Here is a 112,141-nt window from a genome sequence, read left to right as displayed (position 1 = left end):
TGAATTCCATAAGACCTTCGCTGGTTAGCTGTTTGGTCGCGGTTTCTATGCTGCTGACAGCCACCGGGTAGGCTGACGATCCGGTCGACGGGTCGGCGGCGGCCATCTCGCCCAGCATGCGCATCACCAGCACGATGAGCAGGCCGCACAGCGCGTAGGTGAGGAACGCCGCCGGCCCGGTGTCCTTGATGACCACGCCGGACCCCACGAACAGCCCGGCGCCGATCACCCCGCCCAGGGCGATCATGCTGAGCTGCCGCTGCGACAGCCCTTGGCGCAGTTGCGTTGTGCCGGGCATGGTTAACCACAGCACATCGGCCGCGCCGCCGCCAACGCGGCGCACAAGGTGAGGCGAGCGCGCCGAGACTGCGCACAGCGCGTGACATCCGCTTAGGGTTCGGGCTTTAGAAATGCAGGTCGCGGTCGCGGATCAGCGCGGTGGCGACCACGCTGATCACCGCCGTGGCGACCAGGTAGCCGCACGCCAGCCAGGGCTTGCCCCCGCTGGCCGCGATCAGCGCGGTGAGGATCATCGGCGTGACGCCGGAGGCGTAAATGCCCGAGAACTGGTAGACGAACGACAAGCCGGTGTAGCGGGTCCGCGTCGGATACAGCGCCGAATACAGCGTGCCCTGCGCGCCGTAGAGCACCGCGTGCACCACACCGAACAAGACGATCATCGCCAGCCCGAACCACAGGAGGTTCCTCGTGCCGAACAGGGCGAAGGCGGGGAACGCCGCCAGCCCGTAGCACGCCACACCGGCCAAATACACGCGCCGCGCGCCGAACCGGTCGGCCAACACCCCCGACAGCGGCAGCAGCAGCGCCATCAGCAGGGCGGCGACGGTCACCACCACCAGCACCGCGACCCGGTGCAAGCCCAGCGCGCCGGTGGCGTAGCTGATCGTGAACACCCCCCAGGTGTTGAACGCCGACCCCTCGGCCCAGCGAGACAGCAGCCCCAGCACCGTGTTTCGCCGGGAGCGCGGCTCGCCGACGATCTCGCGGATCGGAACGGTCGACGCGGCCTGCGCCTCGGCCAACTCGCGGAAGGCCGGGGTTTCCTCGACGCGCAGCCGCACCACGACCCCGATGACCACGAGCACCAGGCTGAGCAGAAAGCCGATGCGCCAGCCGTAGGCGAGAAACCGGGTTTGCCCCAGCGCGATCTGCAGGTAGGCGAATATGCCGGTGCCCAACGCCAATCCGAGCGCCAGGCCGACCTGCGGGACGGCCCCGAAGCGCCCGCGCCGGTTCTGCGGGCTGTGTTCGACGGCCAGCAGCACGGCGCCGGCCCATTCGCCGCCCAGCGCGAAGCCCTGCAGGATGCGCAGCGCCAGCAGCAAGATGGGCGCCCACGCGCCGATCTGCGCGGCGGTGGGCAACGCCCCGATCAACGCCGTCGCGCCACCCATGATCAGCATCGTCAGCGCCAGGCTGCGCTTGCGCCCGATCCGGTCGCCGATGTGGCCGAACACCAGCCCGCCGACCGGGCGCATGACGAAGCCGACGGCGAAGGTGGCGAACGCCAGCAGCGTTCCCACCAGCGAGTTGGCGTCGGGGAAGAACACCTTGTTGAACACCAGGCCGGCGGCGGTGGCGTAGAGGAAGAAGTCGTACCACTCCACGGTGGTGCCCAGCAGGCTGGCCGCGATGACGATGCGCAGGCGGCGACGGCGTTCGACGTCCGACTCGTCGCGGGCTAGCGGAGCGGCCAGCGCCGCGTCGGGCAGCGTGGTGGCCACGGCCTAGTGGGCCGACGCGACCGCAAACGGCGTCGCCGGCGCCGGTTGTGAGGTACGAGTGGGGTGCTGCCACAAGCCTTTTCGCTCGAGCAGCGGCAGCACCCCCTCGCCGAACCAATAGGCCTCCTCCAGGTGCGGGTAGCCCGACAGGATGAAGTGGGTGATGCCCAGCCGCGCGTACTCGGCCAGCCGCTCGGCCACCTCGGCGTGCGACCCGACCAGCGCGGTGCCCGCCCCGCCGCGCACCAGGCCCACCCCCGCCCACAGGTTGGGGCCGACCAGCAGCCGGCTCCTGTCGCCGCCGTGCAGCTCCAGCATGCGGCGCTGGCCCTCGGACTCGCTGCGCGCCAGGCTGGCCTGCACCCGTTCGACGTCGGCCGGGTCGACCGCCGACAGCAGCCGGTCGGCCTCGGCCCACGCCTGTTCGGAGGTGTCGCGGCTGATCACGTGAATCCGCAACCCGTATTGCAGAATTCGCCCCGTGTCGGCGGCCAGCCCGCGGATCCAGTCCAACTTCTGCGCGACCGCCTTCCGCGGTTCGCCCCAGGTGAGGTAGACGTCGGAATACTTGGCCGCCACCGGGCCGGCCGCCGCCGACGATCCCCCGAAAAACACCACGGGGACCGGGTCGGGCGGGTTGTTGAGCTGGGCGCCGTCGATGCGGATGTGGTCCCCGGCGAACGTCACCGGCTCCCGCGAGCTCCACAGCTGCCGGACCACGTGCAGAAACTCCGCGGTGCGCGCGTAGCGCGACTCCTTGTCCAGGAAATCGCCGTAGGCCCGCTGCTCGTGCGGTTCACCGCCGGTGACGACGTTGAGCAGCAGCCGCCCACCGGAGTGCCGCTGGAACGTCCCCGCCATCTGCGCGGTCAAGGTGGGGCTGAGCAGGCCGGGACGGAAGGCGACCAAAAACTTCAGCGTCTCGGTGCCCTCGATCAGCATCGCCGTCGTCAACCAGGCGTCCTCGCACCACAATCCGGTCGGCGTCAGCACCGCCTCGAAGCCGTTGTCTTCGGCGGCCGCGCAAATCTGGTGCAGATAGCGCAGGGTCGCGGGCCGGTCGCCGTGCATCGCGGTGCCGTGGCCCCCGGCCACCAGGTTTCGCGAATCGCCGTACGTCGGCAAGAACCAGTGAAATGCCAGGCTCATCTACTCTCCCTTTTCGCCCTTTTGACCAACCTCGAATGGTGCGGGACGGCGCCCGGGCGCGGGAGGGTTGAAAACTTCCAGATTTTGGATCGGGGGGCGAGGCTATTGCGGGTTGCCGGTGCGCGGGTCGAGGGTCAGCGGCGAGCGGGTCAGGCCGGTGAAATCGAACATCGCCGCAAGCGTGCCGGCGCGCTCGTCGAGCGAGTGGTCGCCGATGCGGCCGGTGCCCCAGTTGTCCTCGACGAACCGCAGGATCGACGTTTGGTCGGTCAGGGTGTGATCCACGAAATTGGCTCTGGCGTAAGGGGATAACACCAGCAGCGGGAGCCGGGGGCCGTATCCGCAGCGCCCCTGGTAGGCGATCGGCGCGGCGGCCGGATCACCGCATCGCCCGGGACCGTTCAGGGCGTCCTCGGGCGTCGCCGAGGCCGACACGACCGGCGAGGGTTTGTGATCGTACCAGCCGTCGGAGTCGTCGTAGGCGACGACGATCGCCATGTCCTGCCACTGCGGCAGCCTCTGCAAACGGTTGATCGTCTCGACCAGAAACCGCTGCTCGTCGAGCGGGTCGCTGTAGCCGGCGTGGCCGTTCTGGTAGGCGGGCGGCTTCAGGAAGCTCACCGAAGGGAGGTGACCCGCGTCGGCGGCGGCCCAGAAGTCCGAGAGGTCGTATTGGTGGTTGGCCTGGTCGGTGCGGCCGATGTTGTCGACGGCGCTCGGCGGCAGGTGGTGCGGGTTGGCGGTCGACGGGTAGTACTGGAACGGCTCGTGGTGCGGCACGTAGTCCGGTTTGGTGCCGAACGGCAACGGGCCGGCCTTGCCGGTCCCGCCGACCATCTCGCCGATGTTGTGGGTCGCGCCGCACTGCGCCGCGCCGCCGGGCCCGCGACCGGTGGGCTTGAACCCGCCCTGAAACCAGCCCCACGTGATGCCCTTGGCGTTGAGCAGGTCGCCGACGTTCTTGTTGGCCGAGCTGAACTGCACCTGGTCGCGCGAGGAGCAGTCGTCGCCGTACGGCTGCGCATCGTCGATCAGGGTGCCCTGCCCATTGCCGCCAGCGCCGGTGTCGCCGATGACCGTGTGCGGCGGGAAGAGTTGCCCGCCGGGCATGAAAGTCCTTGTCACACCGTGGGTTTGGCCGGATACCAGGTTGATGTGGCCGGGCGTCGACGGCCCGAAGGTGCTGTTGTAGAAGTTGTCGCTCATCGCGAAGTGCTGCGCGTAGTTCCACAGCGCGGTCACGGTGTTGCCGTCGTAGTAGCCCATCACCAGGCCGACGGCGTTGAAGGCCGGGGGCGCGCACGGCTCGCCCTCGGTGTGTTCGACGAAGCGGTCCATCGCGCCGCCGTTGAACGCCAACTGTTCGGCCGAATAGGCGTGGTCCTGGTCGCAGGTGACCTGCTGGCCCGGCCCGCCCAGGCGCATCGGCTGCACCGCATTGGGGTTGCGCGTCAACAAGTCCTGGGACAGGCCGTCCACCGTCGGGGTGTCCGCCTTGGCGGTGAACGGCTGGCCGTCGATGTTGGCCGCGCGGGGATAGGTGCCGAAGTAGTGATCGAACGAGACGTTCTCGTCGAAGAGCACCACCAGGTGGCGGATCGGCGTGGTGGTCGCCGGCCCCGCGCCGGGCCCGGCGGGTTTGTGGGTGCAACCGGCGACCAGGGCGAGCACCGAGACGACGACGGCGAGACGCTTGCGGGCCATGCCGCCGAGGCCTACCGGGCCGACACCTTCGGCCGGTGCCCGACGCGTGAACCATGCACCAACAAAAGGCGTGCGTCGCATCGAAGATCACCTCTTCGCGACCGAGTGATCACGCGAGATTACACAATGCTTGCAAAACGGCGTGGCTTGGGCGAAAAGGCCGTGTCGGCCGGGCATTATGACGCCTGTGCCTGACCTGAACCGCCGTGCGGTACTGCGTATGGGCGCCGGTGCCAGCGCGGCGGCCGCGGGCGCGTGCGTTTTGGGCGCGCTGCTAAATCCGCTCGAGTCGCGCGCGGCGGCCGCGCCGCAGTCCCCCGCACCGTTCGAGCCGTCGGCGGCCGGGAACAACCTGCCGAACCGGTTGACGGGCTCGTTCGTCTCGGCGGCGCGCGGCGGCGTGAAGACCAACTGGGTGATCGCCCTGCCGCCCGGCCACAAGGCCGACGCCGCCCCGCTGCGCCCGGTGATCGCGCTGCACGGCAAGGACGGCGACGCCAACCAGATGCTGGAGATCGGCGTCGAGGACGGCCTGGCCCAGCTGGTGAAGACGGGCAAGCCGCCGTTCGCGGTGGTGGGCGTCGACGGCGGCGCCAATTCCTACTGGCACCGCAGGGCCAACGGCACGGACTCGGGCGCGATGGTGCTCGAAGAGCTGTTGCCGATGCTGGCCGCGATGGGGATGGACACCTCGCGGGTCGGGTTCATGGGGTGGTCGATGGGCGGCTACGGGGCGTTGCACCTGGGCGCCAAGCTTGGCCCGGCGCGCACCGCCGGGATCTGCGCGGTCAGCCCGGCGCTGTTCACCTCCTTCACCGGCAGCCCCCTGGGGGCGTTCGACAGCTACGACGACTGGGTGCAAAACAGCGTGACGGGCGTGCCCGCGCTCAACCAGATCCCGCTGCGGGTGGACTGCGGCACCGGCGACCGGTTCTGCTTCGCCACCCGCCAGTTCGTCAGCCAGCTCAAGAAACCGCCGGCCGGCAGCTTCTCCCCGGGCGGCCACGACGTCGAGTATTGGCGGGAGCAGTTGCCCGGCGAGCTAGCCTGGATGGCGTCTTAGGCCGAGGCAGATGAGAGTCCGGCAGGAAGACACCTTCAGCCCGCGCCGACAAGTGGAGCGGCCCTTCAAGCGGACCGATTTCCGCCCGGACATCGAGGGCCTGCGCGCGGTCGCGGTCATTGCGGTCGTGCTCTACCACGCCGGGATACCGGGCGTCGGCGGCGGCTACGTCGGTGTGGACGTCTTCTTCGTCATCTCCGGCTTTTTGATCACCGGGCTGCTGTGGCGCGAGGTCACGGCCACCGGCACCGTCGCGCTCGGCCGGTTCTACGGCGCCCGGGCCCGGCGCCTGCTGCCGGCCGCGGCCACCGTCGGCGTCGCCACCGCCGCCGCCGCGGCGGTCGTGCTGCCGCCGCTGCAGGCGCGCAGCGTCTTCGCCGACGGCATCGCCAGCGCCCTGTACGTGGGCAACTACCGGTTCGCCAAGCGGGGCACCGACTACCTGGCCTCGGACCTGCCGCCGTCGCCGTTTCAGCACTACTGGTCCCTGGGCGTCGAGGAGCAGTTCTACCTGGTGTGGCCGGTCCTGATCGTCGGGGCGGCCTTCGCGGCGCGGCGGATGCGGGCGGGCGCGTCGGCACGGGCGCTGCCGTACGCGTTGGTGCTGGGGGTGGTCGCCGCGGCGTCGCTGACCGCCGCCGTGCTGTGCACCCGCTCGTCGCCGGCCTGGGCGTTCTTCTCGCTGCCCACCCGCGCCTGGGAGCTCGCGGCCGGCGGGCTGGTGGCCCTGTCGGCCGGGCAATGGCGCAGGCTGGGGCTGCTGCCGGCGTCGACAGTGGGATGGGGCGGCCTGGCCCTGATCGCGCTGACCTGCACCCAGCTGGGCCGCGGCACTCCCTACCCGGGCACCGCGGCGCTGCTGCCCGTGCTGGGCACGGCGCTGGTGATCGGCGCGGGCTGCGCCACGGGCGGGCTGGGCGCCGGCCGCCTGCTGTGCCGGCCGGCGATGCGGGCGATCGGGCGGGTGTCGTACTCGTGGTACCTGTGGCACTGGCCGGTGCTGCTGCTCATGCCGCCGCTGCTGGGCGAGCCCGCGGGCCTGCCCGCCCGGCTGGCGGCGACCGCGGTGTCGGGCGGGCTCGCGGTGATCACCTTGCACCTGGTGGAGAACCCCGGCCGGTTCGCGGCCCGACTGCGCCGCTCGGTGGGGGCCAGCCTGGTGCTGGCCGGGGCCGCCAGCGGGGTCGCCGCCTGCGCCTGTGTGCTGCTGCTGACGCTGGTGCCGGCGCCGACGGGACACGGCGTGGCCGCGCCGAAGGCCAACATCGTCGCGCTGCCGCCGCCGAACGTCCGCGCGGTCAGCCCGCAGCAGGCCGCGGTCGACCAGGCGTTCGCCCAGGTGCGCGACGCGGTGGCGGCGTCGGCCGGCCTGCGCGCGGTCCCGTCCAACCTCGACCCGCCGCTCGCCGACGCGCCGGCCGACAAGGCGGCCGTCTTCGTCAACGGCTGCGTGCGGTCGTGGCGCGAGGTGGGCCAGGGCGAGTGCGCGACGGGCGACACCGCGTCGCCGACGAGGGTGGTCCTGGTCGGCGACTCGCACGCCGCCATGTGGGAGCCGGCGCTGCGGCAGGTGGCCGAGCAGCGGCACTGGCGGCTAGAGACGCTGGCCAAGGTGACCTGCCCGCTGCAGGACCTGCGCATCACCAGCCCGTACCTGGGGCGCGAATACACCGAGTGCGAGCAGTGGCGCGCCCAAATCGTGGATCGGCTGACGGCCGAGCGTCCCGGCCTGGTCGTGCTGGACATGAGCCGGCGCTACGGGGCCGATTTCGGCTTCACCTCCTACGACCCGGCGTGGATGGACACCCTGGGCCGCACGGTCGCGCGGCTGCGGCAACTCGGCGCGACCGTCCTGGTGCTCGGGCCCGTCCCGGATCCGCGCGGCTCGGTGCCCTCCTGCCTGTCGGGCCATCTCGACGATGCCGCCGCGTGTGCGCCGACGCGCCCGGCCGCCCTCGACGCCGGCGGGATCGGCGCCGAACGGGCGGTGACCGCGGCCGCCGGCGGGCATTACGCCGACCTGACCGACCTGTTCTGCGCCGCACAGCGCTGCCCGGTGATCGTCGGCAACACCCTGGTCTTCCGCGACGACAACCACGTGACAACCGAATACGCGCGGCTGCTGACACCCGCGGTGGGTGGGCTGGCAGACCGCGCGGTGAGCGGCGGCTGACCCATGGACAACGAGGTAATGAACTTGTCGCCGCGGACGAGCGTCATATCGGTGAAAGGTGTTTGGAGGTTTTAGGACATGAGTCCCCTGCTGCTGGCCTGCATCGCTGCCGTCACGCCAGTCGTCGGCGTCGGCCTGATGCACTTGCAAGCGCGCCTAGAGCAATGGGATTACGAGCGCCACGCCGACGACTGAGGCATCAAACACCTTGCGCGGCCGGCGTTTTGCCGCCGCCCACTCACCGAGACAATTGCATGCCGATGAGCGGTGCGATCTGGCCCGCCAGATACTCGTGTCCGGCGTCGTTGGGGTGCACGCCGTCGGGGCCGATCAAATCGGGCCGGTCGACGAACCACCGGTCGCCGATCGGGTCGATGAAGGTGGCCCCCGCCCCACGGGCGGCCGCGTTGATCACGTCACGCACCTGCAGCATCGGTACGGGCACGTCGGCGGTCGGCCACGGCGGGCCGATCACCAGGAACTTGGCGTTCGGCGCGAACCTGCGGGCCAGGTCGAAGGTTTCGTGCGCCTTGGCGGCCAGCAGCCCCAGGTCGACGCCCTGGTCGTTACGGGAGCCGAAGAACACCACCAGCGCGTCGTCGGGCTTGACCGCCCTGGCGGTCAGATCCTCGAAGATGCTGTCGTGGTCGCCCGGCATGACGTAGCCGGCCCTGCCCTCGGCCGCCACGTCGGCGGCGATCCGCACGCCGCGCTGGGCGAGCGTGTGCCACGCCAGCGCGGTCCACGATCTCGGGCCCAGGCCCCCCTCGTCGGTGCCGGTGGTGTAGGAGTCGCCGACGACCGCGATGTGATTGAGGCGGGAGTCCAGCGTCAGCGTGTCGTAGGCCCGGGCCCGCGGCGGGTGGGCCGGCAGCTGGACAACGACGCCCAGCACGAGCATGAAGCCGATGGCGAGCGTGCCCAGCCGACTCACTACTACCTCCACGGGGAATTGCGTCGTCGTGTGCCGCATCCAAATCAACGGAATCGTATGGGATGCGGCGCGAACCCGGTGTCAACTCGCTGAAAGCGCGGCCGGCCGCTCCCGCCATGGTATCGACGGGTGCCGGGGGCGGCCCGGTCAGCGCATCGAGGCGAATGTCACACCGCGCGCACCGAAACCGATTCCCGCCCACCGTCGATGGGATGCAGCTTGGTGCTCACCGGCTCGACGGCCTCGGCCTTCTCGGCGACGGGCCGCACGTCGACCATCCTGCGCATCCAGCGGCGGGCGGGCTCCTCGACCGAGTGAAACAGCAGCGCCGACAGGCCCACGGCGAAGGCCAGCAGGGCGATCACGTTCCACTTCCAGGGCGAGTCCTGCGGCGTGAGCTCGAACTGTTCGACCGCCCATCCCCAGGCCGTGTGCACCAGCTCGTGGACCATGTACAGGCAGAACGAGATCTGCCCGCCGTAGACCATCGCCCGCGTCGACAGGAACCGGGGCAGGCTGCCCGCCCCGATCGCCAGCGTGATCACCAGCGGAACGAACAGCACGTCGACCACCCCGCCGCTGTCGTTCTCCACCACCCCGTGGATGGGGTGCGCGTCGAACCAGTACAGGATGCCGACCATGGCGGCCACCAGGAGCAGCGACAGGTACCCGGAGACGCGGCGCGCGCGATCGGTCGGCCGCAGCCTGCGCACGGCCGCGCAGGCCAGCGCGCCCGCGGTGAACTGCGTGACGATGCGCGGCAGCCAGCTCCACGGCGTGTAGAACTGGCCGCTGGCTAGCAGCATCACCACCGGTGGCAGCGACGCCGCGACCGCCAGCAGGATCAGGCCCCGCGCCCGGGTGGCCTGCTTCATCCGCAAGACGACCAGCACGATCACGGCGAAGAGCAGGTAGGCCAGCCATTCCGCGCTGATCGACCAGGCCGGCCCGTCCCAGCTGGTCCCGTCGAAGAACGGCTCGAACCACAGCTGCACCAGCAGGATCTGGCGCACGTAGCTGACCGCGGTGAGCTGGCCGGCGTCGGGCGACGGCACGTGTCCGACGTGCAGGGTGAAGATCACCCACAGGGCGGCGAGGTGCAAGGTCACGAGGTAGACCGGCCACACCCGGGCCAGCCGCAGCCACAAAAAGTGCAGGGTGGCGCGCGGGGAGAACGACCGGCCCATGCGGTCGAGGTAGTTCCAGGTCAGCACGAACCCGCTGAGGATGAAAAACAGGTCGACGCCCTGGGCGCCGCAGTTGAGCACCGGCGCCAGCGCGTCGCGGAAATCCGGCGAGGCGTCGGCCAGCATCGGCCGGAAGTGGAACAGCACCACCCACAGCGCGGCGACGATGCGGAGTCCCGTCAGGGCCTTGATCTCTCCCCTGATCTCTCCGGTGCGCACGATGCTCTTTCCGCCTGGATTGTGCCGTTTCGTTCGCCTCTGGATTGCCCCCCGACCAGCAATCGGCAGCCCTGGCAGCCTAACAGCGGGAACCGCGCGATCGCGGGAGGGGCGGTGGTGTGGTTCGCGGCGCCGGTCCGCCAAAACACCCACCGCGGCGTTGCTTTTAAGCCGCTTTAGGCCGCCGAAAGTCGCTTCTTAGCAAAGAGTTAGAGGCGGCTGTCGGTCCCCTTAGGTTTCCCGGGCACTGTGGTGGACAGGATCTCCTGGAAAAGGGGCGAGCATGACTATCGCAGACGTTGCGACTCACCGAGGGTACGGCACCTTCGACTGCGGTGGCGCGCACATCCGGGCGCAATGCCGCCACCTGGCGACGGTGGTGACCGTCCGCGGGGACATCGACGCCGTCAACGCCGACCGGGTCTACGACCACATTCGACGCTTCATCATGGGTAGCAATCCGCTCGTGCTCGACCTGAGCGACGTGAGTCACTTTGCTGCGGCGGGTGTTTCGCTCCTGCGCGACGTCGACGACCACTGCCGCGCGGCGGGGGTGGAGTGGACGTTGGTGCCCGGCCCGGCGGTCGTCGAGGTGCTGGGCGACGCGCGCGCCGACGACGAGGCCGCGTTCCCGTCGGTGCGCTCGGTCCGCGAGGCGCTGCAAAACCTGGCCGACGCCATCGTCAGCCGCCGTCAGCTGGTGCTGCCGCTGATCAAGAAGACGGCTTAGGGGTGTTCGGCCGGCCGCGGCGCTCGCGGAGCAGCCCGGCGATTCCCAGGACCGCCAGCACGCCGGCGGCGGTCAACCCCAGCATGGAAAGCAACAGCAGCTGCGGGTCGTAGACCAGCGACGTCGTGGCCGGCTGCCCGTCGGCGATCGGCGCCACGCCGCGGACGTGGCGGGCATTGGTCCAGCACGCGCCGGCGCCGACCAGCGCGGCGCAGGCCAGCGCCAGCTGGACCACGACGCGGTACCGGGCGGTCATCGCGCGGGCCCGTCGCCGTGGCGGTCGTCGTCGGCGACGTCGGACCCGGCGGGCTCCACCCGCTCTTGCACCAGGGGCGTCAGCACGTCCCGCAGGCGTCGGTGGTTGCGCGCCCACGCCTGGGCCATGCGCCCCCCGGTCAGCTTGAGACCGATCCCGACCCGATGGCGCGGCACCCCGACGAGCTCGCCGAGCGCGCGCGCCGACTGCCACCGCTCCAGCTCTTTGCCCGACGCCTCGTGATGCTCGGGTTCGGGATACACCCGCAAAATCTCGCGCACCAGGATGGTTTCGGTGCCCTGGCGCAGGGCGTTCTCGGTCAGCTCGACCGAGACGTGTATGCGGGCCGCCTTGACCTGCAACGCCACGAACGCCGACACCAGCACCAAAAATATCGCCGGGACGACGAACGACACCGCTGCGCCGCTCCACACCTCGATCAGGATCATCGCCGCGGCCGCCCCCGGGCCCAGCGCCACCCACCACCAGCTGGCGCCCGGCTCGTAGAACAACCGCCGCTCTTCGGCTGCCCCTGACGTCATGACAACCAGCCTGCCGCATCCACCGCCCAATAGGTGAGCACGATGTCGGCGCCGGCGCGCCGGATGCTCGTCAGCGACTCCAGTGCCGCGGCACGTCCGTCGATCCAATTGTTTTGTGCGGCGGCGCAAATCATCGCGTACTCGCCGGAGACCTGATAGGCGGCGACGGGCACCGGCGAGATCGAGGCGGCCGCCGACAGCACGTCCAGATACCCCATCGCCGGTTTGACCATGACGATGTCGGCCCCCTCGTCGAGATCGAAGTCGATCTCGCGCAGCGCCTCGCGGAAGTTGCCCGGCTCCTGCTGGTAGGTGCGCCGGTCGCCGGAGAGGCTCGAACTCACCGCGTCCCGGAACGGGCCGTAGAACGCCGACGCGAACTTGGCGGCGTAGGCCAGGATCACCACGTCGGCGTAGCCGGCCGCGTCCAGGCCGTCGCGGATCGCGGCCACCTGGCCGTCCATCATCCCGCTCGGCCCGACCACATGGGCGCCCGACTCCGCCTGTGCCACGGCCAGTTTGACGTAACGGGCCAGGGTGGCGTCGTTGTCCACCCGACCCCGGTCGTCCAGGACTCCGCAATGTCCGTGGTCGGTGAACTCGTCCAGGCAGGTGTCGGCCATCAGCACCGTGGCGTCCCCGAGGTCCTTGGCCAGGTCGCGCAGGGCGACGTTGAGGATGCCGTCGCGGTCGGTGCCGGCCGATCCCGTCGGGTCCTTGTCCTCGTCGCGGGGAACGCCGAACAGCATCAGCCCCCCGACGCCCGCGGCCACGGCGTCGGCGGCCGCGCTGCGCAGCGAATCGCGGGTGTGCTGAACCACGTTGGGCATCGACGGGATCGGCCGCGGTTCGTCGATGCCGTCGGCGACGAACATCGGCAACACCAAATGCCTTGGCTCCAGCGAGGTTTGCGCGACCAGGCGGCGCAACGCGGGGGTCGAGCGGAGCCGGCGCGGGCGCTGCCGGGGGTAACTCATGTTCGTCCCTCGCCGCGAGCGTGCGCAAAATGCCAGCCCTGGCGGCGTGTCGGCGTACAAACACGCACAGTCGCCGGTCCGGGGGAGCGGGACACTAGCGCCTGCGGCTCTTCTTGCGCGGCGGCGGCAGCGCGCCCTCGGCCCGCAGCCGCGCGGCGTGTTCGGCCAGGGCGTCGACCAGCGGGCCCACGGCGGCGGTGTCGGGCTGGACGTCCACCCGCAAGCCGAACTCGGCGGCGGTCTCGGCGGTCTTGGGACCGATGCAGGCGATGATCGTCCGGGCGTGCGGCTTGCCGGCGATGCCGACCAGGTTGCGCACCGTCGAGCTGGAGGTGAAGCACACCGCGTCGAAGCCGCCCGTCTTGATCATTTCGCGGGTGGCGGCCGGCGGCGGCGCGGCGCGCACCGTGCGGTAGGCGGTGACGTCCTCGATCTCCCAGCCGCGTTCGCGCAGCCCCTCGGCCAGCGTCTCGGTGGCGATGTCGGCCCGCGGCAGCAGGACGCGGTTCACCGGGTCGAAAACGCTGTCGTACGGCGGGAAGTCGTCGAGCAGGCCCAGCGAGGACTGCTCCCCGGCCGGCACCAGCTCGGGGCTGATCCCGAAGGCGCGCACCCGGTCGGCCGTCGACTCGCCCACGCAGGCGATCTTCACCCCGGAGAACGCGCGCGCGTCCAGACCGAACTCGCCGAACTTCTCCCACACCGCGCGCACCGCGTTGGTGGAGGTGAACACCACCCACTGGAAGCGGCCGTCCACCAGGCCCTTGACGGCCCGTTCCATCTGGGCGGGGCTGCGCGGCGGCTCGACGGCGATCGTCGGCACCTCGATCGGCAGCGCGCCGTAGGAGGTCAGCCGCTCGCTCATCTCGCCGGCCTGGTCCTTGGTGCGCGGCACCAGCACGGTCCAGCCGTACAGCGCGCGGCTTTCCCACCAGTTCAGCTTCGCCCGGCTGGCCACGGTCTTGCCGATGGTCACGACCAGCGGCCCGGTCATGGGGCCGGCCGGGTCGCCGCCGCCCAAAGTGGCCGGATCGGTCAGCCCGGCCAGCGTGGTTTCGACCGAGCGCTGCTGGCAGGTGGTGCCCTGCGCGGTCACCACGCAGGGGGTGGCGTCGGCCAGCTCGTGGTCGATCAGGGCGCGCGCCGCGTCGGGCAGGTGCGACGCGGTGGCCTGCAGGATCAGCGGGCCGGGGGCCGCGGCCAACGCGTCCCAGTCGACGTGCGGGTCGCGGACGTCGGCGACCGTGTGCGACGAGCCCAGCGGCAGCCCCGCGTAGGTGGGGACGGCGCTGGTGGCGGCCAGGCCGGGCACGATCTCGAGGTGCAGGTGGCTGCGCGCGACGGCGTTCACCTCGGTGATGACCGCGTCGACCGTCAGCGGGTCACCGGACACCAAACGCACCACGTCGACGCCCGCACGGGCCTCGGCCACAAGGGTTTTGGCGACTTCGGCGGGCTCGCCCAGCGCCGGGCGGACGTCGGGGCCGGCGGAGATCACCGCGGGCGCCGCCTGGCCCGGGTCGCCGTCGGCGGTCCCGCCGGCGGCGTTGTCCGGGCCGGCGGGCGCCGGACCGGAGACCGGCGGCAGGTCCTTGCCGATCAGCGCCAGCACCGGCTCGGGCACGTCGGGGTCGGTGAACACCAGGGCGGCGTTGGCCAGCACCGCCGCGGCCCGCGCGGTCAACAAGCCCGGATCGCCGGGGCCGGAGCCCACGAACGTGATGCGGCCCGGTCTCGGCTTGCGCCCTCGCGTCGTCATTGTCGCTCCCAAGTCATCGGTATTCCAGCGTCATTCGTTTCTCGCGGGCGGGTCTTCTCGCGCCGCCGACATCAGCTCCCGCGCCCCCAGCTCGAACAGCTCCGCGGCGACCGAGAGCCCCAGCTCCCGTGCCCGCCCGGGGCTGCCGATGCCGGACGCGCGGATCACGTCGGACCCGTCCAGCGCCGCCACACAGCCGCGCAGCGACAGCTCGTCGAAGACGTGGCCGTCCTCATCAATGGACTCGACCACCTCGGCGATCGCGCCCACCGGTGCGGAGCAACCCGCCTCCAGTTCGGCCAGCAGGGCTCGCTCCGCGGTGACCGCCGCACGCGTGTCGGCGTCGTCCAGCTCCGCCAGCACCGCCGCCAACTCGTCACCGGCGCGGCACTCGACGGCGAGCGCGCCCTGAGCTGGTGCTGGCAACATCTGCACCGGCTCTAGCGTCTCGGTGACATCGTCGAGGCGACCCAGCCGGGCCAGACCGGCCCGCGCCACCACGATCGCGTCGAGATCACCATTGCTTACCCTGTTCAACCTGGTATCTAGGTTGCCTCGTAGGGGGCGGATTTCCAAACCGAGACCCAATGCTCTAAGCTGTGCGGCCCGCCGCGGTGACGAGGTGCCCACCCGCGAACCCGGCGGCAACTCCCCCAGCACCAGTCCGTCGCGGGCCACCACCGCGTCGCGCGGGTCGCTGCGCGCCGGAATCGCCGCGATGGTGAACCTCGGGTCGTCGGCGGTCGGCAAATCCTTGTGCGAGTGCACCGCGGCGTCGACGCGGCCGTCCTCGATGGCCTCCCGCAGCGCGGTGGTGAAGGCACCCACCCCCAGCGTTTGGATCGGCGCCGACGACCGGTCGCCGGCCGTCGTGATGGTCACCAGCTCGGCCGGGTGGCCCTTGGCGATGAGGGCGTCTCTGACGACACCGGCCTGGGTGGTGGCCAACAGGCTGCCCCGCGTGCCTATCCGGATCACGTGCGCCAATCAGCTACTCGCCGGACTGTTGGTGGGATCCCGCGTCGAATCCCGTTGATACGACTGGCAATTCGCCGGCGGCGACGGCGGCTACAGAGTCTATGGCGGTCTGGTCGAGCTCGAACAATTCGCGCAACGCCTCGGCGTAGCTGTCGCCGCCGGGCGCACTGGCGAGCTGTTTGATCCGCACGGTGGGCGCGTGCAGCAGCTTGTCGACCACCCGCCGCACCGTGCGGGCGACCTCCTCGCGCTGGGCGCTCTCCAGGCCGGGCAGGCGGTTGTCCAGGCGCAGCAGCTCCGCCTCGACGACGTCGGCGGCGCGCTGGCGCAGCGCCGTCACCGTCGGGGTGACCTCGGCCATCCGCTGGCCCGCCAGGTAGCTGGCAACTTCGGCCGCCACGATGTGGCGGGCCGCGGCGACGTCGCCGGCCGCGGCATGCGCCGACGGTTCGTGCTGGACGCGCTCGACGTCGACGACCCAGACGCCGGGCAGCCCCGCCACCGCGGGGTCGACGTCGCGCGGCATGCCCAGGTCACAGATCACCAGAGGGTGGCTGGTCTCGTCGCGGTGGGCGGCCGCCAGCGCGTGGTGCACGTCGGCCAGCGAAACCACCGGGCTGACGGCACCGGTGCAGCTGACCACGACGTCGGCGCCCGCCAGCGCGTCGGGCAGCCGGTCGAGCGTCAGCGCCTCGGCCCTGACGCCGAATTCGCGGACCTTGCGGGCCAGTCGCTGGGCCCGGGCCAGGGAGCGGTTGAGCACCTGGACGTGCTCGATGCCGGCGCGGGTCAGGTGCCCCGCCGACAGCGCGCCCATCGCCCCGGCGCCGATGACCACGGCGGTCTTGCCCGCCAGCCCCCCGAGGCGGCGTTCGGCCATGTCCAGGGCGACCGACACCACCGAGGCGCCGGCGGCGTCGATGCCGGTCTCGGAATGCACGCGTTTGCCCACCGACAGCGCGCGCTGCGCAAGCTCGTGCAGCACCCGGCCGACGGTGCGGTTGGCTTCGGCGGCGGCGTAGGCGCGGCGCACCTGGCCGAGGACCTGCTGCTCGCCGATCACCGCCGAATCCAGGCCGCTGGCAACGGCGAAGAGGTGTTCGACGGCGGCCTCGCTGTAGCGGACGTAGGCGAACTTGGTGAGGTCGCCCATCGACATGCCCGAGTGTTCCGACAGCACCTGTCCGACCACCGCCAACCCGCCGTGGAACGCGTCGACGACGGCGTAAACCTCGACGCGGTTGCACGTCGAGAGCACCATCGCCTCGGTGACCAGCGGTGACTGCAACACCCGGTCGACGATCTTGGTCTGATCGGATTCGTCGATGCTGAGTTGTTCCAGGACGGAGACCGGCGCACTGCGGTGCGAGACCCCGAAGAGCAGGACGCTCACGGCAGCATCACCTGGCCAGCTCCCTTGCTTCCTCCAGTAACTGAACTGCTGTCCACGGTAAACGTTTATCAGCTGGGCTACCAAATAGTTGATCTACGTCACTGGCCCGCCCCCGGGCCCCGCCTCAGCGGGCCAGATCCGCGCGCAGCCGCGCCTCGTCGACCTCCCAGTAGCTGTGTTCGCGGCCGTCCAGCAGGACCACTGGGAGGCGGTCGCCGAACTCGGCCCGCAATTTGGGGTCGCCCGCCGCCGCGGCGGCGTCCACGTCGGTCGTGGACAGCTGGAAGCCGAGCTCGCCGGCCAGCTCGGTCAGCCGGGCGAGCGCCCGCGCGCACATGGTGCAGCCCTCGCGGGTGAGCAGCTCAACTCGCCGCGGGTTGGGGGTCATGGCCACCAGTGTCGCATCGCCGGTGGGACGCCCGGGTGAATTGTGGGGCCGCCGCAGATTCACTAGCTTGCCGGTATGGGCGCTGATGGGACACTTCGCGTCGAACCCATGGTGATGCAGGAGGTCGCAGCCTCGCTCGGGGGCGCGGCCGAGCATCTGATGGCCGAGCTCGGGCAACTCGACGATCAGGTGGGCCAGATCTTGGGCGGCTGGCGAGGGGCGTCCGGCGCCGCGTACGGCTCGGCGTGGGAGCTGTGGCACAAGGGGGCCCGCGAGGTGCAGACGGGCCTGGCGATCCTGGCGCATCTGGTCGGACAGGCCGGTGGCCTTTACGACCAGAACGAGGCGACCGCCGCCCAGGAGATGCGCGGGGTCTACCGTGGCTGAGGCGTTTCGCGTCGACCCCGAGGCGTTGGCCGACGCGGTGCGGCGGATGACCCAGTTCCAGCGCCGCGCCGAGCAGATGCTCGCCGAAATCGATTCTCGGGTAAATCGATTGCACGCCGCGTGGACCGGGGAAGCCGCGGCGGCGCACGCTGAGGCCCATCGGCATTGGGCCCGCGGCGAGGCGATGATGCGCGAGGCGTTGGCGAAGCTGCGCACCGCCGGCGAGACCGCCCACCGCAACTACACCGGCGCCATGGCACAGAACCTGTCCATGTGGTCGTGAGCCGTGGCGCCGCTGGCAGTCGACCCCGCGGCTCTGGACAGCGCGGGCGCCGAGGTGGTGGCGACCGGCGAGGGCTTGGGTTCGGTGATCGCGACGCTGACGTCGGCGCTGTCGGGGTGTGCCGGGATGGCCGGCGACGACCCCGTCGGCGCGGCGGTTGGCCGAAGCTACGACAGTTCGGCGGCTAAGCTCCTCGAGGCGATGGCGGCCACCCGAAACGGGTTGTGCAGCCTCGGCGATGGGGTGCGGATGTCGGCGCACAACTACTCGCTGGTCGACGCGATGTCCAACGTATCCGGCCAGACCAGCCCGCTTCCCACTCCCTCGGTGACCGGACCGGTGTTGGCGGGCTCGCCGCCGTCGTCGGTGGGCACCGGTAAAAGCGCCCCGGCCGGCTGGGGCTGGGTGGCCCCTTACATCGGAATGATCTGGCCCACGGCCGATTCCGGGAAGTTGCGCGCCGCGGCCGCGGCGTGGAGCGCCGCGGGCACGCGGTTCGCGGTCGCCGAGATTTTGGGCACCGGCGGGCCGATGGGAGCCGTTCGCGCGCAACAGATTCCGGAAGGCGCGCTCATCGACCGGGCGTTCACCGACGCCTTCGGAAGCACCACCCGCCTGGTTCAGCAGTGTCAAACGATCGCGGACCAGCTCAACAGCTACGCCGCCAAGGTCGACAAGGTGCACGCGGCGATCCTGGATCTGTTGGCCCGCATCTGCGACCCGCTGACCGGCATCAAAGAGGTCTGGGAGTTCCTCACCGACGACGACGAAGACGAGATCAAGAGGATCGCCGACGACATCCGCACGGTGGTCGACAACTTCGGGTCCGAGGTGGCTGCGCTGCGCGCCGAAATCGCGGCCACCCTCGCCGAGGCGATCTCCATCGCCACCGACATGGCCCGCTACGTCGGCCGGGAGTGGGACCAGTTCCTGCACGCCACCGACGTAGGCCGGGTGGTCAACCAGGTCGGCCAATACGCCAAGGGCGCGTGGTCGGAGGGCGGCGGAATGGTCAAGGGGCTGTGGGACATCAGCTCCTTCCGGCTGCTGTTCGACCCGATCGGCTACGGCAAAGAGGTGACCGACCAGGTCGAGGGCGCCCTGCCGCTGGTGGGGTTGGGCGGCGAGGGCGCGCCTGGCTTCGGGCAGTCGTGGAAAGAGCTGGGCAAGAGCGTCACGCACTGGGACGAGTGGGGCCAGAACCCGGCCGAGGCCGCCGGCCGGAGCGTCGTCGACCTCGCCACCCTGCCCCTGCCGGGCGGGCCCCTGTCGAAGCTGGGCGGCAAGTTTCGCGCGCTTGCCGATGCGCTGAGGGCCATGCGGGATAAGCCTCCCGAGATTCCCGAATTGCCGCCTGTTGAACCGCCGAAGGGGCCTCCGGTGGAGCCGGTGCCCAGCGGGCCAAAGCCGCCGGAACCGCGCGGCCCCGCACCCGCGCCACCGGCCAAGCCGGCGCCCGGTCCCGCCAATGGCCCCTTGCCGCACAGCCCGACGGAATCCAAACCGCCGGTCGTTGGGAAGCCCCCAACCGGTGAGCTGCCCAAGCCTGCCGCGGTTCCACCGGGAGCCGGGGGCAAGCCACCGGTACCCGCGCCGGTGGAACAGGCGCCGCTCACCCATTCGAAGCCGCTTGAGCCGGTTCATGTTTCGGCCTCGCCCGTCGGCAGTCCCGCCGAAGCGTTTTCCGGTGCCGCGTCTGCGGAACGGCCCGCGGCCGTCGCTCCGGCCGCCGCGGCAGCGCACGTGCCCGCCTCCTCAGCTGGCGGACTGTCCGCCGAAGCACCGTCGTCGTTCGGTGGCCCACCCCACGGTTCGGAACCGGCTCATCCGCCCGAATCACACCCACCCCATGGCGGCAGCCCCCATCCACCCGGTGATAGCGGGACACCGCATCAGCCGGGGGACGGAGATAGGTCGCCTGGATCGCATCAGCCGCACGCCAGTGCGCCGTCTGATGACCGGCCCGACGAGCCTCCAATAGAAGTCCCGGCGCCGTCGGATTTGAAACCGTGGCACCAGGCGCAGCTGGTACTCGCGGAATCACCCGATCAGCTCGTGAACGATCTAATAGAACACGGATGCCCTCGAGAACTTGCCGAGTCAGCGATGCGCAGCCCTTATGAGGGAATGAGTGCCCAGGAAATCTTGAACAGATTCTGGGACCCTGCGAAAGGCACATGGAAGTGGCCGGAAGCTAATGGCTTCGCAGATGGCAAATGGCAAACTGCCCGAAGCATTCCAAAGGAGGCGTGGTTGGACAGAATCGGGGAAGTCAGCGACGCTAGGGGTGATTTTATGGGCGCTCTCGGTGACAGCTATCCTGATCGCGGCCTGGCCCCCGGTTCGTCTGGCGATTATAATCGGTTTCGCGGCACAGGTAAAGAATTGCCTGACGGCTGGGAAGTCAGATATGGAAAAGTGGCCGGCGCATTTGGCCAGCCCGGCGGTGGAACACAATGGGTGGTCGTCGACGAAGAAGGTGAAACGGTGTTGATCAGTTTCTTAATCGACAACGGTTATCTGGACTGGGGATAGCACTGCTACCAGGAGGAGAGTCCTTAGGGTGCAGACGGAAGTAGGCGGTGCGGCTAAACCGGACGAAGCCGCAGAGGTGATTCTGTACTACAATTTGTGGCGCAAGATCGCCAACTCCATTGGAAATGGACCGTACGACGAAGCCGAGTGGGTCGAGGATCGTTTGTACTTCCGTTCCGACTATTCTGAAAAGCTGAAACAATGGCCCGAGTGGGCGCAGTTCGGCGATTGGGCGGCATGGATCATTGCGCCGAAGCCGGACGGATACGTTTGTGTATTGCGTTCGCTGAAGCATGAACGAGAAGCACAACGAAACGAGCGAGTAGAGGTGATGTTCTCTCGCTTCACCGATGCCGGTAAGTACATAATTGCGAGAATAGGCAACGGTATACGCAGCGGTCGCAACGTACGAATAAAATCACTGTTCGTAGACTGGGAATCGCGGGGGCTCGATTCACGGATCAAAGTCGAGGCAGCCAGCCGGGAGGCCATTGACTTTCTGACGACGCAAAGACCGACCCTGGACAGAGACTATGCAGAACAACATCTCCGGAAATACACATTGGAAGACGATCCCGGCTCTCACGGGTTTGCACTGGATTACGAACAACCGATGATGCAAGTCCTCGCCCTGTCGTTCGAAGAGCTGACGGCAGCGCTGCTGGAGGGGTTGCCAGAAAGCATTACCTCTCAAATTTCCGTCTGGCGATCGTAGGGTCCGCGATGGACAGCGGGCTCAACGCCCCCGGCCCCATGGACGGCTCGGGCACGTCAACGCCCGCACCACACCTGCCGGATAGGGTTGGGTACCGGCACCCACTGGGTCGCCAAGCACGACAGCGATCTAGGAGGTTGGGCCTTGGTTTCATCGGCTTCCTCTGAATCCGGCGGTGCGGAGCCCACCGCACGCGTCGACCTGGAGTCGCTGGCCGACAACGCGAGCGCCAAGCGCGCGCTGGAAGATTTGCAAGCCGAGAGCCCCGTCGACGAGGGCCGCCCGCAGCCGCCGATCGACCTCACCGCGGCCGCGTTCTTCGACGTCGACAACACCCTGGTCCAGGGATCCTCGGCGGTGCACTTCGGCCGCGGGCTGGCGGCGCGCAACTACTTCACGTACCGCGATGTACTCGGGTTCATCTACGCCCAGGCCAAGTTCCAGCTGCTCGGCAAGGAGAACAGCGACGACGTCGCCGCAGGCCGGCGCAAGGCCCTGGCATTCATCGAGGGCCGCTCCGTCGAGCAGCTGGTCACCCTGGGCGAGGAGATCTACGACGAGATCATCGCCGACAAGATATGGCCCGGCACCCGCGCGCTCACCCAGATGCACCTCGACGCGGGCCAGCAGGTGTGGCTGATCACCGCGACGCCGTACGAGCTCGCCGCCACCATCGCGCGGCGGCTCGGCCTGACGGGCGCGCTGGGGACGGTCGCCGAGTCCGTCGACGGCGTCTTCACCGGCAGGCTGGTCGGGGAGATCCTGCACGGGCCCGGGAAGGCGCACGCGGTGCGCTCGCTGGCGATCCGGGAGGGCCTCAACCTCAAGCGCTGCACGGCCTACTCCGACAGCTACAACGACGTTCCCATGCTCTCGCTGGTGGGCACCGCCGTCGCCATCAATCCCGACGCGCGCCTGCGTGCGCTGGCCCGCGAGCGCGGCTGGGAAATCCGCGATTTCCGAACCGCGCGCAAAGCCGCCCGGATCGGCGTACCGTCGGCGCTGGCCCTGGGCGCGGCGGGCGGTGCCCTGGCGGCGTTGGCATCGCGGCGGCAATCACGCTGATAAGCTGCGCCGCTGAGACACCGTCGAGCGGAGAGCAAAGCGTCATGACCGTCCCACAAGAAGCCCAGGGCCTCATCGGCAGCCATTACCGGGCACCCGACTACTTCCAGGTCGGACGCGAGAAGATCCGGGAGTTCGCGGTCGCGGTCAAGGACGACCACCCGACGCACTTCAACGAGGACGACGCCGCCGCGGCGGGGTACCCCGCGCTGGTGGCGCCGCTGACCTTCTTGGCCATCGCGGGACGGCGCGTGCAGCTGGAGATCTTCACCAAGTTCAACATCCCGATCAACATCGCCCGGGTCTTCCACCGCGACCAGAAGTTCCGGTTCCACCGGCCGATCCTGGCCCACGACAAGCTCTACTTCGACACTTACCTAGACTCGGTCCTCGAGTCACACGGCACCGTGCTCGCCGAGATCCGCAGCGAAGTCACAGACGCCGAGGGCAAACCGGTCGTCACCAGCGTCGTTACGATGTTGGGAGAAGCCGCACATCAAGACGCTGGCGCTGAAGAAACCGTCGCCGCGATTGCATCCATATCTGCTGGAAAGTAGGGTCAATTCAATGTCACAGGGTCAATCAGGTGGCACCCAGCTGAAGCCGCCGGTCGAAGCAGTCCGATCTCACTACGACAAGTCGAACGATTTCTTCAAGCTGTGGCTTGACCCGTCGATGACCTATAGCTGCGCGTACTTCGACGAGAAGCCGGACCCGAACAACCTGACCAAGACGCTCGAAGAGGCCCAATACGCCAAGCGCAAGCTCGCGCTGGACAAGCTGAACCTCGAGCCGGGCATGACGGTGCTCGACATCGGCTGTGGCTGGGGCTCGACGATGCGCCACGCGGTGACCGAATACGACGTCAACGTCATCGGCCTGACGCTGAGCGAGAACCAGTACGCGCACGACGTCGAGAAGTTCAAGGAGGTCGACAGCCCCCGCCGCAAGGAGGTGCGGATCCAGGGCTGGGAGGAATTCGACGAGCCGGTGGACCGCATCGTGTCACTGGGTGCCTTCGAGCACTTCGCCGACGGCGCGGGTGACGCCGGGTTCGAGCGTTACGCCACCTTCTTCAAGAAGTTCTACGACCTGACGCCCGAAGACGGCCGGATGTTGTTGCACACCATCATCATTCCGGACAAGGAGGAAGCCGAGCAGCTGGGCTTGACGTCGCCGATGAGCCTGTTGCGGTTCATCAAGTTCATCCTGACCGAAATCTTCCCGGGCGGTCGGCTGCCCCGCATCTCGCAAATCGACCACTACTCGTCCAACGCCGGCTGGAAAGTCGATCGCTACCACCGCATCGGCAAGAATTACGTGCCGACGCTCAACGCGTGGGCCGATGCCCTCGAGGCCCACAAGGACGAGGCGATCGCCCTGAAGGGCCAGGAGACCTACGACATCTACATGCACTACCTGCGCGGCTGCTCGGACCTGTTCCGTGACAGCTACACCGACGTCTGCCAGTTCACGTTGGTCAAGTAGTTCTTGCGCGCAAAGCGCCCCGGTGTCTTTCAAGAGGCACCGGGGCGCTTGCTATCTGCCGCCGATCGCTCAGCCGAAGAAGATGTTGCGGCGCCCGGCCAGCAGCCGGTACAGCGTCTGCTGGATCGTCTCGCGCACCTGATCGGTCAGCTCGAAGGTGACCATCGGGTCCTCGGCGTCCGACGCGGCGTAGTCGTTGGTGTAGATCGGCTCGCCGAACGCGATGCGCCATTTCGACGGCAGCGGCACCAGCCCCGCCGGCCCGGCCAACGGGAACAGCGGCGTGATCGGGAAGTACGGCAGCCCGAACAGCCGCGCGAGCAGCTTGACGTCGGTGAGCATCGGGTAGATCTCTTCGGAACCGATGATCGAGCACGGAATGATCGGCGCCTTGGTCTTCAGCGCGGCCGTGACGAAGCCGCCCCGGCCGAACCTTTGCAAGCGGTAGCGGTCCTCGAACCGCTTGCCCAGCCCCTTGTAGCCCTCCGGGAAGACGGCGGTGAGCTGTCCGGCGGCGAGCAGGCGGTGCGCGTCGGTCGTGCAGGCCATCGTGTGACCGGCCTTGCGGGCGGCCTCCCCGACGACGGGCAGGTCGAACACCATGTCGGCCGCCAGCAGCCGCAGGTCCCGCTGCGCCGGGTGCTCGTCGTGGACCGCCACCGACAGCATCAGCCCGTCGAACGGCAGCACCCCGGCGTGGTTGGCCACCACCAACGCGGCGCCCTCGCTCGGCAGGTTCTCGACGCCGCTGACCTCGACCCGGAACCACGACCGGAAAAAGAACCGCAGCAATGGCCGAACTATCGCGTTGTTGAAGTGCGGATCGAATCCGAACTCGTCGACGGTGTAGTCGCCGGTGATCCGTTCGCGCAAAAAGCCGGCGACCGCTGCGACCCGCTGCGCGAGGTCGTTGAGGGGCGCGTCGGCCGTCGAGGTCGCGCCCGCCACGCGGCGGTGCTCGTCGATCTCGCGGACCACCGCGGCGATCTGTTCGGCCGACGCCCGGCCGCGCGGATCGGACAGCAACGAAGGATGCTGGCGCGCCGACTCCGCGCGCTGATCGGCTCTCCGCCGAGCCGCTACCCGACCCCTATTGGTGTGCAGTGGAATGACATTCGCTCTGGATTCACCCGCCACGATATCTACCTGACTCCACCCCATGGAATTGGATTTCGGCTGCCCCAGCGCTGAGCTAAAGCTATGGCGCGACCCTCTAGGGAGCGTACCCGATCAGGGTCGATTATGGGAGTCAAGCCGCGGCCCCGAACGTAGTCGTCGAACGCCTCCGCCGTGGTCCATTTCGGCTGGTAGCCAAGCTCGGTGCGCATCCTGGTGGTGTCTATGACGCGGCCGTAACTTAAATAATCAAATTGATCGCGAGTGATCTCGGTATAACGATTAGCCCGCCTCAACGAATCGAGCGCCCAAACACCAAAACCGGGCACTGGCAATGGAATTCGGCCGGCCCGTCGGATCGCCTGCGACAGCATGATGATGCCGTCGGCGCCGATGTTGAACGTGCCTGCCTTGCCTGCCATCGCCGCACGCTCCAGCGCTCCGAGCGCATCCTGCTCGTGCAGCAGCTGCAGCCGCGCGTCCCGGCCGAACATCGTCGGCACCAACGGCCCGGCCAGGTACCGCGACAGCGTGGTGTCCATCGCCGGGCCGATCATGTTGGCCAGCCGCAAAATTGTCACCGCGATGTCGGGGCGCCTCCGGCCCAGCCCGCGGGCGTAGCCCTCGATGTCGAGGCTGTCCTTCGCGAAGCCCTCGCGGAAGGGTCGGCGGCTGGTGCTGTCCTCGGTGAACACGACGGGATCGTGGGCGCTCGACCCGTACACCTCGGAGGTCGACTTCAGCACGACGCGGCGCACCGAGGGCACCTTTTGGCAGGCGGCGAACAGCTGCATCGCGCCCATCACGTTGATTTCCTTCAGCGCCACGCTGCCGCCCGATCGCGGCGCGTACGACGCCGCCGCGGCATGCACCACCGTGTCGACGTCGCCGTTGCGAAGTACCTTGGCAATGAAGGGGTTTCGAATGTCGGCGCGGACGAACTCGGCCCGCCCCATGCGGCGCAGCATGTCTTTGCTGGGGGCGATGGCGTCCACCGCGATCACCCTGTTGATCAACGGGTTCTGCGCGAGCCGGGCCGTCAGGTAGCCGCCCAGGAACCGGCACGCGCCGGTAACCAGCACCACCTTGGGGTAGTGCGCGGTGTCGCTTGTGCTACCGCCCGTTCCCGCACCACTACCGCTGGACTGATCCACTCAAACAGCCTAACGGCCTCATAAGACGGCGGCGTTAAGCCAGCGTGACGGTCGGCTGGGCTACTTGCCGAGTTTTCTGCGCTGCACCCGGGTGCGACGCAGCAGCTTGCGGTGCTTCTTCTTCGACATGCGCTTGCGCCGCTTCTTGATTACTGAACCCATGAACTCCGCTATCTACAGCCGTGACCTGCTCGTACTAAGGACCCGGATACTTTACCCGCCCACCAGCGCCGAACACCAAACCGGCGCCCCGGGGACTAGCGACGTGGCACGGCGAAGCGGGTCAGCCGGCGTCGAAGTACGAGGTCTCCAGCATGTCGTGGACCGCCTTGGCGTGCACCCGGAAGGACCGCCCGACCCGGACCGCGGGCAGCTCGCCGTTGTGCACGAGCCGGTAGACCGTCATCTTGGAGACGCGCATCAGCGCGGCCACTTCGGCGACGGTGAGAAATTGTGTCCTGGCCTGCTGGCCATCGACGGGACCGGTGTCCCGACCCTTACCTGCGGAATCTCGTGCCGATGGCCCGTTCGTAGACGTCATCGCAACCCAATCGTGTCAGGCCCGCGCACTGCCAGCGGCTTCCCCTCCGCTGGCCTTACACGTGCATACAGATAAGGAGAATAGCGGGACTAGTGGGGTTACTGGTACTCGTGAGGGACAATCAGTCCAAAATTCTTGAATTATTCCGATGTAATTCTTAGCTGCTCAGAGCGCTTTTTGGCGGCCTGCACGGCCGCGTCGACGGCCGCCCGCAATCCCCCTCGTTCCAGTTCCCGCAGCCCAGCGGCGGTGGTGCCGCCGGGCGAGGTGATCGTCGCGCGCAGCTGCGCGGCCGTGGTGTCCGGGCGCGCCCCCGCCGCGTCACGTTGCGCGGTGCGGTCGGCGTCCATCCGTTCCAGCAGCATCGCCGCCGACCCGGCGACGGTCTGCGCGGTCAAATCGGTGGCGACCTCGCGGCTCAAGCCCGCCCCGACCCCGGCGTCCACCATCGCCTCGACCATCAGGAAGAAGTACGCCGGCCCCGACCCCGACAGCGCGGTCACGGCGTCCATGTGCGATTCCGGGACGGTCAGCACCCCGCCGACGGAGTCGAACAGCGCCGAAACCTCCTCGAGCTGGGGTGCCGTGACGAAACGGCCCTTGGCCAGCGCGGTAACCCCCGCGCCCACCAACGCCGCCGCGTTCGGCATCGCCCGCACCACCGGGGTCCCCGCGGGCAGCTTGGACTCGAAGTAGCCGATCGTGATCCCGGCCGCGACCGTCACGAAAACCTGCTCGGCGCTGTCGGTCTCCGCCGCGGCGGCCGCGCGGGCCAGCTCGCCCAGCACCGCTTCGACGTCGCCGGGTTTGACGGCCACGACGACGAACGTCGCGCTTTCCACCGCATCGGTCACCGAGGCCAGGCGCACCGCATAGGTGTCGGCCAAGTACTGCGCGCGCTCGGGCACCCGCTCGGCCACCACCAGGTCCTTGACCTGCCGGCCCGCGCGCAGCAGGCCCGACAGCAGTGCCTCCCCGATGCTGCCGCCGCCGATGATCGCGATTCTTGCCATGCCGCAAAGCATCGCAGACGCGGCGGCCGAGCCGCGCTACTGGGCGGGCACCAGCGCCAGTTGGCGCGCTTGCACGACGAGGCGGCCCAGGCTGTCGACGACGGTGTGGTCCTCGTCGAACCAGTCGTGCCCGATTTCGGTGCACGTGGCGATGATTCGCAACCAGCCGTCGGCGGGCAGCGCGCGCAGGAAGGCGGTGAGCTGCACGGTGGGCGCCCAGCCGGTGCGGTCCACCGCGAAGGTCACCGGCGCCGACAGGTCGCCGCACATGAGCGCGAACAGCGCGTCGGGCGCCACGTCGCGGGGGCGCGCCCACATCTGAATCACCGGCGGCCGCCCATCGGTGCTTGGCGCCAGCGTCGACAGCAGCGGCCGCACATCGCACCCCTCGCCGAGGTGCACCAGGCCGGCAAGCGGGTGGCCGGGCCCGATCGGCGCGACGTCGTCGGGCGGCTCGGGCGCCATCAGCTCCGGCACCGGGTCCGCCGACAGCAGCGGCTTGGCGGGGCCGCCGGGCGAAAAGTGCTCCGGCTCCCCCAGGTTGACCACGGCGTGCACCGCGGCGCGCCCGCCCTGGGTGAGCTCGACGTCCACGACGCTGATCCGGCGGCCGCGCTTGCGGACGGCGGTCACCAGCCGCATCGGCCCCGGATCGGGCGCCCACAAGAAGCTCGCCGACACGGCCACGGGTTGCAGGGCCGGCGCGTCCGGCGATCCCCCGCACGCGGTGCGCGCGGCGTTGGCGCACAGGGCCAGCATCGCGCCGCCGTGCACCTTGGTCCCGATGGTCCAGTGCTTGTCGAGCTCGCCCTCGTACACACCCGGGGCGGCCTCCCGCAGCGCCATCGCGCCGGTGAATAACGCGGTCACGGTTCTCCTGGTTCTTCCGGGGCTTCAGCGCATCAGGTGCGTGCGGGCGAACTGCAACGATTCGGCCAGCATGGCCTCGCGCTCGTGGGCCGAACGCGCGCTGGAGGTGGACACCTCGAGGATCACATGCCCGGCGAACCGCCCGCCCGCCAGCATCTGGCACACCTCGGCGGTGGGCTGGGTCCCGCGGCCGGGCACCAGGTGCTCGTCGGCGGGCAGGCCGCTGCCGTCGCACAGGTGCAGGTGGACCAGGCCCTCGCCCATCCGCCGGGCCATGTCCAGCGCGTCGGTGCCCGCGGTCGAGGTGTGCGACAGGTCCAGCGTGTAGTGGGCGTGGTTGCCGTCGAGCGGGTCGTAGGACGGCGAGAACGCCGAGATCGCCGGCCCCGGCCCGCCGCCGCGCTTGCGCATCCGTTCCCGCGACTGCCCGGCCCCGAAGAACCGGTCCGCCCGGAAGGGGAACATGTTCTCCACGGCGATCATCACCTCGCTGGAGGCCTCCAGGGTCGAAACCTGCTCGCTGAAGCCCTCGGCGTAGCGGCGTTGCCAGCGGAACGGCGGATGCACGACGACGGTCTGCGCGCCGAGTTGCTCGGCGGCCCGCACGCTGCGTTCCAGCTTGGGGATCGGGTTGGCGCCCCACACCCGCTGCGAGATCAGCAGGCAGGGCGCGTGCACACTCAACACCGGCACGCGGTAGCGCTTGGACAGCTTCTTGACGGCGTCGACGTCCTGGCTGACCGACTCGCTCCACACCATCAGCTCGACGCCGTCGTAGCCGAGCCGGTCGGCGTATTCGAACGCGGCCTCGGCCCGCAACGGATACACCGATGCCGTCGACAGGCCGACTTTGATCGCTGGGCGCACCGGTCCGTGGGGCTCTTGAGTAGGTCTGCCTAGCCCGACTGCAACGACAGCGCCAGGGGACCCAGCGTGATCAGCGCGCCCACCGCGACCGCGATGAGCGTGCTGGCGATGTCCTCGGTCTTGCGCACCACCCGGACCCCGACCACCAGGCCGAGGATGACCAGCACCGACAGCACCAACGCGACGATGCTGTTCCAGCGCCACAGCTGGTCGAACGCGACGAACAGACCCGCGCCGAAGACGACCGCCAGGATCGACTGCAACACGATGAGGCTGCCCCGCCACAGCGACTCGAGCCTGCCCTCGTGAAGCTCTTCGGCCGCCCCCGCCGCGTCGGGCTCGGCGTCGAGGCGCTCGTCGAGTTCTTCTTCGCCGTCGAGCGCCTGCTGGTCCCCGCCGCGGCGTCGGGCGACCTCGTCGGCCAGCGTCTGCCCGCCGAACAGCGTGTTGTCGGACTGCAGGTAGGAGCGCACGTACGCCGAATCCTCCGTCGGCGGCTCGACGTCGCGCACGTCGGAATCCATCACGTCCACCGGGATGTCGGCGTAGCTGTCGAGCGGATCCGGGCTCATGTCCTCGGCGCCGGAGCGCTCGGTGTCGCGGGTGTCGGTCTGGCGCAGCGGACGCGGGTAGGGGCTGCGCTCGGGGCCCGAAACGCGCGACGGCTGCGGCGGGGACTTGGGCCAGCGCGGCTCCGGCTCGGACCAGTAGGCCGTCTTGGGCTGCTCGCCGGCGGCCTGCCCGGGGGCCACCGCGTCGGACACCGACGTGTGCAGAGCCGGCCCGGCGACCTGGACCGAGCCGTTGGCCTCGCGCTCGGCCTCGCGGTGCTCCTCGTCGCGGACGACCGGGATCTCGCCGGTGAGCTCGGCGACGGTGACGGCGTCGCTGTCGCCGCGTCGGCGGCGGCGCCGCCGGGTGACCGCCGGGGCGCCAATGGTTCCATTCCTGGCCAGCAATTCGGCCACCGAGATCGGCCGAGTGGCGGCGCTCTCGGTCTCGGAGTGTGGTCCCGTCATGATTTGTCGCCTCTCGATCGGTGGGAGTTCCGATCTGCTTTCTGAGCTTTAGCATCGCGCACCAAGCTGCCGACCAGGGGTGTTCCGTCGGCTTCGCTGTCGAGTTTGCGCAAGATGAGACCTTCCCGTAATGCCCACGGGCAGATATCCACCGCTTCGATCGACAGCGCTCGCATGCTCGCCTCCGCCACCAGGGCGCCCGCCACGATCTGCGGCGCCCGCTCGGCGCTCACTCCTTCCAGTTCTGCCCGGTCAGCGGTCGTCATCCTAGAGATGAAAGCTATGAGTTGTCTGAGGCCGTTTGCCGTAAGCGTCCGTTTCACCCGGGGCCCGGCGGCCGACGGCGCGGCGCCGGTGAGCCGGGCCAGCGACCGAAACGTCTTGGACGTCGCGACCGCCAGGTCCGGGTTACCCGCTTCGAGCACCTTGACGCTGGCCTCCGCCAGCTCGGCGTCCAGCCAGTCGCGCAGCATCGCCACCCGGCGCCGCCCGGGCGGGTCGTCGGGCAGCCATTCGCGGGTCAACCGCCCGGCGCCCAGCGGCAGCGACAATGCGACCTCGGGGTCCTCGTCGACGCCGCTGGACAGCTCCAGCGAGCCACCGCCGATGTCGAGGTTGATGATCCGCCCCGCGCTCCAGCCGTACCAGCGGCGCACGGCCAAAAAGGTCAGCCGCGACTCGTCGACCCCGGTCAGCACCTGCAACTCGACCCCGGTCTCCTTGCGGACCCGGGCCAGCACGTCGTCTGAGTTCTCGGCGTCGCGGACCGCGGACGTGGCGAAGGCCATCAGCTCCTCGCAGCCCGAGCTGTCGGCGATCTTGGCGAGCTCGTCGATCGTGGAGATCAGCTTTTCGGCGCCGCGCTTGGTGAGCTTGCCCGAGCTGTCGATGGACTCAGACAGCCGCAGGGTGGCCTTGGTCGAGCTCATGGGCGTCGGGTGGCCACCGCGGTGGGCATCGACCACCAGCAGATGGACCGTGTTGCTACCCACGTCGAGAACGCCTAATCGCACAGAAAACAACCTAGTCGTGCGACGATGCGCGCCGCGCAGCGGCGGGAGGAGGAGCGCGACAATCCAGCACAGTCGTGCGACGATGCGCGCCGCGCAGCGGCGGGAGAAGGAGCGCGACAATCCAGCACAGTCGTGCGACCGCCCGGGCCGGAGTGTCAGCGGCGGAGCCGGGCGCCAATGTGGTCTAACGTTGCAAACGTGGGGAATTCACACCCAGAACCGGTCCGGCCGGGCCAAGAGGTCGAGCTGGATTTCGTCCGCGAGTGGGTGGAGTTCTACGACCCGGACGATCCCGAGCACCTGATCGCGGCCGATTTGACCTGGCTGCTGTCGCGCTGGACGTGCGTGTTCGGCACGCCGGCGTGCCGCGGCACGGTGGCCGGGCGTCCCCACGACGGGTGTTGCTCGCACGGCGCGTTCTTGTCCGACGACGACGACCGCGCCCGGCTGGATGACGCGGTGCAGAAGCTGACCGACGACGATTGGCAATTCCGCGAAAAAGGCTTGGGCCGCAAGGGTTATCTCGAGCTTGACGAGCACGACGGCCAGCCCCAGTACCGCACCCGGAAGCACAAGGACGCCTGCATCTTCTTGAATCGGCCCGGGTTCCCGGCCGGCGCCGGCTGCGCGCTACACACCAAGGCCCTCAAGCTCGGCGTGCCGCCGCTGACCATGAAGCCGGACGTGTGCTGGCAATTGCCGATCCGGCGCAGCCAGGAGTGGGTCACCCGGCCCGACGGCACCGAGATCCTCAAGACCTGGGTCACCGAATTCGATCGCCGCGGCTGGGGATCCGGCGGCGCCGACCTGCACTGGTACTGCACCGGCGATCCGGCCGCCCACGTCGGCGCCAAGCAGGTATGGGAGACCCTGGCCGACGAACTCACCGAACTGCTCGGCGCCAAGGCCTACGGCGAACTGGCCGCAATGTGCAAGCAGCGCAGCAAGTTAGGGCTGATCGCGGTGCACCCGGCCACCCGCATCGCCGAGTAGCGCCGCGTCTGTCCCCCGGTCAGCGATGAACGAGGCCACGAAACCGGCGCTGAGCAAGGTGCCGGCGGTGACCCTGGGCTTTTGGGTCATCAAGGTTTTGGCCACCACGCTCGGCGAGACGGGCGGCGACACCGTCACCATGACGCTGAATTGGGGGTACCTGGCCGGCGTCGCGCTGTTCGGCGGAACCCTGGTCGTGCTCGTCGTCGCGCAGATCGTCGCCAAGCGTTTCCATGCGGCCCTGTACTGGGCGACGATCGTCGCCTCGACGACGTTCGGCACCACGCTGGCCGACTTCGCCGACCGGTCGCTGGGAATCGGCTACGCCGGTGGATCCCTGGTGCTGCTGGGTTGCCTGCTGGCCACCCTCGGGCTCTGGTACTGGTCGGAGGGGACGGTGTCGGTCAACACCGTGTCCATACCCAAGGTCGAGGCGTTCTACTGGGCCACGATCACGTTCTCCCAGACGCTGGGCACCGCGTTGGGCGATTGGCTCGCCGACACCGGCGGGCTGGGCTACGAGGGCGGCGCGCTGGTGTTCGCCGCGGCCCTGGGCGTCGTTGTCGCGCTGTACTTTTCGACGAGCGTCTCCCGCGTCACCCTGTTCTGGGTGGCCTTCATCCTCACCCGACCCCTGGGCGCGACGCTGGGCGACTTGCTCGACAAGCCGGTCAGCGACGGCGGGCTGAACCTGAGCCGCCCGCTGGCTTCGGCGGTCATCGCGGCCGTCATCGTCGGACTGGTCGTCGTCCTGCCGCAGCGCCCGGGACGACACCCGGGCACCGCGGAAAGCCCCGCCGAGGGCTAAGTTTCCCAAGATTTGGTGTAGCACAACACCATTCGCAGCGCGCTGGCTCGCAGATAGGCCTCGACGGCCGCGGCGGCCGCCTCGGCGTCGCGGCTCACCACGGCCTCCGTGATGGCCTCTAGGCCGGCCAGAACCGGGGCGGCGTCGTCGTAGGCGCCGGTGAGCTCGTGCTCGCGGCCGCCGAACGCGTGCTCGACCCAGCGGTACAACAGACCCAGCGCGCGGTTGCCGCTGCTGTGGATGAGCACCCGGAAGTAGGCGAGGTCGGCGGCCTGTCGCGCCGCCGCGCTCTCGGCGTGCCGCACCGCGGCCAGCGCCGCGCGCAGCGCGTCGGCGTCGTCGGGCGCGCTGCGCTGGGCGGCCAGGCGACCGATCAGCGGGCCCAGGCCCGCCCTGATCTCCAGCAACTCGGCCAGGAACTCGGGCCCCAGCCTGCGGACGAGCGCCTCGACCACAGCGGGATGGGTGAGCGCCTCGGGGTCGCAGACCACGTTGCCGCTGCCGTGCCGGGCCTCGATGAGGCCCATCTGCTGCAGGCGGGCGAGAGCCTGACGCAGCGACGTGCGGTTGACGCCGAGCTGCTCGGCCAACTCCCGCTCCGGGGGCAGCGTCGAACCCGGCGGGAAGACACCGTCGAGGATCGCGTCGGCGATGGTCGCGGCGATCTGTTCGTCCACCCGCTGCCGATCCGGCGGCTGCAGCGCGCTTGACTGGTTCATTGGCTCAACCAATATAGTGGACGGACCGGGACCGGAGGTGGGCGACATGGACGACGAGCTGCGATCGGCCGCGGTCCCGCGCTGGCGGGGACAGGCCGGCCGGCTGGAAGTCTGGTATGCCACGCTGTCGGACCCGGCGACGCGGGCCGGGCTGTGGATCCACTGCGAGACGGTGGCGCCGCTGCGGGGCGCGCCCTACGGGCATGGCTGGGTGACCCGGTTCGCCGCCGACGGCCCGCCACGCACCGCGCGGTTCGGCCCCGAGCCCGTCCGGCCGGCGGCGGGCGCGGACTGGTTCAGCGCGGCGGGCGCGCGGGTGGCGCCGGAGCGGCTGGCCGGTGACGCCGGCTCGGTGTCGTGGGACCTGTCCTGGAAGGATGCCGGCACGCCGCTGTGGACGTTTCCCCGCGCCGCGTGGGAGCGCGAGCTGCTGCCCGGCGCCCAGGTGGTCCTGGCCCCGACCGCCGAGTTCACCGGCGCGCTGACCGTCAACGGCGCGCCCGTTCGCCTGGACGGCTGGCGTGGCGGCGTCGCCCACATCTACGGGCACGGCAACGCCAAGCGCTGGGGCTGGGTCCACGGCGACCTCGGCGGCGGCGACGTCGTGGAAGCGGTCACCGCGGTCTCGCACAAGCCGGGGCTGCGCAGGCTGCCGCCGATGGCGTTCGTCCGCTTCCGCATCGACGAAAAAGACTGGCCCGCAAGCCCTTTGCCGTCCCTGCGAATGAAGACGACTCTGGGAGTGCGGCACTGGCAACTGGAGGGGCGCGTCGCCGGCCGCCGGGTGCTCATCCGCGTCGACCAGCCCCCGGAGCGCTGCGTGAGCCTGGGTTACACCGATCCCGACGGCGGCCGGGCGGTGTGCACGAACACCGAGCAGGCCGACATTTACGTCGACATCGACGACCGGCACTGGTCGGTGCTGGGGTCCGGGCACGCCGAGGTGGGGCTGCGCGGCGCCGAAGCGCCCGACACCAACGAAAGGATCGAAACGTGAGCTTTCTCTTCGACCCGCCGCTGCTGCTCGCCGCCGGGGTGCTCATCGAACGGCGGCTGCCGCCGGACCGTCGCGACGTCGCCGAGGCGGCGACGCTCGGTGTGTTCTTCGGCGGCTCGTTCGGGCTGTATAACAACGTGCCGGGGTTGGGCGTGCTGTGGCGGCCGTTCCGCGCCGCGGGCGGGCGCGACTTCATGTGGAACAGTGGCGTTTTCGGCGTGAACACGGTCGAGGCGGGCTGGCCGCTGCACGCCGCGGCGGGCGCCATCTTCGCGACCTACCCGTTGTTCATCAAGCTGGGCCGCCGGCTCGGACGCATGCGATGAGCCGGCTGGCGGCGTCGTTCGGCAGCGCGCTGCTCCCCGAGGAATGCGGCGGTCCGGCACCGGCCTTGCTCGTCGAGCGCGTCGACCGCTACCTGGCGCGGCTGCCGGCGACCACCCGGCTGGCCGTGCGGGCCGGGTTGTTGTCGATGGCCGCCGCGGGCTACCTCAGCACCGGCCGGTCGCTGTCGCGGCTGGGCCCCGACCGGCGCGAGGCGATCTTGCGTCGGATCGCGGCGCTGAGCCCGGATGCCGGCGCGGCCGTCGAAGCGATGAAGGCGATTGTGTTGCTGGCCAACGGCGCCGACACCTACGCCGACGAATTGCTCTCCCGCGCACAGCGCCACCACCCCGCGCGCCCCGATGCGCCGCTGGCGATCACCCCCTCGGCCGAAAGTCGCTCCGTCGTCACCGCCGACGCCGTGGTCGTGGGCTCGGGCGCCGGCGGCGCGATGGCCGCCCGGACCCTGGCGCGCTCGGGCTTGGACACCGTCGTCCTCGAGGAGGGCCGCCGCTGGACGGTCGAGGAGTTTCGCACCACGCACCCGATCGACCGCTACGCCGGGCTCTACCGCGGTGGCGGGGCCACCGTCGCGCTGGGCCGCCCGTCGCTGGTGCTGCCCATCGGCCGGGCGGTCGGCGGCACCACGGTGGTGAACTCCGGCACCTGCTACCGGCCGCCGCAGGCGGTGCAGCGCCGCTGGCGCGACGAGTTCGGCCTGGGCCTGGCCGACCCCGACCGGCTGGGCGCCTACCTCGACGACGTCGAAGCCACGCTGCGCGTCGCGCCCGTCCCGCTGCAGATCATGGGCCGCAACGGGCGGCTGCTGCTCGACGCCGCCGCGGCGCTGGGCTGGCGGGCGGCCCCGATCCCGCGCAACGCGCCGGGGTGCGAGGGCTGTTGCCAGTGCGCCATCGGCTGCCCGCGCAACGCCAAGTTCGGGGTCCACCTCAACGCCCTGCCGCAGGCGTGCGCGGCGGGCGCGCGCATCGTCTCGCAGGCCCGCGCCGAACGGGTGCTGCACCGCAACGGCCGCGCCCGCGGCGTGCGGGCCCGCCGGCCCGACGGCACCGCGCTGGACATTCTTGCCGACACGGTCGTCGTCGCCGCGGGTGCCACCGAGACGCCGGGGCTGTTGCGGCGCAGCGGTTTTGGGACGCACCCGCGGCTCGGCCGAAACCTCGCGCTGCACCCGGCGACGGTGCTGGCGGGACGCTTCGACGACGACGTCGTCGCGTGGCACGGGGTGCTGCAGAGCGCGGCCGTGCACGAGTTCCACGAGTCCGACGGCGTGCTGATCGAGGCGACCTCCACCCCGCCGGGAATGGGATCGATGGTGTTGCCCGGTTACGGCGCCGAGCTCCTCGGCTGGCTCGACCGGGCCCCGCAGGTGGCGACGTTCGGCGCCATGGTGGCCGATCGCGGCGTCGGCTCGGTGTCGTCCGCGCGCGGCGAGACGTTGGTGCGCTACGCCATCGACCGCGCCGACGTGGCGAAGCTCCGGGTCGCGATCGAGGCCATGGGGCGGCTGCTCTTCGCCGCGGGCGCCGTCGAGGTGCTCACCGGTCTGCCCGCCGCGATGACCGTGACGTCGCTGCCCGCGCTGCAGGAGGCGCTGCGCCGCAGCGACCCGAGAAGCCTGCATTTGGCAGCCTTCCATCCCACGGGCACCGCGGCCGCGGGCGCCGACGCGCGGTTCTGCCCGGTCGACGAAACCGGCCGGCTGCGCGGGGTGGACGGCGTGTGGGTTGCCGACGCGTCGATCCTGCCCAGCTGCCCGGAGGTGAACCCGCAGCTGTCGATCATGGCGTTGGCCCTCGGCGTGGCCGACGAGGTGCTCGCCGCGCGGTGAAGCTAGCCCTCCAGCTTGTAGCCCAGCCCCCGCACCGTCACCAGGTGCACCGGGTTCGCCGGGTCGGCCTCGATCTTGGACCGCAGCCGCTTGACGTGGACGTCGAGGGTCTTGGTGTCGCCGACGTAGTCCGCGCCCCACACCCGGTCGATCAGCTGCCCGCGGGTCAGCACCCGGCCGCTGTTGCGCATCAGGTACTCGAGCAGGTCGAATTCCTTGAGCGGCAACGTGATCGTGTCGCCGTTGACCGACACGACGTGGCGTTCGACGTCCATGCGGACCGGGCCCGACTCGAGTACGCCGTCGCTGATCTCCGAGTCGTCGTCGCCGCCCCGGCGCAGCACCGCGCGGATGCGGGCGATCAGCTCGCGTGCCGAATAGGGTTTGGTCACATAGTCATCCGCGCCCAGCTCGAGGCCGACCACCTTGTCGATCTCGCTGTCGCGGGCGGTCACCATGATCACCGGGACGCTGGAACGCGCGCGCAGCTGCTTGCACACGTCGGTGCCCGACATGCCGGGCAGCATCAAGTCGAGCAGCACGATGTCGGCGCCCGCGCGATCGAACTCGGCCAGCGCCGCGGGGCCGTCGGTCACCACCGTGGCCTCAAACCCCTCCTTGCGCAACAGGAATGCCAGCGGATCGGCCAGCGACTCCTCGTCCTCCACAATCAAGACACTAGTCATGAACACAACTCCTGTTCATCGCGACGATCTGCGTCGTCGTAAGCGCGGGTCATCGACTTAGTTCTTCCTCTCGTTGTGACCTGTTGGGCCGCACCTCACGGCCCCGCGGTTGCTCGGGTTCCTCGTCGCCGTTCTTGTAGGCCGGGATCGACAACGTGAACGTCGAACCGGTTCCCGGCTTGCTCCACACGCCGATGCTGCCGTTGTGGTTGGCCGCAACGTGTTTGACGATGGCGAGTCCCAAGCCGCTACCGCCCGTGGCACGCGAACGCGCCTTGTCGCCGCGGAAGAAGCGCTCGAAGACGCGCTCCTGATCCTCCAGCGGGATGCCGATGCCGCGGTCGGTCACGGCGATCTCGACGTTGTCGCCCCGGCGACGACGGCTGATCGACACCGGCGAACCGGGCGGCGAGTAGGCGATCGCATTGGAAACCAGGTTGGCCAGCGCGGTCACCAGCAGCGTCTCGTCGCCCAGCACCCGCAGGCCGCTGGGCGCGTCGGTGCGAACCTCGATATCGGCGTTGTCGGCGGCCACCTTGTGCCGTGAAATCGCTTCGGAGACAACGGTATCCACATCGACATCGACCACATTGGGCAGTCGTTCGGCGCCCTGCAACCGGGACAGCTCGATCAGTTCGGCGACCATGTCGCCCAACCGGTTGGCCTCGACGAGGACCTTTTCGGCGAACCGGCGGACCGTCTCGGAGTCGTCGGCCGAGGCCAGCAGCGCCTCGGCGAGCAGCGCCATGGCGCCAACGGGGGTCTTGAGCTCGTGGCTGACATTGGCCACGAAGTCGCGCCTGGTCGCCTCCATCCGCGCGTAGTCGGACTGGTCGTGGACGAACACCACGGCGAAACGGCGGTCCTCTTCGCTCAGCAGCCGCGCCTGCCCGTGCACCGACAGCCCGGACCGCCCCGCCGCGCGTTTAGCCGGCCGCAGGTCGAACTCGACGTCGACGCCGGTGAGCGCCTGCTGGGCCGCCTGCCAGGCCTGGTCGTCGAGCTGGCGATCGCGCACCAGGCCCAGTTCCTTGGCCCGGTCGTTCAGATAGACGACGTCGCGGTGCGAGTCCACCACCGCGGCGCCCAGCGGCATCAGCGCGACGATGCGTTGCAGCATCTGCGCGACGGTGATTCCCGTCCAGTCGCTGGCCGCTTGCTGACGGCGCTGCACGGCCCGCGGTGCCAGTCGGACCCCGACCGCAACGCCCGCGGCCAGCGCCAGCACGGACAAGACCCCGGCCAGCAACAGCGCCGAGAACACAGTCACATAGCGAATCCTACAAATCTTCGGAAACGGCGCCCTAGCGGAGCGCGGCCAAAATCGGACAAGTCACACCCTGCGCTACAGGTATTCCACTGCCGTTCACGTGATGTTTGGCAAATTGGCCTTTGAAGCGCGCTCGGGGGCCTATCCGCGGCCCTGGCTGGCCACCGCGGCCGCCCCGGCCGCGGCCGCCTCCGGGTCCAGGTAGGTGCCGCCCGGACGCACCGGCCGCATGTCGGCGTCCAGGTCGTAGCGCAACGGGATGCCGGTCGGGATGTTCAGGCCCACGATCTCGTCGTCGGACATGCCGTCGAGGTGCTTGACCAGGGCGCGCAGCGAATTGCCGTGGGCGACGATCAGCACGGTCTTGCCGGTCCGCAGGTCGGGGACGACGACGTCGGTGAAATACGGCAGGAAGCGGACCACCACGTCGGCGAGGCATTCGGTGAGCGGGCCGCCGCCGATGTTGGCGTAGCGGGGGTCGGCGTCCTGGCTGAATTTGCTGCCCTTCTCGATCGGCGGCGGCGGCGTGTCGTAGCTGCGCCGCCAGGCCATGAACTGCTCCTCGCCGTAGCGCTTTTTGGTCTCGGCCTTGTTGAGGCCCTGCAGCGCGCCGTAGTGGCGCTCGTTGAGCCGCCAGCTGCGCCGCACCGGGATCCACAGCCGGTCGGCGGTGTCCAGCGCCAGGTGGGCGGTGCTGATCGCGCGCCGCAGCAGCGAGGTGTAGAGAACGTCGGGCAACACGCCGTGTTCGGCCATCAGCTCGCCGCTGCGAACCGCCTCGGCCCGGCCCTTCTCGGTCAGCCCGACGTCCACCCACCCGGTGAACAGGTTCAGGGCGTTCCAGTCGCTCTCGCCGTGGCGCAGCAGCACCAGCGTCGCAGTGTCTCCCATGCGCGTCAGTCTCTCACGCGGTCGCCGCGGCCCGCCGAGCGCAACGTCACCGCGAAACCCGGGCGGGCGGATATCGCAGCCCGGTTACGCTCGCCGAGCTAGTCCGAGTCGTCTTCGTCGATCAGATGCGCGAACGCCTGCAGGTTCTTCAGCGACTCCCCGCGCGACACCCGCCACTCCCACTCCTTCTGGATCGACGAGCGAAAACCCAACTCCAGCAACGTATTAAAGTCGGAATCCACCGCTTCGAGCACCTGCCCGAGCACCCGGTCGATCTCGTCGTGGCTGACCGAGGCCAGCGACATCCGGCCCACCAGGTAGATGTCGCCGACGTTGTCGAGGGTGTAGGCGACACCGTAGAGCCGGCGGTTGCGCCTGAGCAGGAAGCGGTAGACGCCCTCGTGGTTCTCGTCGGGCTTGCGGCACACGAACGCCTCGACGCGCACCGAATGCTCGCCGATGCTCAGGATCGTGTTGGTCTTGAGCTTGCGCTCCCCGGGCAGTTCCACCACCAGGCCCGGCAGGCCGCCGTGTGCGCCCTTGAACTCCGAGTAGTTCAGCCCGCTGTCCCGCAGCGCGTCCTCGATGACGTCCTGAACCGCCGGGCCGGTCATGCGCCCACCCCGCGGCGCGGCGTCCAGCGGCGCGGCGTGCGCATCGACGCGCGATCCCGGAACCGGCGCTGGCGCAGGGCGGTGAAGTCGCCGATCGCGCGCCGGTAGCTGGCCAGCAGCGCGTCGGTGGTGTTCTCCCAGGAGAAGGTGGCCGCATGCACGGCCGCGGCGCGGCTCATCGCCTCCGCCTGCGCCGGATCGAGCCGCAGCAGCCGATCGAGCGCGTCGGCCCAGTCCCCGACGTCGTGGCCGGCCACCAGGGTGCCCGAGACCCCGTCGCGCACCGCAACCGGCAGGCCGCCCACCGCGGCCGCCGCCACGGGGGTGCCGCAGGCCTGCGCCTCCACGGCCACCAGGCCGAACGACTCCGAATAACTGGGCACGGCAACGAGATCGGCGGCCTGGAACAGCGTGGCCAAATCCGAGCGGGACTGCGGCGGCAGGAACGTCACCCGCTCGCTGATGCCCAAATCCTCGGCCAGGCGGACCAGCCCGTCGGGGGAGGCCAGGCCGCTGCCCGACGGGCCGCCGGCCACCACGATGCGCACCTCGGGCAGCTTCGCCGCCGCACGCAGCACGATGTCGGGCGCCTTGAGCGGCTGGATGCGGCCGACGAACGCCACCATGTCCTGGTCGAGCGGCAGCCCCAGCGCGGCCCGCGCGGCCCGCCGGTCACCGGGGCGGAACACGTCCAGATCCACGCCGGGATGCACCACGTCGATGCGCGCGGGGTCGGCATGATGAATCGAAATCATTTGTCGCGCTTCGTCATCGGTGTTGACGATCAGCCGGTCCGCCTCGTCGACGACCTGCTGCTCGCCGACCGTGCGCAGCGGCGGCTCGGGGGCATCCCCGTCGGCCAGGGCCGCGTTCTTGACCGCGGCGAGCGTGTGCGCGGTGTGCACCAACGGCACCGCCCAGCGGTCGCGGGCCAACCAGCCAACCTGCCCGGACAGCCAGTAGTGCGAGTGCACGATGTCGTAGTGGCCCGGTTCGTGCGCCGCCTCGGCGCGCAGCACCGCGGCCGCGAAGGCGCATAGCTGGGTGGGCAGGTCGTACTTGTCGAGCCCCTCGAACGGCCCGGCCACCACGTTGCGCACCAGCACCCCGGGCGCCACGCGGGCCACCGGCGGATCGGCCGACGCGGTGGCGCGGGTGAAGATCTCCACCTCGATGCCCCGCCGGGCCAGGTGCAGCGCCGTCTGCAGCACGTAGACGTTCATGCCGCCGGCGTCGCCGGTCCCCGGCTGGGCCAGCGGTGAGGTGTGCACCGCCAACACTGCAACCCGGCGCGGATCCTTCAGCCGGAAGACGTCGTCGTGGCGCACCCCATCATCTTTACAGGACGACTCGGGGCGGCGGCCCCAGCGCGGGTCGCGTTCCGCTAGGCCGACGACTCGTCGGCGACCTCGCGCAGCCGGGTGCCCAGCGCGCCGGCGCGCCGCATGGCGCCCAGCGGGTCGGCGTACAGCCCGCCCAACGACACCGTGCCCGCGCCGGCCTCCTGCACCCGGTTGCCGAAGGCGGTGACGCGGATGTCGCGCGCCGGCAGCACCGAGCGGGCCGCGAACGCGGCCTCGACGTGCTCCATCGCCTCGGGGTACTCGGTGAAGGCCTGGCCGCCGACCACCAGCTCGTCGGGGTTGAGCAGGTCGCGCAGCAACGCGACCGCCTCGCCGAGCACGCGACCCCGCTCGGCCAACAGCTCCCGGGCCACCGGGTTGCCGGCCCGCGCCACCCGCAGCAGGTCGGTGATCGCGGCGGTGGAGCCGACCGCGCGGGAGACCGGGGCGAGGCCGGGAAGGATCTTCAGCCGGCGGGCGGCGGCCAGCACGGCCTCGTCGCTGACGGTGGACTCCAGCTCGCCGGTGCCGCCCAGCAGCTCGGAGTGCGCCGGCAGGGCCGCGATGGTGCCGGGGCCGCTGGCCGGGCAGTGCACCCGGCCCCCGATCACCAGCGCGTAGCCGACGGTCTCGCGGGCGTAGACGTACAGGCTGGTCGGCGAGGTCGGCGCGAAGCGCCGCAGCCCGAGCAGCAGCTCGGCGCCGGCCATGGCGTCGACGTGCGAGGCCACCGACACGGGCAGGCCCAGCGCGTCGGCGAGCACGGGACCCACCGGCGCCTGCCGCCAGCCCAGCCGCGGGTGGTCGACGTGGCCGGTGGCGCCGTCGACGGTGCCACCGGTCGCCACCCCGACCCATAGCGGGCGCCGCCGGTGCCAGCGCCGCAGGTAGCGGGTGGCGCTCTCGGCCAGTGACGCCAGGGCGGGGCCGGCCGGGCTGAGCGGCGTCGGGGTCTCGACGGTGTCCAGCGTGCGGCCGAACAGGTCGGTGGCCACGATGCTGGTGGTGCGCGCGCCGATGTGGATGCCCAGCGTCACGAACGGCTCGTGGTTGACCTCCACCGGCACCCGCGGGCGGCCGATGGCGCCGGAAACGGCCAGGTCGGCGCGCTCGCGCAGCAGGCCGGCGTCGAGCAGCGCGATGACCTGCCGGTTGACCGTGGCGATGCTCAGCGAGGTGACGTTGGCGATGACGTCACGGCCGACGGGGCCGCGCAACCGCACGGCGCGGAAGACCGACGCCGCCGCGGTGTCGGAGATGTGCAGCGCCGACGGCAGGATCTGGCGATGCAACCGCAACTGGGGTTTGCGGATGGGGGAACGATGGCTGTGGGTAAGAGTTGTCGAGCGCACGAGCGTCCTTTGTCCGAGTTCCTATTGGCCGGCTGCGGCCACACCTGAAAGGTCAGGAGCGGCAAAGTGCGCAGCAACAACACGCACTTGCCGCGCAAAGACACGCGGCGGTGTTGTTGAACAGGGCGCTAAGGTGCACCCCGAGAATTTAGCACGTTTATTAGAGTTGTTCCGATGAACGCAGCAAGGGGGGGACCGGCGCGTCGCGGTGGTCACGGGCGCCAGTTCCGGTATCGGCGAAGCGACCGCGAAAACCCTTGCAGCGCAAGGCTTTCACGTGGTCGCCGTCGCGCGGCGGGCAGACCGGATCGGCGCGCTGGCCGACGAGATCGGCGGCACCGCCGTTGTGGCCGACGTCACAGACCAGCAAGCGGTCGTCGCGCTGGCCGGCAACGTCGGCCGGGTCGACGTGTTGGTCAACAACGCCGGCGGCGCCCGCGGTTTGGCGCCGGTCGCCGACGCCGACCTCGAACACTGGCGATGGATGTGGGAGACCAACGTGCTGGGCACGCTGCGCGTCACCCGCGCGTTGCTGCCCAAGCTGATCGACTCCGGGGACGGTTTGATCGTCACGGTCACCTCGGTCGCCGCCCTGGAGACCTACGACGGCGGGGCCGGCTATACGGCGGCCAAACACGCCCAGGGAGCGTTGCACCGCACGCTGCGCGGCGAGCTGCTGGGAAAACCGGTGCGGCTCACCGAGATTGCGCCGGGGGCCGTCGAGACCGAGTTCTCGCTGGTTCGCTTCGACGGCGATCAGCGGCGCGCCGACGCCGTCTACAGCGGCATCACCCCGCTGGTGGCCGCCGACGTCGCCGAGGTGATCGGGTTCGTGGCCTCGCGGCCGTCCCACGTCGACCTGGATCTGATCGTGATGAAGCCGCGCGACCAGGCCAGCGCGTCACGGTTTAACCGCCGGGGCTAGGCGCGGGGCTGGACGTCGTCGTGGTCGGCGTGCCCGACAGGGTCGGCGCGTTCGACGGCGTCACCGGCGCGGTGACCGGAATCTGGCTGGCCGGCGGGTGCGACGTCGGGGGCGGCAGCGCCGACATCGCCACCCAGGTGTCCCAGTCCACCGCCCAGTCCCAGATGTCGCCGTCGGAGTAGGACAGCTGGATCGAGCTCCCGGTCACCTCGACCGGGTCCCCGTAGATCGCGCTGTGGAAGTACTGCTCGGCGTCGGCCGTCGACAGGTTGATGCAGCCGTTGGTGACGTTGCTGTTGCCCTGAGCGCCGGAGCTCGCCGGGTTGGCGTGGATGAACTCGCCGTTGTTGGAGATCCGCACCGCCCAGCGTTCGTGGGCGTTGGTGTAGCCGGCCGCCGGGTTGGACATGTAGAAGTCGGCGTACTTCTCGGTGACCACGTGGATGCCGTTGCGGGTGACGTTGCGCGCCTTGTCGGCCTCGCCGTAGCTGCACGGGAAGTCCATGATCACCCCGGCGTCCGTGACGACCTGGATGCGGTGCGAGGAGACCTCGGCCTTGACCACCTGGCGGCGCCCGATCTGGATGTTCAACGAGATGTCGTCGGCGCCGTAGGCGCCGTCGCCGAACGGCCGTCCGTAGAGCTTGGCGTCGACGTTGACCGTGGTGCCCGCCGGGTAGTACTCGCGGGGGCGCCAATGCACCCGGGCGCCCTGCCGTTCGTCGGGCAGCCACGCCCAGCTGCCCTCGACGGGCGGGTTGGTGGTGACCGTGAGCGCCTTCTCGACGGAGGCCTTGTCGCTGATCGGCGCGTCGAACTGGATGATGATCGGCGCCGCGACGCCGACGGTCTGGCCGTCGGCCAGCTGGAAGGCCCCGCCGATCTTCTTGGTCGGCGAGACGGTGGTGAACTTCGCGGCCACCGGAACCGCCTTGCCGTTGTGGCCCACGGCCGAACCGCTCCACGTGTAGGTGGCGTCGTAGCCGAGCGGCTCCGTGGTGGTGTAGACGGTGCGATCGGCGTTGAACGAACCGGCGACGACTTTGCCCGACGAGTTCGTCAACGTCACCTTCTGGAACCAGCCGTCGCTCACCTGCACGCTGATCGGCGAGATCGGAACGACGTCGGTGGCGGCATCGGCCGGCTCGAACTTCAGGCGCGGCGCCGGCGGCTCTTTCTTCTCGGCCTGCTTGGTCACGGTGCCGGCGCACGCGGCCAGCACGTTGGGAGCGAACACGCCGAGCCCAAGGGCCGCCAGGGCCGTGCGCCGGTTCAGCGGCGGCGGGGGGCTGGATGTGCTCACGACACATAAAGATACCGGGCGGAAAGACCCCAACGGCGCCACGACAATTCGTCCCCGCGTGCCAATTCGCGCAAACAACCGCTATAGCCTGCACCCCAGCAGGACCGGCTCGGGATGCAGTGTGATGCCAAACACATCCCGGACCCCGTCGCGCACCGTCCTGGCCAGCGCGATCACGTCGGCGGCGGTCGCCTTTCCGCGGTTGGTCAACGCGAGCGCGTGCTTGGTGGACAGCCGGCACGGCGCCTCCACGCCGCTTGCGGCCGGCGCCGGATAGCCTTTGCCGAAGCCCGCCCGTTCCACCAGCCAGGCCGCGGCCAGCTTGACCCCGTCCGGCGCCGGGTAGTGCGGAACCGGTCCGTCAAGTCGACCGGCCAGCCGCTCGTAGGCGTCGGGCGAGACGACCGGGTTGGTGAAAAACGAACCCACGCTCCAGGTGTCGTGGTCGGCCGCGTCGAGAACCATGCCCTTGCGGGCCCGCAGCGCCAGCACCGCCGCACGGACCGCGGCGGGGTCGGCGCGCTCGCCGCTGGTCGCGTTCAGCGCGGCCGTCAGCTCGCCGTAGCGCAGCGGGGCGCTGCGGCCCGAGGCGTCCAGCGCGAACTCCACTTCCAGTACGACCCAAGGGATTTCAGTGTGCGAGTGGCCGGCCTGCTTGAGCACGCTGGTGCGGTAGCCGAACCCCAGCCGGTCACCGGGGACCCAGCTCACGGCGCCGCTGCGGCGGTCGAGCATCCGGACCCGCGTGATGGTGTCGGCGACTTCGGCGCCGTAGGCGCCCACGTTCTGCACCGGGGTGGCCCCGGCCGACCCCGGGATGCCGGACAGGCATTCCAGGCCGCCCAGTCCGTGCTCGATGGAGGTCATCACCACGTCGTCCCACACCGCTCCCGCCTCGGCGCGCACCACGTTGCCGTCGACGGTGACGCGGTCGTTTGCCAGCCGCACGGCGGTCAGCTCGGTCAGGGTGTCGGAGATGACCAGGTTCGACCCGCCAGCAAACACCAGGACCGGACCGTCGGTGTCGGCGTCCAGCCGCCGTACGACCGCGACCGCCTGCTCCGTGCTGGTGCACGTGATCAGGCGTCGCGCCACCGGACCGACCCGTAACGTCGTCAACGGCGCGAGCGGCACGGCTTCGGCAACGTCGGCACCGGCGAAGAGCGAACCGGCTCCGCTCGGTTTCATGGCCCGTAACGGTAGCCTGGCCAGCTATGCCGCATTCATTCGAGTTGTCGGCCGACCTCCAAAACAGCGTCGAAGAAATACATCGCGCTTTTCTCGACGAGCGGTACTGGGAGGCCAGGCTGGCCGACATTCCCGTCGACGAGGCGCGGGTCGAGTCGATGCGCATCGGCGGCGACCCCGGCGGCCCCGGCGACGGCGGCACCGTCGAGGTGGTCACGCTGCAGGTGGTGCGAAGTCACAACCTGCACGCCCTGGTCAAGCAGCTGCACCCCGGCGACTTCGGCGTCCGGCGCACCGAGACATGGGGTCCCGTCGTCGACGGCGTCGCCTCGGGCGACATCGTCGGCACGGTGGTGGGCGCGCCCGTGCGCGTGACGGGCGCGGCCGAGCTGGCACCGATCGCCGGGTCCGGCGGCGCCCGGCTCACGTTCCGGATCACCGTGCAGGTGCGCGTCCCGCTCATCGGCGGCAAGGTGGAGCGGCTCATCGGCACCCACCTGGCCGAGCTGGTCAGCCGCGAACAGCGCCTGACCGCCGAATGGATCGCGCAACGCGCCTGACCGTCGCCGGGCCTAAGCTGGGCGCCATGCGAATCGCGCTGGCGCAGATCCTCAGCGGTACCGATCCCGCCGCCAATTTGCAGCTGGTGCGCGAATACAGTGGGCGCGCCGCCGAGGCGGGCGCGGAGTTGGTGGTGTTCCCGGAGGCGACCATGTGCCGGTTCGGCGTCCCGCTGGCACCGATCGCCGAGCCGATCGACGGACCGTGGGCCGACGGCGTGCGCCGGATCGCGACCGACTCCGGCATCACCGTGATCGCCGGCATGTTCACCCCCGCGGGCGATGGCCGGGTGACCAACACGCTGATCGCGGCCGGGCCGGGCGGCCTCCCGGACGCCCACTACGACAAGATCCACCTCTACGACGCGTTCGGCTTCACCGAATCGCGCACCGTCGCGCCCGGGCGGGAGCCCGTGGTGATCACGGTCGGCGAGCTTCGGGTGGGGCTGAGCGTTTGCTACGACATTCGCTTTCCGGCGCTCTACACCGAGCTCGCCCAGCGAGGTGCCCAGCTGATCGCCGTCTGCGCGTCCTGGGGTTCGGGGCCGGGCAAGCTCGACCAGTGGACACTGCTGGCCCGGGCCCGGGCGCTGGACTCGACGAGCTACGTCGCCGCCGCCGGTCAGGCCGACCCGGGACACGCCCTGAGCGGCCCCGGCTCCGCACCGGGCGCGCCCACCGGGGTGGGCGGCAGCCTGGTGGTCTCGCCGCTGGGCGAGGTGGTGGCCTCGGCCGGTGACCGGCCGCAACTCGTCGTCGCCGACATCGACCCGGCCAGGGTGACCGAGGCCCGCGACAGCATCGCGGTGCTGCGTAACCGCTCAGACTTTGCTCAGGCGGATAGGGCAGAATCGGTCGGGTGACCAACCCACAGGGGCCGCAGGGACCACCGAACGAGGGCCCGTCGACCTGGGCCCGACCCGGCGGCCAAGGCCCCTTCGGCCAGCCGCCCACCGAGCGTCCCACCGAGCGCATCAACACCGGCGGACCCGCCCGGACTCCGCCGCCGCCCGCGTCGTCTCCTCAGCATCAGCAGACCGAGCAGCTCAGCGCCCCCCACGCCGGCGCCCGGCGGCCCAGCTACCCGCCGCCGGCCACCCCGCCCGCGGGCCCCACCGAACGGCTGGCCGCGCAGAACGAAGAACCACCGCCGGTGAAAAGGAAACGACGCTTCCTCCGCGACCCGCTTTCGATCGCGCTGATCTGCGTCATCGTGCTGGCACTCGTCGTCGGCGGTTTGGTCGGGGCCGAGCTGTACACCCGCCACGTCGCCAACTCCAAGGTCGCCCAGGCGGTGGCCTGCGAGGTCAAGGACCAGGCCACCGCGTCCTTCGGCGTCACGCCGCTGATGCTGTGGCAGCAACTGACCAAGCACTACACCAACATCTCGGTGCAGACGGCCGGCAACAACATCCGCGACGCCAAGGGCATGAAGCTCACGCTCAACATCAAGGACGTCCGGCTCCAGTCGACGGCCAACTCGAAGGGCACCATCGGGTCCCTGGACGCCACCATCGCCTGGACGACTGACGGCATCAAGCAGTCGGTGCAAAACGCGATTCCCGTTCTGGGCCCGTTCGTCACCAACAGCGTGACCACCCATCCGGCCGACGGCACCGTCGAGCTCAAAGGCATGCTGGACAACATCACCGCCAAGCCGGTGGTCTCCGGCAACGGGCTCGAGCTGCAGATCGAAAGCTTCAACGCGCTCGGCTTCACGATGCCCAAGGAGTCGGTGCAGTCGACCCTGAACGACTTCACCGCCAACTTCACCAAGAACTACCCGCTGGGCATCCACGCCGACGGCGTGCAGGTCACCGACACCGGTGTCAACGCCCACTTTTCGACGCAGAACGCCACGATCCCCAACGACAACAGCAACGACCCCTGCTTCGCCAACCTGTGACGGGCGGGGCCCGTAGCGGCTTCTAGCGGTCCTGGCCGAGCCCGTCGAGCACTGCCCGGGTGCCCGACAGGCCGAGCCGCGTGGCGCCCGCCTGCACCATCGCGAGCGCGTCCGCGGCGGTGCGGATGCCGCCGCTGGCCTTGACGCCCAGCCGGCCGCCGACGGTCTCGGCCATCAGCTCGACCGCGCGCACCGACGCCCCGCCCGCGGGGTGAAACCCGGTGGAGGTCTTGACGAAGTCGGCGCCGGCGTCCTCGGCGGCGCGGCACACGTCGGCCAGCGCCCGATCGCCCCCGCTGCCCAGCAGCACCGCCGACTCGACGATCACCTTGAGCACGGCGTCGCCCACGGCGGCCCGCACCGCCGCGATGTCGGCCCGCACGGCGTCGACGTCGCCGTCCAGCGCGGCGCCGACGTCGATGACCATGTCGATTTCAGCGGCCCCGCACGCCACGGCCGCCGCGGCCTCCTGCGCCTTGATCGCCGTCAGGTGCTTGCCCGACGGAAAGCCCGCCACGGCCGCCACCCGCGGGCCACCGGCGGCCACCGCGACCGGCACCATCGACGGCGACACGCACACCGCGTAGGCGCCCAGATCCCGGGCCTCGGCGACCAGGGCGGCCACGTCGGCCGCGGTGGCCTCGGGCTTGAGCAGGGTGTGGTCGACGAGCGCCGCCAGCTGCGCCCGGCCGAGTCGGCTCGCCACTAGAACGTTTCCTCCGGGGCGCCCGGATTGCATCCGGTGGCGGCCATCTCGGCGTCGTCGACGACGGGCCGCCACGGTTCGAGGTTCCAGCTGGACTTGCCCGGCTGCGCCAGTTCGGCGAACTGCCAGTGGCACACGAACTGCGCCCGCATCCCGGGCGTGTCGGCCCCGGGCGCCTGCGCGAGCACCTCGGCCCAGGCCTCGTCGGCGGCGGCGTCCGCCGCGGGCTGCCGCGACGCCAGCCGCCCGGACGGAGTCGGGAACACCCGCAGGCTGGGAAGCCCGTTCCACCGCGTCCACTGGACGTGATCGACGAAGGGCGGCGGGTACGACGGGCCGGACGGGTTGGCCGCGCCGGCCCCCGGGTCGGCCGAGGCGGCGGGCGTACCCGGCAGCGCGACGAGCAGCGCGGCCGGGACGGCCAGCAGGGACTTCATCCCGCTAGCGCGACTTCCCTTGGATCTCAAGCAGTTTCGGTCGCACGTCGACCAGGTACACGCCGGCGGCGCAGGCCGCCATGGCCATGCCCAGCACGCCGAAAATGGGATACAGGACGGACGTCAGCGCTACGGCACCGGCCAGTATCAACAGCCACACCGGCTTGGTCAGCTTCTCGGCGGCGGTGTAGGCGTCGGGGCGCTGCAGCGCGGCGTGCACAAGTGAGTACACCGCAGTCACCAAAACGGCGACTAGCAGGACCCACATGACGGTGTTGACGACATGAGGCACGCCCTAAGACTATGCGGGGACCGTCCAAAACGTCGACTCCGAGTCGCCGCGAGGCGACCCGGAGCCGGTTCAGCCGTCGGTCACCGGACTACTTCTGGGTGACCTTCTTGGCCGCCGCCTTCTTGGCCGGGGCCTTCTTGGCCGGAGCCTTCTTGGCGGGGGCCTTCTTGGCGGGCGCCTTCTTGGCCGCCTCGGCCTTCTTCGGCAGGTCGATGCCGACCAGCTTGGCGGCGCGCTCGCCGACCGCGCGGGTCTGCGACGCGACGGTGCCCAGCGCCTCTTGGGTCAGCTCGACGGCCTGGTCCACGTAGCCCTCGGCGCGCGCCGACGCGTCCTCGAAGGGGCGCTGGCTGCGCAGCCGCTCCAGGGCCGCCTCGCCGCGCTCCACCAGCTCGTTGTACCGGCTGGTCGCGGCCTCCAGGTAACCCTCGGCGGCCTTGCGCAGCTCCTCGGAGGTGAAACGTCCGCGCAGCTCGGTGAACTGCTCGGGCAGGTCCTCCTGCAGCTTGGTCAGGCGGGCGCGGCTCCCCTCGACGCGGCTGCGGGTGTCGGTGCGGGTCTCCTCGGCACGCTCGCGCAGGTTGGCGACCAGGTCGTTGACGGTGGCCAGGGCGAGGTCGGCCGCGCCCAGCGCCGCCAGCAGCGGGGCCCGCAGCTCGTCGATGTTGGGGTTGTCAGCCATGGTGCTTCCTTTCGTGATTTGTTGGTTATCGGTGTTATCGGTGTTACTGACTCTTTGCTGTCGATATGGGGCAGGAGCGGCTCCTCGGCGGGCCCTTCCCTTCGGGTAACCATGAGCCCCGGCGGGCTATGCGGTCACTCGGCTTCGGTCGGGGATCCCTCATCGGCGGATTCGTTCTGCTGGGTGAACGAGGAGTAGATGTCGAGCAGGATTTGTTTCTGGCGCTCGGTGATCGCGGTGTCGGTGACGATCGCGTCGCGGACCTGGCTCTTGTCGCTGGGCTCGAGGATCCCGGCCCGGACGTAGAGCACCTCGGCGGATATCCGCAGCGCCTTGGCGATTTGGTTCAGGACGTCGGCGGACGGCTTGCGCAGCCCGCGTTCGACCTGGCTCAGATAGGGGTTGCTGACGCCGGAGCGTTCGGCGAGCTGCCGCAGCGACACCTGCGCGTTCTCACGCAGGTCGCGGATGAGGCTGCCGATGTCGGAGGCCATGTCCGAGGCCGCCGTCGACACCTTGGCGGCGAGCTTCTCCTCCGACGGCATTGGGTGCTCCTGGGTCCGACAATTTGATCTTGACGGCACCAGACTAAAGCCAAGTGCTTGCAAATGCAAGCACTTGTTAGCACTACTAGAAGAACAGCTGCGCGATCGTGTAGATCACCAGGCCGGCCAGCGAGCCCACGACCGTGCCGTTGATGCGGATGAACTGGAGGTCGCGGCCCACGTGCAGCTCGATGCGGCGGCTGGCCTCCTCGGCGTCCCAGCGCTCGATCGTGTCGGTGATGATCGCGGTGATCTCCACCCCGTACTGCGACACCAGGTGCTGGGCCGCCCGCACGATCCAGTTGTCGACCTTGTCGCGCAGGTCGGCGTCGTCGCGCAACGACTCCCCGATGCGGACCACCGTGTCGGCGATCCGCGTGCGCAGCGTGCTGGACGGGTCGTCGACGCCCTCGAGCACCAGCCGCTTCAGCGTCGTCCAGGCCGTCGCGGCGGCGCCGGCGATCTCGTCGCGCGCCATCAGTTGTTCCTTGACCGCCTCGGCGCGCGCGATGGTCTCCGGGTCGTGCTGCAGGTCGTCGGCGAATTCGAACAGGAACCGGGTCGCCGACCGGCGCAACTCGTGGTCGGGGTTGCGGCGCACCTTGTCGGTGAAGTCCATCAGCTCGCGGTGGATCCGGTCGCCGACGAGATGGTCGATGAACCGGGGCGACCAGCTGGGCGAGTCGCGTTCGACCACCCGCTGGATGACCTCGCCGGCGTTCAGCGACCACTGAAACGCCCGGTCGGCCAGCAGCTGGATGAGGGCCTCCTGGCGGTTTTCGGCCAGCAGGGTCGACAGCACGCGGCCCACCGGGGGCCCCCATTGCGGTTCGGCGATGCGGCGCACGATCATCCGGTCGATCACCTGCTGGACGTCCTCGTCGCGCAGGAGCTCCACCAGCACCCGCAGCACCGTCGCGGTCTCGCCCGCGACCCGCTCGGCGTGCGCGGATTCCGAGAGCCACTTGCCCAGCCGGCTGGGCACCTGCGCGTCGCGCAGCTTGGTCTCCACCACCGCCGGCGACAGGAAGTTCTCCCGCACGAAGGTGCCCAGGCCCTCCCCCAGCTGGTCCTTTTTGCGCTTGATGATCGCGGTGTGCGGGATCGGGATCCCAAGCGGGTGCTTGAACAGCGCGGTGACGGCGAACCAGTCGGCCAGGGCGCCGACCATGCCGGCCTCGGCGGCCGCGCCGACGTAGCCGACCCACGCGGGCGCGCCGGCGTGGGCCTGCGCCCAGCGGCAGGCCAGAAACACGACGGTGGCCCCCACCAGGAAGCTCATGGCGACGAGCTTCATCCGGCGCAGCGCCACCCGCCGCTCGGCGTCGGCCTCCGGATCGGCCCCGGCGAAGGACTCCGCGAAGGAGGTGTGGGCCCGCCGCGCCGCCCCGGTTGTCGGGTCACTCGACTCCCGGCCCGGGGTTGCGCCCGGAGGCGCGGCTCTGTGTGCCACCCCACCATCATCTATCGCGGAGGGCGATTAGTGTGACTCTCCCTGTTCAAAGCGGCCCCCGATACCCGGCCTATCGCCAAAAGGCGACCCGCAAGCCGTAGTATCGGGGGCGTCATGTGAGTGGGAAGCGGCGAGGCGTGGCAGAGGAAATCCCGGCTGTGACCGTAAAGACGGATGGCCGCAAGCGGCGCTGGCACCGACATAAGGTGGAGCGCCGGAACGAACTGGTTGACGGCACGATCGTCGCGATTCGCCGGCACGGCCGCTTTTTGAGCATGGACGAGATCGCCGCCGAGATCGGCGTGTCCAAGACCGTGCTGTACCGCTACTTCGTCGACAAGAACGACCTGACCACCGCGGTGCTGATGCGGTTCGCGCAGGCGACGTTGATTCCCAACATGGCCGGGGCGCTGTCGTCCAACCTGGACGGCTTCGACCTGACCCGGGAGATCATCCGGGTTTACGTCGAAACGGTGGCCGAGGAACCCGAGCCCTACCGCTTCGTGATGGCCAACAGCTCACCGACCAAGAGCAAGGTGATCGCCGACTCCGAGCGGATCATCGCCCGCATGCTCGCGATGATGCTGCGCCGCCGCATGCAGGAGGCCGGGATGGACACCGGCGGGGTGGAACCCTGGGCGTACATGATCGTCGGCGGCGTGCAACTGGCCACGCACTCGTGGATCTCCGATCCGCGGATGAGCGCCGACGACCTGATCGACTACCTGACCATGCTGAGCTGGAGCGCGATCTGCGGGATCGTCGAGGCGGGTGGGTCGCTCGAGAAGTTCCGGGGCCAGCCGCATCCCTCGCCGATCCTGCCGCCGCGCGCGCCGTGAAATGGCCCTCCCATGCCTGAGGTGAGCGTGGGCTCGCGGCTGCGGTCCTGGGCCTACGCGCTGCGCACCACCAATCCCCCGCCCGACGGACCCGTGGACGCCGTGACGCGCTGGCTCGTGGTGACCCGCGCGGCCGTGCTGCCGATGACGCTGGTCTCCGGGCTGGTGGCCGCCCTGCTGGCGGTCGGCAAACCGGGGCTGGACTGGCGCTGGCTGGTGCTGGCCATCGCGGGAATCACGTTGGCGCACATCGCGAACAACCTGATGAACGACCTCTACGACACCCAGGTCGGCACCGACAGCGCCACGTACCCCCGCGCGCTGTACGCGCCGCATCCCGTGCTGTCCGGGCTGGTCAGCCGCCGCACGCTGGGCCTGGCGATCCTGCTGGTGAACCTCGCCGACCTGGCGATCCTGGTCACGCTGACGTGGGCGCGCGGGTGGCCGGTGGTCGCCTTCGCGCTCGGCGGCTTCGCCCTCAGCGTCGCCTACACGGCGCCCCCGCTGCGGCTGAAGAAGCGCGGCCTCGGCGAACCCGACGTCTTCGTCGTCTGGGGCCCGCTGATGGTGTGCGGCACCTATTACTCCGCTCTCGGCGCGGTCGGCTGGGGCGTCGTGCTGGCGTCGCTGCCGTACGGCCTGCTGTGCACGACGGTGTTGATGGGCAAGCACATCGACAAGATCGGCTACGACGAGCCCTTGGGCATCCGGACGCTGCCCGTCCTGCTCGGCGAGGCGCGCGCCCGGACGGTCACGCTGGCCATGATGGCGGGCTTTTACGCGCTGGTGGCGGTCGCGGTGGCGGCGGGCGCGATGCCCTGGCCCGCGCTGATCGTCGGGTTGGCGCTGCCCCGGCTGGCCAAGGTGTGGCCGTATTTCCGCCGGCCCCGGCCCGACGAGCCGCCGCCGGGGTTTCCGGTGTGGCCGCTGTGGTACGCCGCGCTGGCCTGGGTGCACGTGCGGCAGGCCGGCGCGCTGCTGGTCGTCGGCCTCGCGGTCGGCGCGGCGTTGCGCATCTTGTGACCTGGGCGTGACGTGGCGCCGGGCGTCGGCAATGCGACTTGCACAGCCTTAACGGCTAGCATGCAGGGAATGCATCGGGGGTGAATCCGCTTTCCTGGTTGCCAGGACGCCCAGGCCCCGGAGATACAGAAAGGCCTACGTTCTCATGTCTGTGCAGCTCACGCCGCATTTTGGCAACGTGCAAGCGCACTACGATCTCTCCGACGACTTCTTCCGGCTTTTCCTGGACCCCACCCAGACCTACAGCTGCGCCTACTTCGAGCGCGACGACATGACGCTGCAGGAGGCGCAGATCGCCAAGATCGACCTGGCGCTGGGCAAGCTGGGGCTGCAGCCGGGGATGACGCTGCTCGACATCGGCTGCGGCTGGGGCGCCACCATGCGGCGCGCCATCGAGAAGTACGACGTCAACGTCGTGGGCCTGACGCTGTCGGAGAACCAGGCCGAACATGTCCAGAAGGTCTTCGAGCAGATGGACACCCCCCGCGCCCGCCGCGTGCTGCTGGAGGGCTGGGAGAAGTTCGACGAGCCCGTCGACCGGATCGTCTCGATCGGCGCCTTCGAGCACTTCGGCCGCCAGCGCTACAGCCGCTTCTTCAAGATGGCCCACGAGGTGCTGCCGGGTGACGGGGTGATGCTGCTGCACACCATCAGCCGTCCGACCTTCAAAGAGGCTCGGGCGCGCGGGATGGTGCTGACGCACGAGATCGTGCACTTCACCCAGTTCATCCTCGCCGAGATCTTCCCCGGCGGCTGGCTGCCGACCATTCCGTCGGTCGAGGAGCACGCGGTCGCCGCCGGTTTCAAGGTGAACCGGGTGCAGTCCCTGCAACTGCACTACGCGCGGACACTCGACACCTGGGCCGCCGCGCTCGAGGCCAACAAGGACAAGGCCATCGCCATCCAGTCCGAGGAGGTCTACGACCGCTACATGAAGTACCTGACCGGCTGCGCCAAGCTGTTCCGGCAGGGCTACACCGACGTCAACCAGTTCACCCTGGCCAAGTAGCGGGCCGCCGGGGCGGCCTTAGTAGCTGTAGAAGCCCTGGCCCGATTTCTTGCCCAGCCGGCCGGCCTCGACCATGCGCAGCAGCAGCGGCGGCGGAGCGTATTGCGGCTCCTTGAATTCTTCGAACATCTTGTCCGCGATGAGTTTGAGGGTGTCCAGCCCGACCAGGTCGGACAGCCGCAGCGGGCCCATGGGGTGCGATAGCCCGGCGACCACGGCCTTGTCGACGTCGGCGACGCTCGCGAAGCCGGCCTCGACCATCCGGATCGCCGACAGCAGGTAGGGCACCAGCAGCGCGTTCACCACGAAGCCGGACCGGTCGGAGCAGCGCACCACCTGCTTGCCCAGCACGGCGCCGGCGAATTCCTCGGTGCGGGCCGCGGCGGCGTCGTCGGTGACCAGCGTGCAGACCAGCTCCACCAGCGGCAGCACCGGCACCGGGTTGAAGAAGTGCAGCCCCAGCACGCGCTGCGGGTTCTTGGTTGCCGCGGCGATCTTCATGATCGGGATGCTCGACGTGTTCGACGCGAGCACCGCGTCGCGGTCGGTGATAACGCGGTCCAGCTCGGCGAAGATCTCGGCCTTGACGGCCTCGTCCTCGACGATGGCCTCGATCACCAGCTGCCGGTCGGCCAGGTCCTTGAGGTCGGTGGTGAGGGTCAGTTTGCTCAGCGCGCGGTCGCGCTCGCGCTCGGTGACCTTGCCCGCGCTGACGCCGCGCTCGAGCGACTTCACGATGCGGTTGCGTCCGGCGGTGATCAGCGCCTCGGTGGGCTCGTACACCGTCACGTCCACACCGGCGCGCAGGGAAACCTCGGCGATGCCGGAGCCCATCTGCCCGGCCCCGACAACCCCTACCCGCTGGATCGCTGCGTCGCTCACTGTGGTTCCTCCTTATACGCGCGAGCAGACGCAGAGTCGCATCGACTGGGCACCAGAACGGCGACTCTGCGTCTGCTCGGCAGACTAACTCAAGCGGGCGAGCCCGCCCCTATCTAGTGGAACTGGCCCTCTTCGGTGGAACCGGTCAGCGCCGTGGTCGACGAGTTGGGGTCCACCGTGGTGGCGATCCGGTCGAAGTAACCGGCGCCGACCTCGCGCTGATGCTTGGTGGCGGTGTAGCCCCGCTCCTCGGCGGCGAACTCGCGCTCCTGCAGCTCGACGTAGGCGCTCATCTGGTTGCGGGCGTAGCCGTAGGCCAGATCGAACATGGAGTAGTTCAGCGCGTGGAAGCCGGCCAGCGTGATGAACTGGAACTTGAATCCCATTGCGGCAAGCTCCTTTTGGAACTTCGCGATGGTGCTGTCGTCGAGGTGCTTGCGCCAGTTGAACGACGGCGAGCAGTTGTACGCCAGCATCTGGTCGGGGTACGCGTCCTTGACCGCCTCGGAGAACTTCCGAGCGACCTCGAGGTCCGGGGTGCCGGTCTCCATCCAGATCAGGTCGGCGAACGGGGCGTAGGCCTTGGCCCGCGCGATGCACGGCTCGATGCCGTTCTTGGTGCGGTAGAAACCCTCCACGGTGCGCTCGCCGGTGATGAACGGCCGGTCGCGCTCGTCGACGTCGGACGTGATCAGCGTGGCCGCCTCGGCGTCGGTGCGGGCGATCACGACTGTCGGCACGCCGCAGACGTCGGCGGCCAGCCGGGCCGAGGTCAGCGTGCGGATGTGCTGCTGGGTCGGGATCAGCACCTTGCCACCGAGGTGGCCGCACTTCTTCTCCGAGGCCAGCTGGTCCTCCCAGTGCGTGCCGGCCGCGCCCGCGGCGATCATCTGCTTCTGCAGCTCGAACACGTTGAGGGCGCCACCGAAGCCGGCCTCGGCGTCGGCGACGATCGGCGCCAGCCAGTTCTCCACCGACTTGTCGCCCTCGACCTTGGCGATCTGGTCGGCGCGCTGCAGCGCGTTGTTGATGCGGCGGACCACCTGGGGCACCGAGTTGGCCGGGTACAGGCTCTGGTCGGGGTAGGTCTGGCCGGACAGGTTCGCGTCACCGGCGACCTGCCAACCCGACAGGTAGATGGCCTTCAGGCCGGCGCGCACCTGCTGCACGGCCTGGTTGCCGGTCAGCGCGCCGAGCGCGTTGACCCACTCCAGGTCGTGCAGCTGCTCCCACAACACCTCCGCGCCGCGGCGGGCCAGGGTGTGCTCCTCGACGACGGTGCCCTGCAGCGCGACGACGTCCTCGGCGCTGTAGGTCCGGGTGACGTTCTTCCAGCGGGGGTTGGTGTCCCAGTCGTGCTGGATCTGCTCGGCGCTCTTCGGGGTGCCAACGACAGACATTGGGCTTGCTCCTTATACGGTTTTCTCTTGACGAGGGTTGCTGGACTGTGCCGCCACCCGCCTCGCGGCGGTAGCTAAGGCTCAACTTCACTGGCGTGCTAACTCGACCATGGCATAGCTGTTGATGCAGGTCCACCCGTTTCATTTGCCAATTTCGGCAACGACTCCGCGCGATTTTGCGAATCTTGCAAAGGTTACGGGGCGACTGAACCGTTTCAGAAGCTACCCGTCGGTAGCTATATTTTCGCAGGTCAGCGGGGCAAATTGCCGGTACCGGCGGTTCGCTACAGAGAGAAGAGCGCCGCGACCGCTTTCGTCTCGTCTCCGACCGCGTATGTGAGCGTTGTAACAGTGCGACCGGCCAGGTCGGGGCCGAATTGCTCGGTCGATCCGGCGGGGTGGACGTGCGAAATGATCTCCAGCTTGTCGCCCAGCGCGACCGGGGCCTCGTGCTCGATCGTGGTGCGCAACGGCCCCCGCAGCAGCTCCGGGTGGGAGGCCAGGTAGTCCTCGACCACGCTCCAGTACACCGAGTTGTTCATGTGATCGAACAGGTCGATGTCGGTCACCCGCACCGGGAATTCGTGGATCTCGGCGGCGTCATCGCGGCTGCCCGCCTTCAAATAGCCCTTCCAGCGCAGCCGGTCGATCGAGGTGGTCTTGCGCAGGCCGGCCAAGAAGTCGTCGGCGATGCGGGCCGGCATCTGGGTCTCCCGGTTGATGTTGATCCAGAAGGCTTCGGATTCGATCAGGCCGCCCTTGCGCCCGTCGATGCGAACCCGCATCTCACACCACCGGTTCGAGGTGCCCGAACACCATCTGCGCAGGCGCAGCATGTCCCGGAACTCGATCGGGCGGAGCAGGTCGACCATGGTGCGGCGGACGATCCACAGCGGATGGGTCTCTTCGAAGCCCATCTCGCGCAGCTGGTCCTGCCCGATGTCCTGGATGTGGCGGGCCGCGGCGTCCAGCCGCAGGCGGCCGGTCCGGTCGATGTCGCCGACCCGCAGCGGCCATTCGCGGTCGAACACGTCGGGGTGCCCGTCGGGCACCGCCATCAGTGTCTTGTCCAGGCTCACGGCTGCGCTCCCCGTCCCCTCTCGTGGGTTAACCCCGGGACCCGCTGCGAATGATGCCAAATCGCTTCTGACAAACCCAATCGTGAATGGATCGGCCGCCGTGCCAAGTCTGTTAACGGCACCTTCGCAGCGCCGGGTACGCTCGGTTGGGTGCCCAAGACCTTCGTCGGCTCCCGCGTGCGCCAGCTGCGCAACGAGCGCGGCTTCAGCCAGGCCGCGCTGGCCCAGATGCTGGAGATCTCGCCGAGCTACCTCAACCAGATCGAGCACGACGTCCGCCCGCTGACGGTCGCGGTGCTGCTGCGCATCACCGAGGTGTTCGGCGTGGACGCGACCTTCTTCGCCTCCCAGGACGACACGCGGCTGGTCGCCGAACTGCGCGAGGTGACGATGGACCGCGACCTCGACATCGACGTCGACCCGACCGAGGTCGCCGAGATGGTCGGCGCCCACCCCGCGCTGGCCCGCGCCGTGGTCAACCTGCACCGGCGCTACCGCATCACCACCGCCCAGCTGGCCGCCGCCACCGAGGAGCGGTTCTCCGACGGAAGCGGCACCGGGTCGATCACGATGCCGCACGAGGAGGTGCGCGACTACTTCTATCAGCGCCAGAACTACCTGCACGAGCTCGACACCGCGGCCGAGGACCTGACCACCAAGATGCGCCTGCACCACGGCGACCTGGCCCGCGAGCTGACCCGGCGGCTCACCGAGGTGCACGGCGTGCACATCACCCGGCGCATCGACCTCGGCGACACCGTCCTGCACCGCTTCGACCCCAAGACCAAGACGCTCGAGATCAGCAACCACCTGTCCCCGGGGCAACAGGTGTTCAAAATGGCCGCCGAGCTGGCGTACCTGGAGTTCGGCGACCTGATCGACAGCCTGGTCGCCGAGGGCAAGTTCACCAGCGAGGAGTCGCACACGCTGGCGCGGCTGGGGCTGGCCAACTACTTCGCCGCGGCCACGGTGCTGCCCTACCGCCAATTCCACGACGTCGCCGAGAACTTCCGCTACGACGTCGAGCGGCTGTCGTCGTTCTACTCGGTCAGCTACGAGACCATCGCGCACCGGCTCTCCACGCTGCAGCGGCCGACGATGCGGGGCGTGCCGTTTTCCTTCATCCGGGTGGACCGGGCCGGCAACATGTCAAAACGCCAGTCCGCCACCGGCTTTCACTTCTCCTCCAGCGGCGGCACCTGCCCGCTGTGGAACGTCTACGAAACGTTTGCCAACCCCGGGAAGATCCTGGTGCAGATCGCGCAGATGCCCGACGGGCGCAACTACATGTGGGTGGCCCGCACCGTGGAGCGCCGCGCCGCGCGGTATGGTCAGCCCGGTAAAACGTTTGCGATCGGTCTGGGCTGCGAGCTGCGCCACGCTCACCGGCTCGTCTACTCGGAAGGACTGGACTTGTCGGGCGACGTCGCGACGCCGATCGGCGCGGGCTGCCGGGTCTGCGAGCGCGACAACTGCCCGCAGCGCGCCTTCCCGGCGCTGGGCCGGGCGCTCGATCTCGACGAGCACCGCAGCACCGTGTCCCCCTACCTGGTGAAGCAAGCGTGACCGGTCAGGCCGCTCGCATTCCGTCCGGGCGCTTTCGTGAGCTCGGGCCGCTCAACTGGGTGATCGCCAAGTTCGGGGCGCGCGCGGTCCGCGCGCCGGAGATGCACCTGATGACCACCCTCGGCCAGCACCGGTTGCTGTTCGTGTTGTGGAGCGTCTACAGCGGGCGGCTGCTGCGCGGCCGGCTGCCGGCCGCCGACACCGAGCTGGTGATCCTGCGGGTCGCGCACCTGCGCGCCTGCGAATACGAGCTGCAGCACCACCGCCGGATGGCGCGCAACCAGGGGCTGGACGACGACATGCAGTCGGCCGTCTTCGGCTGGCCCGACCGGGCCTCGGAACGCTTGACCGCCCGGCAGCGCGCGCTGCTATCGGCCACGGACGAACTCGTCGAGGACCGCACCCTCACCGACGCCACCTGGCGGGAGCTCGCCAACCACCTCGACCGCCGCCAACTTATCGAATTCTGTTTGCTCGCAACGCAATACGACGGCTTAGCCGCGACGATGTCGGCGCTCGACATCCCGTTGGACAATCCGCGTCAGGCGTAGACGTCGGCCAGCACCGCCAGCGTCAGCACCACCGGCAGCACGGGCAGGCCGAAGCCGAATCCCGACCACGCGTATCGGCGGCGCCGCCGCTGCACCAGCCCCCACAGCACGGCGCACACACCCAGCGCCAGCGACGCCGCCAGCACCGGCGGCGCCCATCGGCCGACGGCGGCGTTGTCGTCGGCGATCGAAAAGGCGAGCAGCCACAGGAGGTAGCCCGCGCCGATCCCGCCGATGGCGCCCACGATCGTGCCGGAGGTGTCGCTGCGCATCGGGCTCAGAAGTTGATCATGTGGCCGGTCAAGCCGTGGAAGCATTCCTGCAGCGCCTCCGACATGGTCGGGTGGGTGTGCACGTTGCGGGCGAGCTCGGTGGCGGTCAGGTCCCACTTCTGCGCGAGCGTGAGCTCGGGCAGCAGCTCGGAGACGTCGTGGCCGACCAGGTGCCCGCCCAGCAGCTCGCCGTAGCGGGCGTCGGCGACCAGCTTCACGAAACCGCTGGGGTCGCCGACGCCGTGCGCCTTGGCGTTGGCGGTGAACGGGAACTTGGCCACCACCACGTCGTAGCCCTCGTCGCGGGCCTGCTGCTCGGTGAGCCCGAAGCTGGCCACGTTGGGCTGGCAGAACGTCGCGCGCGGCAGCATGCGGTAGTCGCCGAGGGCCAAAGTCTCTGCGCCGGCGATGGTTTCGGCCGCGACCACGCCCTGGGCCTCGGCGACATGGGCCAGCATCAGCAGCCCCGTGACGTCGCCGATGGCGTAGATGTGTTCGACGTTGGTGCGCATGTAGTCGGTGACGCCGATCGCCCGGCGGTCGGTCAGCGCGACGCCTGCCGCCTCCAGCCCGTAGCCCTCGACATTGGGCGCAAACCCGATGGCCTGCAACACCTTTTCGGCCTTGAGGTCCTCGGTCTTGCCGTCCTTGCTCACGGTCACCGTCACCACGGATCCCTCGTCCTTGATGCCCTCGACCTTGGTCGACGTGAGGATCTTGACGCCGAGCTTCTTGAACTGCTTTTCGATCTCCTTGGACACCTCGGCGTCCTCGTTGGGCAGCGCGCGCGGCAAAAATTCGACGATGGTGACGTCGACGCCGTAGTTCTTCAGGACGTAGCCGAACTCCATGCCGATGGCGCCCGCGCCGGCGATGACGATCGACTCCGGCAGCTCCCGGGACATGATCAGCTCTTCGTAGGTGACCACGTTGTCCGACAGCGACGTCCCGGGAACGAGCCGGGTGCTGCTGCCGGTGGCGATGATCACGTTGTCGAAGGTGACGATGTCGGTACCGCCGTCGTTGAGCTCCACCGACAAGGTGTGCGGGTCGGTGAACCGCCCGTAGCCGTGGATCTCGGTGATCTTGTTCTTCTTCATCAAGAAGTGCACGCCGGCGACGCGCCCCTCGGCCACCTTGCGGCTGCGGTCGAAGGCGACCCCGTAGTCGAAGGTCGCCTCGCCGTTGATGCCGAAGGTCTTGGCCTCCTTGGTGAAGATGTGGGCGAGCTCGGCGTTGCGCAGCAACGCCTTGGACGGGATGCAGCCGACGTTGAGGCACACGCCGCCCCAGTACTTCGGCTCGACGACCGCGGTGTTCAGGCCCAGCTGCGCGGCACGGATCGCTGCGACATATCCGCCGGGGCCCGCCCCGAGGACGACGACGTCATAGTGAGAAGTCACGAGCCCCACCCTAGTGGCCTAGTACGGGATGACGCCGATCAGGCAGTGGCCGGTGCGCGCGCAGTAGTAGTAGCCGTAAAGCGGCGCCGCGGCGGCCAGCGAGGCGAACGGCGCCGACATCACCGCCAGCGACAGCGCCGACACCAGCGGCCGGCCCTCGGCCATGGCCAGCATCACGCCGCCGACCGCGCACGCCACGACGTAGACCAGCGCCGCGAACACCGCCGGGGTCTTGCCGACGCTGTGGTACCACCAGTAGTACAGCGCGAGCCCGACCGGCGCCGCCACCGTCCACACGCCGAGCAACACCAGGGCCAGCTTCCACCACTTCAGGAAGAGGTAGCGGCCCGGAACGGTGACCGGCTGCACCGGCACCACGCCGGCGTCGGCCGCGGGCTCAACCTTTGCCGCCTCGGGCTGCCCGGACGGGGCCTTGGCGGCGGCCCCGGTGTCGTCGTCGTCATCGGAGAAGTCAGGCACCCACGATTGCGTCCCGGTGTCCTCGGCATCGTCGTCGTCCGAGAAGTCCGGCACGAACGCCTGGGTGCCCGGGTCGGACGCGTCGTCGTCAGCCACCCGATACCACCTGCAGGGCGGCGAGCACGCCGAACCACCCGGGGGCGAGCGACATGACGAACGCGCCCAGCGCGGTGATCCAGCGCCGCCCGGAGAACAGGACGGTCAGCAGACCGGCCACGGTCGGGATCCCGACCACCAGCGCGAGGACGACGTCGGGGCGCACCCGCGCGTGGACCAGCACGGTGAGCGTGACACCCGCCAAAAAGCCGACGGCGCAACCGATCAGCATGGCGCCGGCCAGCAGCCAGGGGCGGGGCAGCGGGATCACGCTGACGACTTTACTGGTCCAAAGCCATCACCTGGCCGCGCTCGGGCGGGCGTTCGCCGCGCCCGTAGGCGGCCCCGGTGATCACCGGCGTGGCCGCCAGCAGCTCGGCCTCTTCGTCGGTGAAGACCCGCCCGCGGCTCAGGAACCGCACCCCTTCGGGCGCCTCCAGGCTGAACCCGCCGCCGCGGCCCGGCACCACGTCGATGATCAGCTGGGTGTGCCGCCACGCGGCGAACTGCGGACCGGAAATCCACACCGGCACCCCGTCCCCCACGTCGAGCACCCCGAGCAGCACGTCGCGGTCGCCGACGATGAAGTCCCCGCGCGGGTAGCACATCGGCGACGAGCCGTCGCAGCAGCCGCCGGACTGGTGGAACATCAGCGGGCCGTGGCGCTCCCGCAGGCGCGCCAGCAGGTCGGCGGCGGCGGCCGTCATCACCACACCGGGCACCGGGCGCATCAGAAGAAGCCGAGCGCCTTGTCGGAGTAGGACACCAGCAGGTTCTTGGTCTGCTGGTAGTGGTCGAGCATCATCTTGTGGTTCTCCCGGCCGATGCCGGACTGCTTGTAGCCGCCGAACGCCGCGTGCGCGGGGTAAGCGTGATAGCAGTTCACCCACACCCGCCCCGCCTGGATGTCGCGGCCGGCCCGGTAGGCGGTGTTGCCGTCGCGGCTCCACACGCCGGCGCCCAGGCCGTAGAGGGTGTCGTTGGCGATCGAGATGGCGTCGTCATAGTCGGTGAACGACGTCACCGCCACCACCGGCCCGAAGATCTCCTCCTGGAAGATCCGCATCCTGTTGTCACCGCCGAAGATGGTCGGCTGCATGTAGTAGCCGCCGGCGAGGTCGCCGCCCAGATCGGCCCGCTCGCCGCCGGTGATGATCTTGGCGCCCTCCTCTTTGCCGATCTCGATGTAGGACAAGATCTTTTCCAGCTGGTCGTTGGAGGCCTGCGAGCCCAGCATCGTCTCGCTGTTCAGCGGGTCCCCCTGCCGCACCGCCTTGGTGCGGATCGCGGCCAGCTCGAGGAACTCGTCGTAGATGTCGGCCTGGATCAGGCTGCGCGACGGGCAGGTGCACACCTCGCCCTGGTTCAGGGCGAACATCGTGAAGCCCTCCAGCGCCTTGTCGCAGAAGTCGTCGGCCTTGGCCATCACGTCGGAGAAGAAGACGTTGGGGCTCTTGCCGCCGAGTTCCAGGGTCACCGGGATCAGGTTCTGGCTGGCGTACTGCATGATCAGTCGCCCGGTGGTGGTCTCGCCGGTGAACGCGATCTTGGCGATCCGGTTGCTCGACGCCAGCGGCTTGCCGGCTTCGGCGCCAAACCCGTTGACCACGTTGACCACTCCGGGCGGCAGCAAATCGCCGATCAGCGACATCAGGTAGAGCACCGAAGCCGGGGTCTGCTCGGCGGGCTTGAGCACCACCGCGTTGCCGGCGGCCAGCGCCGGCGCCATCTTCCACGCGGCCATCAGGATCGGGAAGTTCCACGGAATGATCTGCCCGACCACCCCGAGCGGCTCGTGGAAGTGATAGGCGACGGTGTCGTCGTCGATCTGCGAGAGCGTTCCCTCCTGGGCGCGGATCGCCCCGGCGAAGTACCGGAAATGGTCGGCGGCCAGCGGGATGTCGGCGGCCAGCGCCTCGCGGACCGGCTTGCCGTTGTCCCACACCTCGGCCACCGCCAGGGCGGCCGTGTTCTCCTCGATCTTCTCGGCGATCTTGTTCAGGATCGCCGCGCGCTCGGCGGGCGCCGTCTTGCCCCAGGCCGGGGCCGCCGCGTGCGCGGCGTCCAGGGCCTTGTCGATGTCGGCTTCGTCGGAGCGGGCCACCTCGCAGAACGTCTGACCGGTCACCGGTGTCGGGTTTTCGAAGTACCGGCCGCCCACCGGCGCCACCCACTGGCCCCCGATGAAGTTCTCGTAGCGGGATTCGTACGACATCAGCGCCCCGGCGGCACCCGGACGTGCGAAAACAGTCATCGTTTCAGCTCCTCGTCATTCCTGGTGACAAGGCTCACAGTACGCCGCAGTCCCCCGTGCCGCCCCTGGCGGAACGAGGTCGCGAGCCTCGGCTGACCGTCGGACACAATGGCGGTCGTGACTGAGGACCCGTACCTGTGGCTCGAGGACATCACCGGCGACGAGGCGCTCGACTGGGTACGGGCCCGCAACGAACCGACGCTGGCCGAATTCCGTGACGCGCGGTTCGACCGGATGCGCGCCGAGGCGCTCGAGGTGCTCGACACCGACGCCCGGATCCCGTACGTGGTCCGCCGGGGCGAGTACCTCTACAACTTCTGGCGCGACGCCGCCAACCCGCGCGGCCTGTGGCGGCGCACCACGCTGGACAGCTACCGCACCGACGCGCCGGACTGGGACGTGCTGATCGACGTCGACGAACTCGGTCGCGCCGACGGCGAGAAATGGGTGTGGGCGGGCGCCGGCGTCATCGAACCCGACCACACCCGGGCGCTGATCGGGCTGTCGCGCGGCGGCTCGGACGCCTCGGTCGTGCGCGAATTCGACATGGGGACACGCAAATTCGTGGCCGACGGGTTCGAACTGCCGGAGGCCAAGTCGCAGATCGCGTGGGCCGACCCCGACACCGTTCTGGTGGGCACCGACTTCGGCGCCGGCTCGCTCACCGAATCCGGCTACCCGAGGGTGATCAAGCGGTGGCGGCGGGGCACGCCGCTGGCGGAGGCCGAAATCGTCTTCGAGGGCGCGCGCTCGGACGTCCGGGTGTCGGCGTCGGTGGACCGCACGCCCGGCTTCGAGCGCACCGTGCTGGGGCGGTCCCTGGACTTCTGGAACGACGAGCTCTACGAACTGCGCGGCGCGGAGCTGATCCGCATCGACGCGCCCACCGACGCGAGCGTGTCGATACACCGCGAGTGGATCCTGATCGAGCTGCGCTCCGACTGGTACTTTCGCGACGCGATCTACCCCGCGGGCTCGCTGCTGGCGGCCGGCTACGACGAATTCCTCGCCGGCACAGCGCAATTGCGGGTGGTGTTCGAACCCGACGAACACACCGCCCTGAATCACTACGCCTGGACCAAGGACCGCCTGCTGATCGTCACGCTGGCCGACGTGGCCAGCCGGGTCGAGATCGCCACGCCCGGGGCGTGGGAGCGCAAACCGGTCGATGGCATCCCGGCCGCGACCAACACCGTCGTCGCCGCCGCCGACGACACCGGCGACGAGTTCTTCGTGGACTCCAGCGGCTTCGTCACGCCGTCGCGGCTGATGCGCGGCACCGGGGATGGCCCGCTGGACCCGATCAAGTCGGCGCCGGCGTTCTTCGACGGCGAAAACATCAGCGTGACACAGCATTTCGCGACGTCTGCCGACGGCACCGCGATCCCCTACTTCGTCGTGCGCCCCCGCGAGGCGGCCGGGCCCACGCTGCTCAGCGGCTACGGCGGGTTCGAGGTGTCGCGCACCCCCGGGTACGACGGGGTGCTGGGCCGGCTGTGGCTGGCCCGCGGGGGCAGCTACGCGGTGGCCAACATCCGCGGCGGCGGCGAGTACGGCCCGGGCTGGCACACGCAGGCCATGCGGGCGGGCCGGCACAAGGTCGCCGAGGACTTCGCCGCGGTGGCAACGGATTTGGTGGACCGCGGCATCACGACGGTCGAGCAGCTGGGGGCGCGCGGCGGCAGCAACGGCGGGCTGCTGATGGGCATCATGCTCACCCAATACCCCGAGAAGTTCGGCGCGCTGGTGTGCGACGTGCCGCTGCTGGACATGAAGCGCTACCACCTGCTGCTGGCCGGCGCCTCGTGGATGGCCGAGTACGGCGACCCGGACGACCCCGAGGACTGGGCGTTCATCTCCGAATACTCGCCCTACCAAAACATCTCGGCCGACCGCCGCTACCCGCCCGTGCTGATGACCACGTCGACGCGCGACGACCGGGTCCATCCGGGCCACGCCCGCAAGATGACGGCGGCCCTGCAGGCCGCGGGCCATCGGGTCTGGTACTACGAAAACATCGAGGGCGGTCACGCCGGCGCGGCCGACAACGAGCAGATCGCCTTCAAGTCGGCGCTGACCTACTCCTTTTTGTGGCGGACGCTGACTGGATGACGGCTCGCGCAAAATCGCGCGCCGGCCCGCTGCCGTTAAGCTCGATGGCGAAGTAGCGGACGTTGTCGAGGAAGGCATGGATCATGCGCGCACTGAGGTACGTCGGCCTGGCGGCAGTTACGGCGATCGCTTCGATCCCGATCCTCATCGCAAGCCCGCCGGCGCACGCCGACACCGATCTCGGTAAACCCTGCTCGCCGGAAGGCGCGAAGGTGTGGGGCAACCCCGGCCCGATCTACTGCGCGCGCCAGGCGGACGGGCAACTGCAATGGGTGTCCATTTCGCCCGCCGACATGTGTGTCGCGTTCTGCGTGAATCACCCCTAGCGGCCGGCGGCCGGATCCGCGCTCCGCTTGCGGCGATCGATCATCCAGACGCCCAGGCTCACCGCTATCGCGAGGCCCCCGTAGCTCAGCGCCCACGGCCACCACGGTTCGGACGGCGCGGTGGGCTCCTTGAGGGCGGCCAGCGCGACCAGGTAGCCGCCGTTGTCGGTCGGCCCGGCGCCCGGTAACGACTGGGTCCTGACGACTGTGATCTGGGCGGGCCCCCCGGGATCGTTCACCTGACCCCACGCCAGCGTGGAGTCGTCGAGCAGGAAACTGTCCTGGCTGCCCACGGGTTGGCGGTCGTCGTGGCCCAAGACCTGCACCTGCCCGACCCCCACGACCTGGTTCGCGGCGGCCACGTAGGTGGAGACGTCCTGGTATGACTCCACGGGCGCCGGCGCGGCGTAGTTCGGCGGCGGCGCGGCGTCGGACCCCGCCGGCGGGACCGCGGCCCCGCCGTAGAAGCTGCCCGCCGCCACGTGGCTGAAGCCGACCGCGGTGAACGGGAACAGGCCGGCGGCCGCGGCGTCGAGCACGACGCGGCCCCCGGCCGGCACGAACGCCTCCCGGTAGGCGCCGTCGTAGAAATAGCGGAACGTCATCGCCTCGGTGAGCGGGTTGTACAGCGTCGGGCGGCGGTTGTCGTCGTAGTCGACGTAATCCCAGTGCCGCGGCCGCACCAGCTGCTGGTTGCCGGCCCTGACCAGCTCGACGCCGCCGCCCCGGGCGTCCACCGCGTTGCGCACCTGGTGGAAGAAATCGTAGACCCGGCTTGGCGGCTCCAGCGGCCTTGCGGGATTGATCCGCGTGGCCGGTGCGGCCCTGGCCTCCGAGATCGCCTGCGGGGCCGCGTCCAGGCCCTTCGGCGGTGCCACCATCGAGGCGTTTTTCGGCAGCCCCGGGGCCCCGCGGTCGAGCTTGGGGGTCTGGACTCCGACCGTGCTCGGCGACGGGGGAACCACCCGCGGCGGGCGCACCGGGGGCGCCGGCTCCGGCGGCACCGGCTCGGGCGGGGCCTCCGGAACCGACACCGGCACCCTGCTCGACGACGGGGCGGGGCGGGGCGGCGCGGGGTTGTAGCACACGTTCGACGTGTGATACGCCTCCACGTACACCAGGCAGTTCTGGCAGGACACCGGGTTGGCCCCGGCGCCGGCGCACGGCGCCGCTCGCGCGACGACGGGTGTGGGGGCGACGACCGCGAACGGGGCGAGCGCCATCGCGGCTAACGCCGCGGCGACAACCGCGCCGAATCCGCTTTGTCCGATCGCCCCGCGCACCGGCAGACCTTCCCACACCCCACCCGATCAGCCATGCTACGTCGCGCCGGCTGACCGGCCATAAGATCGTCGGCGTGGCAGCGTCGGACCGTACCGAACTCATCTTCCTGGCGACCGGGTTGATCTTCATCGCCGCCGGTGCGGCGCAAGCCCGCTACCGCTTCATCTCCGAACGCCGCCCGGGCCGACGGTTCTACTGGGCCACCTCGATCATCGGCATCGTCTCGTTTGCGGCAGGGGTGGGCAAGATCTGGCCCAACGCCGTCCTCGCGACGGCGCTGTTTTCCGCGGTCGTCGTCTTCTCCGCCTACCTGACGACGCCGTATCTCAAGATCGGTGACCGCATCTACGCGTCGTCGCCGGAGAACCGCCAGCCCGACCCCTAGGGAGCCATGCCGGACTTCGAGACCCTGCTCTACACGACGGCCGGGCCGGTCGCCACCATCACGCTGAACCGCCCCGAGCACCTCAACACCATCGTGCCGCCCATGCCCGACGAGATCGAGGCCGCCGTCGGGCTGGCCGAGCGGGACCAGGCCGTCAAGGTGATCGTGCTGCGCGGCGCCGGCCGGGCCTTCTGCGCCGGCTACGACTTCGGCGGCGGCTTCGAACACTGGGGCGAGGCGATGCTGACCGACGGAAAGTGGGATCCCGGCAAGGATTTCGCGGTGATCACGGCCCGCGAGACGGGGCCGCACCAGAAGTTCATGGCCATCTGGCGGGCGACCAAACCGGTCATCGCCCAGGTGCACGGCTGGTGCGTCGGCGGGGGCAGCGACTACGCGCTGTGCGCCGACCTCGTCGTCGCCAGCGAGGACGCCGTGATCGGCACCCCCTACAGCCGGATGTGGGGCGCGTATCTGACCGGGATGTGGCTTTACCGGCTGAGCCTGGCCAGGGTGAAGTGGCACTCGCTGACGGGCCGCCCGCTGACCGGTGCGCAGGCCGCCGAGGTCGAGCTGATCAACGAGGCGGTGCCGTTCGAGCGGCTGGAAGCCCGCGTCGCCGAGATCGCCGCCGAGCTGGCGCGGATCCCGCTGTCGCAGCTGCGGGCGCAGAAACTGATCGTCAACCAGGCCTACGAGAACATGGGCCTGGCGTCGACGCAGCTGCTCGGCGGCATCCTCGACGGCCTGATGCGCAACACCCCCGAAGCGCTCGACTTCATCGACACCGCCCAGGCACAGGGGGTGCGCGCGGCGGTCGAACGCCGCGACGGTCCGTTCGGTGACTACAGCCAGGCCCCGCCGGACCTGCGGCCGGATCCCAGCCACGTCATCGTGCCTGATCGCGATGGATAGTGAGACGGCCTACGCATGTGCGTTTCGGCTCGATAAGTGTTACGGTAACGACTATGTCTCGGCTGAGTTCCGGCCTGCGCGCAGGCTTGGTTTTTATCGCACTCTTGATCGCTTTCAGCCTCGCCGCCGCGACCTTCCCCAAGACCGCGGCGGCCGATTCCACCGAAGACTTCCCGGTGCCCCGCCGGCAGATCGCGACGACCTGCGACGCCGAGCAGTACCTGGCGGCCGTCCGGGACACCAGCCCGGTCTACTACCAGCGCTACATGATCGACTTCAACAACCACCCGAACCTGCAGCAGGCGACCATCGACAAGGCGCACTGGTTCTACTCGCTGTCACCGGCCGAGCGTCGGGACTATTCGGAGAACTTCTACAACGGTGACCCGCTGACGTTCGCCTGGGTCAACCACATGAAGATCTTCTTCAACAACAAAGGCGTCGTCGCCAAGGCGACCGACGTGTGCAACCAGTACCCGCCCGGTGACATGTCGGTGTGGAACTGGTCCTGACCAGCCCGGCGGTTGACCCTAGCCTTTATTGGCGCGCGAGCTTATGATCTGCCCTTGTCGGGTATCGCTTTTTCTCCGCTCTATCGGGACAAATCAATATCGCTGACTGGTTATTCGGCGCACAGTCCCGGGCGGCCCGCCACGGAAACAATTGCACGTCACCCCAGTTCGCTCAGCCGCTGCTAAACCAGGACTCACATCATGCATATGACCGCCACCGATAATGGGACGAACGACGGCTCGCGCCCAGACGACGCGGCGGCAGTAAGGACGCGATGAGCACCGTGGACCCCCCGTCGGCCAGCCCGACCCCCGACGCGCTGGCGGCGCTGGACTGGCACGAGATGACGTGCCAGTCCGACACCGGCTGCGCCAACCCGGCGACGCACATCGTGTACCGGCATGCGGTGGACGTTTGCAACCGGCCGAACCTCGACCCGTCCGGCAACGTCGTCGACATCCTGTGCGTCCGCTGCCTGCGCCGGCTCAAGGCCGAAGTCCTGCAGCAGGTGGACCGGATCAGCCGGTGCCCCGGCGGCTACTGCCTGACCTGCGGCGCGCCGGTGGACAAGCTGAGCGACATCATGCGCAGGGTCGTGCAGCTGCGCATCTACGCCTGACGGCCGCGATCAGCGCGGTTGTACCAAACCGCCCGGCGGGTGCTCCTCGACGTCCTTGAGGATCAGCTCGCGCACGGCGGCACGCGGCCCGTACGGTCGCAGCATGGTGCTGGCCGGTCGTGGTCGCACGTGCTGCGGCCACCAGAACCAGCGCCCGAGCAGGGTGGCCAGCGACGGTGTCATGAACGCCCGCACGATCAAGGTGTCGAACAACAAACCGAGCGCGATCGTCGTACCCACCTGGGCCATCACCAGCAGCGGGCTGAACGCGAACGTGGCCATGGTCGCGGCGAACACCAGACCGGCGGAGGTAACCACCGAGCCCGAACCGGCCATCGCGCGGATCGTCCCCGTCTTGAGCCCGGCGTGGATTTCCTCCTTGAACCGCGATATCAGCAGCAGGTTGTAGTCCGAGCCGACCGCCAGCAGCAGGATGATCGCCATCGCCAGCACCATCCAGTGCAACTTCAGGCCCAGGATGTACTGCCATAGGAGCACGGACAGTCCGAACGAGGCGCCCAGTGACAGCAACACCGTGCCGACGATCACAAAGGCCGCTACGACGCTTCGGGTGATCACCAGCATGATGACGAAAATCAAAGTGGCCGCGGCGATTCCGGCGATCAGCAGGTCGATGTTGGAGCCGTCGTGCATGTCCTTGTACGTCGCGGCGGTGCCGCCGAGGTAGACCTTGGCGCCCTCCCAGGGGGTGCCCTTGATCGCCTCGTGCACGGCCTGCTTGATCGGTTCGATGTGGTTGATGCCTTCGGGGGTCGCCGGGTCGCCTTCATGGGAGATGATCAGCCGGACGGCGTGCCCGTTCGGCGAGATGAACTGTTTGAGACCTCGCGCGAAATCCGGGCTCTTGAACGCCTCGGGCGGAAGGTAGAACGTGTCGTCGTTCTTGGCTTTGTCGAAGGCGTCGCCCTGGGCGGTGGCGTTGTCGGACTGCGCTTTCGCCTGTTCGTTGAGACCCATGGTGGTCGCGTAGTTCGACATGATGGTGTCGAGGTTGTGTTGCTGGCTCTCGATCTGCGGCGGTATCAGCGCCACCAGCTGCGGCTGAATCTTGTCCAGCTTGTCGAGGTTCGCGCTGAGGTTTTCGATGTTCTGGGTCACCTGGTCGATGCCGTCGAGCGCGTTGAAGATCGACCGGATCGCCCAGCAGGCCGGGATGTCGTAGCAGTGTCTCTCCCAGTAGAAGTAGCTCCGAATCGGCCGGAAGAAGTCGTCGAAGTTGGCGATGTCGTCGCGCAACGATTCGGTGATCTTCACGGTTTCTTTGGTGAGTCGGGTGGTTTCGTGCGTCGTGTTGCTGAGGTCCTGGGTGACCTGCATCTGCTCATGCAGCAGTGCCATCGTCTTGCGTAGCTCGTCGGCCTGCTTGAGCAGGTTTGCCGCCTGCTCGTCCTGATAGTGCTGGGTCTGGATCCGCCCCGCGGCTTGTGCGCTCATCTGAAAACCGAGGGTGCTGTGGTCCAGCGGCGTGCCCAACGGCCGGGTGATGGTCTGCACCCGGCCGATACCGGGGATGTGGAAGACCGCCTTGGCGACCTTGTCCAGGACCAAAAAGTCGGCCGAGTTCCGCAAGTCGTGATCGGTCTCGATCATCAACAGCTCGGGATTGAGCCGGGCCTGGTCGAAGTGCCGGTCCGCGGCGGCATATCCGACGTTGGCAGGGGTGTCCGCCGGCAGGAAGTGGCGGTTGTCGTAGTCCGTCTTGTAGCCGGGCAGGGCGAGCAGACCGACCAATGCGACCCCGATGGTCACCGCGAGAACCGGTCCGGGCCAGCGGACGACCGCCGTGCCCATGCGACGCCAGCCGCGGGTCTGCAGCTTGCGCTTCGGATCCATGAGCTTGAAGAACGAAGCCACCGTCAGCATCGCCGGCCCCAGGGTCAGCGCCGCAAGCACCGCGACCAGCATGCCGACCGCACACGGCACCCCCAGCGACGAGAAGTACGGCAGCCGGCAGAAGCTCAGGCAGTACATCGCGCCGGCGATGGTCAGCCCCGATCCCAGCACGACATGCGCCGTGCTGTGGAACATGGTGTAGAACGCCTGTTCGCGGGTCTCGCCCAGACCGCGGGCCTCCTGATAGCGGCCGACCACGAAGATCGCGTAGTCCGTCCCGGCGGCGATCGCCATAAGCACCAGCATGTTGTTGGCGAAGGTCGACAGCCCCATGAGGCCGTAGTTACCGAGCGTCGCGACGACACCGCGGGCCGCTGCCAGCTCGATGAAGACCATCGCCAGCATGATCAGCATGGTGACGACCGAGCGGTAGACGAACAGCAGCATCACCACGATCACCACAAAAGTGACGAGCGTGACCACCGCGACGCCCTTCTCGCCCGCATGGGACTGATCGGCGAACAGCGGACCCGCGCCGGTGACGTACGCCTTGATTCCCGGCGGCGCGGGCACCGAGTCCACGATCTTGCGGACGGCCAGGGCCGACTCGTTCGCCAGCCCGCCGCCCATGTTGCCGGCGAGGTAAACCTGGACGTATGCGGCCTTTTGGTCGTGGCTCTGGGAACCCGCCGCCGTCAGCGGATCGCTCCAGAAATCCTGCACGTGCTGAACGTGCTCCTTGTCTTGCTCGACGCGCCTGACGATCTCGTCGTAGTAGTGGTGCGCTTCGGCGCCGAGTGGCTTGTCGCCCTCCAGCAGGATCATGGCCGAGTTGTCGGAGTTGAACTCTTTGAACGTCGATCCGACCTTCATCATCGACTGAAAGGATGCGGCGGCGGTCGGACTCATCGACACCGAGTGGGTCTTGGCGACGACCTCCAGCTGGGGCGCCACGGTGTTGGTGACGAACACGATGCCCAACCAGATCAGGACGATCGGCAGGGCCAGCCGGTGGATCATCCGCGGCAGGAACGGTGGGATCAGCGGCTGGTCGACGCGCGGCGGAGCCTCGCCCGGCTGGCTCATGCGGACTTGTCCAGGCAGTAGACGAACGGGGTCACGGTTTCGTTGGCATCTGAGCGATTCGGAGCCTTGATGACGTCACCGTGCCCGTCGTGGTTGTTCACGACGAATCGGCAGGCGATCCAACTGCCGTCTCCTTGCGCCACCAGGTTTGCCGGGATGCCGGGCTTTGTTGAACTCAATACTTTGCTCCAGGGCAAGGGCACGTTGAGGGCCTGCTGCGGATGGGAGTTTTCGTCGAGGTAGTCGATGGTCGCCCTGCTGCCCGGTGAGCCCCAGACCTCGAGCGTGATCGTCTTGGCGTTGAACTCGTCGAGGACCTCGCCCGAGGTGCCACCACCGAACGAGCCGCGGTGAACGCCGAACACACCGTGCAACCGGTACACGACGAATCCCGAGAGCGCGACGACGGCTGCGATCGTGAGCACCAGCCAGAAACGCGCCAGAAAGCCCTTTTTCCCAGCGCGCCGCGGGGCGACCTTGTCGCCCTCGCCGCCGGCGGAGTCCTGCTTCATCAGCGGCTCCGTCCTTGGCTCAGTCGTCGTCATGGGCGCTTCGAGTCCTTCACCACGGGCGAAGAATCAGCCGGCCTGTGGGTAACCCTAGCGACGGCGCAGGGTTTCTTGTGGGCGTCGCTGGGGCGCTTGGTAGCCGGCGGCCCGGCATCGTTCGCACCGGTTGCGGTTCGGCAATTCACAGTGCCGTGGTTTCCTTTCCGGTTCATGACGATTCGGAGACGAGGCCGACGCAGGTAGCCATCAGCACTCGGGTAAGTGCGGATGCGAATTCGATGTTCCACTCCGGCGGCAGGGCCTCCGGGTCCTCGGCGTAGGCGTTGGTGAGCCGCTCCGGCGGGTTGGCGATGTGCCAGAACGCCGAGGCCAACGAGTAGGCGGCGATCAGGGTGTCAAAGGCGCCGGACCGGCCGAGCACGGGCAACGCGCGCTCGATCGCGTCGGCGAGCGCGATCGCGGCCGCGGCGATGGTCCGCCTGATCTCGACGACCCTGTCGACATCGACCTCGTGTTCGAGGTGTAGGTGCAGGTTGGCCAGCAGGTCGCAAAACAGCGGGTCGGCCACCAGCCCGTTGGCCAGCGTCTCGGCCACCCGCTCGGGTGTCATCGCGCCCGGCTCGCCCAGTTCCTCGCACACCTTGGCCGACCAGCGCATCCACCCCTCGGCGGCAAGGTGCAACAAGACCTCCTTGTGGGAGGTGAAGTAGCGGCGCACGGCCGAATAGTGAATCCCGGCGCGACTGGCCACCGCGGTCAGCGTCACGGACGCGACGCCGGTCTCGATCGCGAGGGATCGCGCGGCCTCCACCAGCGCCGCGGCGCGTTGGCGCTTGTTCTCCTCCGTGCGCGCGCGCTGAAACGTGAGTTGCGCCACCGCCAAACGATAACGCACATTGTGTGATTTGTATAACGCACGCCGTGTGATTTGTCGGGGTCGCGAAACATGATTGTTTTCGGCGTTACGCACGTGATATGCGTTACACTCCAGGTCGCGAGGGGAAGGAGTCCAACGGTCCCGGCCGGGTGGCGAGCCAGCCGTGATTTACTTAGGTAAGCCTTGGCTGCGCTCGGATCGGGCGGCGCCGCGATTCAGCGGACCGTCCGCCCGCAGCAGGTGCCGAACCGTGAAGGGGATTCCAAATTTTCAAGGTGCTGTCCCGGACGTGGATCCCACTCGTCGTCCTGGCGGTGGTGGTCGTCGGTGGCTTCGTCGTGTACCGGGTCCACGGCTACTTCGGTTCGGAAAGGCGCGAATCGTACGCCGACAGCAACCTGCAAAACCCTAAGCCGTTCAACCCCAAACGCATCGTGTACGAGGTCTTCGGCCCGCCCGGGACCACCGCCGACATCAGCTATTTCGACGTCAACGCCGATCCGCAACGCGTCGACGGGGCGCCGCTGCCGTGGACGCTGCGCATCACCACCGATAAGGCGGCGGTGATGGGAAACCTGACGGCCCGCGGCAGCGGCAACAGCATCGGCTGCCGCATCACCGTGGACGACGTGGTCAAGGCCGAGCGAATCTCCAACGAGGTCCACGCGTACACCTTCTGTCTGGTGAAGTCCGCGTGACCACGCCACTGGCGCCCGCCCCCGGCGCTCACGCCGAACGGCCGTTCCTCGCCAGGACGATTCACGCCCTGGCGGTGCCGATCATCCTGTTCTGGGTCGCGGTCGCCATCATCCTCAGCCTGTTCGTCCCCTCGCTGGAGGTGGTCGGCCAGGAGCGGTCGGTGTCGCTGAGCCCCAAGGACGCGCCGTCGTTCGTGGCGATGAAGCACATCGGTCACGCCTTCAACGAAGGCGAGACCGACAGCTCGGCGATGATCGTGCTCGAGGGTGACCAGCCCCTCGGCGACGCCGCCCACAAGTACTACGACGAGATGGTCCGCCGGTTGCGCGAAGACCGGGTGCACGTGCTGAGCGTCCAGGACTTCTGGGGTGATCCGCTCACGGCCGCGGGCGCGCAGAGCAACGACGGCAAGGCCGCCACGGTCCAGGTGAACCTCGCCGGCAACCAGGGCGAGCTGCTGGCGAACGACTCGGTGGAGGCCGTCCGGAAGATCGTCGACAGCAGCCCGCCCCCGCCCGGCGTCAAGGTCTACGTGACCGGTGTGGCGGCCCTCGCCGCGGACCTGCACCACAGCGGTGACAAGTCGATGGTCAGGATCACCGCCACGACGGTCGCGGTGATCCTGATCATGCTGCTGTTCGTGTACCGATCGATCGTCACCGTGATCCTGCTGCTGGTCACGGTCGGCTTCGAGCTGACCGCGGCGCGCGGCGGTGTCGCGCTGATGGGGCATTTCGGGCTGGTCGGGCTGACCACGTTCGCGGTGTCCCTGTTGACGTCGCTGGCGATCGCGGCCGGGACCGACTACGGGATCTTCATCATCGGCCGCTACCAGGAGGCCCGCCAGGCCGGCGAGGACCGCGAAGCGGCGTTCTACACCATGTACCGCGGGACGGCCCACGTGATCCTGGGCTCGGGCCTGACGATCGCCGGGGCCACGTTCTGCCTCAGCTTCGCCCGGATGCCGTATTTCCAGACCCTCGGTGTGCCGTGCGCGGTGGGGATGCTGATCGCGGTGCTGGTGGCGCTCACGCTGGGTCCGGCGGTGCTGACCGTGGGCGCCCGGTTCGGGCTGTTCGACCCCAAGCGCAAGATCGGGGTCCGCGGTTGGCGACGGGTCGGGACCGCGGTGGTCCGCTGGCCGCTGCCCATTCTGGCCGTCACATGCGCCGTCGCCCTGGTCGGTTTGCTCACCCTGCCCGGCTACAAGGCCAACTACAACGACCGCGAGTACCTGCCGTCGTTCATTCCCGCCAACGCCGGCCTCACCGCCGCGGATCGCCACTTCTCCCAGGCCCGGATGAAACCGGAGATCCTGATGATCCAGGCCGACCACGACATGCGGAACCCGGCCGACTTTTTGGTCCTGGACCGGTTGGCCAAGGGCATCTTCCGGGTGCCGGGAATCTCCCGGGTGCAGGCGATCACGCGGCCCGACGGGACGACGATGGACCACACGTCGATCCCGTTCCAGATGAGCATGCAGAGCGCGGGCCAGATGCAGAGCATGAAGTACCAGCGCGACCAGATGAACAACATGCTCAAGCAGGCCGACGAGATGACCAAGACCATCGCCACCATGCGGCGCATGTACGAGCTGATGACGCAGCTGGTCGCCACCACGCACCGCATGGTCGGCGACACCGAACAGATGCAGCAGATCACCAACGAGCTACGCGACCGCATCTCCGACTTCGACGATTTCTGGCGGCCGATCCGCAGCTACTTCTATTGGGAGAGGCACTGTTTCGACATTCCGATCTGCTGGTCGATCCGGTCGATCTTCGACGCGCTCGACGGCCTGGACCAGATCGACGAGAAACTGAACACGCTGATCGGCGACATCAAGGACCTCGACCGGCTGATGCCGCAGATGATCGCGCAGTTCCCACCGATGATCGCGACCATGGAGAACATGCGCACGATGATGCTGGACATGCACAGCACCATGTCGGGGATCTTCGAGCAGATGGACTCGATGAGCGACAACGCGATGGCGATGGGCCACGCGTTCGACGCGTCCAAGAACGACGACTCGTTCTACCTGCCGCCGGAAGTCTTCAAGAACAAGGACTTTCAGCGCGCCATGAAGAACTTCTTGTCGCCGGACGGGCGCTCGGCGCGCTTTATCATCCTGCACCGCGGTGACCCCGCCTCGGCGGAGGGCATCGCCAGCATCGACAAGATCCGCACCGCCGCCGAGGAATCGCTCAAGGGCACCCCGCTGGAGGACGCCAAGATCTACCTGGCCGGCACGGGCGCGGTGTTCAAGGACATCTCCGAGGGCGCCAAGTGGGACCTGGTGATCGCCGGGATCTCCTCGCTGTGCCTGATTTTCATCATCATGCTGATCCTGACCCGCGCCCTGGTCGCCGCCGCCGTCATCGTGGGCACGGTGGCGATCTCGCTGGGCGCCTCCTTCGGGCTGTCGGTGCTGTTCTGGCAGCACATCCTCGGCATCGAGCTGCACTGGCTGGTGCTCGCCATGTCGGTGATCGTGTTGTTGGCCGTCGGGTCGGACTACAACCTGCTGCTGGTGTCGCGCTTCAAACAGGAAATCCACGCCGGCCTGAACACCGGGATCATCCGGTCGATGGGCGGCACCGGCAAGGTGGTGACCAACGCCGGCCTGGTGTTCGCGTTCACGATGGCGTCCATGGTCGTCAGCGACGTGCGGATCATCGGGCAGGTCGGCACCACCATCGGGTTGGGCCTGCTGTTCGACACGCTGATCGTGCGCGCGTTCATGACGCCGTCGATCGCCGCGCTGCTGGGGCGCTGGTTCTGGTGGCCGATGCGGGTGCGTTCGCGCCCACCCCGGTTTTCCCCGCGACCGGTCGGGCCCCAGCCGTCCCTGGCCTACAGCGATTAGCCCGTCGGCCGGCTAGCTCCGAACACCAGTCATGGGCACCGTCGCGCTGATCGGGTTTCTCGGCGGCCTGATCACCGGGATCTCGCCGTGCATCCTGCCGGTGCTGCCGGTGGTGTTCTTCTCCGGCGTGACGGCGCGGCCGTATCTGGTGATCGCGGGCCCGCGGAGTACCTGATCGACGCGAATGGCACCGTGCGGCACACCAAGTTCGGCGAGGGCGACTACGGCAGCACCGAAAGCCTGATCCGCCAGCTGCTCGTCGACGCCCGGCCCTCGGCTCGGCTGCCCGCGCCGACCGACACCGTCGACACCACCCCGCACACCGCGCTCACCCCCGAAACCTACCTGGGCGCGGGCAAGGCCGTCCGCTACGGCGGGGACGGCCAATACAGAGCGGGCACAACCACATTCGGCTACCCGGCGCGGTTGGCCGACGACCGGTTCGCCCTGCGCGGCCGCTGGAGCGTCGACGACCAGGGCGCCACCGCCGACGGCGACGACGCGGCCATCCGGCTCAACTACACGGCCGCCAACGTCTACGCCGTCGTCGGCGGCGCCGGCACGATCGCCGTGACGCGGGGCGGTCACACGACCGCGACGCCCGTCGGCGGGCCGCCCACGCTGCACCAGATCGTCGCCGACGACACCGCGCGCCGCGACCAGCTGGACATGCGGGTGAGCAAGGGGCTGCAAGTGTTTTCGTTCACGTTCGGCTGACGCCGCCGGGCCCGTCCGGCGGCCGGCGGCCCCGGATCACCGTCGTGGGCTGGCGAACTCGGCATTCGATGCCTTCGGTGACGAGCTGCGCGCCGCGCGCGAGACGACGGCGGTGGCGTTCACGATCGAGCCCGGCGCCGGCTCGCCGCGGCCGACCACCCCGAGCCCGGCCGGGCTCACGTCGGGTCAGGGGGCTTCCTGCGCAGGCCGCCGAGCACCGCGACCAGCACGCCCAGCCCGACCAGCGCGGCGCCGCCCACCAGCGTCAGGTCCAGCCAGTGCCGGAGGCCGGACTCCGCGTGGTCGACCATGACCTCGGCGATCGCGCGGATATCGCCGGTGGTGCGATTCAGCGCGTCGTTGACGTGCCGGCCGCCGGCCTCGATGCCCGCCCATCCGGCGCCGCCGACGAGCAGCGCCGAGACGCCCAGGCCGGTCAGGGCCCTGCCGCGGCGGCGCGCGGCCGCCAGCGTCAGCATTGCGAAGAGCCCGGCCGCCGCCGCCGCGCCGGCGCTCACCCACGGGCCCCAGGCCGCGAGCCGGCTCAGCCGCCCCTGCCGCAGCGAGCCGGGCATCGACACGGTCAACGGAACCGTCAAATTATCCGGCACCGTGACGCTGTGGGTGCGCAACACCTGCTGGAACGAGTCGTCGTGGAGCATCGGGGCCACGTCGACCACCCACTGGTTGCCGGTTCCGCGCGGGCCCGGGCCGGTGAACAGCCAGCCGTGCGCCGCCCGGTTCAGCTGGGCGAACATCGGCGGAAACGCCGGGCCCGCGGTGAAGGCGGCGGCGACGTCGTGCACCTGCGCGCCGTCGACCGGGTAGCGTCCCCCGCCGCGTTCGGCGATGAGCGCCATGGCCCGGGTGGTGAGTTCGGCCGCCATGGCCGCCTGCAGGGCGGGGTCGCGCGCGGCTTTTTCGGCCAGGGCGGCGTAGCCGCCCTCGTCGATGACGTTGAGCTGCAGCCACATTCCGGGGATCGCCACGGCCGTGGCAACGGTCGTCGCCAGCCACAGCAGCGCCGTCACCGCGGATCGCACGGTCTCGACCCTACGGCGCGATCCCCCGCACGTACGCGGCCTGCCCCAGGTGCTGGGCGCAGTCGTCGATGATGCTCACCAGCCGGGCGCTGGCCGTGACCGGCGGGTCCCAGTTGGTGTCGACGATGCGCGACAGCTCGTCGGCGGTGACCCCTGCGATGTATTCCAGGGTGAGCTTGTGCACGGCGCGGTAGTAGCCGGACAGCAGGTCGGCCGGCGCGCGCACCTTCGCCACCTGTTCGGGGCCGTGCCCGTAGCCGGTGTCGTTGCGCGGCAGGTCCAGCCCGAACCGGTCCACCCAGCCGTCGCGGGTCCACACCTGCTCGACGCCGGCCACGTCGGCGAGCTGCACGTCCTGCACCCGCGCGCTGTGCCAGATCAGCCAGGCGATGCTGTTGGCGTCGGAAGTCGGGCGGTAGCGCGACGTTTCGTCGGTCAGCCCGTCGGTGAGCTCTTCGACGTGCTCGATCAACCGGGTGAACGCGTCGCGTAGCAGTTCCTGGGTGGCGGCGTCGCTGTTTGGCATACCCGCGACATTAATGGCGGGCAAGAGGTCCTGGCACGAGGCGCCGACGTGGTCGTAGATTTGTTAGATGACCTACGACCTCATCATCCGCAACGGCACCATCGTCGACGGGCTGGGCGGCGAGCCGTACGTCGGCGACGTCGCGGTGGCGGGCGGCGTGATCCGCGAGGTGGGGTCGGTGAACGGCGCGACCGCGGCGCGGCAGATCGACGCGACCGGGCTGCTCGTCACCCCGGGATTCGTCGACCTGCACACCCACTACGACGGCCAGTCGATCTGGTCGGAGCGCCTGACCCCGTCGTCGGCGCACGGGGTGACCACCGTGGTGATGGGCAACTGCGGGGTGGGCTTCGCGCCGTGCCGGCGCGAAGACCACGACGTGCTCGTCGACGTGATGGCCGGCGTGGAGGACATCCCCGGCGTCGTCATGACCGACGGCCTGCCCTGGAACTGGGAGACCTTCCCCGAGTACATGGACGCCCTGGACGCCGGCAAGCGGGACATCGACGTGGCCGCCTACCTGCCGCACTCGCCGCTTCGGGTGTACGTGATGGGCCAGCGCGGCGCCGACCGCGAGCCGGCCACCCCCGAAGACCTCGCCCGGATGCGGGCGCTGGCCAAGGAGGCCGTCGAGGTGGGCGCGCTCGGCTTCGCGTCGTCGCGGCTGACCATCCACAAGACCGAGAGCGGGTCGCCGATCCCCAGCTACGACGCCGCCCGCGAGGAAATCGAGGAGATCGCCCGCGGCGTCGTGGACGGCGGCGGCGGGCTGCTCCAGTTCGTGCCCGACATCCCCGCCGGCGGCTACCAGCCCGTGCTGCAGACGGTGTTCGACGTGGCCGAGGACGTCGGCCTGCCGGTGACGTTCACCCTCGTCGTCGCCAACGCGGGCGACCCGACGTGGCCCGACGCCATCACGATGATCGAGAAGGCCAACAGCGCCGCCGGCGGCGACATCCGAGTCACCGCGCAGCTGTTGCCGCGTCCCATCGGGCTGATCATCGGCCTGCAGCTGAGCGCCAACCCGTTCGTGCTCTACCCGAGCTACCGCGAGATCGCGCACCTGCCGCTCGCCGAGCGGGTGGCCGAGATGCGCAAGCCCGAGGTCCGCGCCCGCATCCTGGCCGACAAGCCGGGGCAGGGCCACCCGATCCTGTACGTGGCCCAGATGTGGGACTGGATCTTCCCGCTCGGCGACAACCCCAACTACGAGCCCGACCCGGCGGACAGCATCGGGGCCCGCGCCCGGGCCCGCGGGGTGGACCCGATGGAGGAGGCCTACGACCGGCTGCTCGACGACGACGGCCGCGCCATGCTGCTGGTGGCGACCAGCAACCTGCAGGGCAACTCGCTCGACACCGTGGGCGAGCTGCTGCACCGCGACGACGTGGTGCTCGGGCTCGGCGACGGCGGCGCGCACTACGGCATGATCTGCGACGCCAGCTACACGACGTACTTCCTGGCGCACTGGGCGCGGGACCGCAAGGCCGGGCGGTTCTCGGTTCCCGAGGCCGTCCGCGAGCTCACGTCGGTGCCGGCGCGGGTGGCCGGGCTCGGCGACCGCGGCCGCATCGCCGTCGGCTACAAGGCCGACCTCAACGTCATCGACCACGCGGCGCTGCGGTTGCACAAGCCGGTGATCCGTTACGACCTTCCGGCGGGCGGACGCCGCCTGGACCAGACCGCCGACGGCTATGTGGCAACGATTGTTTCCGGCGAGATAATTGCCGAAAATGGCATTCCCACCAATGCCCGTCCCGGCAAGTTGGTCCGCGGCCGTAAGCGAACGCCGTCACCTGCGCGATAACGCCACGAAGGGCGGCCCATCCCGGTTAAGTTGAGTCAGTGACGAGCCCGCATTTTGCGTGGTTGCCGCCAGAAATCAACTCGGCACTAATCTTCGCCGGTCCGGGTGCGGCGCCGCTGCTTGCTGCCGCGGCCGCGTGGGACGGGCTCGCCGAGGACCTGGCGTCGTCGGCGTCGACGTTTTTCTCGGTGACGTCGGACCTGGCCAACGGCTCGTGGCAGGGGGCATCGGCGGCGGCGATGATGGCCGTCGCGACGCAGTACGTGAGCTGGCTCAGCGCGGCGGCCGCCCAGGCCGAAGCGGCATCGAGGCAGGCCTCGGCCATCGCGGCGGCGTTCGAAACCGCGTTGGCGGCCACGGTGCAGCCCGCCGTGGTGGCGGCCAACCGATCCCTGGTGCAGGCGCTGGCGTCGACGAACTGGTTCGGGCTGAACACCCCGGCGATCATGGACACCGAGGCCGCCTACGAGCAGATGTGGGCCGCCGACGTCGCGGCGATGTTCGGCTACCACGCCGACGCGTCGGCGGCCGCGGCACAGTTGGCGCCGTGGCAGGCAGTGCTGCAAAAGCTCGGTTTCAGCTTCAGCAACGGCGAAATTAATTTCGGCCCGATCAATCTTGGAAATGCAAACCTGGGTTTTGGAAACAATGGCAGCCTGAATGTGGGTTCGGGTAATTCGGGTAACAATAACGTCGGTTTCGGCAACCTCGGCAACAACAACTTCGGCTTTGGCAACACCGGCAACAACGACTTCGGCATCGGGTTGACCGGCAGCAATCAGATCGGTTTCGGAGGCTTCAACTCGGGTTCGGGCAACATCGGCTTCTTCAACTCCGGTACCGGCAATGTCGGCTTTTTCAATTCCGGCAACGGCAACTTCGGCATCGGGAACTCGGGCAGTTTCAACGCCGGCTTCGCGAACACCGGCTCGACCAACATGGGCTTTTTTAACACCGGCACCGCCAACGCCGGCTTCTTCCAGGACAACTCCGCCCTGGCCGGCCAGGGCATGGACTCGAGCGCGATGAGCTCCGCCCGCTACGCCACGGGCGGGTTCGGCGCGGCAAACCTCGGTTCCGGCGTCCTCAGCTCGGTCAGCGCGGCGACCGGCGGCCTGAACGCGGCCCTGCCGAACGCCGCGGCGCTGACCCCGGCGACCAATGCGGCCAATGCGGCCTTCGCCGCCGCGGCCGACCCCACCGCCATGACCGGCAGCCCGTCGTCGGGCGGCAGCGGCGCCGGCGTCGCCAGCGCGGCGAGCGGTCCCACCCCCACGCCGCCCGCCCTGAAGACCACCACCTCGACACCGCCAAGCTTCTTCGCCGCCGGCAGCAACGAGCTCCGGGGCGGCCCGACCCCGCGCGAGTCGGGCATCCCCGCCTCCGGCTTCTTCAACAAGCCGGACCGCGGCCCCGAGACGCCCAACCCGGGCATCAGGCTGCCTGAGGGCCCCGAGTAGCGGCCCGCCTGGCCTATCCTCGGCATTATGCGCGCCAAGAAGAAGGTCGACGTCAAGCGGCTGGCCGCCGCCCTCCAGGACTATCCCTTCGCGTACCTGATCACCGTCGACGACGGGTATCGCGCGCACACCGTGACCGTCGAGCCGCGGCTGCGCGACCGCCCGGACGAGCCGGGCGCGATCGTGGACGTGGGGCTGATCGGCGGCCGCACGCGGCAGAACCTGGCGCAGCGCCGCGACGTCACGCTGCTATGGCCCCCGCCGGAACCCGGCGGCTACTCGCTGATCGTCGACGGTGAGGCCGAGGTCAGCGAGGCCGGCGGCGAGACCGTCCGGCTGGGCGTCGTGCCCACCCGGGCGCTGCTGCACCGCGAAGCCGACCCCGGCTCCCCCGGCGCCGCCAAGGGCTGCCTGCACGACTGCGTGGTGTTCTCGCTGCCGGCCTGAGTTCGCGCGGGCGCCGTGGACACGAAAAAGCCCGGCCCCACCGGGACCGGGCTTTTCCGTTACGGGACTCAGAAGTCCATGCCACCCATGCCGCCGGTCGGGTCGCCCGCGGGAGCGGCCGCCTTCTCCGGCTTGTCGGCCACGACGGCCTCGGTGGTCAAGAACAGGCCCGCGATGGACGCCGCGTTCTGCAGCGCCGAACGGGTCACCTTCACCGGGTCGGCGACGCCGGCCTTGAGCAGGTCCTCGTACTCACCGGTGGCGGCGTTCAGGCCGGTACCGGCGGGCGAGTTGCGGACCTTCTCGGCGACCACGCCGGGCTCGAGCCCGGAGTTGAAGGCGATCTGCTTCAGCGGGGCCTCCAGCGCCACCTTGACAATGTTGGCGCCGGTCGCCTCGTCGCCGGAGAGCTTCAGCTCGTCCAGCGCCGGGGCCGCGTGCAGCAGCGCCACACCGCCGCCGGCGACGATGCCCTCCTCCACGGCCGCCTTGGCGTTGCGGACCGCGTCCTCGATGCGGTGCTTGCGCTCCTTGAGCTCCACCTCGGTGGCGGCGCCGGCCTTGATCACCGCAACGCCGCCGGCCAGCTTGGCCAGGCGCTCCTGCAGCTTCTCGCGGTCGTAGTCGGAGTCGCTGTTCTCGATCTCGGTGCGGATCTGAGCCACCCGGCCGGCGATGGCGTCGGAGTCGCCGGCGCCCTCGACGATGGTGGTCTCGTCCTTGGTGACGACCACCTTGCGGGCCTTGCCCAGCAGACTCAGGTCGGCGTTCTCCAGGGTCAGGCCGACCTCCTCGCTGATCACCTGGCCGCCGGTGAGGATGGCCATGTCCTGCAGCATCGCCTTGCGGCGGTCACCGAAGCCGGGCGCCTTGACCGCCACCGACTTGAAGGTGCCGCGGATCTTGTTGACGACCAGGGTGGAAAGCGCCTCGCCCTCGACGTCCTCGGCGATGATCAGCAACGGCTTGCCGGCCTGGATGACCTTCTCCAGCAGCGGCAGCAGGTCCTTGACCGTCGACACCTTGGAGCTGACCAGCAGGATGAAGGGGTCCTCGAGGACCGCCTCCTGCCGCTCGGCGTCGGTGACGAAGTACCCCGAGATGTAGCCCTTGTCGAACCGCATGCCCTCGGTGAGCTCGAGCTGCAGGCCGAAGGTGTTGGACTCCTCGACGGTGATTACGCCCTCGTTGCCGACCTTGTCCATCGCCTCGGCGATCAGGTCGCCGATCGACTGGTCGCCGGCCGAGATGGCCGCGGTCGCGGCGATCTGGTCCTTGGTCTCGACCTCCTTGGCCGACTTCAGCAGGGTCTCGGTGACCTTTTCGACGGCCTTCTCGATGCCGCGCTTGAGGCCCAGCGGGTTGGCGCCGGCCGCGACGTTGCGCAGGCCCTCGCGCACCAGCGCCTGGGCCAGCACGGTGGCCGTCGTCGTGCCGTCACCGGCGACGTCGTCGGTCTTCTTGGCGACTTCCTTGACCAGCTCGGCGCCGATCTTCTCGTACGGGTCCTCCAGCTCGATCTCCTTGGCGATGGACACACCATCGTTGGTGATCGTGGGGGCACCCCACTTCTTCTCCAGGACGACGTTGCGGCCCTTGGGGCCCAGCGTCACCTTTACCGCGTCGGCGAGGCTGTTCAGGCCACGCTCGAGGCCGCGACGGGCCTCTTCGTCGTACGCAATTGTCTTGGCCATTGCGAAGTGATTCCTCCAGAGATTGGGGACGACACGTTCTGGCCGGGTGCAGTGCCCGCGACGGACGACCGGAGCTGGTCTCACCGTCCCGACCTAGCACTCGCCGGTCGGGAGTGCCAACGTCATTCTTAGCACTCGCCTATGCCGAGTGCAAGAAGTCCCCGGCCCTATCGCTGCGCGCGTAAACCGTCGATGACGACGGCCGTCGCCCGTTCGGCCAGGGCCGAATCGTAGGCCTGCATGGCCTGGCATCCGACGAGTAGCGCCTTGAGATCGGCCATCGCGATGTCACGCCGCGCGGTGCCCGCTTGCTGCGCGGCGCGCAGCAGCTCGCCGATCATCGCCTTGAAGGCGTTCTCGGCCCGCGGCGCCGCGCGGGCGATGTCGATCCCGTAGCCGGCCAGCGCGTCGACCAGGCCGCGGTCCGCGGCCCCCCACTGCAGCACCATCGAGCGCAGAAAGGCGAAGAGCGCCTCGCCGGCCCCCTCGCTTTCCAACAGCGCGTGGCCGTCGTCGACGAGGCGCTGCATGCGGTTCTCGATGACCGCGGCGAACAGCGCCTCCTTGGTCGGGAAGTGGCGGTAGACCGTGCCGGCCCCGACGCCGGCGCGCCGGGCGATCTCGTCGATCGGCACCGACAGGCCCTCGGCGGCGAAGGCCTGGTAGGCGACGTCCAGCACCCGGGTGCGGTTGCGCGCCGCGTCGGCGCGCAACGGGCGTGCGGGTTGGGCCATCTGTTCACCTCCCGGTCGGTTGACAAAGCGGGGCGCACGTTCCGTATAGTGGGGCTCAACCGGAGCGATCGCCCCGTTTCAGTCCCAGTCTAGGAGAATCCCATGGCCAAGTGGACCGCTTCCGACATTCCCGACCAGACCGGTCGCGTCGCCGTCGTCACCGGCGCCAACACCGGGCTCGGCTACGAGACGGCGCGGGCGCTCGCCGAGCACGGCGCCCGGGTGGTGCTCGCGGTGCGCAACCTCGACAAGGGCAAGGACGCCGCCGCCCGGATCACGGCCAACGGCCCCCGGGGTGAGGTCGCGCTGCAGGAGCTGGACCTGACCTCCCTGGGGTCCATCCGCGCCGCCGCCGAGCAGCTGCGCTTCCAGTACGACCGCATCGACCTGCTGGTCAACAACGCCGGCGTGATGTGGACGCCCAAGTCGACCACCAAAGACGGCTTCGAGCTGCAGTTCGGCACCAACCACCTCGGCCACTTCGCCCTGACGGGCCTGCTGCTGGACCGCCTGTTGCCGGTCGCCGGTTCCCGGGTGGTGACCGTCAGCAGCATCGGTCATCGCATCCGCGCCGACATCCACTTCGACGACCTGCAGTGGGAACGCGGCTACAGCCGGGTCGCGGCCTACGGCCAGTCCAAGCTGGCCAACCTGATGTTCACCTACGAGCTGCAGCGGCGGCTCGCGCCGCACGGCACGACGATCGCCGCGGTTGCCCACCCCGGCGGCTCCCGGTCCGAGCTCACCCGCAACCTGCCCGCGTGGGCGCGAGCGGTTTTGCCGGTGGTCGAACCCCTCTTCCAGGGAGCCGACATGGGCGCCCTGCCGACGCTGCGCGCCGCGACCGACCCCGGCGTGCTCGGCGGCCAGTACTACGGCCCCGACGGGTTGGGCGAACAGCGCGGCTACCCCAAAGTCGTTGCGTCCAGCGAGAAGTCGCACGACGTCGACGCGCAAAGGCGGCTGTGGGCGGTCTCCGAGGAGCTCACCGGGGTGGTCTATCCCTTCGACTGACCCCGGGCTGACCGGCAGCGGGGCACACTGGGACACATGTCCCTCGCCGTGCCCCCCTACCCGCCGCCCCGCTACACCGAGGACGAGCCGGCGCTGAGCGCCTGGCTCAAGCGCGGCGACGAGCCGCCCGACTACGAAACGTCCGGCACCAGGTACCACTACCTGGCCAGCCAGCGCGACACCGGCGGCGACTACGGCCTGTACCGCGTCGACATCGCCCCGGCCGGCGGCGGGCCGGGGCCGCACTTTCACCGCGCGATGTCCGAGGCCTTCTTCGTGCTGTCCGGGACGATGAAGCTCTACGACGGCAGCGACTGGGTCGACGGCCACGGGGGCGACTTCCTCTACGTCCCGCCGGGCGGCGTCCACGGTTTCCGCAACGAGGCCGACGAACCGGCGGCGGTGCTGATGTTGTTCTCGCCGGGAGCGCCGCGGGAGGCCTATTTCGAGGGCTTCGGCGCGCTGGCCGACATGACCGACGACGAACGCCGCGAGTGGTTCGTGCGCCACGACAACTTCTGGGTCCAATAGCCCGTCAACCGCCCGCAGTAGGGTGTGGCCGTGCAACCGAAGAAACGGTCCAAGCGCGCGGCGGCGTGGCTGCGGATGAAGGTCGAGACGGCGTTCAGCGCCCCGATCCGAACGGGGGTCAGGGTCAAGGCGCTGCGGCGTCCGAGCAAGCCGGTCCCGCGGCCGCGATCGGCGGCGCCGAAGGCGGTGCCGCCCGCGCCCACCTGGCGCAAGAGAAACGCCGGGCCCAGGCGCGCCGGGCTCAACCACCCCAGCGGTAGTCGCCGTCGACCAGCTCGCGGGTCCGCTCGTAGAAAACCCGCCCGCTGTAGGGCAACTGGGTGACGACCTTGCCGCTGGGGTGGCGGAAGTAGTTGGTGCAGGCGAGCCAGACCTTGCCCTCCATGGCGGCCTGAATCTCGTCGTTGTAGCGCCGCTGCGCCGCCTCGGTCACCTCGACGGTGCGCGCGCCGCGCCGGCCCATCGTGTCGAGGATGTGGCGGACGAACGTGGTCTGCGCCTCGTGGATGTAGAGGATCGAATTGACGCCGTTGGTGTTCGGGCCGTACAGCGTGAAGAAATTGGGATAGCCGGCCACCAGCGTGCCCAGGTACGCCTCGGCGCCGTCGCGCCACTCCTCGCGAAGGTGCCGCCCCCCGGCGCCGTACACGTCGATGCTCGCGAGGTAGTCGGCCGCCTTGAAGCCGGTGCCGTAGATGATGGTGTCGACGCGGTGCTCGGTGCCGTCGACGGTGCGCACGCCGCGCTCGGTCAGCTCCGCGATCGCGCTGGTCTCCAGGCTGACGTTGGGCAGCGCGAACGTCGGGTACCAGTCGCGCGACATCAGCGGTCGCTTGCACCCGGCGGGATAGTCCGGCGTGAGCTTGGCGCGCAGCTCGGGGTCGGCCACCTTGCGCGCCAGGTAGCCGCGGGCGAGCTCGGTCGCCTCGCGGGTCTGTCGCGCGTCGACGTCGAAGCTCGACGACTCGTAGGCGTCGAAGGCCTCGTCGCGCAGCTTTCGCGCCGCGGCCGGGTCGCGTTCGAACAGCTCGTGCTGCTCGGCGGTGAACGGGAAGTCGAACCGCGGCGCGATCCAGATCGGGGTGCGCTGAAACACCGTCAGGTGCGCGGTTTCCCGCGCGATCGCGGGCACGTACTGGACCGCGCTGGCGCCGGTCCCGATGGAGGCGACCCGCTCGCCGGCCGTCGGCTTGCTGTGATCCCAACGGGCCGAATGGAATTGGCGTCCCCGAAACCGCCGCGCCCCGGGAATGTCGGGGATGTGCGGGACGTCGAGCATCCCGACGGCGCTCACCACCACGTCGAAGTCGTGCCGGCGGCCGTGGCCGTCGGTCAGCGTCCAGCGCCGCGCGGCGTCCGACCAGCGGGCCGTCGCGATCGCGGTGTCGGGCACCAGGTGGCCTCCCAGCCCGTGGTCGGCGGCGACCTTCTCGAGGTAGGCCAGGATCTCGGGCTGGTTCGCGTAGGTCTTGCTCCACCGCGGGTTGGGCGCAAACGAATACGAGTACAGGTGCGAGGGCACGTCGCAGGCCGCGCCCGGAAAGGTGTTGTGCCGCCAGGTCCCGCCGAACCCGTCGGCCCGGTCGAAGATGGTGAAGTCGTAGCCGCCCTGCGCCAGCTGGATCCCCATCGCGATGCCGCCGGCGCCCGCACCGACGATCCCGACCTTGAACTTCAGCCCCATTGGGAGAAGTAGGGTCGCTCGGTCCGGCTCTTCTCCACCAGGATGAACACCACGCCCCAGGGGTCGACGAACCAGGTGGTGCGCACGCGCGCGACGTCGGCGATCCCGCCGACCAAAAAGCGCACGCCCTTGCGTTCCAGTTCGGCGCGGGTGGCGTCGAGGTCCTCGCAAACCAGCCCGACGTGCGACAGGCCGTGGTCGGTCAACGCCCGGTCGGCCCGCCGGTCGCCGTCGACGTGGAGGTATTCGATCACCTCGAGCACCCGGTCGCCGTCGCCGGGAAACCCGACGATGGCCGCCTTCATGGTCGGGTCACCCACCAGCTCGCCCATGTCGTCGCGAATGGCGTTACCGCCCATGACGTACGGCGGCGACAGCACACGCAGGCCCAACACGTCGCGATAGAACGCCACCGCGGCCTCACAGTCGGGTACGCACACCCCGCTGTGGGCGAGCCCGGTAATCACGTTCTCGACTCTACGACGGGCGGCGCGGATCGGGGGCGACCCGACGCGGAAGATAATGGCCGGGTGCGGTCAGTCGAAGAGCATCAGCGCGTCGTAACCGAGATGATCCGACCGCGCCCGGCGGCCGCGGTCCCCTTGACCGGGGCCCAGGGGCTGGCGCTGGCCGACGACGTGGTCGCCGCGCTGGCGCTGCCCGTCTTCGACAACTCCGCGATGGACGGATACGCGGTGCGCGCCGAGGAGATCGCCGGCGCGACGCCCGAGCGCCCGGTGGTGTTGCAGGTCGCCGAGGACATCCCGGCCGGGCGCACCGACGAGCTGACGCTGCAACCGGGCACGGCGCACCGCATCATGACCGGCGCGCCGGTGCCCGCCGGCACAACGGCGATCGTGCCGGTCGAGGACACCGACGGCGGGGTGCAGACCGTGGCGATCCGCGCGCCGCGCCCGGCCGGCGCGCACATCCGCCGCGCGGGCGAGGACGTCGCCCCCAACACCACCGTCCTGCGCCGGGGCCAGGTCGTGACGCCGGCGATGCTCGGTTTGGCCGCGGCGCTGGGCATGGCCGAGCTGCCGGTGATCCCGCGGCAACGGGTGCTGGTGTTGTCGACGGGTTCGGAGCTGGTGACGCCGGGTGGCCCGCTGCGGCCGGGGCAGATCTACGAGTCCAACTCGATCATGCTGGCCGGGGCGGTGCGCGAGGCCGGCGCGGAGGTGGTCGCCGTGGCGACCGCCGCGGACGACGTCGCGCAGTTCGGCGCGCTGCTCGACCGCTATGCCGCCGACTCCGACGTCATCATCACCAGCGGCGGCGTCAGCGCGGGCGCCTATGAGGTGGTCAAGGACGCCTTCGGGCGCGACGGCGACCAAGGGGTCGAGTTCGTCAAGGTGGCGATGCAGCCCGGCATGCCGCAGGGCATCGGGCGCGTGGCGGGCGCGACGATCGTGACGCTGCCCGGCAACCCCGTCAGCGCGCTGGTGTCGTTCGAGGTGTTCATCCGCCCGGCGCTGCGCGGGGCCATGGGCCTGCCCGACCCGGACCGCCCGCGCCGCGCGGCGGTGCTGACCGAATCGCTGACGTCGCCGCGCGGCAAGCGCCAGTTCCGGCGGGCGATCCTGGACCGCGAGGCCGGCCGCGTGACCAGCTATGGGCCGCCGGCGTCGCACCATTTGCGGTGGCTGGCGTCGGCCAACGGGCTGTTGGACATCCCCGAGGACGTGGTCGAGGTGCCCGCCGGCACCGAGCTGCAGGTGTGGGACCTGAGCTAGCCGGCCCCCCTGGGTCGCCCCGCGGCCCCGTCGCGGTGGAAGTCGTCGGCGGTGTCGAAGGCCCTGGTGCAGCGGATCGCGATCGCGGCGACCGAGAGCATCGCCGGGACGACGACCAGCGCCGCCGGCAGCCCGAACCACCCGGCCAGGCGGCCGATCAGCGGGGGACCGATCAGGTAGCCGACCCAGCCGGTCGCGGCGACGAGCGAGATCGCCGAGCCCGCGCTGCTCGCCGAGTAGGCGGCGCTGAACGCGGTCGGCACCAGCAGCGCCACGCCGGCACCCAGCCCGGCGAACCCGAGGACGCTGACGATCGGGTTGGCGGTCGCCAGCGTCACCCCCATGGCCGCGGCGGCCAGCAGCGCGAGGGCCGGCAGCCGGTTGCTGCCCCAGCGCGGCAGCGCCCGGTGGGCCAGCAGCGTGGCCAGGACCGACCCGAGCGGCGCGCCGAAGAGCGCCGAGCCCAGCGCCGCGTCGGATAACCCCAGCCCGGCCTTCACGTGCGGGATGTGGGCGGCCCAGGACGAAAACATCACGGCGTGGGCGATGAAGGCGGCGGTGACGCCGATCTTGGCGCGGCGCAGCCGTCCCGCCGGGTCGTCGATGGGATGCATTTGGCTGTGGGCGTTCCCGCTGCGGACCGAACCCGCCCGCGGCTTCGTAAGATGGCCGGGTGGCACGACGCCCCCACACTATCGGCCCCACGGCCGAGGACCCCACGTTCGGCCCCAAACACGTGCTCGAGTTGGTGCGCTCCACCGTTCCGCCGGTCCACCGCGCCGGGCTGCCGTTCGTCTCGGCCGGGCTGGCGCTGGCCGTCACGGGGCGCAGGCACCGGTGGATCCGGCGGGCCGGCCTGCTGGCGGCGGGCGCCTGCGCGGCGTTCTTCCGCCACCCGCCGCGGGTGCCGCCCAGCCGGCCCGGCGCGGTCGTCGCACCCGCCGACGGGGTGATCTGCGTGATCGACTCGGCCGCGCCCCCGGCCGAGCTCAACATGGGCGACGCGGAATTGCCGCGGGTGTCGATCTTCCTGTCGCTGCTGGACGCCCACGTGCAGCGCGCCCCGGTGAGCGGCGAGGTGATCGCCGTGCGGCACCGGCCGGGCCGCTTCGGGTCGGCCGACCTGGCCGCGGCCAGCACCGAGAACGAGCGCACCAGCCTGCGGCTGCGCACCGACACCGGTGCCGACGTGGTGGCGGTGCAGGTCGCGGGGCTGCTCGCGCGCCGCATCGTCTGCGACGCCCGCGTCGGGGACAAGCTGTCGATCGGCGAAACCTACGGCCTGATCCGGTTCGGCTCCCGGCTGGACACCTACCTGCCGCCGGGCACCGAGCCGCTGGTGAGGCAAGGCCAGCGCGCCGTCGGCGGCGAGACCGTGCTGGCCGAGCTGCGATGATCAGCAAGCCCCGCGGCCGGCGCGCGGTCAACCTGCAGATCCTGCCGAGCGCGATGACGGTGCTGTCCGTCTGCGCCGGGCTGACGTCGATCAAGTTGGCGCTCGAGCACCAGCCGAAGGCGGCGATGGCGCTGATCGCCGCGGCGGCCATCCTCGACGGGCTGGACGGGCGGGTGGCCCGCATCCTCGACGCCCAGTCGCAGATGGGCGAGGAGATCGACTCGCTGGCCGACGCGGTGAACTTCGGCGTGACGCCGGCGATCGTGCTCTACGTGACGCTGCTGTGGGCGTCGCCGGCCGGATGGGTCGTGGTGCTGCTGTACGCGGTGTGCGTGGTGCTGCGGCTGGCCCGCTACAACGCGCTGGCCGACGACGGCACCCAGCCCGGCTACGCGCACGAATTCTTCGTCGGCATGCCCGCGCCGGCCGGTGCGGTCTCGATGATCGGGCTGATCGGGCTCAAGCTGCAGTTCGGCGAGGGCTGGTGGACGTCGACGGTGTTTTTGTGCATCTGGGTGACCGGCACGTCGCTGCTGATGGTCAGCAAGATCCCGATGAAGAAGATGCACGCCGTGGCGGTGCCGCCGAACTGGGCGGTGCCGCTGCTGCTCGCGCTGGCCGCCTGCGCGGCCGCCGCGGTGCTGGCCCCCTACGTCTTGATCTGGGTCATCATCATCGCCTACCTGTGCCACGTCCCCTTCGCGGTCCGCAACCAGCGCTGGCTGGCGGCGCACCCGGAGGCCTGGGACGACGATTCCAAGCAGCGGCGCGCCGCGCGCCGCGCGATCCGCCAGGCCCGCCCGCACCGCCGGTCGATGACCCGGCTGGGGCTGCGCAAGCCCAGCGGGCGCCCGCGATGATGCCCGCCCCGGGCGCCCGGCAACTCACGCTGACCGCCCGGCTGAACACCTCCGCCGTCGACTCGCGCCGCGGCGTCGTCCGGTTGCATCCGAATGCCGTTGCCGCCCTTGGCATCCGGGAGTGGGACGCGGTGTCGCTGACCGGGTCGCGCAGCACCGCCGCGGTCGTCGGCCTGGCCGACCCCGGCGCCCCGGTGGGCGTCGCGCTGCTCGACGACGTGACGCTGTCCAACGCCGGGCTGCGGGAGGGCAACGCGGTGATCGTCGCCCCGGTGACCGTCTACGGCGCGAAGTCGGTGACGCTGTCCGGGTCGGCGCTGGCCACGGCCTCGATCACGCCGACGACGCTGCGGCAGGCCCTGCTCGGCAAGGTGATGACGGTCGGCGACGCGGTCTCGCTGCTGCCCCGCGACCTGGGGCCGGGCACCTCCACGTCGGCGGCCACCCGGGCGCTGGCGGCCTCGGTCGGGATCAGCTGGACCTCCGAGCTGTTGACCGTCACCGGCGTCGACCCCGCGGGGCCGGTCAGCGTGCAACCCAACTCGCTGGTGACCTGGGGCGCCGGCGTCGGGCCCGCCCCGCGGGGCGCTGGCTCGATCGACGCGGCGACCCCGGAGATCGCCGTCGGGGAGCTCAAGGGCTCGCAGCCGCAGGCCGCCAAGCTCACCGAGTGGCTCAAGCTCTCGCTCGACGAACCGCACCTGCTGAAGACGCTGGGCGCCGGGACCAACCTGGGCGTGCTGGTTTCGGGCCCGGCCGGCGTGGGCAAGGTGACGCTGGTCCGCGCGGTGTGCGAGGGGCGCCGGCTGATCGAGCTGGACGGCCCCGAGGTCGGCGCCCTGGCCGCCGACGACCGGCTGAAAACCGTTGCCGCCGCGGTGAAATCGGTCCGCGACGGCGGCGGGGTGCTGCTGATCACCGACGTCGACGCCCTGCTGCCCGGCGCCGCCGAGCCGGTGGCCGCGCTGATCCTGGGTGAGCTGCGCGCCGCCGTGGCCACCGAGGGCGTCGCGCTGATCGCCACGTCGGCGCGGCCCGACCAGCTCGACACCAGGCTGCGCGCCCCCGACCTGTGCGACCGCGAGCTGGGCCTGCCGCTGCCCGACGGACCCACCCGCAAGGCGCTGCTGGAGGCGTTGCTGAAGACCGCCCCCACCGGCGATCTCGACCTCGACGAGATCGCCTCCCGCACACCGGGTTTCGTCGTCGCCGACCTGGCCGCGCTGGTGCGCGAGGCGGCGCTGCGCGCGGCGGCCCGGGCCAGCAGCGACGGTCAGCCCCCCAAGCTCGATCAGGACGACCTGCTCGGCGCGCTCACCGTGATCCGCCCGCTGTCCCGCTCGGCCAGCGAGGAGCTGACCGTCGGAAGCGTGACGCTCGACGACGTCGGCGACATGGCCGGCGCCCGCCGGGCGCTGACCGAGGCCGTCCTGTGGCCGTTGCAACATCCCGACACCTTCGCCCGCCTGGGCGTCGATCCGCCGCGCGGGGTGCTGCTGTACGGGCCGCCCGGCTGCGGAAAGACGTTCGTGGTTCGCGCGCTGGCCAGCACCGGCCAGCTCAGCGTGCACGCCGTCAAGGGCTCCGAACTGATGGACAAGTGGGTCGGCGCCTCGGAGAAGGCCGTGCGCGAATTGTTCCGCAGGGCACGCGATTCCGCCCCGTCGCTGGTGTTCCTCGACGAGGTGGACGCCCTGGCGCCGCGGCGCGGGCAGAGCTTTGACTCCGGGGTGACCGACCGGGTGGTGGCCGCGCTGCTGACCGAGCTCGACGGCATCGACCCGCTGCGCGACGTGGTGGTGTTGGGCGCCACCAACCGGCCCGACCTGATCGACCCCGCGCTGCTGCGCCCCGGCCGGCTGGAGCGGCTGGTGTTCGTCGAACCGCCCGACGCCGCGGCGCGCGGCGAAATCCTGCGCACCGCGGGCAAATCCATGCCGCTGAGCGATGACGTCGACCTGGACGAGGTGGCCGCCGGCCTCGACGGCTACAGCGCCGCCGACTGCGTGGCGCTGCTGCGCGAGGCCGCGCTCACCGCGATGCGCCGGTCCATCGACGCCGCCGACGTGACCGCCGACGATTTGGCCGCGGCCCGCGGAGCCGTGCGCCCCTCGCTGGATCGGGCGCAGGTCGAGTCGCTACGCGCGTTCGCCAAAGCTTTGTAACACTGCCCGCGCCGCCGCCGCGACGTCGGCTTCCAGCCACGGCGGCATCGGGTCGTCCTGCGCGTGGCGCCAAACCACCGCATAGGGCAGGTCGGCGACCGCGCGGGCCACGGCGTCGACGGATCGCGCATCGCCGCGTCCGTATATTCGCCTCGCCAGGGTGCGGACGCGCTCGGTCAGAGGCGCGTTCATCGCCGCGAGCGTCTCCCGAAACGCCGCGTCGGGCTCGCCGTCGAGCAAGTCGCCCGGCCGGATCGTCAACAGCAGCCGCGCATCGTCGGGCAGTTCGCGCCCGAATCGGACGGCGGCCACGGCCATGGCCACGGCCATGTCCTCGGCGGCATCCGACCCGGCGGCATCCGACCCGGCGGCCATGGCCCGGGCCTGGAAGCGTTCCAGCGCGCGCAGCCACGCGGCGGTCAGGATGCCGTCGCGGTTGCCGAAGCGGTGATACAGCGTGCCCGCGGGCGCGCCGCTGTTCTTCGCGATCGCCGCGACGCTCGCCGCGCGCGGGCCGCCCTCGAGCACCAGCGCCCGCGCGGCGTCGAGGATCACATCGGTTTCGTGCTTCCGCGGTGGGGCCATGATCTAGTACAGTCCTTCTATATGGAACGATTGCCCTATATTGATGAGCATGCCATAACCGTCACCTCGAACCGCGAAGACACGTGGACGGCGCTGGTGCGGGTGATGTGCCGCGACCCGCGCGACCCGTCCACCGTCCCCGCCGGTTTCGTCCTCGACGAGGCGCGCCGACCCGAGCGGTTCGGGCTCAAGGGCCGGCACCCGTTCGCCGCCTACCGGCTGGTGTTCGAATTGGATGGCGACTCGGCGCACCGCACCCGGCTGCGCGCCCAGACCTGGGCGGCCTTCCCGGGCCCGCACGGCAAGGTCTATCGCGCACTGGTGATCGGAACCGGAGCACACCGAATCGTGGTGCGCAGGATGCTCAAACGCGTCGCGGCGACGGCGCTCGCCGCGCGGGGACAAACCGGCGAGACCGATGCCGATTACACCGACGTCTTCGAAGTCCCGATCCCGCAAGGCGATTCGCGCACTGCCGAGCAAGCGTTCCGCGACGGGCTGGGCGGCCCGCGCGCCCGCGGAAGCCTCGTGTTGTGGATCCACCGTCACCTACTGAGGTTTCGCCTGGCCCCGCATTCCACGCGGGACCACATGTTCGGCTGGTCGGTCGTGCGTTCGGATCGCGAGGAGCTCGTGCTGGCGGCGTGCGGGCCGCTCATGCGCGGTCAGCTGGCGCTGCGATTCGAAAACGGCCGGGCCGCACTCACCACCCGCCTGCATTATGTTCACCCGATTGTCGCCCGGGCCGTCTGGGCGGTTGTCGGCCCACTGCATCGGGCCGTGGCACCCCGAATGGTGGAACGCAGCGCCCGCCGCGGCCCCGCCCGGATGGCCCACCGCTGATCGCGTGAACCGTTTGTCGGTCACGGACGTCGGACCAGGTGTAACCCGGTCGGCTACTAAATAGCGCCTGGCCCGAATGGGCTCGATCCGATCCGGCACTTGCAAGGAGCAGAGCCCATGAACAACGCGGCGCCGCGTGCATCGCTGGTGCGATTTAGCGACGTCGCGCCGACGACGCGGGTGATGACGGTGGCGATCATGGTGTCGACGGTCGCGTTCCTCGACGGCACCGTGGTGAACCTGGCGTTGCCGGCCACGGCGCGCGACGTCGGCGGGGGCATGTGCACGCAGCAATGGGTGGTCGACGGCTACCTGCTCGCGGTGGCGGCCACGGTTCTGCCGGGCGGGGCCATCTCCGATCTGTTCGGGCGAATACCGGTGATGCGCTTCGGGCTGGCGGCTTTCGGTGCCGGCTCGATGCTCGCGGCCACCGCGGGCACCCCGGCGATGCTGGTCGGCGGGCGCCTCGTCCAGGGGCTGGGCGGCGCCTTTCTGGTGCCCGGATCGCTGGCCCTGATCAACTCGTCGTTTGACAGCCCGCGTCGGCCCGCGGCGATCGGGTCCTGGACGGCCTGGACCAGCAGCGCCTTCGCGGTGGGCCCGCTGCTGGGCGGGCTGGCCGTCGACTTTTTGAACTGGCGCTGGATCTACGTCTTGTCGGCGATCCCGATGGCCGTCGGCTTCGCCCTGACGTACTGGCTGCCCCGGATGCGCGGCTGCTCACCACCGTCGCGGGCGACGATCGGGCCGGATAACGAGCGGCCGCTCGCGGCCTCGGTGTTCGGTCACGGCGCGGGCAGCTCGGTCCAGTCGGCGGACAACCGCGAGCGAAATCGCGGCGGCCGCCGGTCCAGGAACGCGCTGACCCCCTCGCGGGCGTCGGCGGTGCCCATCACACGCTGGTGCAGCCGGGTTTCCAGCGCTGCGACCTGCCGCGGGGTGTAGCCGTTGATCGCGCTGTCCCACAGCAGCCGCTTGCACAGGGCGGCCGACATCGGGGCGACGTGGGCCGCGATGTCGCGGGCCGTCTCCACCGCGTGGTCGAGCACCCGCTCGGCGGGCAGCGCCCGGTTGGCGACACCGAGCGCCACCGCCTCCGCCCCGGTGAAGGTGCGCCCGGTCAGCAGGAGCTCGGCGGCCACGCCGAGCGTGGCGAGGTGCGCCAGCGTCCAGTGCGACATGCAATCCGGGATCACGCCCCGGCGCACTTGCACCACACCGTATTTGGCGTCGTCGGCGACGACGCGGATGTCGGCCTGCAAGGCGATGGTCAACCCGATGCCGATGGCGTGGCCGTTGAGCGCGGCGATCACCGGCTTGCGCAATTCGAAGGCGGCCGGGTCGATCGGCGAGGCGGAGAACCCACCGCCGTCGGCCGGGGCGTCGAACGGCGAGACGTTGCCCGAGAAGTCCGCCCCGACGCAGAAGGCGGCCCCGGCCCCGGTCACCACGATGGCGCGGACGCCGTCGTCGCCGTCGCAGTCGCGGTAGGCCCGGCTCAACAGCCGGCCCATCTCGGCGGTGTAGGCGTTGAGATGCGCGGGACGATTGAGCGTGAGCACGGCCACGCCCCCGTCGATGTCGACCGTCACGTCGGCGCTCAATAGCATCGCCTCCTATTCGGAAAGCTGGAACTCCACCATGTCGGCGACCGCGTCGACGGCCTCGCCGAGCGCGCTCAGCCGCGCGGCCGCCGACGGCGCCGACAGCACGGCGTAGCGGTCGGCCGCGCCGATCGGGATGCGCGACGCCAACGCGTAAAGGCGTTGTCCCGCATCGGTTTCGTCGCCCGGGCCCAGCAGCGCGTCGCGTCCCGGCAACGTGGCGCCGCGGGCCGCCGCGATCCGCTCGAACAGGGCCAGCACCCGCTCCTCGAGCTCACGCAGCTGCGCGGGGCGCACCGGCTCCCCCGGCTCGTCGGGCCACACGGTCACCGTCGCGCGCGGGTACGGGTCGTCGGGCAGCCACCGTGACACCCGGATCCGCTCGCCGGTGCGGCAGCGCAACACGTATCGGCCCGCGCCGAGGTCGGCGTACTCGTCGATCTTGGACAGGACGCCGACATCGCAACGCGAGTCGCCGCCGCCCACCTCGCGACCGGCGGCGATCAGCACCACCCCGAAGGGCTCGCCGCCCTCGACGCAGCGCCGCACCAGCGCGCCGTAGCGGGGTTCGAAGATGCGTAGCGGCAGGTCTTCGTGGGGCAGTAACGCCGACTCGAGCGGAAACATCGGCAGCTCAACGGGTTCGGGTTCCGCCATTGTTCTAGACGTCCAGCTCGCCCACCAGCGCGTCGACGACCGCGCGCAGGTCGCCGTCGTGTTCCTCGGCCACCCGCCGCTGCCGCTGATACGAGGCGCCGTCGGCCCAGATGTCGGCCACCGCGCGCAGCTCGTCGGCGCAGTGCAGGGACTCGGCGACCGGCTCCATCCGGTCGAGCACGTCGACGAGGTCGTCGGTGACCAGCCGCTCGTTGCTGTCGGCGTCCAGGATGATCACCGCGTCCAGGCCGTAACGCGCCGCGCGCCACTTGTTTTCCTGCACGTGCCAGGGCGGCATCGTCGGCAGCGTCTGGCCCGCATCCAGCCGCCGGTCCAGGTCGACCACCAGGCAGTGCGTCAACGCGACCAGCGCCCCGAGCTCGCGCAAATTGGACACGCCGTCGCAGACCCGCACCTCGAGAGTGCCCAGGTGCGGTGACGGCCTTATGTCCCAACGTATTTCGTCGATGTGATCGATGATGCCGGTCTTTTTCTGGTCGTAGACGAAGCCTTCGAACTCCGACCATCGCTGAAAGTGAAAGGGCAATCCGGCGGTCGGCAGCTGCTGGAACATCATCGCGCGGTTGCTGGCATACCCGGTGTCTTCGCCGACCCACCAGGGCGACGAGGCCGACAGCGCCAGCAGGTGCGGGTAGTACTTCAACAGCGACGTCATGATGGGCATCACCTTGTTGGCCGAGGAGATCCCGACGTGCACGTGCACGCCCCAGATCAGCATCTGCCGGCCCCACCACTGGGTGCGTTTGATCAGCTCGGCGTAACGCGGTGCGTCGGTGAGCTTTTGGGCCGACCACCGGGCGAACGGGTGGGCGCCGGCGCAGAACAGCTCCATGCCGCGGGCCCGCACTACCTTGCGCGCCGGGCGCAGCGTCTCGCGCAAGTCCTCCATGGCCTGGGCGGTGCAGTCGCAGATGCCGCTGACCACCTCGACGGTGTTGCGCAGCAATTCCTTGTGCACGCGCGGGTTTTCGCCGATCTCGGCGATCACGGCGGTGGCCTCGTTGCTCAGGTCGCGGGTCTGGGCGTCGACGAGCGCGAATTCCCATTCCACGCCGATCGTCGGCCGCGGCGAGGGCGCGAAGTCGATGCGGGCTTTCGCCCGGCTAGCCGGCGCCGATGACACCGCACGCCACCCGCTTGCCGGCGTCACCGGTCGTCATCGTCGTCTCGTCGGGGCCCGGTGTTCCGTTGGTCTGGTTGTAGCGGTCCGACGGGATGTTGGCGAAGTTGTCGGCGCCGGCGTGAATGATGATCGCGGTCTTCTCGCCGCTGGTCAGGTCTTCCATCGCGAAGGCGTCGGTGGTGGTGACCAGCGTGCCCGTCCCGTCCTTGCGCACCTGCAGCGAGGTCAGGTCGCCGCTGGCGGGCTCGCCGGAGTGCCCGGGCGCCTGGAAATGCCCACCGGCGGACAGGAAGTCGCCGGGCGCGCCGCCGGTCGGAGCCACCGAGTTGGGCTCGCACTTGCCGACCTTGTGGATGTGCACGCCGTGGAACCCGGGCGAGAGGTGACCGGCGCCGCTGGTGGCGATCGTGACGGTGGCGTAGCCGTTGCCGAATTCCAGCTTCGCGGTCGCGACCTCGGTGCCGTCGGGCGCCTTGAGCAGCGTGGTGATGGTGCGCGCCGACGGCGTGGCCACGGGCCGGCCACCCTGCCCGCCCTCGGCGCCCGACGCCGCCGACGGCGCGCTGGATCCCGTCCACACCGCCGGCGTGGTGCCCGGGCTCGTCGAGGCGTGTTGCGGCGACGAGCACCCACCCACCACGAAGATTGCGGACACGGCGGCGGCGGCGACGGTACGGTGCTTAGGCATAGCGGAAGCCTAGCCCGCTCAGCCCGTCACGAGCACGATGACACCGGGCGGCTGACCGTTGAGCGCCGGAATCCGCGGTTGGACGGGCGCCCCGAGCTTCTGGCCCACCGCGTCGGCCGTGGCGTGCTCGTCGTCGGCGTCCGTGTAGTACACGGTGGTGGCCGAGACCTCGGACAGCGACAGGTTGCCGACGTCGGTCACCTTGAAACCGGCGGAGGTGAGCTGGTCCTTGGTGCGCGCGGCGACGCCCTCTTTCGACGAGATGTTGTAGATGCGCACCTCGGCCTGGTTGGCCGGGGCCTTGCTGCTCGTCGACGCGGCCGGCGCGCTGGTGGTGACGGCCGAGCCCGCCGACGTCGAGTCGTCGTCGGACTTCCCCGAAGAGCTCAGCGCCTGCCATCCCAGCAGCAGGAAGATGACGCCGAGGAACAACAGCACCATCACCATGGCCCGCAGGGGAAGCCCGGTCGAGTCGGGGACGCGCTCTTTCATCGAGCCCCACTGTAGCGAGTCAGGTCACCTCGAAGCCCAGGCGCCGCGCCGCGCGCGCCTTCTGGCGGCTGGCGCGCAGCCGCCGCAGCCGCTTCACCAGCATCGGGTCCGCGGCCAGCGCCTCGGGCCGATCCACGAGCGCGTTGAGCACCTGGTAGTAGCGTGTCGCCGACATCGAAAACAGTTCCTTGATGGCGTCTTCCTTCACCCCGGCGTATTTCCACCACTGGCGCTCGAACGCCAGGATGTCGTGTTCACGGCGGGTGAGCCCATCGGCGATTTCAGAGTCGTCCCCCGATCGATTTGCCCGCGCCATGGCGCTGTCCATATCGCTTCCCCTGGACCCTTCCGGAGATACTCGAAGTACTCGAATGACTTGACTTACATAGGGGCATGTTTCGGCGAATATTGAACCACGCCGCGAACCCTCAACCCGTAATCCAGACCCGCGAGTCGGCCGACTTGGTGAGATTGCCCAGCTTCGGCGCACGTCGTCGCGAGCGCAACGGCACGGCGACAAATCCCGGGAGAAATCGCAGTGGCGCTACGGTCGCGGGCGCCCACCCGCGAAACCCCGCATAAGCTAGCCGACCATGGCAGTCGTACCCATTCGCATCGTGGGAGATCCCGTCCTGCACACCCCGACGACGCCGGTGCCCGTCGCCGCCGACGGCTCGCTGCCGGCCGACCTGCCGGAGCTGATCGCCACCATGTACGAGACGATGGACGCCGCGCACGGGGTGGGCCTGGCCGCCAACCAAATCGGATACGGGCTGCGTCTCTTCGTCTACGACTGCGCCGAGGACCGCGGGCTGACCGACCGCCGCCGCGGCGTGGTGATCAACCCGGTGCTGGAAACCTCGGAGGTTCCCGAGACCATGCCCGACCCCGGCGACGACGAAGAGGGTTGCCTGTCGGTCCCCGGCGAGTCGTTCCCCACCGGCCGCGCGAAGTGGGCGCGGGTCACCGGGCTGGACGCCGACGGCGGTCCGGTCAGCATCGAGGGCACCGGGCTGTTCGCGCGGATGCTGCAGCACGAGACGGGGCACCTGGACGGCTTTTTGTACCTGGACCGGCTGATCGGCCGCTACGCCCGCAGCGCGAAACGGGCCGTCAAAGCGCACGGCTGGGGCGTGCCGGGACTGTCGTGGCTGCCCGGCGAGGGGCCGGACCCGTTCGGGCACTGATGGTCTCGTGGCCCGACCCGGGAACGCGGGTGACGGTTCGCTACCGCCGGCCCCCCGGTGCGGTCCCGCCCCTGACCGACGCGGTCGGCCACCTGCTCGAAATCGACCCGGTGGTCCGGGTGCGCACCAAAACGGCGGCCGTGGTCGAGATCGCGCCCGCCGACGTCGTCGCGGTGCGGGCGCTGACCGACGCCCCGATCCGCGCCTCGCAGATCCGCGCGCTCGAGCACGCGGCCGCGGCGGCGTGGCCCGGCGCCGAACGGACCTGGGTCGACGGCTGGCTGCTGCGGGCCGAACCGGGGGCCGGGCCGGCCACCAATTCGGCGATGCCCCTGGATGTTTCGGCTGACCCAACCGCGATCCCGGCGATCGTCGACTGGTACCGGCGGCGCGACATGACGCCGCGGCTGGCCATTCCGGACCGGCTGCTGTCGCTGCCGCCCGGCGCGGCGGCCGAGCGCACCGAACGGGTGCTGGTGCGCGACGTGTCGCGCGTCACCCCCGCGTCGCGGCCGGGGGACGGGGGCCGGCGCGCGGCGGTAACGGACTCCCCCGACGGCACGCGATGGGTGGGCCTTTCGGCGGTGCGCGACGCGGCCGACGGGTGGGCCCTGCTGGCCTGGGGGGCCGGCCGCGGCGCGACCCGCGCGTATGTGGGGGTCGGTGACGACGACGCCGCCGCGATCGCGCTCGCCGATTCGCTGGGCTTCCGGCCACACCACCGGCGCCGCTACGTCACGGCCCGGTCGGTGGATACCGTCTAGCCATGCCCACTGCGAGCCTGCGGCTGGCGACCTGGAACGTGAACTCGATCCGCACCCGCCTGGACCGCGTCGTCGACTGGTTGGCCCGCGCCGAGGTCGACGTGCTGGCCATGCAGGAGACGAAGTGTTCCGATGGCCAGTTTCCGGCGCTGCCGTTTCTCGAGCGGGGCTACGAGGTCGCACACGTCGGCTTCAACCAGTGGAACGGCGTGGCCATCGCCTCCCGCGTGGGGCTCGACGACGTCGAAGTCGGCTTCGAAGGGCAGCCCACGTGGAGCAGCAAGCCCGACGTCGCCGCCACCGCGGAGGCCCGAGCGCTGGGGGCCACCTGCGGCGGCATCCGGGTGTGGAGCCTCTACGTGCCCAACGGCCGCGCGGTGGGCGATCCACACTACGAGTACAAATTGAAATGGCTTGCCGCGCTGCGTGATACGGCGGCCGGGTGGCTGCGCGACGACCCCGCGGCCCAGATCGCGCTGGTCGGCGACTGGAACATCGCCCCCAAGGACGAGGACGTCTGGAGCACCGACTACTACGCCGGGGCCACGCACGTCTCCGAGCCGGAACGCCGCGCGTTCGACGCGATCGTCGACGCGCAGTTCGCCGACGTGGTAAGGCCTTTCACTCCGGGTCCCGGGGTCTACACCTATTGGGACTACACCCAGCTGCGGTTCCAGAAGGGGCGCGGCATGCGCATCGACTTCATCCTCGCGTCGCCGGCGCTGGCGAGGCGGGTGACCGGCGCGCAGATCGTCCGCGACGAGCGCAAGGGCAAGGCGCCGAGCGATCACGCGCCGGTGCTGATCGATGTGAGCCGAATGTGAGCCGCATCGCGGGTTGATCTGCACCCCCGAAACGGGGAGCTCCGCGTTGTACGCGGGATTGTAACGTGGCAGGCTTTCCCAGAGAGGTGCAGAGACAGATTCGTTGTTGCTGCTAACCGTGCGTTCAACGGGTATACATGTTGCCAACGCGGTTCCCAGTGAGAGCGCGTAGTCCTAGGAGTCATCATCATGAGTGTCGTAGGCGGTGCAGTCCGGAACGTGAGCAGGACCGTGGGTCGCGCGGCGGACGCGACCACAGCGGCCGCGGGCGCGGTCGGCGGCGCCGCCGTCAACGGGGTCGTCGGCGGCATCACCGGCGCCGCGGAGGGCATCAAGCGCGGCGTCAGCAGCGGCAGCCACTCGACGCCGGCGGCGGCCCTGGCGTTGGGCGCGCTGGGGGTCGCCGGCCTGATCGAGTGGCCGGTGCTGCTGGCCGTCGGCGGTGGCGCGCTGTTGCTGCATCGGATACAGCACAAGCCCGCAACGCCCACGTCGGCGAAGGCGAGCCTGACGCCGGTGCCCTCAACACCCTCGGCACCGTCGGCGCCGGCGACCAAGAAGGCGGCGCCGCAGAAGTCGGCGAGCAAGTCGACGGCCAAGAAGACCTCGGGGCGGCGGGCCGGCTCCGCCACCTTGCGCAGCACCAATTAGGTTGCGCGCCAACAACTAAACGAGACCTTTTGAGCAGCCCTTGAGCATCGTCCCGTCGCTACCCCGGTCGATGCCCCTGCGGGCGCTCGCACAAGAGGCGTTGCACATCGCGGCGATACCGCTGCGCGAAGGCGCCCGGGCGCTCACCGGCGACCTCCCCGCCGAAACGCTCGGCCGGCGCTGCTGGCGCGGCGAGAGCCGCGCCTGGATCGAGGTGCGCGGCCTCGATCACGCCGGCGAAGGTGAAGCGCTCGGCGACGCCGTGCGCGCCGCGCTGCTCGCCCACCCCGGCGTCTCCTCGGCGACCCTGAACTACCCGCTGTCTCGCGTGGTCGTCGGCCTCGACGGGCCGGGCACCTCCCTGCTCCAGCTGTGCCGCATCGTCGAAGACGCCGAAAAGCGTTGCGACACAAGGGCCATGGCAACGGCGACCGAGCTGCCCGGCGACGGCGTGGTGGTGGCGAGAAGGGCCGTGACCCTCGCCGCCAACGCCGCCGGCCTGGGCTTCGCCGTCGCCGGGCGCGTGTTGCGCTGGCCGCGGTTGCCGATCGCCCTGCAGGCGGGCGTGGCGGCGGTCGAATACCAACCGTGGCTGCGGCGCCAACTGGAGGACCGCATCGGCGGGCCCGCGACCGACACCGTGATGACGCTGGCCATGGCGGCCGCCGAGGCCGTCACCCAGTCCCCGGCGTCGCTGGGCGTGGGCCTGGCGATGCAGGCGCTGAGGGCCGCCGAATGCCGCGCCGAGGCCCGGGCGTGGCGCGAACACGAACCCGAACTGGCCCGGCACGCCGACCAACCGCGGTCCGAGGCGGCGCCGCCGCGACCACCCCGGTCGCGGCCCATGGAGCGCCACGCCGGCCGTTTCGCGCTGATCCAGGCGCTCGGCGCCGGGCTGGTCGGCGTCACCACCCGCAACCTGAACATGGCCGCGACCGCGGTGCTGGTGACCGCGCCGAAGGCCACCCGCACCACACCGGAGGCGTTCGCCGCGGCGCTGGGGCGCGGCTTGGCGGACCGGCACGCGGTGCTGGCGCTGCGCCCGGACGCGCTGCGCCGCTTGGACCGCGTCGACGCGATCGTGATCGACCCCAGGGTGTTGTGCACCAGCGGCCTGCGGGTGGCGCGCATCCGCGGCGCCGACGAGCGGGAGCTGTCCGCGGCGTGGAACCGCGCGCAGCTGGTGCTGGAGAACAATGGCCAACGGCCGGGCTGGCACCGGGTGCCCGGGATCTCGCCGAGCGTCCCGGATTCCGACGTGCAGGCGCTGTTCCGCCCGGCCCACGATCCGCTGGCGTCGGCCGTGGTGGCCGAGGCGCATCGCTCGGGCGCCGAGCTGGTCTCGGTCGACGTCGACCTGCTGGGCGAGTTGCGTCCGGCGTTCGACGAGTCGACCCCCGTCGAAAACGGCTCCATCGACGACGCCCTGGCCCGGGCGGTGACCGGCCTGCAAGCGGCGGGACGCACCGTCGCCGTGCTGACTTCGTCTGGGGCGCAAGCGATCTCGTCGGCCGACGTGGCGCTTGGGGTAATGCGGCCCGGCGCCGGCCCGCCGTGGTGCGCCGACCTGCTGCTGCCCGACCTGTCGGCCGCGTGGCGGGTGTTGCGCGCGCTGCCGGCCGCCAAGGCCGCCACCGAGCGGGGCATCGGGATATCGGCCGGCGCGACGGCCATGGGGTCGCTGCTGATGATCCCCGGCGTCCGCGGGCTGGGCCCGGGGCCGGTGACCACCGGCGCCGCGGCGGGCATGCTGTCCGGCTACCTGTTGGCCCGCGGGGTGCTGGGCGCCGACGCGCCCCGCCCGGCGGCCGTGCACGAGTGGCACGCGATGTCGGTCGAGCAGGTCCGCCGGGCCCTGCCCCGGCCCAGCTCGGACGGGCAGCCGGACTGCCGCGCCGCGCAGCAGCCCGAAACGCCGCCGAACGCGGTGTGGCAGCTGCTCAAGGCCGTCCGCGCCGAGCTGACCGACCCGCTGACCCCGGTGCTGGCGCTCGGGTCGGTGGCCAGCGCGGTGCTCGGCTCGCCCGTCGACGCGGTGCTGGTCTTCTCGGTGCTGACCGGGAACTCGTTCCTGGCGGCCAGCCAGCGGCTGCGCGCCGAGAACCGGCTGAACCGCCTGCTCGAGCAGCAGATCCCGCCGGCCCGGCTCGTGGAGACGGGGCCCGACGGCGAGCGCACGTACACCGACGTGATCGCCGCGCAACTGCGGCCCGGCGACGTCATCGAGGTCCGGACCCACGAGGTGGTGCCCGCCGACGCCCGGATCGTCGAGGAGGTCGACGTCGAGGTTGACGAGTCGACGCTCACCGGGGAGTCGCTGTCGGTGGAGAAGCAGGTGGAGGCGACGCCCGGTGCCGAGCTGGCCGAGCGTCGCTGCATGCTCTACGCCGGCACGACGGTGGTGGCGGGCACCGCCGTCGCCATCGTGACCGCCGTCGGCGCCGACACCCAGGAGCGCCGGGCCGCCGAGCTGGTGTCCGGCGACCTGTCCTCCGACGTCGGGCTGCAGCATCAGCTCAGCCAGCTCACCAACCGCGCTTTCCCGGTCAGCATGACCGGCGGGGCGTTGGTCGGCGCGCTGGGCATGCTGCGCGGCGCGGGCTTGCGCCAGGCGGTGGCCAGCGGCATCGCCATCGCCGTCGCCGCCGTGCCGGAAGGGATGCCGCTGGTGGCGACGCTCGCGCAGTCGGCGTCGGCGCGGCGGCTGACCAAGTTCGGCGCGCTGGTTCGCGTTCCGCGTTCGGTGGAAGCGCTCGGCCGCATCGACGTCGTCTGCTTCGACAAGACCGGGACGCTGAGCGAGAACCGCCTGCGGGTGGCGCAGGTCCGGCCGGCGCCGGGGCTCTCGCGCGAGGAGGTGCTGCGCTGCGCCGCGCACGCGGCGCCGGCGGCCAACGGCGGCCCGCAGGCGCACGCCACCGACGTCGCCATCGTCGAGGCCGCCGCGGCGGCGCTGAACGGCTCGGAGCCCACCGACGAGGCGGACGCGCACCTCCCGTTCCGGTCCGGCAGGTCGTTTTCGGCGTCGGTCACCGGCACCGAGCTGACCGTCAAGGGCGCACCCGAGGTGGTGCTCGCCGCGTGCGACGGCGTGGGCCCGAACATCGAGGATTCGGTCGCCGAACTGGCCGCCGACGGGCTGCGCGTGATCGCGGTGGCGCGCCGCCGGCTGACCCCCCGGCAGGCGCAAGCGGTCCGGGACGACCCGGACGACATCGTGCGGTTCTGCCGCGACGGGCTGGCGCTGACCGGGTTCCTCGGTTTGTCCGACACCCCGCGCCCGGAAGCCGTCGGGCTGCTCGCGAACCTGCGGGAGCAGGGGGTCGGCGTGAAGCTGATCACCGGCGACCATCCGATCACCGCCCTGGCCATCGCCCGCGAGCTGGGCCTGCCGGTGACCGCCGGGCAGGTGATCAGCGGCGCCGAGTGGGACTCGATGTCGCGCAAGGACCAGGAGCGTGTGGTCACCGAGCGGGTGATCTTCGCCCGGATGACGCCGGAGAACAAGGTCCAGGTCGTGCAGACACTCGAGGGCGCCGGGGTGCTGTGCGCGATGGTCGGCGACGGCTCCAACGACGCCGCCGCCATCCGGGCCGCCACCGTGGGCATCGGCGTGGTAGCCGGCGGCAGCGACCCGGCCCACATGGCGGCCGACGTGGTGCTGGTGGACGCGCGCATCGAGGCGCTGGTCCAGGCCATCGCGGAGGGTCGCCAGCTATGGCAGCGCGTCCAGGCCGCGGTGTCGGTGCTGCTCGGCGGTAATGCCGGCGAGGTGCTGTTCGCCATCATCGGCAGCGCGATCACCGGCACCTCACCGCTGAACACCCGGCAGCTGTTGCTGGTGAACATGATGACCGACGCGCTGCCCGCCGCCGCCCTGGCGGTCAGCGAGCCCAGCGCCCCGGTGAACCCCGGCCTGCGCGGCCCGGATCAGCCCGCGCTGTGGCGGGCGGTGGCCATTCGCGGGGTCACCACCGCCGCCGCGACGACGGTGGCGTGGGGCATGGCCAGCGTCACCGGCCGCCCGCAGCGGGCCTCGACCGTGGCGCTGGTGGCGCTGGTGGGCGCCGAGCTGGGTCAGACCCTGCTGGATTCGCGCGCACCGCTGGTCGTGCTGACCGCGGCGGGTTCGCTGGCGGCGATAGGCACGCTGATCAGCATCCCGGTGGTCAGCCAGCTGCTCGGCTGCACTCCGCTGGGTCCGGTCGGCTGGGGACAGGCGCTGGGTGCCGCCGCCGGGGCGACGGTCGCGATTGCCGTGCTGAACCGGGTTTCCGACGGTTGGGGCATGCCGAACAGGCCGCCGCCCGAGCCGGAGCCGGCCGAATCTCCAGCACCCCGACCCGCCACAGCAGCGCATAAAGTTCAATCAGCGGCACCCGCAGCACGAAAGCGATCGACGAAGCCAGCGGATCGGCTCGCAAGTCCGCGTAGTCGGTCGTCGACATGCGCGACATAAGCCCGACGTTGAGCTCAGTACCCGGCGGGGCGGCAAACCCCTCGTTACCGAAAGGCAAATGATGGCGGAAAAGAAGACGCGCAGGGGGACCTCGCAGCGCGAGGCGGTGCAGAAGGTCCGTGAGGGCGAGACGTTCGTGGTGAACGTGCCGGTGCTGGGGCAGCTGGAGATCCCGCGCCCGGAGCAGCTCGCGTACTTCGGCGGCCTGGCCGCGCTGGCCGCACTCGAGCTCATCGACTGGCCCGTCGCCCTCGTCATCGGCGCCGGCCACTTCCTGGCGGCCAACCACCACAACCGGCTGCTCGAGGAGCTCGGCGAGGCCATGGAAGAGGCCTAGCTGTACCCGGCCATAACGTTGGTTACAGGCGGCTGATGGGTGGTAGGCCGCTGAGTGCGCTGTGGCGGCGTTGAGTGT

At 70.0% G+C, this 112,141-nt stretch carries 112 protein-coding genes and 4 pseudogenes; 51 read left to right on the top strand and 65 right to left on the bottom strand.

The window, feature by feature from the left end; all coding sequences use genetic code 11:
* The 4 genes and pseudogenes from AWC19_RS08380 to AWC19_RS08365 form a co-directional block, all read right to left on the bottom strand.
* Nucleotides 1–298 (bottom strand): annotated as a pseudogene (locus tag AWC19_RS08380) (hypothetical protein); the annotation flags it as partial.
* A 106-nt stretch (nt 299–404) separates the two neighbouring features.
* Entirely contained in the window at nt 405–1,745 is a 1,341-nt protein-coding gene (locus AWC19_RS08375) for an MFS transporter (RefSeq protein WP_085077591.1), read from the bottom strand.
* A 3-nt stretch (nt 1,746–1,748) separates the two neighbouring features.
* Entirely contained in the window at nt 1,749–2,894 is a 1,146-nt protein-coding gene (locus tag AWC19_RS08370; RefSeq protein ID WP_085077590.1) for an LLM class flavin-dependent oxidoreductase, read from the bottom strand.
* A 102-nt stretch (nt 2,895–2,996) separates the two neighbouring features.
* Nucleotides 2,997–4,598 carry a phospholipase C gene (locus tag AWC19_RS08365; protein ID WP_085077589.1) on the bottom strand — a complete coding sequence of 534 codons (1,602 nt, stop codon included), beginning with the start codon at nt 4,596–4,598 and terminating at the stop codon, nt 2,997–2,999.
* A gap of 178 nt (nt 4,599–4,776) precedes the next feature.
* On the opposite strand from AWC19_RS08365, the gene AWC19_RS08360 reads away from it, so the two are divergent.
* Both AWC19_RS08360 and AWC19_RS08355 read left to right on the top strand, forming a co-directional pair.
* Complete coding sequence (locus AWC19_RS08360) at nt 4,777–5,661, top strand: alpha/beta hydrolase (protein WP_085077588.1); 885 nt, start codon at nt 4,777–4,779, stop codon at nt 5,659–5,661.
* Between the two features lie 10 nt (nt 5,662–5,671).
* Nucleotides 5,672–7,834 (top strand): acyltransferase family protein, encoded by a 2,163-nt coding sequence (locus AWC19_RS08355; protein WP_085077587.1) that lies wholly within the window; start codon nt 5,672–5,674, stop codon nt 7,832–7,834.
* Nucleotides 7,835–8,072: 238 nt separating this feature from the next.
* Here AWC19_RS08355 and AWC19_RS08350 read toward each other — a convergent pair whose 3' ends face one another.
* Nucleotides 8,073–8,768 (bottom strand): Rv0518 family GDSL lipase, encoded by a 696-nt coding sequence (locus AWC19_RS08350; RefSeq protein WP_085077586.1) that lies wholly within the window; start codon nt 8,766–8,768, stop codon nt 8,073–8,075.
* A gap of 167 nt (nt 8,769–8,935) precedes the next feature.
* A complete protein-coding gene (locus AWC19_RS08345) occupies nt 8,936–10,174 on the bottom strand; it encodes an acyltransferase family protein (protein ID WP_085077585.1) in 1,239 nt (412 codons plus the stop codon).
* Nucleotides 10,175–10,457: 283 nt separating this feature from the next.
* Between AWC19_RS08345 and AWC19_RS08340 the strand changes: the two genes are divergently transcribed.
* Nucleotides 10,458–10,904, top strand: coding sequence for an STAS domain-containing protein (locus tag AWC19_RS08340; RefSeq protein ID WP_085077584.1), 447 nt, complete (start codon nt 10,458–10,460; stop codon nt 10,902–10,904).
* Here AWC19_RS08340 and AWC19_RS08335 read toward each other — a convergent pair.
* From AWC19_RS08335 to AWC19_RS08305, 7 genes are all read right to left on the bottom strand, one after another.
* Entirely contained in the window at nt 10,888–11,160 is a 273-nt protein-coding gene (locus AWC19_RS08335; protein ID WP_085077583.1) for a hypothetical protein, read from the bottom strand. The two genes, AWC19_RS08340 and AWC19_RS08335, sit on opposite strands and share 17 nt — an antisense overlap.
* On the bottom strand, nt 11,157–11,702 hold the full coding sequence (locus AWC19_RS08330; RefSeq protein ID WP_245848829.1) for a DUF3093 family protein: 546 nt from the start codon (nt 11,700–11,702) through the stop codon (nt 11,157–11,159). Before AWC19_RS08330 ends, AWC19_RS08335 begins: the two co-directional genes overlap by 4 nt.
* The gene (gene hemB / locus AWC19_RS08325; RefSeq protein WP_085077581.1) at nt 11,699–12,679 is read right to left on the bottom strand and encodes a porphobilinogen synthase; all 981 of its coding nucleotides are present in this window, start codon (nt 12,677–12,679) and stop codon (nt 11,699–11,701) included. Before hemB ends, AWC19_RS08330 begins: the two co-directional genes overlap by 4 nt.
* 94 nt (nt 12,680–12,773) lie before the next feature.
* Entirely contained in the window at nt 12,774–14,438 is a 1,665-nt protein-coding gene (locus AWC19_RS08320) for a bifunctional uroporphyrinogen-III C-methyltransferase/uroporphyrinogen-III synthase (protein ID WP_085077580.1), read from the bottom strand.
* A 30-nt stretch (nt 14,439–14,468) separates the two neighbouring features.
* Nucleotides 14,469–15,416, bottom strand: coding sequence for a hydroxymethylbilane synthase (hemC, locus tag AWC19_RS08315; protein ID WP_085077600.1), 948 nt, complete (start codon nt 15,414–15,416; stop codon nt 14,469–14,471).
* Between the two features lie 13 nt (nt 15,417–15,429).
* Nucleotides 15,430–16,809: a glutamyl-tRNA reductase gene (locus AWC19_RS08310; protein ID WP_085077579.1), complete on the bottom strand. Its 1,380-nt coding sequence runs from the start codon at nt 16,807–16,809 to the stop codon at nt 15,430–15,432.
* 124 nt (nt 16,810–16,933) lie between these two features.
* A complete protein-coding gene (locus AWC19_RS08305) occupies nt 16,934–17,197 on the bottom strand; it encodes a glutaredoxin family protein (protein ID WP_085077578.1) in 264 nt (87 codons plus the stop codon).
* Nucleotides 17,198–17,272: 75 nt separating this feature from the next.
* On the opposite strand from AWC19_RS08305, the gene AWC19_RS08300 reads away from it, so the two are divergent.
* The 7 genes from AWC19_RS08300 to cmaA2 all read left to right on the top strand — a co-directional run bounded on the left by AWC19_RS08300 (nt 17,273) and on the right by cmaA2 (nt 23,670).
* Complete coding sequence (locus AWC19_RS08300; protein WP_085077577.1) at nt 17,273–17,584, top strand: WXG100 family type VII secretion target; 312 nt, start codon at nt 17,273–17,275, stop codon at nt 17,582–17,584.
* A complete protein-coding gene (locus AWC19_RS08295; RefSeq protein WP_085077576.1) occupies nt 17,577–17,867 on the top strand; it encodes a WXG100 family type VII secretion target in 291 nt (96 codons plus the stop codon). The genes AWC19_RS08300 and AWC19_RS08295 overlap by 8 nt, the downstream gene beginning before the upstream one ends.
* Nucleotides 17,868–17,870: 3 nt before the next feature.
* The gene (locus AWC19_RS08290) at nt 17,871–20,402 is read left to right on the top strand and encodes a TNT domain-containing protein (RefSeq protein WP_085077575.1); all 2,532 of its coding nucleotides are present in this window, start codon (nt 17,871–17,873) and stop codon (nt 20,400–20,402) included.
* A gap of 28 nt (nt 20,403–20,430) precedes the next feature.
* Nucleotides 20,431–21,117 carry a hypothetical protein gene (locus tag AWC19_RS30465; protein ID WP_245848824.1) on the top strand — a complete coding sequence of 229 codons (687 nt, stop codon included), beginning with the start codon at nt 20,431–20,433 and terminating at the stop codon, nt 21,115–21,117.
* A 144-nt stretch (nt 21,118–21,261) separates the two neighbouring features.
* Nucleotides 21,262–22,182: an HAD family hydrolase gene (locus AWC19_RS08280; RefSeq protein ID WP_085077574.1), complete on the top strand. Its 921-nt coding sequence runs from the start codon at nt 21,262–21,264 to the stop codon at nt 22,180–22,182.
* Between the two features lie 44 nt (nt 22,183–22,226).
* A complete protein-coding gene (locus AWC19_RS08275) occupies nt 22,227–22,739 on the top strand; it encodes an FAS1-like dehydratase domain-containing protein (RefSeq protein ID WP_085077573.1) in 513 nt (170 codons plus the stop codon).
* A gap of 10 nt (nt 22,740–22,749) precedes the next feature.
* Entirely contained in the window at nt 22,750–23,670 is a 921-nt protein-coding gene (gene cmaA2, locus AWC19_RS08270) for a cyclopropane mycolic acid synthase CmaA2 (RefSeq protein ID WP_085077572.1), read from the top strand.
* 69 nt (nt 23,671–23,739) lie between these two features.
* Here cmaA2 and AWC19_RS08265 read toward each other — a convergent pair whose 3' ends face one another.
* The 9 genes from AWC19_RS08265 to AWC19_RS08225 form a co-directional block, all read right to left on the bottom strand.
* Nucleotides 23,740–24,831, bottom strand: a complete 1,092-nt coding sequence (locus AWC19_RS08265; protein ID WP_142281071.1) for a lysophospholipid acyltransferase family protein — start codon at nt 24,829–24,831, stop codon at nt 23,740–23,742.
* The gene (locus tag AWC19_RS08260; protein ID WP_085077570.1) at nt 24,813–25,940 is read right to left on the bottom strand and encodes an SDR family oxidoreductase; all 1,128 of its coding nucleotides are present in this window, start codon (nt 25,938–25,940) and stop codon (nt 24,813–24,815) included. Before AWC19_RS08260 ends, AWC19_RS08265 begins: the two co-directional genes overlap by 19 nt.
* Nucleotides 25,941–26,000: 60 nt before the next feature.
* On the bottom strand, nt 26,001–26,102 hold the full coding sequence (locus AWC19_RS08255) for a 30S ribosomal protein bS22 (RefSeq protein ID WP_003402602.1): 102 nt from the start codon (nt 26,100–26,102) through the stop codon (nt 26,001–26,003).
* Nucleotides 26,103–26,223: 121 nt separating this feature from the next.
* Nucleotides 26,224–26,481 (bottom strand): cell division/environmental response transcriptional regulator, encoded by a 258-nt coding sequence (locus AWC19_RS08250; RefSeq protein WP_085077569.1) that lies wholly within the window; start codon nt 26,479–26,481, stop codon nt 26,224–26,226.
* 140 nt (nt 26,482–26,621) lie between these two features.
* Entirely contained in the window at nt 26,622–27,494 is an 873-nt protein-coding gene (proC, locus tag AWC19_RS08245; protein WP_211284879.1) for a pyrroline-5-carboxylate reductase, read from the bottom strand.
* 36 nt (nt 27,495–27,530) lie between these two features.
* Nucleotides 27,531–28,364 (bottom strand): thioesterase family protein, encoded by an 834-nt coding sequence (locus AWC19_RS08240; RefSeq protein WP_085077567.1) that lies wholly within the window; start codon nt 28,362–28,364, stop codon nt 27,531–27,533.
* Nucleotides 28,365–28,388: 24 nt separating this feature from the next.
* Complete coding sequence (locus AWC19_RS08235; protein ID WP_085077566.1) at nt 28,389–29,231, bottom strand: sugar phosphate isomerase/epimerase family protein; 843 nt, start codon at nt 29,229–29,231, stop codon at nt 28,389–28,391.
* A gap of 29 nt (nt 29,232–29,260) precedes the next feature.
* Nucleotides 29,261–30,250: a hypothetical protein gene (locus AWC19_RS08230; protein WP_085077565.1), complete on the bottom strand. Its 990-nt coding sequence runs from the start codon at nt 30,248–30,250 to the stop codon at nt 29,261–29,263.
* A complete protein-coding gene (locus tag AWC19_RS08225; protein ID WP_085077564.1) occupies nt 30,247–31,263 on the bottom strand; it encodes a Ppx/GppA family phosphatase in 1,017 nt (338 codons plus the stop codon). The genes AWC19_RS08230 and AWC19_RS08225 overlap by 4 nt, the downstream gene beginning before the upstream one ends.
* A gap of 177 nt (nt 31,264–31,440) precedes the next feature.
* On the opposite strand from AWC19_RS08225, the gene AWC19_RS08220 reads away from it, so the two are divergent.
* Nucleotides 31,441–32,256: a DUF3109 family protein gene (locus tag AWC19_RS08220; RefSeq protein WP_085077563.1), complete on the top strand. Its 816-nt coding sequence runs from the start codon at nt 31,441–31,443 to the stop codon at nt 32,254–32,256.
* 25 nt (nt 32,257–32,281) lie between these two features.
* Entirely contained in the window at nt 32,282–33,064 is a 783-nt protein-coding gene (locus tag AWC19_RS08215) for a COG4705 family protein (RefSeq protein WP_085077562.1), read from the top strand.
* Here the strand turns inward: AWC19_RS08215 and AWC19_RS08210 are convergent.
* On the bottom strand, nt 33,061–33,783 hold the full coding sequence (locus tag AWC19_RS08210) for a FadR/GntR family transcriptional regulator (RefSeq protein WP_085077561.1): 723 nt from the start codon (nt 33,781–33,783) through the stop codon (nt 33,061–33,063). The genes AWC19_RS08215 and AWC19_RS08210 overlap by 4 nt on opposite strands.
* A gap of 46 nt (nt 33,784–33,829) precedes the next feature.
* On the opposite strand from AWC19_RS08210, the gene AWC19_RS08205 reads away from it, so the two are divergent.
* The 3 genes from AWC19_RS08205 to AWC19_RS08195 are packed head-to-tail and all read left to right on the top strand — an operon-like array spanning nt 33,830 to nt 36,956.
* Nucleotides 33,830–34,780, top strand: a complete 951-nt coding sequence (locus tag AWC19_RS08205; protein ID WP_085077598.1) for a hypothetical protein — start codon at nt 33,830–33,832, stop codon at nt 34,778–34,780.
* A complete protein-coding gene (locus tag AWC19_RS08200) occupies nt 34,777–35,106 on the top strand; it encodes a hypothetical protein (RefSeq protein WP_085077560.1) in 330 nt (109 codons plus the stop codon). Before AWC19_RS08205 ends, AWC19_RS08200 begins: the two co-directional genes overlap by 4 nt.
* Nucleotides 35,103–36,956, top strand: coding sequence for a GMC family oxidoreductase N-terminal domain-containing protein (locus AWC19_RS08195; RefSeq protein WP_085077559.1), 1,854 nt, complete (start codon nt 35,103–35,105; stop codon nt 36,954–36,956). The genes AWC19_RS08200 and AWC19_RS08195 overlap by 4 nt, the downstream gene beginning before the upstream one ends.
* Nucleotides 36,957–36,958: 2 nt before the next feature.
* On the opposite strand, the gene regX is transcribed toward AWC19_RS08195, so the two are convergent.
* The 6 genes from regX to AWC19_RS08165 form a co-directional block, all read right to left on the bottom strand.
* Nucleotides 36,959–37,642, bottom strand: coding sequence for a two-component sensory transduction protein RegX (gene regX, locus AWC19_RS08190; protein ID WP_085077597.1), 684 nt, complete (start codon nt 37,640–37,642; stop codon nt 36,959–36,961).
* A gap of 49 nt (nt 37,643–37,691) precedes the next feature.
* The gene (locus tag AWC19_RS08185; RefSeq protein ID WP_142281069.1) at nt 37,692–38,912 is read right to left on the bottom strand and encodes a sensor histidine kinase; all 1,221 of its coding nucleotides are present in this window, start codon (nt 38,910–38,912) and stop codon (nt 37,692–37,694) included.
* A 141-nt stretch (nt 38,913–39,053) separates the two neighbouring features.
* Nucleotides 39,054–39,803, bottom strand: coding sequence for a phosphoglyceromutase (locus AWC19_RS08180; RefSeq protein WP_085077557.1), 750 nt, complete (start codon nt 39,801–39,803; stop codon nt 39,054–39,056).
* Nucleotides 39,804–39,901: 98 nt separating this feature from the next.
* Complete coding sequence (locus AWC19_RS08175; RefSeq protein WP_085077556.1) at nt 39,902–40,417, bottom strand: type III secretion system chaperone family protein; 516 nt, start codon at nt 40,415–40,417, stop codon at nt 39,902–39,904.
* On the bottom strand, nt 40,414–41,745 hold the full coding sequence (gene mshA / locus AWC19_RS08170; protein ID WP_085077555.1) for a D-inositol-3-phosphate glycosyltransferase: 1,332 nt from the start codon (nt 41,743–41,745) through the stop codon (nt 40,414–40,416). The genes AWC19_RS08175 and mshA overlap by 4 nt, the downstream gene beginning before the upstream one ends.
* 56 nt (nt 41,746–41,801) lie before the next feature.
* Nucleotides 41,802–43,112 (bottom strand): ROK family protein, encoded by a 1,311-nt coding sequence (locus AWC19_RS08165; RefSeq protein WP_085077554.1) that lies wholly within the window; start codon nt 43,110–43,112, stop codon nt 41,802–41,804.
* A gap of 208 nt (nt 43,113–43,320) precedes the next feature.
* Here AWC19_RS08165 and AWC19_RS08155 point away from each other — a divergent pair, with 208 nt between their 5' ends.
* Entirely contained in the window at nt 43,321–44,037 is a 717-nt protein-coding gene (locus AWC19_RS08155) for an SDR family NAD(P)-dependent oxidoreductase (protein ID WP_085077553.1), read from the top strand.
* Here AWC19_RS08155 and AWC19_RS08150 read toward each other — a convergent pair.
* Together AWC19_RS08150 and AWC19_RS08145 are read right to left on the bottom strand one after the other, a co-directional pair.
* Nucleotides 44,021–45,382, bottom strand: a complete 1,362-nt coding sequence (locus AWC19_RS08150; protein WP_372508568.1) for a L,D-transpeptidase — start codon at nt 45,380–45,382, stop codon at nt 44,021–44,023. The genes AWC19_RS08155 and AWC19_RS08150 overlap by 17 nt on opposite strands.
* Nucleotides 45,383–45,421: 39 nt before the next feature.
* Nucleotides 45,422–46,528, bottom strand: coding sequence for a UDP-N-acetylmuramate dehydrogenase (locus tag AWC19_RS08145; protein ID WP_085077552.1), 1,107 nt, complete (start codon nt 46,526–46,528; stop codon nt 45,422–45,424).
* 26 nt (nt 46,529–46,554) lie between these two features.
* On the opposite strand from AWC19_RS08145, the gene AWC19_RS08140 reads away from it, so the two are divergent.
* The 3 genes from AWC19_RS08140 to AWC19_RS08130 are packed head-to-tail and all read left to right on the top strand — an operon-like array spanning nt 46,555 to nt 48,994.
* The gene (locus AWC19_RS08140) at nt 46,555–47,088 is read left to right on the top strand and encodes a DUF2505 domain-containing protein (RefSeq protein WP_085077551.1); all 534 of its coding nucleotides are present in this window, start codon (nt 46,555–46,557) and stop codon (nt 47,086–47,088) included.
* Nucleotides 47,089–47,114: 26 nt separating this feature from the next.
* Nucleotides 47,115–47,951: a carbon-nitrogen hydrolase family protein gene (locus AWC19_RS08135; protein WP_085077595.1), complete on the top strand. Its 837-nt coding sequence runs from the start codon at nt 47,115–47,117 to the stop codon at nt 47,949–47,951.
* A complete protein-coding gene (locus AWC19_RS08130) occupies nt 47,948–48,994 on the top strand; it encodes an LmeA family phospholipid-binding protein (RefSeq protein ID WP_085077550.1) in 1,047 nt (348 codons plus the stop codon). The genes AWC19_RS08135 and AWC19_RS08130 overlap by 4 nt, the downstream gene beginning before the upstream one ends.
* Before the next feature lie 22 nt (nt 48,995–49,016).
* On the opposite strand, the gene deoC is transcribed toward AWC19_RS08130, so the two are convergent.
* The 6 genes from deoC to AWC19_RS08100 all read right to left on the bottom strand — a co-directional run bounded on the left by deoC (nt 49,017) and on the right by AWC19_RS08100 (nt 53,109).
* Nucleotides 49,017–49,733: a deoxyribose-phosphate aldolase gene (deoC, locus tag AWC19_RS08125; protein WP_085077549.1), complete on the bottom strand. Its 717-nt coding sequence runs from the start codon at nt 49,731–49,733 to the stop codon at nt 49,017–49,019.
* Nucleotides 49,700–50,137 carry a DUF2599 domain-containing protein gene (locus AWC19_RS08120; protein WP_085077548.1) on the bottom strand — a complete coding sequence of 146 codons (438 nt, stop codon included), beginning with the start codon at nt 50,135–50,137 and terminating at the stop codon, nt 49,700–49,702. Before AWC19_RS08120 ends, deoC begins: the two co-directional genes overlap by 34 nt.
* 4 nt (nt 50,138–50,141) lie before the next feature.
* Complete coding sequence (locus AWC19_RS08115) at nt 50,142–50,429, bottom strand: DUF2516 family protein (protein ID WP_211284878.1); 288 nt, start codon at nt 50,427–50,429, stop codon at nt 50,142–50,144.
* Between the two features lie 88 nt (nt 50,430–50,517).
* A complete protein-coding gene (hbhA, locus tag AWC19_RS08110) occupies nt 50,518–51,111 on the bottom strand; it encodes a heparin-binding hemagglutinin HbhA (RefSeq protein WP_085077547.1) in 594 nt (197 codons plus the stop codon).
* A gap of 134 nt (nt 51,112–51,245) precedes the next feature.
* Nucleotides 51,246–51,656 carry a helix-turn-helix domain-containing protein gene (locus AWC19_RS08105; RefSeq protein ID WP_085077546.1) on the bottom strand — a complete coding sequence of 137 codons (411 nt, stop codon included), beginning with the start codon at nt 51,654–51,656 and terminating at the stop codon, nt 51,246–51,248.
* 85 nt (nt 51,657–51,741) lie between these two features.
* Entirely contained in the window at nt 51,742–53,109 is a 1,368-nt protein-coding gene (locus tag AWC19_RS08100) for a DUF445 domain-containing protein (RefSeq protein ID WP_085077545.1), read from the bottom strand.
* A 137-nt stretch (nt 53,110–53,246) separates the two neighbouring features.
* On the opposite strand from AWC19_RS08100, the gene AWC19_RS08095 reads away from it, so the two are divergent.
* The 3 genes from AWC19_RS08095 to pcaA all read left to right on the top strand — a co-directional run bounded on the left by AWC19_RS08095 (nt 53,247) and on the right by pcaA (nt 55,980).
* Complete coding sequence (locus AWC19_RS08095; protein ID WP_085077544.1) at nt 53,247–53,948, top strand: TetR/AcrR family transcriptional regulator; 702 nt, start codon at nt 53,247–53,249, stop codon at nt 53,946–53,948.
* A 12-nt stretch (nt 53,949–53,960) separates the two neighbouring features.
* Nucleotides 53,961–54,971, top strand: a complete 1,011-nt coding sequence (locus AWC19_RS08090) for a prenyltransferase (RefSeq protein WP_085077543.1) — start codon at nt 53,961–53,963, stop codon at nt 54,969–54,971.
* 145 nt (nt 54,972–55,116) lie between these two features.
* Nucleotides 55,117–55,980, top strand: a complete 864-nt coding sequence (gene pcaA / locus AWC19_RS08085; protein ID WP_085077542.1) for a cyclopropane mycolic acid synthase PcaA — start codon at nt 55,117–55,119, stop codon at nt 55,978–55,980.
* Between the two features lie 18 nt (nt 55,981–55,998).
* On the opposite strand, the gene AWC19_RS08080 is transcribed toward pcaA, so the two are convergent.
* The 3 genes from AWC19_RS08080 to AWC19_RS08070 form a co-directional block, all read right to left on the bottom strand.
* Nucleotides 55,999–56,862, bottom strand: a complete 864-nt coding sequence (locus tag AWC19_RS08080) for a 3-hydroxybutyryl-CoA dehydrogenase (protein WP_085077541.1) — start codon at nt 56,860–56,862, stop codon at nt 55,999–56,001.
* Nucleotides 56,863–56,975: 113 nt separating this feature from the next.
* Nucleotides 56,976–58,262, bottom strand: coding sequence for an isocitrate lyase (gene aceA / locus AWC19_RS08075; protein ID WP_085077540.1), 1,287 nt, complete (start codon nt 58,260–58,262; stop codon nt 56,976–56,978).
* A gap of 284 nt (nt 58,263–58,546) precedes the next feature.
* Nucleotides 58,547–59,341 (bottom strand): acyl-[acyl-carrier-protein] thioesterase, encoded by a 795-nt coding sequence (locus AWC19_RS08070; protein ID WP_085077539.1) that lies wholly within the window; start codon nt 59,339–59,341, stop codon nt 58,547–58,549.
* A gap of 150 nt (nt 59,342–59,491) precedes the next feature.
* Here AWC19_RS08070 and ramB point away from each other — a divergent pair, with 150 nt between their 5' ends.
* Both ramB and AWC19_RS08060 read left to right on the top strand, forming a co-directional pair.
* Nucleotides 59,492–60,907: an acetate metabolism transcriptional regulator RamB gene (gene ramB, locus AWC19_RS08065; RefSeq protein ID WP_085077538.1), complete on the top strand. Its 1,416-nt coding sequence runs from the start codon at nt 59,492–59,494 to the stop codon at nt 60,905–60,907.
* A complete protein-coding gene (locus tag AWC19_RS08060) occupies nt 60,904–61,458 on the top strand; it encodes a carboxymuconolactone decarboxylase family protein (RefSeq protein WP_085077537.1) in 555 nt (184 codons plus the stop codon). Before ramB ends, AWC19_RS08060 begins: the two co-directional genes overlap by 4 nt.
* Here the strand turns inward: AWC19_RS08060 and AWC19_RS08055 are convergent.
* The 6 genes from AWC19_RS08055 to adh are packed head-to-tail and all read right to left on the bottom strand — an operon-like array spanning nt 61,449 to nt 65,963.
* On the bottom strand, nt 61,449–61,730 hold the full coding sequence (locus AWC19_RS08055; RefSeq protein WP_085077536.1) for a hypothetical protein: 282 nt from the start codon (nt 61,728–61,730) through the stop codon (nt 61,449–61,451). The genes AWC19_RS08060 and AWC19_RS08055 overlap by 10 nt on opposite strands.
* 5 nt (nt 61,731–61,735) lie before the next feature.
* The gene (lpdA, locus tag AWC19_RS08050) at nt 61,736–63,133 is read right to left on the bottom strand and encodes a dihydrolipoyl dehydrogenase (protein WP_085077535.1); all 1,398 of its coding nucleotides are present in this window, start codon (nt 63,131–63,133) and stop codon (nt 61,736–61,738) included.
* An 18-nt stretch (nt 63,134–63,151) separates the two neighbouring features.
* Complete coding sequence (locus AWC19_RS08045; protein ID WP_085077534.1) at nt 63,152–63,709, bottom strand: hypothetical protein; 558 nt, start codon at nt 63,707–63,709, stop codon at nt 63,152–63,154.
* A complete protein-coding gene (locus AWC19_RS08040; RefSeq protein ID WP_085077533.1) occupies nt 63,702–63,980 on the bottom strand; it encodes a putative holin in 279 nt (92 codons plus the stop codon). The genes AWC19_RS08045 and AWC19_RS08040 overlap by 8 nt, the downstream gene beginning before the upstream one ends.
* A gap of 10 nt (nt 63,981–63,990) precedes the next feature.
* Nucleotides 63,991–64,440, bottom strand: a complete 450-nt coding sequence (locus AWC19_RS08035; protein ID WP_085077532.1) for a DUF779 domain-containing protein — start codon at nt 64,438–64,440, stop codon at nt 63,991–63,993.
* Nucleotides 64,440–65,963, bottom strand: coding sequence for an aldehyde dehydrogenase (gene adh / locus AWC19_RS08030; RefSeq protein ID WP_085077531.1), 1,524 nt, complete (start codon nt 65,961–65,963; stop codon nt 64,440–64,442). Before adh ends, AWC19_RS08035 begins: the two co-directional genes overlap by 1 nt.
* A gap of 117 nt (nt 65,964–66,080) precedes the next feature.
* Between adh and AWC19_RS08025 the strand changes: the two genes are divergently transcribed.
* Together AWC19_RS08025 and AWC19_RS08020 are read left to right on the top strand one after the other, a co-directional pair.
* The gene (locus AWC19_RS08025; RefSeq protein WP_245848820.1) at nt 66,081–68,075 is read left to right on the top strand and encodes a prolyl oligopeptidase family serine peptidase; all 1,995 of its coding nucleotides are present in this window, start codon (nt 66,081–66,083) and stop codon (nt 68,073–68,075) included.
* Nucleotides 68,076–68,158: 83 nt separating this feature from the next.
* Nucleotides 68,159–68,401, top strand: a complete 243-nt coding sequence (locus AWC19_RS08020) for a hypothetical protein (protein ID WP_085077529.1) — start codon at nt 68,159–68,161, stop codon at nt 68,399–68,401.
* Here the strand turns inward: AWC19_RS08020 and AWC19_RS08015 are convergent.
* Nucleotides 68,398–69,624: a hypothetical protein gene (locus AWC19_RS08015; RefSeq protein WP_085077593.1), complete on the bottom strand. Its 1,227-nt coding sequence runs from the start codon at nt 69,622–69,624 to the stop codon at nt 68,398–68,400. The genes AWC19_RS08020 and AWC19_RS08015 overlap by 4 nt on opposite strands.
* A 134-nt stretch (nt 69,625–69,758) precedes the next feature.
* Between AWC19_RS08015 and AWC19_RS08010 the strand changes: the two genes are divergently transcribed.
* The 4 genes from AWC19_RS08010 to AWC19_RS07995 all read left to right on the top strand — a co-directional run bounded on the left by AWC19_RS08010 (nt 69,759) and on the right by AWC19_RS07995 (nt 72,117).
* Nucleotides 69,759–70,070: a hypothetical protein gene (locus AWC19_RS08010; protein ID WP_085077528.1), complete on the top strand. Its 312-nt coding sequence runs from the start codon at nt 69,759–69,761 to the stop codon at nt 70,068–70,070.
* Nucleotides 70,071–70,076: 6 nt separating this feature from the next.
* Nucleotides 70,077–70,985 (top strand): crotonase/enoyl-CoA hydratase family protein, encoded by a 909-nt coding sequence (locus AWC19_RS08005; protein WP_085077527.1) that lies wholly within the window; start codon nt 70,077–70,079, stop codon nt 70,983–70,985.
* Nucleotides 70,986–71,038: 53 nt separating this feature from the next.
* Nucleotides 71,039–71,497 (top strand): DUF5078 domain-containing protein, encoded by a 459-nt coding sequence (locus AWC19_RS08000; protein ID WP_085077526.1) that lies wholly within the window; start codon nt 71,039–71,041, stop codon nt 71,495–71,497.
* Nucleotides 71,498–71,772: 275 nt separating this feature from the next.
* Nucleotides 71,773–72,117 carry a hypothetical protein gene (locus tag AWC19_RS07995; protein WP_085077525.1) on the top strand — a complete coding sequence of 115 codons (345 nt, stop codon included), beginning with the start codon at nt 71,773–71,775 and terminating at the stop codon, nt 72,115–72,117.
* A gap of 9 nt (nt 72,118–72,126) precedes the next feature.
* On the opposite strand, the gene AWC19_RS07990 is transcribed toward AWC19_RS07995, so the two are convergent.
* The 3 genes from AWC19_RS07990 to AWC19_RS07980 form a co-directional block, all read right to left on the bottom strand.
* Nucleotides 72,127–75,057, bottom strand: coding sequence for an MMPL/RND family transporter (locus AWC19_RS07990; protein WP_085077524.1), 2,931 nt, complete (start codon nt 75,055–75,057; stop codon nt 72,127–72,129).
* Nucleotides 75,054–75,602, bottom strand: coding sequence for an MmpS family transport accessory protein (locus tag AWC19_RS07985; RefSeq protein ID WP_085077523.1), 549 nt, complete (start codon nt 75,600–75,602; stop codon nt 75,054–75,056). Before AWC19_RS07985 ends, AWC19_RS07990 begins: the two co-directional genes overlap by 4 nt.
* Before the next feature lie 172 nt (nt 75,603–75,774).
* A complete protein-coding gene (locus AWC19_RS07980) occupies nt 75,775–76,461 on the bottom strand; it encodes a TetR/AcrR family transcriptional regulator (RefSeq protein ID WP_085077522.1) in 687 nt (228 codons plus the stop codon).
* A gap of 257 nt (nt 76,462–76,718) precedes the next feature.
* Between AWC19_RS07980 and AWC19_RS07975 the strand changes: the two genes are divergently transcribed.
* From AWC19_RS07975 to AWC19_RS07965, 4 genes and pseudogenes are all read left to right on the top strand, one after another.
* On the top strand, nt 76,719–77,141 hold the full coding sequence (locus AWC19_RS07975) for an MmpS family transport accessory protein (protein WP_085077521.1): 423 nt from the start codon (nt 76,719–76,721) through the stop codon (nt 77,139–77,141).
* On the top strand, nt 77,138–80,014 hold the full coding sequence (locus AWC19_RS07970; RefSeq protein WP_085077520.1) for an MMPL/RND family transporter: 2,877 nt from the start codon (nt 77,138–77,140) through the stop codon (nt 80,012–80,014). Before AWC19_RS07975 ends, AWC19_RS07970 begins: the two co-directional genes overlap by 4 nt.
* Before the next feature lie 31 nt (nt 80,015–80,045).
* On the top strand, nt 80,046–80,189 hold the full coding sequence (locus tag AWC19_RS30460) for a hypothetical protein (RefSeq protein WP_245848835.1): 144 nt from the start codon (nt 80,046–80,048) through the stop codon (nt 80,187–80,189).
* A pseudogene (locus AWC19_RS07965) lies at nt 80,174–80,731 on the top strand (cytochrome c biogenesis protein DipZ); the annotation flags it as partial. The gene AWC19_RS30460 and the pseudogene AWC19_RS07965, both read left to right, overlap by 16 nt.
* Nucleotides 80,732–80,907: 176 nt before the next feature.
* Here the strand turns inward: AWC19_RS07965 and AWC19_RS07960 are convergent.
* On the bottom strand, nt 80,908–81,774 hold the full coding sequence (locus AWC19_RS07960; protein ID WP_085077519.1) for a hypothetical protein: 867 nt from the start codon (nt 81,772–81,774) through the stop codon (nt 80,908–80,910).
* Nucleotides 81,775–81,784: 10 nt separating this feature from the next.
* Nucleotides 81,785–82,300, bottom strand: coding sequence for a mycothiol transferase (locus AWC19_RS07955; protein ID WP_085077518.1), 516 nt, complete (start codon nt 82,298–82,300; stop codon nt 81,785–81,787).
* A gap of 67 nt (nt 82,301–82,367) precedes the next feature.
* On the opposite strand from AWC19_RS07955, the gene AWC19_RS07950 reads away from it, so the two are divergent.
* Genes AWC19_RS07950 through AWC19_RS07940 form a run of 3 tightly spaced genes read left to right on the top strand, consistent with a single transcriptional unit; the run spans nt 82,368 to nt 86,014 of the window.
* The gene (locus AWC19_RS07950) at nt 82,368–84,107 is read left to right on the top strand and encodes an N-acyl-D-amino-acid deacylase family protein (RefSeq protein ID WP_085077517.1); all 1,740 of its coding nucleotides are present in this window, start codon (nt 82,368–82,370) and stop codon (nt 84,105–84,107) included.
* 38 nt (nt 84,108–84,145) lie between these two features.
* Nucleotides 84,146–85,567, top strand: a complete 1,422-nt coding sequence (locus AWC19_RS07945) for a PPE family protein (RefSeq protein WP_085077516.1) — start codon at nt 84,146–84,148, stop codon at nt 85,565–85,567.
* A 27-nt stretch (nt 85,568–85,594) separates the two neighbouring features.
* Nucleotides 85,595–86,014, top strand: coding sequence for a hypothetical protein (locus AWC19_RS07940; RefSeq protein WP_085077515.1), 420 nt, complete (start codon nt 85,595–85,597; stop codon nt 86,012–86,014).
* A 68-nt stretch (nt 86,015–86,082) separates the two neighbouring features.
* Here AWC19_RS07940 and groL read toward each other — a convergent pair whose 3' ends face one another.
* Together groL and AWC19_RS07930 are read right to left on the bottom strand one after the other, a co-directional pair.
* A complete protein-coding gene (groL, locus tag AWC19_RS07935) occupies nt 86,083–87,708 on the bottom strand; it encodes a chaperonin GroEL (protein WP_085077514.1) in 1,626 nt (541 codons plus the stop codon).
* Between the two features lie 167 nt (nt 87,709–87,875).
* The gene (locus AWC19_RS07930; protein ID WP_085077513.1) at nt 87,876–88,442 is read right to left on the bottom strand and encodes a TetR/AcrR family transcriptional regulator; all 567 of its coding nucleotides are present in this window, start codon (nt 88,440–88,442) and stop codon (nt 87,876–87,878) included.
* A 102-nt stretch (nt 88,443–88,544) separates the two neighbouring features.
* Between AWC19_RS07930 and AWC19_RS07925 the strand changes: the two genes are divergently transcribed.
* Together AWC19_RS07925 and AWC19_RS07920 are read left to right on the top strand one after the other, a co-directional pair.
* Nucleotides 88,545–89,456: an SDR family NAD(P)-dependent oxidoreductase gene (locus tag AWC19_RS07925; protein WP_085077512.1), complete on the top strand. Its 912-nt coding sequence runs from the start codon at nt 88,545–88,547 to the stop codon at nt 89,454–89,456.
* A gap of 36 nt (nt 89,457–89,492) precedes the next feature.
* A complete protein-coding gene (locus AWC19_RS07920; RefSeq protein WP_085077511.1) occupies nt 89,493–89,987 on the top strand; it encodes a cupin domain-containing protein in 495 nt (164 codons plus the stop codon).
* A gap of 241 nt (nt 89,988–90,228) precedes the next feature.
* Here AWC19_RS07920 and AWC19_RS07915 read toward each other — a convergent pair whose 3' ends face one another.
* Complete coding sequence (locus AWC19_RS07915) at nt 90,229–91,671, bottom strand: flavin-containing monooxygenase (RefSeq protein ID WP_085077510.1); 1,443 nt, start codon at nt 91,669–91,671, stop codon at nt 90,229–90,231.
* On the bottom strand, nt 91,662–92,138 hold the full coding sequence (locus AWC19_RS07910) for a VOC family protein (protein ID WP_085077509.1): 477 nt from the start codon (nt 92,136–92,138) through the stop codon (nt 91,662–91,664). The genes AWC19_RS07915 and AWC19_RS07910 overlap by 10 nt, the downstream gene beginning before the upstream one ends.
* 63 nt (nt 92,139–92,201) lie before the next feature.
* Between AWC19_RS07910 and moeA the strand changes: the two genes are divergently transcribed.
* Nucleotides 92,202–93,407, top strand: a complete 1,206-nt coding sequence (gene moeA, locus AWC19_RS07905) for a molybdopterin molybdotransferase MoeA (RefSeq protein WP_085077508.1) — start codon at nt 92,202–92,204, stop codon at nt 93,405–93,407.
* On the opposite strand, the gene AWC19_RS07900 is transcribed toward moeA, so the two are convergent.
* Nucleotides 93,404–94,021 (bottom strand): MFS transporter, encoded by a 618-nt coding sequence (locus AWC19_RS07900; protein ID WP_085077507.1) that lies wholly within the window; start codon nt 94,019–94,021, stop codon nt 93,404–93,406. The genes moeA and AWC19_RS07900 overlap by 4 nt on opposite strands.
* A gap of 59 nt (nt 94,022–94,080) precedes the next feature.
* Between AWC19_RS07900 and AWC19_RS07895 the strand changes: the two genes are divergently transcribed.
* Genes AWC19_RS07895 through AWC19_RS07885 form a run of 3 tightly spaced genes read left to right on the top strand, consistent with a single transcriptional unit; the run spans nt 94,081 to nt 97,828 of the window.
* On the top strand, nt 94,081–94,803 hold the full coding sequence (locus AWC19_RS07895; RefSeq protein WP_085077506.1) for a phosphatidylserine decarboxylase: 723 nt from the start codon (nt 94,081–94,083) through the stop codon (nt 94,801–94,803).
* The gene (pssA, locus tag AWC19_RS07890; RefSeq protein ID WP_085077505.1) at nt 94,800–95,663 is read left to right on the top strand and encodes a CDP-diacylglycerol--serine O-phosphatidyltransferase; all 864 of its coding nucleotides are present in this window, start codon (nt 94,800–94,802) and stop codon (nt 95,661–95,663) included. Before AWC19_RS07895 ends, pssA begins: the two co-directional genes overlap by 4 nt.
* A complete protein-coding gene (locus AWC19_RS07885) occupies nt 95,663–97,828 on the top strand; it encodes an AAA family ATPase (RefSeq protein ID WP_085077504.1) in 2,166 nt (721 codons plus the stop codon). The genes pssA and AWC19_RS07885 overlap by 1 nt, the downstream gene beginning before the upstream one ends.
* Here the strand turns inward: AWC19_RS07885 and AWC19_RS07880 are convergent.
* On the bottom strand, nt 97,802–98,413 hold the full coding sequence (locus AWC19_RS07880; protein ID WP_085077503.1) for a TetR/AcrR family transcriptional regulator: 612 nt from the start codon (nt 98,411–98,413) through the stop codon (nt 97,802–97,804). The two genes, AWC19_RS07885 and AWC19_RS07880, sit on opposite strands and share 27 nt — an antisense overlap.
* A 21-nt stretch (nt 98,414–98,434) precedes the next feature.
* On the opposite strand from AWC19_RS07880, the gene AWC19_RS07875 reads away from it, so the two are divergent.
* Both AWC19_RS07875 and AWC19_RS07870 read left to right on the top strand, forming a co-directional pair.
* Nucleotides 98,435–99,256 carry a DUF2867 domain-containing protein gene (locus AWC19_RS07875; RefSeq protein ID WP_085077502.1) on the top strand — a complete coding sequence of 274 codons (822 nt, stop codon included), beginning with the start codon at nt 98,435–98,437 and terminating at the stop codon, nt 99,254–99,256.
* Between the two features lie 117 nt (nt 99,257–99,373).
* Nucleotides 99,374–99,991: pseudogene (locus tag AWC19_RS07870) on the top strand (MFS transporter); the annotation flags it as partial.
* Between the two features lie 50 nt (nt 99,992–100,041).
* Here the strand turns inward: AWC19_RS07870 and AWC19_RS07865 are convergent.
* The 6 genes from AWC19_RS07865 to napA are packed head-to-tail and all read right to left on the bottom strand — an operon-like array spanning nt 100,042 to nt 104,169.
* Entirely contained in the window at nt 100,042–100,866 is an 825-nt protein-coding gene (locus tag AWC19_RS07865) for an enoyl-CoA hydratase-related protein (RefSeq protein WP_372508529.1), read from the bottom strand.
* 6 nt (nt 100,867–100,872) lie between these two features.
* Nucleotides 100,873–101,517, bottom strand: a complete 645-nt coding sequence (locus AWC19_RS07860) for an LON peptidase substrate-binding domain-containing protein (protein WP_085077501.1) — start codon at nt 101,515–101,517, stop codon at nt 100,873–100,875.
* Between the two features lie 4 nt (nt 101,518–101,521).
* Nucleotides 101,522–102,661, bottom strand: a complete 1,140-nt coding sequence (locus tag AWC19_RS07855; protein ID WP_085077500.1) for a glutamate--cysteine ligase — start codon at nt 102,659–102,661, stop codon at nt 101,522–101,524.
* Nucleotides 102,642–103,349, bottom strand: coding sequence for a superoxide dismutase[Cu-Zn] (gene sodC / locus AWC19_RS07850; protein ID WP_085077499.1), 708 nt, complete (start codon nt 103,347–103,349; stop codon nt 102,642–102,644). The genes AWC19_RS07855 and sodC overlap by 20 nt, the downstream gene beginning before the upstream one ends.
* An 18-nt stretch (nt 103,350–103,367) precedes the next feature.
* Nucleotides 103,368–103,841 (bottom strand): LytR C-terminal domain-containing protein, encoded by a 474-nt coding sequence (locus AWC19_RS07845; RefSeq protein ID WP_085077498.1) that lies wholly within the window; start codon nt 103,839–103,841, stop codon nt 103,368–103,370.
* A gap of 19 nt (nt 103,842–103,860) precedes the next feature.
* Nucleotides 103,861–104,169, bottom strand: coding sequence for a nucleoid-associated protein NapA (napA, locus tag AWC19_RS07840; protein WP_085077497.1), 309 nt, complete (start codon nt 104,167–104,169; stop codon nt 103,861–103,863).
* A gap of 265 nt (nt 104,170–104,434) precedes the next feature.
* Between napA and AWC19_RS07835 the strand changes: the two genes are divergently transcribed.
* The 5 genes and pseudogenes from AWC19_RS07835 to AWC19_RS31380 all read left to right on the top strand — a co-directional run.
* Nucleotides 104,435–105,028, top strand: coding sequence for a peptide deformylase (locus tag AWC19_RS07835; RefSeq protein ID WP_085077496.1), 594 nt, complete (start codon nt 104,435–104,437; stop codon nt 105,026–105,028).
* Nucleotides 105,028–105,792, top strand: coding sequence for a GNAT family N-acetyltransferase, cg3035/Rv0428c family (locus AWC19_RS07830; RefSeq protein WP_085077495.1), 765 nt, complete (start codon nt 105,028–105,030; stop codon nt 105,790–105,792). Before AWC19_RS07835 ends, AWC19_RS07830 begins: the two co-directional genes overlap by 1 nt.
* A 17-nt stretch (nt 105,793–105,809) precedes the next feature.
* Entirely contained in the window at nt 105,810–106,616 is an 807-nt protein-coding gene (locus AWC19_RS07825) for an exodeoxyribonuclease III (protein WP_211284880.1), read from the top strand.
* Between the two features lie 189 nt (nt 106,617–106,805).
* Entirely contained in the window at nt 106,806–107,267 is a 462-nt protein-coding gene (locus AWC19_RS07820; protein ID WP_085077493.1) for a hypothetical protein, read from the top strand.
* A gap of 70 nt (nt 107,268–107,337) precedes the next feature.
* Nucleotides 107,338–111,471: pseudogene (locus tag AWC19_RS31380) on the top strand (HAD-IC family P-type ATPase); the annotation flags it as partial.
* On the opposite strand, the gene AWC19_RS30450 reads toward AWC19_RS31380, so the two are convergent.
* Nucleotides 111,437–111,715 carry an Rv1535 domain-containing protein gene (locus AWC19_RS30450; RefSeq protein WP_245848831.1) on the bottom strand — a complete coding sequence of 93 codons (279 nt, stop codon included), beginning with the start codon at nt 111,713–111,715 and terminating at the stop codon, nt 111,437–111,439. The pseudogene AWC19_RS31380 and the gene AWC19_RS30450 sit on opposite strands and share 35 nt — an antisense overlap.
* Nucleotides 111,716–111,787: 72 nt before the next feature.
* Between AWC19_RS30450 and AWC19_RS07810 the strand changes: the two genes are divergently transcribed.
* The gene (locus AWC19_RS07810) at nt 111,788–112,063 is read left to right on the top strand and encodes a hypothetical protein (protein ID WP_142281073.1); all 276 of its coding nucleotides are present in this window, start codon (nt 111,788–111,790) and stop codon (nt 112,061–112,063) included.
* Nucleotides 112,064–112,141: the final 78 nt, after the last annotated feature.

Origin of the sequence: Mycobacterium palustre, assembly GCF_002101785.1 — a bacterium.
In the GTDB taxonomy this organism is placed as follows: Bacteria; Actinomycetota; Actinomycetes; order Mycobacteriales; family Mycobacteriaceae; genus Mycobacterium; species Mycobacterium palustre.
This window is presented reverse-complemented; position numbering and strand designations above follow the sequence as displayed.

Coding starts and splice junctions, on each gene's coding strand:
- sodC (WP_085077499.1), bottom strand. CDS start 103,349: ATGCCTAAGCACCGTACCGTCGCCGCCGCCGCCGTGTCCGCAATCTTC.
- deoC (WP_085077549.1), bottom strand. CDS start 49,733: ATGCAATCCGGGCGCCCCGGAGGAAACGTTCTAGTGGCGAGCCGACTC.
- regX (WP_085077597.1), bottom strand. CDS start 37,642: ATGACTAGTGTCTTGATTGTGGAGGACGAGGAGTCGCTGGCCGATCCG.
- AWC19_RS30450 (WP_245848831.1), bottom strand. CDS start 111,715: ATGTCGACGACCGACTACGCGGACTTGCGAGCCGATCCGCTGGCTTCG.
- groL (WP_085077514.1), bottom strand. CDS start 87,708: ATGGCCAAGACAATTGCGTACGACGAAGAGGCCCGTCGCGGCCTCGAG.
- AWC19_RS08035 (WP_085077532.1), bottom strand. CDS start 64,440: ATGCGCCCGGTGCCCGGTGTGGTGATGACGGCCGCCGCCGCCGACCTG.
- AWC19_RS08360 (WP_085077588.1), top strand. CDS start 4,777: ATGACGCCTGTGCCTGACCTGAACCGCCGTGCGGTACTGCGTATGGGC.
- AWC19_RS08140 (WP_085077551.1), top strand. CDS start 46,555: ATGCCGCATTCATTCGAGTTGTCGGCCGACCTCCAAAACAGCGTCGAA.
- AWC19_RS08195 (WP_085077559.1), top strand. CDS start 35,103: ATGAGCCGGCTGGCGGCGTCGTTCGGCAGCGCGCTGCTCCCCGAGGAA.
- hbhA (WP_085077547.1), bottom strand. CDS start 51,111: ATGGCTGACAACCCCAACATCGACGAGCTGCGGGCCCCGCTGCTGGCG.
- AWC19_RS07865 (WP_372508529.1), bottom strand. CDS start 100,866: ATGCTATTGAGCGCCGACGTGACGGTCGACATCGACGGGGGCGTGGCC.
- AWC19_RS08265 (WP_142281071.1), bottom strand. CDS start 24,831: ATGGGGTGGAGTCAGGTAGATATCGTGGCGGGTGAATCCAGAGCGAAT.
- AWC19_RS08275 (WP_085077573.1), top strand. CDS start 22,227: ATGACCGTCCCACAAGAAGCCCAGGGCCTCATCGGCAGCCATTACCGG.
- AWC19_RS07830 (WP_085077495.1), top strand. CDS start 105,028: ATGGTCTCGTGGCCCGACCCGGGAACGCGGGTGACGGTTCGCTACCGC.
- hemB (WP_085077581.1), bottom strand. CDS start 12,679: ATGAGTTACCCCCGGCAGCGCCCGCGCCGGCTCCGCTCGACCCCCGCG.
- AWC19_RS07940 (WP_085077515.1), top strand. CDS start 85,595: ATGCGCGCCAAGAAGAAGGTCGACGTCAAGCGGCTGGCCGCCGCCCTC.
- AWC19_RS07985 (WP_085077523.1), bottom strand. CDS start 75,602: ATGACGACGACTGAGCCAAGGACGGAGCCGCTGATGAAGCAGGACTCC.
- adh (WP_085077531.1), bottom strand. CDS start 65,963: ATGACTGTTTTCGCACGTCCGGGTGCCGCCGGGGCGCTGATGTCGTAC.
- AWC19_RS08230 (WP_085077565.1), bottom strand. CDS start 30,250: ATGACGGGACCACACTCCGAGACCGAGAGCGCCGCCACTCGGCCGATC.
- cmaA2 (WP_085077572.1), top strand. CDS start 22,750: ATGTCACAGGGTCAATCAGGTGGCACCCAGCTGAAGCCGCCGGTCGAA.
- aceA (WP_085077540.1), bottom strand. CDS start 58,262: ATGTCTGTCGTTGGCACCCCGAAGAGCGCCGAGCAGATCCAGCACGAC.
- AWC19_RS07955 (WP_085077518.1), bottom strand. CDS start 82,300: ATGCCAAACAGCGACGCCGCCACCCAGGAACTGCTACGCGACGCGTTC.
- AWC19_RS08220 (WP_085077563.1), top strand. CDS start 31,441: ATGTGGTCTAACGTTGCAAACGTGGGGAATTCACACCCAGAACCGGTC.
- napA (WP_085077497.1), bottom strand. CDS start 104,169: ATGGACAGCGCCATGGCGCGGGCAAATCGATCGGGGGACGACTCTGAA.
- AWC19_RS08305 (WP_085077578.1), bottom strand. CDS start 17,197: ATGACCCCCAACCCGCGGCGAGTTGAGCTGCTCACCCGCGAGGGCTGC.
- pssA (WP_085077505.1), top strand. CDS start 94,800: ATGATCAGCAAGCCCCGCGGCCGGCGCGCGGTCAACCTGCAGATCCTG.
- AWC19_RS08135 (WP_085077595.1), top strand. CDS start 47,115: ATGCGAATCGCGCTGGCGCAGATCCTCAGCGGTACCGATCCCGCCGCC.
- AWC19_RS07900 (WP_085077507.1), bottom strand. CDS start 94,021: ATGCATCCCATCGACGACCCGGCGGGACGGCTGCGCCGCGCCAAGATC.
- AWC19_RS08215 (WP_085077562.1), top strand. CDS start 32,282: ATGAACGAGGCCACGAAACCGGCGCTGAGCAAGGTGCCGGCGGTGACC.
- AWC19_RS08120 (WP_085077548.1), bottom strand. CDS start 50,137: ATGAAGTCCCTGCTGGCCGTCCCGGCCGCGCTGCTCGTCGCGCTGCCG.
- proC (WP_211284879.1), bottom strand. CDS start 27,494: ATGGCAAGAATCGCGATCATCGGCGGCGGCAGCATCGGGGAGGCACTG.
- AWC19_RS08020 (WP_085077529.1), top strand. CDS start 68,159: ATGCGCGCACTGAGGTACGTCGGCCTGGCGGCAGTTACGGCGATCGCT.
- AWC19_RS07990 (WP_085077524.1), bottom strand. CDS start 75,057: ATGAGCCAGCCGGGCGAGGCTCCGCCGCGCGTCGACCAGCCGCTGATC.
- AWC19_RS08320 (WP_085077580.1), bottom strand. CDS start 14,438: ATGACGACGCGAGGGCGCAAGCCGAGACCGGGCCGCATCACGTTCGTG.
- AWC19_RS08255 (WP_003402602.1), bottom strand. CDS start 26,102: ATGGGTTCAGTAATCAAGAAGCGGCGCAAGCGCATGTCGAAGAAGAAG.
- AWC19_RS07930 (WP_085077513.1), bottom strand. CDS start 88,442: ATGGCCCAACCCGCACGCCCGTTGCGCGCCGACGCGGCGCGCAACCGC.
- AWC19_RS08090 (WP_085077543.1), top strand. CDS start 53,961: ATGCCTGAGGTGAGCGTGGGCTCGCGGCTGCGGTCCTGGGCCTACGCG.
- AWC19_RS08335 (WP_085077583.1), bottom strand. CDS start 11,160: ATGACCGCCCGGTACCGCGTCGTGGTCCAGCTGGCGCTGGCCTGCGCC.
- AWC19_RS08145 (WP_085077552.1), bottom strand. CDS start 46,528: ATGAAACCGAGCGGAGCCGGTTCGCTCTTCGCCGGTGCCGACGTTGCC.
- pcaA (WP_085077542.1), top strand. CDS start 55,117: ATGTCTGTGCAGCTCACGCCGCATTTTGGCAACGTGCAAGCGCACTAC.
- AWC19_RS08105 (WP_085077546.1), bottom strand. CDS start 51,656: ATGCCGTCGGAGGAGAAGCTCGCCGCCAAGGTGTCGACGGCGGCCTCG.
- AWC19_RS07875 (WP_085077502.1), top strand. CDS start 98,435: ATGGAACGATTGCCCTATATTGATGAGCATGCCATAACCGTCACCTCG.
- AWC19_RS08175 (WP_085077556.1), bottom strand. CDS start 40,417: ATGACCGGCCCGGCGGTTCAGGACGTCATCGAGGACGCGCTGCGGGAC.
- AWC19_RS08330 (WP_245848829.1), bottom strand. CDS start 11,702: ATGACGTCAGGGGCAGCCGAAGAGCGGCGGTTGTTCTACGAGCCGGGC.
- AWC19_RS07810 (WP_142281073.1), top strand. CDS start 111,788: ATGGCGGAAAAGAAGACGCGCAGGGGGACCTCGCAGCGCGAGGCGGTG.
- AWC19_RS30460 (WP_245848835.1), top strand. CDS start 80,046: ATGGGCACCGTCGCGCTGATCGGGTTTCTCGGCGGCCTGATCACCGGG.
- AWC19_RS08000 (WP_085077526.1), top strand. CDS start 71,039: ATGTCTCGGCTGAGTTCCGGCCTGCGCGCAGGCTTGGTTTTTATCGCA.
- AWC19_RS08355 (WP_085077587.1), top strand. CDS start 5,672: ATGAGAGTCCGGCAGGAAGACACCTTCAGCCCGCGCCGACAAGTGGAG.
- AWC19_RS07835 (WP_085077496.1), top strand. CDS start 104,435: ATGGCAGTCGTACCCATTCGCATCGTGGGAGATCCCGTCCTGCACACC.
- AWC19_RS08180 (WP_085077557.1), bottom strand. CDS start 39,803: ATGGGAGACACTGCGACGCTGGTGCTGCTGCGCCACGGCGAGAGCGAC.
- AWC19_RS08055 (WP_085077536.1), bottom strand. CDS start 61,730: ATGCGCAGCGACACCTCCGGCACGATCGTGGGCGCCATCGGCGGGATC.
- AWC19_RS08005 (WP_085077527.1), top strand. CDS start 70,077: ATGCCGGACTTCGAGACCCTGCTCTACACGACGGCCGGGCCGGTCGCC.
- AWC19_RS08370 (WP_085077590.1), bottom strand. CDS start 2,894: ATGAGCCTGGCATTTCACTGGTTCTTGCCGACGTACGGCGATTCGCGA.
- AWC19_RS07915 (WP_085077510.1), bottom strand. CDS start 91,671: ATGGGGCTGAAGTTCAAGGTCGGGATCGTCGGTGCGGGCGCCGGCGGC.
- AWC19_RS07860 (WP_085077501.1), bottom strand. CDS start 101,517: ATGGCGGAACCCGAACCCGTTGAGCTGCCGATGTTTCCGCTCGAGTCG.
- AWC19_RS07880 (WP_085077503.1), bottom strand. CDS start 98,413: ATGGCCCCACCGCGGAAGCACGAAACCGATGTGATCCTCGACGCCGCG.
- AWC19_RS07885 (WP_085077504.1), top strand. CDS start 95,663: ATGCCCGCCCCGGGCGCCCGGCAACTCACGCTGACCGCCCGGCTGAAC.
- AWC19_RS07920 (WP_085077511.1), top strand. CDS start 89,493: ATGTCCCTCGCCGTGCCCCCCTACCCGCCGCCCCGCTACACCGAGGAC.
- AWC19_RS08210 (WP_085077561.1), bottom strand. CDS start 33,783: ATGAACCAGTCAAGCGCGCTGCAGCCGCCGGATCGGCAGCGGGTGGAC.
- AWC19_RS07845 (WP_085077498.1), bottom strand. CDS start 103,841: ATGAAAGAGCGCGTCCCCGACTCGACCGGGCTTCCCCTGCGGGCCATG.
- AWC19_RS08250 (WP_085077569.1), bottom strand. CDS start 26,481: ATGACGTCTACGAACGGGCCATCGGCACGAGATTCCGCAGGTAAGGGT.
- AWC19_RS08365 (WP_085077589.1), bottom strand. CDS start 4,598: ATGGCCCGCAAGCGTCTCGCCGTCGTCGTCTCGGTGCTCGCCCTGGTC.
- AWC19_RS07995 (WP_085077525.1), top strand. CDS start 71,773: ATGAGCACCGTGGACCCCCCGTCGGCCAGCCCGACCCCCGACGCGCTG.
- AWC19_RS07925 (WP_085077512.1), top strand. CDS start 88,545: ATGGCCAAGTGGACCGCTTCCGACATTCCCGACCAGACCGGTCGCGTC.
- AWC19_RS08300 (WP_085077577.1), top strand. CDS start 17,273: ATGGGCGCTGATGGGACACTTCGCGTCGAACCCATGGTGATGCAGGAG.
- AWC19_RS08015 (WP_085077593.1), bottom strand. CDS start 69,624: ATGGCGCTCGCCCCGTTCGCGGTCGTCGCCCCCACACCCGTCGTCGCG.
- AWC19_RS07820 (WP_085077493.1), top strand. CDS start 106,806: ATGAGTGTCGTAGGCGGTGCAGTCCGGAACGTGAGCAGGACCGTGGGT.
- AWC19_RS07950 (WP_085077517.1), top strand. CDS start 82,368: ATGACCTACGACCTCATCATCCGCAACGGCACCATCGTCGACGGGCTG.
- AWC19_RS08205 (WP_085077598.1), top strand. CDS start 33,830: ATGGACGACGAGCTGCGATCGGCCGCGGTCCCGCGCTGGCGGGGACAG.
- AWC19_RS08340 (WP_085077584.1), top strand. CDS start 10,458: ATGACTATCGCAGACGTTGCGACTCACCGAGGGTACGGCACCTTCGAC.